Source organism: Thiofilum flexile DSM 14609, from assembly GCF_000380185.1.
Lineage (GTDB): Bacteria > Pseudomonadota > Gammaproteobacteria > Thiotrichales > Thiotrichaceae > Thiofilum > Thiofilum flexile.
The window spans coordinates 57,109-172,451 of sequence record NZ_KB904747.1 but is presented as its reverse complement, the minus strand read 5'-3'; the positions used below and the strand labels follow the sequence as shown (position 1 = coordinate 172,451).

Genomic DNA, 115,343 nt, shown 5'->3' with positions numbered 1-115,343 from the left:
ATAGTCAACTCCTCAAACCTCAACAGTTATCGGTATTACGTGAATTGGCGGCTTGGCGCGAGAGTGAAGCCTTACACAAAAATTTACCCAAGCGCTGGCTAATCTCGGATGAAATTCTGGTGGATATGGCACGGATGCGTATTCAGAAAATCGAAGATTTTAGAAATATTCGTGGACTAAAAGAAGAAACAATCCAACAACAAGGTTCACAGTGGCTTAAACTCATTCAAATGGGAATGAAGCTACCGGCTGAAGAATGGCCTCAACCCACTCGACGACGCACTTTAGATGCTGAGCTGGCCTTACTCACTGATTTATTAATGCTAGTCGTAGGCCAACAAGCGCTGCAATATAATATTTCACCCCAAATGTTAGCCACCCGCCCCCAAATTGAAAAAATGCTGATTGAACAGCGTACCTCGCTCTCCGAGGATTGGCGGGGCAGTATTTTGAATGATGTATTTGCCGACCTATTAGCGGGTAAAAAAACCATAGCAGTGAAACAACAAAAAGTCTTCTTACAAGACTAATATGCTACACTAGCACCTTCCTGCATTTTCTCTATAAATCTGATTACTATGACTGATCGTATTGCTCAAATCGAACGTAACACCTTAGAAACTCAAATTAAGGTTCGAGTGAATTTAGATGGCACTGGTGTGTCACGCTTTAATACCGGCATTCCGTTTTTAGAGCATATGCTCGATCAAATTGCACGCCACGGTATGATTGATATTGAGGTGGAATGTCACGGGGATCGCCAGATTGATGATCATCATAGTGTAGAAGATATTGGTATTAGCCTAGGGCAAGCTTTTAAACAAGCCATCGGTGATAAAAAGGGTATTCGGCGCTATGGACATGCTTATGTACCACTAGATGAAGCCCTATCGCGTGTGGTCATTGATTTTTCGGGACGTCCGGGTCTTGAACATCATGTGGATTATAAACGTTCTCATATTGGTCAATTTGATACCGATCTGTTCTATGAGTTCTTTCAGGGCTTTGTGAATCACGCTTTAGTCACTTTACACATTGATAATCTGCGCGGACGGAATGCCCATCATATTGTAGAGACTGTCTTTAAAGCCTTTGGGCGTGCGCTACGGATGGCGATGGAGCGTGATCCGCGTATGGGGGACATACTCCCCTCGACGAAAGGAGCCTTGTAATGGAGCGTATTGCGATTATTAATTACAATATGGGTAATCTCCATTCAGTAGGGCGTGCCGTGCAACACGTAGCGCCTATGGCTCAAGTCGATATTACCTCAGACCCTAAAGTTATTTTAAACGCTGACCGTGTTGTTTTTCCCGGACAAGGAGCGGCACGGGATTGCATGGGCGAACTATACCGCCTCGGTTTGGCAGAAGTGGTATTAGAGGCCGCTAAAACCAAGCCTTTTTTAGGTATCTGTATGGGCATGCAGGTATTAATGCAACACTCGGATGAAAATCAAGGTATTCATTGCTTAGGTCTATACCCCGGTCAGGTGAAACACTTTAGTGGTGCTCATGCCAACTTACCTGCTGGCGAACGCTTAAAAATACCACAAATGGGCTGGAATCAGGTTTGGCAAGTACAAGCACATCCACTTTGGAAAGGCATTGAGGATGGAGCACGGTTTTATTTTGTACATAGTTATTATGTAGCACCAGAGAATGCAGGCTTACAAGCGGGAGTAACGGACTATGGTGTTCACTATACCTCTGCTCTTGCAGCAGACAATGTCTTTGCGATCCAATGTCATCCGGAAAAATCGTCTCGTGATGGCTTGAGACTATTAGAAAACTTTGCTAACTGGTCAATTTAATTAAAGTTAGTGAAAGCAAAGCCCAAGATTGACTACTTCATGGGCTTACTTGGTTTTTACGTTAAGTGTTGTTTATTTCCATTGGATAGTGACATTACGGCGACCCCAGCTTCTAGCACGACGCTGGTCTTTGCCCATAAAGATGTCGATTTTCCGGCTCCAACGCGAGTTCATTTTATCTAAAACTCGGTATTCTCCGGGTAAACCACTGATTCTAACCACTGAATTACGTTTCAGACCATACTCATGTAATAAATCTCTTGATACCGCTATAGCCTTCATATTAGGTGTTAAGCGGTCGCCCCAAGCAGCAATATCAGGTGTTGCATCGGTTTGGCCAGGGACTGAGTTATACGCGGTAGCTGTCACACGCAAAGCTTGAGTCTGCTTTTTAGCAGCAAAACTGAGTTCTGCCATGAGTAGTGACAACAGGGTCATCAGGGTTAAACGAGTAAACATAGACATAACAATAACCTATCTAATTCATTGCAATTCAAAAACCAAAAAAATAGCGACGATAATCCCCAACAGTTATGGTTAAATAACTGATTTCTCAAGTAAGTCTTTGAAAAGTGGGGGGAGTAGAAACTATTGACTACGTGTTGCAGAACCCTCCAGAGTAGATAGCTCCCCAGCACGCTTGGTTTTGATTAATTTGTAGTTGGCTCCGTCATCATGAAAGGTATTGATTACTAATGCCTTTCGACAGTCACCATTGGTTGTATTGTTCATAGTAATTAACAACGTGGATAAGTCCACGGGGAGGGATTGTAAGCAAAAAGTTCGGGGATGTCACACAAACCTACTCGTTTATAAATTTTTTTTATCATCAAAATAATATTCATATATGCAAAAAACCAACACACAAACCAGCTAAGCTTGATATGTCAAGGTTTCAGAGCTAATCCCTGCAAATAAATTTTAGTATTTTGGCGGCTAAATTTTAGCCTATATACTTATAAAAATAATGGTTTTTAACGTGAAAATTATAACTAAATCCACGCAATTACCGCTTATCTACTTGATTAAGTAGTATAAACGGTCATTTTTTTTAAAAAAATATCTGCAATATGCTCAAATATCGACTAGCCCTGATTATTCAGCCAGTGCTCATGTGTCCTCACATACATGTTACACTCTCCTCCTCAGGACTCTCTCCATTAACATAGCTAATTATTCATGCCGACTATTATCCTCAGTACCCTTAATGCTCGTTATCATCACACTGCCATGGGATTGCGCTATCTGTATGCCAACCTCAAAGAACATCAGGCCTGTACACAAATAGTAGAGTTTACGATTAATCAGCGTCCTATCGACCTAGCAGAGCAAATCCTAGCCTTACAGCCTCGGATTCTAGGTTTGAGTGTTTATATTTGGAATGTGGTCGAAACCACTGAATTGGTCACATTGCTTAAAGTGCTCGATCCAAACTTAATCATTGTATTAGGTGGGCCTGAGGTTAGTTATGAGACCGAGCAACAAGCGATTACTCAACTAGCGGATTATGTGATTACGGGTGCGGGAGAAATCAGCTTTTATCAATTATGTACCCAACTATTGCAACGGCAACGCCCACTCACTAAAATTATTTCGGGCACTCAAGCCCCTCTCAATCAATTATCATTGCCCTATGACTATTACACCGATGAAGACATTCAACAGCGCTTTGTCTATGTAGAAGCTTCGCGTGGCTGCCCGTTTAAATGTGAATTTTGCCTCTCTGCTTTGGATAAAACCGCTTACCCTTTTGAGCTAGAGCGCTTTTTACAGGCCATGGAGATATTATGGCAACGTGGCTTACGCCATTTTAAATTTGTCGACCGTACCTTTAATCTAAAAATACCGACAACTATTGCTATTTTAGATTTCTTTCTCAGTCGTATTGACTCTAAGACCTTTTTACATTTCGAGCTAATACCCGATCATTTACCTGAAATATTAAAAGAAAAAATTCAACAATTCCCAGATGGCACTTTACAATTTGAAATCGGTATTCAAACCTTTAATCCAGCAGTGCAAGCACTGATTAGCCGCAAACAAGATAATGAAAAATCTAAAGCTAATATTCAATGGCTAAGAGAAAATACTAGCGCACACTTGCATACTGATTTAATTTTTGGCTTGCCTAGTGAGGATTTAGCTAGCTTTGGCTTAGGTTTCAATCAGCTTATTGCATTGAATCCACACGAGATTCAAGTAGGTATTTTAAAGCGCTTAAGAGGTACACCGATTATTCGGCATACCGATTCGTTTAAGATGATTTACAACCCGCAACCACCCTATAATATTTTGCAAACCGATTGTATTGACTTTCAAACGATGCAACAGGTGAATCGCTTTGCACGCTATTGGGACATGATTGGTAATTCAGGGCGTTTTGAAGCGACTTTGCCGCTGCTATTAGGTAATCAACCTTTCGAGCGCTTTTGGCAATTGACGGATTGGCTCTATCAAGCTTCAAATCAAACGCATCAGATTGCTTTACCCCGCCTATTTAGTTTAATTCATCAAGCGGGACAAGAGGTATTAGGTATTAATGTAGAGCTATTAGAAATGGCTTTATTACAAGACTATGCTAAAACGGGGCAAAAAGGACAGATTCCTTTTAAACCTGAACTCACTCAGCGACAAAACACTGCTCAACAGAGTATAGCTAAAACCTCATATAATACTCGGCAACAACGACATCAAATGACGGAATAGTAAGATTAGATTAGAGCATCTAATGCTCGCTCTATTACTTGATAGCCAGATATTAATTCGTCTTCAGTAATACAATAAGGAGGTAATAAATAAACCGTATTTCCTAAAGGACGCAGCAATATACCACGCTCCATAAAAAAGGTTCTGAGGTGCTCACTCACTGAAGAGGCATAACCTGTTTCTGTGGCTTTCACATTAAATGCCGCAATGGTGCCACAAATCCGTACCTGCTCTACTTTAGGGTGCTGCAATAACCACTCTAATTGTTGCCGATGCCAATGCTCGATTTGAGGTAATTTAGCCAGCGTATTTTCGGTTTTAAAGACTTGTAAAGAAGCTAGAGCCGCTGCACAGCCTAAGGGATTAGCGGTAAAGGAATGACCATGTACAAAGGCTCGATCAAACGTTTCCCCTAGAAAGGCTTGATAGACTGTTTCACTACACACTGTTACCGACAGCGGCAAGAATCCCGCTGTAATACCTTTCGATAGACAAATAATATCCGGGGTCACCTGTGCGGTCTGTGAGGCAAACCATTGCCCGGTACGCCCAAATCCCGTCATGACCTCATCGAATAATAGTAATACGCCCGCAGCCTTAGCTCGCTGACTCAAACCCTGTAAAAATTGCGGGCGACACATCCGCATGCCCGACGCCCCCTGTACTAGAGGCTCAATCAATATACCGGCGACTTCATGAGCATGACGCTGTAAATAGGCATCAAAGGCTTGTAAGGCAACCGCTTCTTTTTGCTCAACATGGGGATCACGCTCCCACGTTAAGGGATAGGGCAAAACATCGACTTGGAATAATAGGGCTTGATAATGGGTAAAAAATTGCGAGCCTTGCCCTACCGACATGGCTCCTACGGTATCGCCGTGATAAGAGCCATCAAATACTGCAAAACGCTTACGTTGCTGCCCCTGATTACGCCAATATTGCAAAGCAATTTTGAGCGCTACCTCAATCGCAGTTGAGCCATTATCCGAGTAAAAAACTCGCGTCAAACCCGTAGGCAATCTTTGCACTAACTCATAGGCTAACTCTGCGGCGGGTTGATGGGTAAACCCAGCGAACATTACCTGCTCAAGGGTTTGAGCCTGTTGAGCAATCGCAGCAGCAATCGTAGGATGAGCATGACCATGTAAATTGACCCACCATGAAGAGATTAAATCTAAAAAGCGTTGTCCCTCTTTAGCATATAACCAAGCCCCCTGAGCAGAACTAATTTCTACGGGTAGGGGGGCTGTTTGCTCTTGTGTAAAAGGATGCCACACATGCTGCCGATCAATTTGAACCCAATCCATGCCTATCTGCTCTAATCCTATCAACGAATACCACAAACGGTGCTGGCAAACGTCTTATAATCGGGGATATCTTCTTTTTCACAGGCATTGGCACACAAGGCACCGAACGCATCGCCATTGAAACCCGGATACTCATTCAACATACCCAAACGTTGATCCATATAATCGGGAAACTCCGTTTGGGGATTCACACAATCAGGTTCGGTCGCGCGAGCACTAATACAGGCCGGTAAGGCTTCCGTATGTAGCCAAGTACATAAATCCCCCGCCAAAATCTTATCGCTTTCGGTGACCGGCTCTAATCTAAAGCTTAAAACATTCCCCTCTAGATCTGCATAACGCCGCTGCTTTTGACTGAAACCTAAGTTAACCGTCAGTTTATCTGGCTCTGCTGGCAATATGCTGATGTCTAGGGGATTGGCATAAAATTGGCGATCTTCAATAATTTCTGGCTGAGTACCCTCTTTAAGCACCACCCAAAACAATTGATCGGTAGCACAACTGACCCCACAGCTCGACCCCATTAGGACAACCTCGTCTTGAGCACGTTTTTGTTGTCCATAAAAGCGTAATTGCTCGCGCTCACGTTGAAAAATTAAATCGCCGTTCAAAAATAAACTATCGGGTACAGTATTTTCCCCTACAGCAATCTTGAGCGTTCCTGCACTGGTATTAATACTAGCAGTACGATTACTATCTGTTGTTTTAACTTCTGTGACTGATTCTTGTGGGTCATTACAGGCTATTAATAAGCAGCTTAACAATACTAGCGCTACTCTACGCACTACATACATTGGTATACCCCGCTCTCTTGATCTTCTAAGTGTAACAAATCCATTTGGAAAAATAGCGGGTCTGGATTATAAATTTACGCAATTTATCCATCCCCTAACGACACTCTTTGCATAACTCATCGCTAATCTTACCCAAATCCACCCCAACAATGCCAAGATTAAGCAGCTTTGAGGTGCTAAACACCTCATCTAAGGGACAATACATTGACCTAAGGGTGGTCTAGAGTAATAGTGATAGCTCTCTATTACAGCATAAAACATGATACGAGTATAAAATGAGCAAAACTATTTTAGTGGTTGACGACGACCCTCATATTGGTGACGTGATAGGCTTTGCCCTTGAAAAGGCCGGCATGCAAGTACACTACGCTCACGATGGACAACAAGCACTACAAAAATTCCAACACACCAGCCCCGACCTGATTGTACTCGATATCAATATGCCCGAAATGGATGGTTTGGAAGTATGCCGCGAAATTCGTAAAACCTCCAATCTACCCATAGTCTTTCTATCCTCACGAGATGATGAGATTGATCGTATCTTAGGGCTAGAGTTAGGCGGGGATGACTATGTCACTAAACCCTTTAGTCCGCGCGAACTGGTCGCCCGCATCAATGCTATTTTAAAGCGCACCCAACTCAAAAACCTTGATAGTATGACGCCTAGCGATGCGTTAAGCATTGGAAAACTCAATATTTTCCCCAGCCAACATCGTGCTAATTGGGGTAACAATGACATTACCCTAACCGCGACCGAATTTGCGATTTTATTGCTACTTGCTCAGCGTCCGGTACAGGTATTCAGTCGCGATCATATTATGCAAAAGGCCTATGATAGTAATGTCTATGTCAGTGATCGCACTATTGATAGTCATATTCGCCATATTCGCCAAAAATTTACCGATATCGGCTGTGAAAGCATTATCGAAACCGTGCATGGAGTGGGATATAAGTTAGCTTCATGCAAATAAATGCACGTCTGCCTTTTTTACGTAATAGCTTATTTCGCTTACGTAATATTTTGCTTATTGTTATGTTAACGGTATTAGCTTTACCCTTAGGGGGGCTTTATTTTTTTCGGATTTATGAAAATGAGCTAGTACGCCAGACCGAGGTAGAGCTTATTGCGCAATCCGCCGTATTAGCGGCAACTTATCGACAATTAATGCGTTTAGACGGCACTATAGCTCTACGCGCACACCCTATTAATTCTCAAGAGCGCGAGTCCGATAATGCTGCTTTAGTCGCGGCCTATAAAGCGCAGATGGAACTTAATCCGAGCAACTATTTTACGCCAGTTGCCCCCACGCTGGATCTCACAGAAAATATCTCTCCTCCACGCCCTGCTGCACGTTCTAGCCCCTTTTCACCCGCTCCTGATGCCAAAGCGGCTGGGCAAGCTATGGCTCATATTTTACTTGATACGCAACAAGTAACCCTATCGGGTATCCGCATTTTAGATACTCAAGGGTTGGTGATTGCGGGTAAGGAAGAACTAGGCATGTCGCTCGCCCATGTGCCTGAAGTACGTCAGGCCTTAAAGGGGCATTTTCAAAGTGTGCTGCGCCAACGGATTTCTGATGAGCCACCGCCGCCGCTTTACTCGATTAGTCGTGGTACTAATATTCGCGTTTTCACCGCTTTCCCAGTGATTGAACAGCGTCAGGTCATTGGCGTGATTTACCTATCGCGCACCCCTAATAATATTGTTAAACATCTCTATGCCGTGCGTAAGGTCATGCTCACAGCCACCCTAAGCCTATTAGTCGTTGCGGTCTTATTAATCTTATTTGTCTCATCCAGTATCTCACGCCCGATTCGGGAGCTGATTCGCCAAACCGAGCGGGTAACGCAGGGCGAACAACGCATTGTCGAACCCATAAAGCACCCTGTGACTTATGAGGTCGCACAACTTTCGGATAGCTTTGCCAGTATGTCTAAAACACTTGCCGAACGCACCGATTATATCCGACGCTTTGCAGCTCATGTATCGCATGAGTTTAAAACCCCACTCACCTCCATGCAGGGAGCGTTAGAATTGCTACAAGAGCATCTCGAAACTATGTCTGCGGAACGCCGCCAACGCTTTCTGGCTAATCTAATGGAAGATACCCACCGCCTAAAAAATTTAGTCACCCGCTTATTAGAACTCGCACGTGCCGATGCACTAGAGCCTTCACGCCAAACCAGTGTATTACCTGAATTATTAGATACCCTTACTAATCGCTATCAAGAGCGCGGATTACGCTTAAAATATACAAATCTGCCTCTTCAGGCGCTACCCATTGCCCCCGAAGTACTGGATAGTGTGTTGAATAATTTATTAGAAAACAGCCTGCACCATAAAGCCACTGAGGTGGCGATCACCATGAAGACAGAGGGAAGTACTTGGCACATTGAGGTGATGGATAATGGTGAGGGTATTTCTCCGGCGAATCGAGACAAAATTTTCACCCCATTCTTCACCACACGCCGCTCACAGGGCGGGACGGGCTTAGGCTTAGAAATTATTCAATCCCTATTGCGAGCCTATCGAGGGGATTTAATACTCTTACCTACCGAAAGCGGGGCTACCTTTCGCTTGACCCTACCCTTACATATCGTCTAGGATTGATTTTTATCAAAAATCCTTAAACTTTTAATAAAGTCAAAGATTTACTAGTATAATTTATCTTAAAAATGCCACCATTAATAAACTAAAGGATAGCTTTACCCCTATAAAACCTATTAGTTTAGCTCCAGTCGGCCATCACTTTTTAAGAGAGTACCTATTACTCTCCACTCCCTCAATATTGAGGACACCAAGACCACAAGGACGTGGGCTTGGGAATTTTTACCAGTTTGAGCCGCACACTTAGGTATGAGTTGTTATGGTCTTAGACGACCCTACTAACCAAATACAAGTCAACACTATGATTAATCCCCCTACCCATGCGAGCAAACCTAACTGCTCATGTAGCCATAAAGCGGCAAATAACGCTCCGAATAAAGGTTCAGTTCCCATTAGTAAAGCGGTATGAGTGGGTGATGTGTATTGGACTGCCCAGTTCTGAGCAAAAAAGGCGAATATTGTGCAAAATAATACCAAGTACAAGGTATTCAACCAAAACACACTGGCATTAGGGAGATGATTAAATAAATAGGGATTAAAAATAATCGCTATGAATAAGCTGCCTAAGCCTACTACCCCTGATTGAATAGCCGTTAAATTCAATGCGGATACATACTGATTTTTAGTTAAGATTTTAGTAGCACAGACCATGAGTGCTCTAAGTATTGCGGCTACTATTATTAATATATCCCCCACATTAAAGCTCCAAGTTCCTTTATAAGTTAATAAAAACACACCAACAACACTAAAGCCTGATGCTAAAAAAAGCTTTTTATTAGGTTTTTTCCTCATTAAAAACCACTCCATAACAGGAGTAAAAATAATAAATAAGCTAATTAAAAAAGCAGCATTTGATGCAGTCGTATAAAACACTCCATAGGTTTCACAGATAAAAATTAGCAGTAATATTAAGCCTAGTTTACTGCCAATATTAATAGCAAGATAACGCTCTTGCTTCTTTGATTTGAGGATAAAAGGTAGTAAAATAAAGAAAGTCAATATAAACCGTATAGCTAAAAACCCCATAACTGAATAATAGGCAATACTTTCTTTAGCTATACCATAACTAGTGCCCCAAAAAATAGCCACTAATAGCAAAACAATATTAGCTATCCAATTTTTCTGTATATGACTCATCTTTATCTCAGTATTGAATTGATTTTTAAGCTCAAAATGCTAATTGATAGACATTTAATTTCTAAGAAGAAACTATTATTGTTATCTGAACTGTTGATGTAAATCCCATTTCACACAAAACTGAATTGTCAAATGCGCAATAAACAAATAATTGATTTTCTTAAAGATATAACCATATTTACTATGGTTGTAGAGCATAAAAGCTTTACCAAAGCGGCTGAGAAATTAGGAATGACCACAGCAGCGATGAGCCGTTGTGTAAGAAGATTGGAGCAAAATTTAGGTCAAAGACTAATCAATCGAGACACTAGAAATTTTAATACCACAGAAGCGGGGGATTTAATTTATCAAAAAGGAGGTGATATTCTTAACTTGGCTCAAGAGTGTTTTTCTATCAGTGAGCAGCTTTCTAATACCCCACAAGGAAAAATTACTATTTCAGCTCCAAAAGCTTTTTCCAAATGGATATTGGCTCCTTTAATTCCTAGCTTCTTAAAGCAATATCCAAATATTCAAATTAATTTAATTATTAGTGATGAATTATTAGATATTAAAAATGATTTAGATTTAATTATTCAAATCTCTGAAAACCCTAATACTAAATTAGTTTCTATTCCACTGATGAAGGTAGAGCATACTGTTTGTGCTAGTCATAAGTACTTGGAAGCATACGGTCATCCGCAGCACCCTATTGACTTAAAGAACCATGAATGCTTATCTTTAGGAGAATCTACTCAAGACTATTGGACTTTTATACATAAGAAAACCAAAGAATCTATTCGTGTGGAGATTAATGCTAGGTATACTATTAATCATAGCGAATCTCGGTTAGAGGGTATTTTACAAGATTTAGGTATTGGTCATATACCTCACTTTGTCGCACAAGAAGCTGTCGAAACAAACCAAGTCCTTACTTTATTACAGGATTGGAAGGTTATTTCCCCCTATCAAGGGATAGCATGGCTTATGTATGAGTTTAACTCATCAATCCCGTATAAAATAAGATTATTTATAGACTATCTAAAGCAGAATATTAAATAGGTTTCTCGAAATGATAAAAACTCTACCGAATAATCTATCTCTTCCTCTATAAGCCGATGAATACCGCCATCAAAATCGATAAAATGGTATCCGAAGCGGCCTCTCACCTCTAAAACACGTTATACTAAGAGGCTGTTTGACTCGCTGTAACGCCTCTATGACTAGCTTAACTAACCCTTTGATTTTAGTTGATGGATCATCCTATCTATTCCGTGCCTACCATGCCCTGCCACCCCTGACGAATAGCAAGGGTGAGGCCACGGGTGCTATGCATGGGGTGTTAAATATGTTGGATAGGTTGCGAAAAGATTATCAACCTGACTATATGGTCGTAGTTTTTGATGCGTCTGGTAAAACCTTTCGGGATGATATTTTCCCCGACTACAAAGCGAATCGCCCCCCCATGCCAGACGACTTACGCGCACAAATCCAGCCCTTACTAGATATTATTCGCGCACAAGGCTATCCCCTCCTGCAAATTCCTGATGTAGAAGCTGATGATGTGATTGGTACGCTAGCGACTCGTTTTCAGGGCGATGTGCTCATCTCGACCAGTGATAAGGATATGGCGCAATTAGTTACCGAGCGGGTGCATTTGATTAATACCATGAGTGAAACCTATCTCGATATTGAAGGGGTGCAGGAAAAATTTGGCATACTACCAGAACAAATCCGCGACTACTTAAGTCTAGTAGGGGATAGTGTAGATAATGTACCCGGCGTGGATAAGGTCGGACCGAAAACAGCAGTAAAATGGTTAGCAGAATACGGCTCCCTACAAGGTGTCATGGATAATGCGGATAAAATAAAGGGTAAGGTGGGTGAAAATCTACGACTGGCTTTGGCGCATCTACCGCTAACTTATCAGCTCGTGACCATTAAGTGTGATGTTGAAGTGGACGACTCTCCAGCAGCTCTGAGTATTCAAGCAGAAGATCCCCAAGCTTTACGCGAACTCTATACCCGCTACGAATTTCGCACCCGTTTAAGTACTCTCAATAAAGCGGAAGCCAAAGCAGCTAAACCAGCGACTACTCCAACGAACAATCCAGCAGAGGCGCAACATACCCTCGCACCCTTCCCGCTGATTCTAGAGCTAGTTGATCAAAATACGCCTGAACTACATCCTACGCCTACCATTGATATCGGCTCAGCACACTACTCTACTGTGTTAACCTCAGCCGATTTCGATACATTATTAGAGCAAATCCAATCCGCCCCTTTATTAGCCTTTGATACTGAAACAACCAGCCTAAATGCCTTAGACGCTGAACTCGTCGGAATATCTATGGCAACTCAGGCCGGTATTGCCGCCTATATTCCGCTAACACATGACTATTTAGGTGCCCCCGAACAATTAAAGCGTGAGGCAGTGCTCGCTAAACTCAAGCCCCTATTAGAAGATCCTCAGTATTTAAAAGTAGGGCAGAATCTCAAATACGATTTTACCGTACTACAAAATTACGGTATTACCCTACAAGGTATCGCTCACGACACGATGCTCGAATCCTATGTCTTGGATGCAACAGCACGGCATGACATGGATACCCTAGCCGAAAAGGTACTGGATTATAAAACCATCCGCTTTGAAGATATTGCGGGCAAGGGCAAAAAGCAGCTTACCTTTAATCAAATAGATCTCGCTCAAGCGGCTCCCTATGCGGCTGAAGATGCGGATATTACCTTACGCTTACACCAACAGCTCTGGCCTAAAATCGCTAATGAACCCACCTTCAGACAGGTTTATCAAAGCCTTGAAATGCCCTTAATTCCAGTGCTCGCTCGTATGGAGCGGCATGGTGTCAAAATTGATACCTTATTATTAAGCGATCAGAGTCAAGAGCTGACTAAGCGTATTGAAGAAATTACCGAACAAGCTTTTCAGATGGCAGGGCAGGAATTTAACCTATCCTCCCCTAAACAATTACAAGAAATCCTCTTTGATAAGCTCCAAATTCCGCTCACCGGAGTACGTAAAACCCCGACCGGACAGCCGTCTACTGCAGAGGATGTATTAGAAGAACTTGCCGAGCAAGGCTATGAATTACCGCGCGTCATTTTAGAACACCGCACGCTGAGCAAACTCAAATCGACCTATACCGATAAGCTCCCCGCCCAAATCAACCCTCGCACCGGACGGGTACATACGTCCTATCACCAAACCGGCACGGTGACAGGGCGCTTATCTTCGTCAGATCCCAACTTACAAAATATCCCTATTCGTAGTGCCGAGGGTCGCCGTATTCGTCAAGCCTTTATTGCCGATAAGGGCTGCAAACTGGTGGCGGCGGATTACTCGCAAATCGAGCTGCGGATTATGGCGCATTTGTCGGGTGATGAAGGTTTACTGCAAGCGTTTCAAGCGGGAGCTGATATTCATAAAGCCACGGCTGCCGAGGTCTTTCACACTCCACTAGAAGAAGTCACCTCAGAACAACGGCGTGCCGCCAAAGCCATTAATTTTGGCCTGATTTATGGCATGTCAGCGTTTGGACTAGCGCGGCAATTGGATATTGGACGCAGTGAAGCACAACAGTATGTAGACTTATATTTTGCGCGGTATCCGGGAGTTAAGCAGTATATGGATAACACCCGTGAACGTGCTAGAACCTTAGGCTATGTAGAAACCTTATTTGGGCGGCGTTTACCCCTATCTGATATCAATTCACGGAAAGCGACTCAACGCCAATATGCCGAACGCACCGCCATCAATGCGCCCATGCAGGGAACCGCTGCCGATATTATGAAAAAGGCTATGATTGCGGTAGATAACTATTTACAAACCACTCAATCACCGATTCGGATGATTATGCAGGTGCATGATGAATTAGTGTTTGAAGTGCCTGATGAATTAGTTCACACATTCAAAGCCGTGCTTGCCCCCTTAATGACCGATGTCGTTACGCTCAAAATACCGCTCGTGGTCGACATCGGTGAGGGTATGAATTGGGATGAGGCACATTAAGCACACTTATACGGGGTAAGTTAAGTAGGTATAGCAAAGTAAACGGGTATTTCTGGAGCAGTCTTGGCGGCAGGGATGCCGCCTTGTAGCGTACAGGGACGTATTCACAGCGGCTGCGGAGGAAATACCCGCTTACTTTGGCTCAAGTACTTATTAGAGTCTCAATCTAGGCGTAACTCTTTGGGTAGCACGAATGAAATACTCTCGGTAATGCCCGAATTTTGAAATTGCACATTTGCACCGCGCTGGCGTAAATGATCAATCACCCCTTGCACTAATACTTCGGGCGCTGAAGCGCCTGCAGTTAGACCAATCCGGTTTTTACCCACCAGCCATTGCTCTTGAATATCGTCTGCATCATCAATTAAATAGGCTGGAATCCCCCGCTTTTCGGCAATTTCACGTAGACGATTAGAGTTAGAGCTATTAGGAGAACCCACGACTAAGACCAAATCAGAGTCAGCCGCTAATTTTTTCAATGCATCTTGGCGATTTTGAGTGGCGTAACAAATATCATCTTTTTTAGGACCAATAATGGCAGGAAACTTAGTCCGTAGGGCATTAATAACAATTTCAGTATCATCAACGGAGAGCGTGGTTTGGGTCACATAGGCGAGTTGGCTAGGATCACATACCTGAAGTGCCTCCACCTCAGCGGATGAGTCAACACGATAAATATTGCCACCAAAGCTAGTATCATATTGCCCCATGGTGCCTTCCACTTCAGGGTGATTTTTGTGTCCGATTAAAATCGTTTCGCGCCCTTCTTTACTATAACGTAATACTTCCAAATGCACTTTAGTGACCAAGGGGCAGGTGGCATCAAATACCTTTAACCCCCGCTGCTTGGCTTCGTCTTGTACCGCCCGTGATACGCCGTGTGCGCTAAAAATCACGGTTGCATTATCAGGTACTTCATCTAATTCTTGGACAAAAACAGCACCTTTATCCCGTAAATCATTCACCACAAAGCGATTATGTACCACCTCATGCCGTACATAGATAGGTGCGCCGAGCACTTCTAAGGCTCGATTAACGATTTCAATGGCACGGTCAACACCCGCACAAAATCCACGCGGTGTGGCTAAGGTGACTTGTCGCATAATGGTTTCGCTACTGATTAAAAGGAATAACGCAAGCTTAAAGAATTAATGTGCAGTTTTCGAGTAAGGTTGGTTTTAGCGCGGATTAGGTAGTGGGATTAAATTGCGTGTATTCATATAGCAAGTCGGACGATGGCTCAGAGGTGGGTAAACTTCCAGCCAATATTCACGCCCCTCACGAATCAATTTAGTGCTGCTAGACGCTATAGTCACCACAGCTCCTTTTTTCACATTCGTGACCCGGCTGCTTTCCGCGCTAGGGCGTCGATAACAGGGTGCTGTCGCATTAACGCTTTGGGTTTGATAATACAAGGCAACCTCTCGTCCACTAGGCAGAGGGTTAGAGTTGGCGTCTTGATCCAAACACTGACCGAGGGTCAGAATGGTCATCACCAGTCCACAGTGTTGCATAGCAGTTCCTTTGCATCGGGTTGGTGTGCGAGATAAATCGTTAGGAGGCAACCTGTGTACTCATTTAAATAGTAATAAACTAATTACAGGACACCTTCACCTATATCTGGTACGAAAAACGCTAATCGGCAAAGACTTCCCGCCAAGCGTAGGCGTTTCGAGTGCAACTGGTAGGGTATCCTGGGGGTTCAATGCTTGAATATAGACCTTATTAGGGCTTTAATGAGCGCCCTTGTGTGCAAAGTTGAATTATTTAGGAGTCGTCATGAAGGTTCTAGTTATAGGTAATGGTGGGCGTGAGCATGCTTTAGCATGGAAGCTCGCTCAATCGCCCAAGGTGACTGAGGTGCTGGTTGCCCCCGGCAATTCGGGTACGGCTCTAGAACCGAAAGTGCGTAATATCGCTATTGCAGTGGATCAAATCGCCGAGTTGGTCGCAATGGCACAACAAGAAAAGGTCGATTTAACCATTATTGGCCCAGAGGCTCCTTTAGTCCTAGGTGTCGTGGATGCGTTTCGTAACGCGGGTTTGCGTTGTTTTGGGCCTAGCCAAGCCGCCGCTCAACTTGAAGGTTCTAAAGCTTTTACTAAAGATTTTCTAGCTCGCCACCAGATTCCTACTGCCAGTTATGGCAATTTCACCGATATAGACCCAGCGATTGCCTATATTCGAGAGCAAGGTGCTCCTATAGTGATTAAAGCGGATGGCTTAGCTGCCGGCAAAGGGGTAATTCTGGCTCAAACCGAGGAAGAGGCTATTCATGCCGTCCGCGATATGCTGGCGGGCAATGCCTTTGGTACAGCCGGGCATCGCGTCGTCATTGAGGAATTTCTACACGGTGAAGAGGCTAGCTTTATCGTCATGGTAGACGGTCAACATATTCTACCCATGGCTAGCTCTCAAGATCATAAAGCTCGCAATAATGGCGATACAGGGCCTAATACGGGGGGAATGGGTGCCTACTCTCCAGCTCCTGTGGTCACTCCAGCTATGCATAACCATATTATGCAGGAAGTCATTATTCCGACAGTAGAAGGCATGGCAGCCGATGGGATTCCCTATACCGGCTTTTTATATGCTGGGGTTATGATTGATAAAAATGGTGTGCCTAAGGTGCTCGAATTTAATTGCCGCTTTGGTGATCCCGAAACGCAGCCCATTATGATGCGCCTGCAATCCGATTTAGTGGAGTTAGTAGAAGCCGCCCTCGATGAGCGCTTAGATCAAGTCTCTGCACAGTGGGATTCACGCGCGGCGCTCGGTGTGGTATTAGCAGCCGGTAATTATCCAGAAGGTTCATCTAAAGGTGCGGTGATTAGTGGCTTAGAGCAAGCGGCAACCTTACCCGGTAAAGTATTTCATGCAGGAGCAAAAATGGAGCATGGACAAGTCCTTACCCATGGTGGGCGCGTATTATGTGCGGTGGGATTAGGGGATACTGTCACCGAAGCTCAGCAGCAAGCTTACGATTTGGTCAAGGTTATTCATTGGGATCAAGTGTATTTCCGTACCGATATTGGACATCGTGCGATTGCGCGTGAAAGTGAGCGCTCTTAGGCAATAATCAAGTGGCAGTCAGGTGCTGCGCCTTACAATGCCTTGGGTTTTTCAGGCGGCTAAACAGTGCAGGGGGTAAGTAGGGGTTATCTATACTATTTTAATGCAAATCTGGATAGACGGCGGGAACTTAGTGGGCTATATAGTCAGTCTAAGAACTGACTAAATCTTAACTTATGTAAGGGGTAACTAAATGAAACTAAAAACAATAACAATACACGTGGCTGCTCTTTTATCTTTTTCACTCAGTGCTGCACTCTGGGCGAGTGAAAACTTAGCAGCGGCTCCCGCCGAGAGTGAAATTCAGATCTTAGCGAGTGTCAATGATGCCTCTGCTAGTGGTGCTACGGCTGCCATTGAACTAGCGGCGAATGAGGTGGATACAGTCGAAGAATCCACCGATGAAACCACTATTGAAGCTGTACCTGCCGAAGATGAAGAAGTGGCTTCTGATGAGGTAATGCAGGTCTGTGAAAAAGCGGCTCAAGACGAAGGTGTAACCGAAGAGGCTATGGATGAGTTCATGCAAGAGTGTGTTACCGAAAATAGTGGCACGCTAGCCGATGAGCCTACTGTAGAGGGTTCTGCTGCCAGTACTACTACTGGTAATGAGTCTGCTGCCGCTGATGGATCTGCAGTAGATGATCTCAGTGAATCCACTATGGATGAGACCACAGACGAAGGTGTACAGACAGCCGCTGGCGATGAGGGAACTGATGATTCCGGTACCTATGTGATGACTGGTACAGAAACCGCTCAATAAACCCATAGAGCTGGCAATAAACAAAAAGGACACCACTAGAGTGTCCTTTTTTAATGAGTTCTAGATTACTCTTGATTAGCCTTAAACGCTTTTTTGCGCTCATGCTCTAATAAGAAACGTTTACGAATCCGAATGCTTTGTGGAGTCACCTCTACTAATTCATCATCATCAATAAACTCTAAAGCTTGCTCTAGGGTGTAACGAATCGGTGGGGTGAGAATTAAGTTTTCATCCGTTCCAGCCGCACGAATATTAGTGAGCTGTTTAGCTTTGAGTGGATTCACCACTAGGTCATTATCACGGCTATGAATACCAATCACCATACCCTCATACACTTCTTCACCGTGACCGATAAAGAGGCGTCCGCGATCTTGTAGATTGAATAAAGCATACGCTAAGGCTTTACCCGTCGCATTGGCAATCATTACACCATTAATACGTTGCCCGATACTACCGGCTTTATAAGGGCCGTAATGCGAGAAGGTGTGATATAGCAAACCTGTACCCGATGTGGAGGTCATGAATTCGGTTTGGAAACCAATCAATCCACGGGAAGGGATCATATATTGTAAACGTACCCGCCCTTTACCATCAGGAACCATATCTTTGAGTTCCCCACGACGCAGGCCGAGCGCTTCCATAATAGAACCTTGATGCTGCTCTTCAATATCGACCGAAACATCCTCATAAGGCTCTTGTTTCTCGCCGTTTACTTCTTTAATAATAACCTCAGGACGCGATACCGCTAGCTCATAGCCCTCGCGGCGCATATTTTCAATCAAAATACCCAGATGCAGCTCGCCCCGACCTGATACACGGAACTTTTCAGGGTCATCAGTAGGTTCTACCCGTAGCGCGACGTTATGTAATAGCTCTTGAGCTAAACGCTCTTGGAGACGGCGTGATGAGGTTCCGGTTTTTACTTCCTTACCCGAAAAAGGTGAGGTATTGACTTGGAACGTCATAGTCACGGTCGGCTCATCAATGGTGAGCGGTGGCAGTGCCACAATATTATCGGGATCACAAATAGTGTCCGAGATATACAACTCATCCATACCGGAGAACGCAATAATATCGCCTGCTTGCGCTTCAGGAACTTCAATACGCTCTAAACCGTGGAAACCGAGAATTTTTAATACCCGTCCACCACGTACTTCACCATTTACATCAATGGCTTTGATTTGAGTATTAGAACGAATCTTACCCTGCTTAATCCGCCCAATCCCGATAATCCCAAGGTATGGGTTATAGTCTAGCGAGCTGATTTGCATTTGAAACGGTGCATCAACCTCAACATCAGGGGCTGCTACATGCTCAATAATGGTTTGGAACAGCGGCGTCATATCACCACTATTCACGGTTTCTTCTAAACCGGCAAAGCCATTTAAAGCCGAAGCATAAACGACGGGGAAGTCGAGTTGCTCATCGGTCGCGCCAAGATTATCGAATAGGCTAAATACCTGATCCATCACTTTCGCAGGATCGGCACCGGGACGGTCGATTTTATTAATAACGACAATCGGTTTTAAACCATGTGAGAATGCCTTTTGCGTCACAAAGCGAGTTTGTGGCATAGGGCCGTCTACTGCATCCACGAGTAATAATACCGAATCTACCATCGATAATACCCGCTCAACCTCGCCACCAAAGTCAGCATGTCCGGGGGTATCAACAATATTAATACGGTATTCAATGCCATCGGCTGGATTCTTCCAGCGGATCGCCGTATTTTTTGCCAAAATGGTAATGCCGCGTTCTTTTTCTAATGCATTAGAGTCCATCATGCGCTCATCCACTTGAGCGCGGGCATCTAAAGTGCCGGATTGTTGTAGTAATTTATCAACTAAAGTGGTCTTGCCATGGTCAACGTGAGCAATAATGGCAATATTTCGTAAATTCTGGATCACAGTCAGAGTACTCAAAGAGAGAAAATTAAGGCGCGATTATAGCCATATGGCGCTCACTATATAAGAGACAAGCAGGATCAAATTTAGCAATTCTCAATTTAGCCCCCCACTAAATCTCGCTACACTATTTATCTTTCATTTTTAGGAGCCGTATATGGATTTAACCCAAACGCATTATGCACAATTAGGGGGTGAGCAGGGAGTATATCAGTTAGCGACCCGCTTTTACGAGATTATGGACACAATTCCAGAAGCTTGGGAGTTACGCCAACTCCATCCACAAGATTTAACCACCTCGCGCGATAAATTATTTAAATTTTTATCCGGCTGGCTGGGCGGCCCCTCGCTCTATATTCAAGAATATGGACATCCTATGCTCAGAGCACGCCACTTACCTTTCCCTATTAATCTAGCCATGCGCGATCAATGGCTGCTATGTATGGATCAAGCTTTAAATGAACAAGTCAGTGATACTGCACTCAAACAAGCGCTACAATTTGCTTTCCGTCAAACCGCAGATCATATGCGCAATCAGGCGGGATAAAGCATTTTAATCATTGAGTACTTCCTATGTTAGAACTAATGTTACGTATTTTGGGCATTATTTTTCCAGTATTTGCTTGTGCGGGCATTGGTGCAGCGTATGGGTATCGCTTTCGGATTAATCTAGGCGTGATTAATCAGATCAATATGGATGTATTTACCCCACTCTTAATCTTTTGGGTATTGATTGATAAGCCCTTTGCTTGGGGGGCTTATGTCACACTCGCGCTAGCCGGTACGGTGGTGGTGTTAGGATCGGGTCTAGTATTACTGCCTTTGGTCTGGCTATTTAAAATTAATGCTAAAACCTTTCTCCCGCCGATGATGTTTAATAACTCCGGGAATATGGGCTTACCCTTAATGCTATTTGCCTTTGGTGAGACAGCCTTACAAGCGGGGGTGGTATTATTTTTGGTCGAAATGATTCTGCATTTCACGGTAGGCATGTTTATTTTAGATCATCGCACCCGCCCGTGGACGTTATTGAAAATGCCGATGATTCAGGCCACAATTTTAGGCTTAATTTTCAGTACCTTGCATATAACGCTACCCGCCCCGATTGCTAATACCCTTAAGCTCATGGGGCAAGTGGCTATTCCTCTAATGTTATTTGCTCTCGGTGTGCGGCTCTTAGATATTAATTTTCGCGATTGGAAATTAGGCGTATTAGGAGCTTTTGCTGCTCCACTTTCAGGGATCATTTGTGCTTTAGCGTTTCAGATGGTTATGCCTTTAAATCAAGAGCAATTTGCTTGGCTCTTGTTGTTTGCTGCCTTACCACCTGCTGTTTTGAATGTATTGGTGTCTGAGCGTTATAAACAAGAACCAGAAAAAGTGGCTTCTATTGTATTAATCGCTAATTTAGGCAGTTTAATAGCCATACCCCTTACTTTATATTTTGCTCTACCGCACTAGTTTACAAGGCTTTAACAATATGTACTTGCAAGGGTATTTTAGAACCATCGGCTAAATTTAGCTCCCCTTCAATATAACGCAATGAGCCAAAATTGAGATAGCGGGCAACCAGTTGTCCGTTTTCGTGATTAACGGGGGTAGTATCCCCGCCAATAGTAATACTCACTACCGCTTGCTGATAATCTTGGTCTAGACCTAAAAAAATTAAATCTTGATTAGGTAAAGGATTCCAAGGATCAAAGGTATGCTCCACGCGATCAGCTAAACCACACACTTTCAAACCAGATAAGCCCTGCTGAGTTTTAAATGGTTTAGGATCATAAGTATGGCGAGGTAATAATTGCGCTATTCTATTTTCAATGAGCTGAGCTAAATGATAATAAAACCTACGTGACCAGTTTTTAGACCCTATTGCCCCCATTAAATTCGATTTAGCAAAGGATTTATCATTTACTGGCGTAGGTGTTACTAACGGCTCAGGGGGCAAATGCGTTGAGCTCGGTACGGGGGGACACCTATTGACATGAATTGGTGTTGTCATCTGACTTATCCTTGAAAGCCCTAGTAAATACTACTCATTTTTCAACTTCATATCATGAGCGACTCTGATTAAATAACCTATGCAGTAGCAGATAATCGTATGTAAATAACCGATAGGTTTTATCAGATAAAACTAAAACTGCCTATTTTAGTTTTTTTAGAATGAAATGTTGATAACGTGCTAAAGAACGCCAAGGCTCTATTTGTGAGTAATGCCTTTCTAATTGAATGACTTTATCTAAAGGTAGGGTTTTACGTATTTTATGGTAAGTGTAGTCATAAAAACAGCGTATACCCGACCATTGCACTAACTCTAAACCCAACTCTGGCAGCCAACTCAATACCTCATCAGGCAATAAAGGAGATATGGGAGCTAAACCCTTCTGACCATCGCTAGCTATCCGTTGTTCAAGTACGGCATCTAAGTTACCCGCAATTAAATGGCGAAACTCCGTCGAAGTCCGATTAAAAAACATTAAGGATAGATAGCCATCCGGTTTTAAATAATGGGTTAGGGTTTGTAAGGTAGTTTGCGGCTCTGCCAGCCACTCTAAAACCGCGTGACAAATAATGAGATCAAAATGCTGAGAGTAATGTGAGGGTAACGTTTGAATACTGTGATTCAGTAGTTCAATCTGTTGGGTATAAGCACTATTTTGGACAAGTGCTTGGGCTTGGGTCAGCATTTCTGCTGAAGGCTCAGAGAGAGTTACCGTCCATCCCTGCTCTGCTAACCACAAGGACATTTGTCCTAGACCTGCTCCGATATCTAAGGCTTGGTGAGTCGGTGGTAAGTTTTTAAAAAGCTTACTCAGATCGTCTTGGGTGATATGTAAGCGAATCATTCCACGTGGATCGTGATTGGCATAAATAGTGCGCTGAAAACGTTGGCTTAAACCATCAAATACACGGTCTTGAGACATAGGAAGCATCGGATTGTGAATCAAAGCCCTACATCATGCGGGATTTAGAGCATAAAAAAAAGCGGGTAAGAGACTTACCCGCTTTCTGCACTTAATAATTAGAGATTACTAAGTTATATAAGCGAACTGCTTACTGATTCACACCATCATTAGGATTGATGGTTTGGTTAGGTTTGTGTGGACCTGCAACAGTAACAGTTACAGTAGTAGTAGAAGAACCACCTTTACCATCACTGATAGTGTAAGAGAAGGTATCAGTACCAGAGAAACCAGTTTTTGGTGTGTAAGTTAGCTTACCATCTGCAGTTTTGCTGATAGTACCACCATTAGCACTAGTAGTATCAAAGTTGCTGATGCTTAAAGGATCATTCTCTGGGTCAGTGTCATTACCTAACACATTAATAGTAGTAGGTGAGTTGAAGGCTGTAGTAGAAGCATCCGCTACTGCTTTAGGAGGAGCATTTTTAGGTGCTTCTACTGTAATAGTTGCAGTCGCAGTTGCAGAACCACCTTTACCATCGCTTACAGTGTAAGTGAAAGTATCAACACCTGTGAAACCAGTTTTTGGTGTATAAACTAAGTTACCTGCGGCATCTTTACTTACTGAACCACCTTGAGTACTAGTAGTAGAGAAGTCAGTGATTGTTAAAGCATCGCCATCTGGATCTTTATCATTCGCTAATACATCTACACTAATCGCTGTGTTTAATGGTGTTGAACGCATATCATTAGCAGCAGCAGGCGCATTGTTTTTAGGCTTTACTGGCTCGTTAGGTGTAGGTTTTACTGTATCGTTAGGTTTTGGATTCTTTGGAGCTTCAACAGTAACAGTCGCAGTTGCAGTTGCAGTACCACCTTTGCCATCGCTTACAGTGTAAGTGAAGGTATCAACACCTGTGAAACCATTTTTTGGTGTATAAACTAGGTTACCTGCAGCATCTTTACTTACTGAACCACCATTAGCACTGGTAGTAGAGAAGTTAGTGATTGTTAATGCATCACCATCTGGATCACTATCATTACCTAATACGTTAATGCTAACTGGTGTGTTTAATGGTGTTGTACGTGCATCATTAACAGCAGCAGGAGCGTTGTTTTTAGGTTGTGGTTTGATGTTGTCGTTAGGGTTTGGTTTTACTGTATCGTTAGGCTTTACACTGTCATTAGGTTTATTACCACCAACAGGACGATTAGCCATTAATTGCGATAATAAAGTTTGCAGTAGAGCAATTAAACTTTGTAATGAATTACCATTAGCTTGGAAGCGATTGCTTTGGCCCCAGCGAGAACCTGCACCAGCATTAGGTTGTGATGTATGTTGGGCATTCCAGTTAGTTGTTCTTGCAGCTGAAGTGTTAGTTACATTATTGGTCATGATTAAGATACTCTCCGTTTTTTTCGTTTGCTTTACATTAGATCAATCCATGAAAAGCTAAGGCAAACCTGAGCACTTTCGTTTCTTGATTGACTGAGTGTATTGTAGGGTGAGGATGGCGTTTAGATGTAGGGCAGAAAATACAAACGAAACCGTTTGTTTGATAAATGGTTAATCGTAATCTAATAATCTAAAGACACTTATGAGTAGCTGAGGGTTTTATAAGAAATGGATAGCGCACTATATTTTATACAAATCAAATACTTTTATATAAATCATACATAGCAATGGAGAGTTAAAATGAAGTTTATGCTGGTGTTTATAGTGATCTTAGCACTGATATTGCTGTATTTCGGGCTACGCTTATTATTAAAGCATGATAATAAAACAATTCGTCGGCTAGCTTATACCATTTCTGCGTTATGGCTTGCTATTCCCTTCTTATTTATAGCAGCCACCAAAGGTTTTAGGCTAGGTGATATTAATGAGCAAGAATGGATTGCTTGGACAGTAGGAGCATTAATACCTAATATTTTAATTTGGTCTATTATATGGGTATTAAATGGATTATTCGCTCCTAATACTTCGTCAAAGCAGATTGCAAAAAAGCTCCCGGATTAGTGTAGTAAGGCTTTAAATGCCCATCCGGTGCATCATCAGCCAAGGCTAGGTCTGGGATGAGGTTATGGATTTGATAATGTAGATGCGGGGCTTTACCCTGTGCATTACCCGAATCACCCACCGTCCCCAGTCGCGTCCCAGCACTGACCCAGCGCCCTCCCGTTATTTGAACGGTATCTAGGTGAGCAAAATAGTGAAACCGCCATTTTGCTCCTATGACTAAAACATAATTCCCACCCATGGAGTCATATCCGGTTTTCCATACCCAGCCTGAAGTACTCGCTAATACGGGTGTGCCTTTCGTGGCAAAAATATCAATCCCTTTATGCGTGCGCGAACGCCCCCATGGGTAATACCAAAAGGATTGGGGGTTCCAATCCTTCGCTTTGGCCCCCGCCACAGGGATGACCCGTGGCGAGGTTTCTGGCAGATAGTAGGTGCCCACTAAAAAAGCTAACACAAATCCCAACAGCCATTTGAACATAGTCTTATTCCGCTTTGGTATGAGAGGTAGCAGGCATACTTGTTTTAGGCTCTGACATACTAGCTGCCAGTGCATACCAGTCAAAGTGGCGGGTACTGAGCATAAGAGCCGCTAACATAACGAATAACAGTAAACTACCTAGTAATAAGGCATTGTCTTCGGCCTGCAAAATGCCATATAGCACACCATACAAAACAGCCAGACTCGCTCCTAGAATTAAACCGAGGCGTGTACTCTTTAAAATCGCTCCGAAATACAGCGTCAGCAAACCCACACTCGCTACCGCCGCCACGACATAAGCCTTTAAAAATTCAAAGTGCTCTGAGAGCGAAATCAGCAGTAAGTAGAACATAATGAGGGCTAAACCCACTAAAATGTATTGAATAGGATGGATACGTAAGTGCTTTAATAGCTCAAACAAGACCAAGGCCACAAAGGTCAGTACAATGAAAAGCACGGCATACTTTACACTACGCTCGGCTTGTTGATACACGTCCACGGGTTGCAGTAGATCAAACCCCACCGCCCGACTTAATAAACCACCACATTGCCCTTGGGCACACTCGCCGAGACTTTGTGTCACATTGTAAGAAAACGAAGTAGCTTTCCATTGCGCTTGAAAGCCTTGCTCGGTAATCGTGCGTGTTTCTGGCAATAGCTCTCCGGTAAATTTAGGATGCGGCCAATTAGAACTAAGCTTGACCTCACTCGCCTCCGCTAATAGGGCATAATTCATACTAGCCATGCCACGTAGCTCTAGTTTAAAGCTAAAGGTGGTAGAGCCAGGTAGCGCTGCTAGGTTTAAAACAGGTAATTTAGTATGCATACCGGCCGAGGTACCGGGCAAATTATTGCCAGGTTTAAAAGCATAAGCGGTCTTATCCCACATAAAATCAGAGGGCGAATTAATCCCGCGTTGATCCGAAACCAGTACCGCTACCTCACCCGCACCAAGCTGTAAGTCATAATCTTTATAGGTTTGAGCTAACTCTTGTACCGCCTCAAAGCTAAACGCTCCTGTGATTTGTACTTGATTGCTATACACCGGCACCTCATAAATACCCCGATAGCGTAATTCACTAGTCAAATTACTATTCACTTGTAACGTTTTGGGAATGATACGCAACACATCGGTTTCGGTGACACGCTTACTGACCTCGCGCTCAACCCCCTCTTTATCCTTAATGGTTTCGGTCACGACATGCGTGATTTGATAGGGAATCGACAGAATAGGCCCTGCAAAGGTTTGTGAGCCAGGCCAACTTTGTTGGATACTGTCATAGGCTGACTGACGCCAACCGGCTCGCTCACTGATTAACCCCATGAGCATGGCTTGGGGAATAAACAGCAAAAACATAATAAAACCGATGAGTAGTAACTTGATAGCAAAGCGGTAGTTTTTCATAGTTAGAGTCCTGATAATGACGCTTTAACGGATGTACTGTAGTTTGACGTACACTTATGCAAAACTCGGTTGAAAAATATGTAGATTCTTGGTGTTTTACATGCAGAACTTGTGCATACGCTAAAGTACCTACTCATCCCATAGCTTGATTAAACTCACCCAAAACAAGGAGGCTCCGCGATGTCCAAGCCCACTATTCCTCAATTTTATACTCCCGTTACAGCGCAGATTGAGGCACTACAGCCCCATTATACTCCTGAGCAAAAACAAGCGGTTAAAGCTAAAATTGCCCAAAAACTTAAAGAACAAGATGCGGTGATTGTGGCGCATTACTATGTCGATGCCGATATTCAGCAATTAGCCGAAGAAACCGGCGGTTATGTATCAGACTCGCTAGATATGGCACGCTTTGGTAATGAACACCCCGCTAAAACGCTGATTGTTGCAGGGGTACGCTTTATGGGTGAGACCGCTAAAATTCTTAATCCAGAAAAGCGCGTATTAATGCCTACACTAGAGGCCGAGTGCTCTTTAGACTTAGGTTGTCCTGCTGAGGATTTTTATCAGTTTTGTGATCAATATCCCGACCATACCGTAGTGGTCTATTCCAATACCAGTGCAGCCGTGAAAGCCCGCGCGGATTATGTGGTGACTTCTAGTATTGCGGTGGAGTTAGTGAGTTGGTTAGGCGATGAGGGCAAAAAGGTACTATGGGCACCAGATCGTCATTTGGGTAACTACATTGCGCGTGTTACAGGTGTAGAGATGGTCCGTTGGCAAGGCTCTTGTATTGTGCATGATGAGTTTAAATTTCGTGCCTTGGGTGAGTTAATTGAAAAATATCCCGATGCAGCCATTCTAGTCCATCCCGAATCCCCCGAAGAGGTGGTCAAACTCGCCGATGTAGTAGGCTCTACCACCCAAATTATTAAAGCCGCTCAAACCCTACCCAATAAGCGTTTTATTGTGGCCACCGATCAAGGCATTTTCTATAAAATGCAAAAAGCCGCCCCTGATAAAGAGTTTATTGCCGCGCCGACAGCAGGCGAAGGGGCAACCTGTAAAAGCTGTGCGCATTGCCCATGGATGGCGATGAATGGCCTGCACAATCTGCTACAGGTATTAGAAAAAGGTAATAATGAAATTCATATCGAGGAAGACATTCGTGTGAAAGCCCTACGTTCGACTCAACGTATGCTCGATTTTGCACGGGAACGGAAAAACGGACGCTAAGCTGTCATCATGATAGGTAAGCACACTGCCTTTAGCAGCAGTGTGCTTGAGTAGTGCTTAGCCCCAGCGTAAACCTGCTAGAAAACCAACACCAGCACTCACCCCTTTACTACTAATATGCGATAGGCGCTCCATTAAAAAGTCGCCAAAGGTTTTTGCCATTTGTCCCGCTGTACTCGCCGCATCTTGTAAGCTCGCATCACTGATTTTAGTGAATCCGTAGTATTCGGTGACGAATAATCCAACAATAATCCCGCCCCCAATAAAGAGTGCTGTTTTAAACATTTTTTTAGCAAAATAGCCCACCGCTAGTCCGATCAGAAAGGGTGCCCCGACATTACCTAACAAAAAGTCAGTCGTTAAATAGTCTTCTAGTGTGGCTGGATTTGATGGAGTGGTATTCGTTGGCGTCATAACGTAGCCCTAGTTCATTAATTATTAGCATGGATAGTGAGTCGATTATTGCATTATATAGCATAACAAGAGCTGAGTTCTTTAGCTAAACAGTCTGTCTTTATCACGGTAGACTTAGTCATTTTAGGGTTTATTTTAAGCAGCTCAACCTCTGTCTTGATTAACTAATACCCACCCCGAATGGGCTTAGTAGGCCTATTTTAAGCTGAACGCTGCATTAATATTATTCAATACATGCTGTTTTTCAGACGCTTAGTGAGATCTGCACTATTCTTAAAGTAGAGGGTTATAGAAGCATTTTCTATACCTAACACTAACAAATGAATGCTCACGGAGGACATACATAGCATGAATAGTAAAAGTACTCATCCATTCCAGTGGATAAGGTTTGCAGGCACTGCATTAGTTACCATTTTCGCACTCACCTTACTGGTGGATAGCGTCAGTGCTAATACTGCACCCAACCGTTACCCACAAGCACGTCCGCAGGCACGTCCGCAAGCACATCGCCCAGCACCTAGACCTCCAGCTCCACAACGTCCCGCTGCTCAACGCCCAGTCAACGAACTCAATGCTATTTTGTTTCGAGCCTCTGAGTTAGGGAATTTGAATTTAATGGAGAATGTGCTTGAGCAAGGCGCGAATCCTAACTTTCGTAATAATTATGGTGAAACTCCATTACATGCAGCTGCGGCTCATGGACAGGTGGGAGCGATACAAATTTTATTGCGTGAAGGGGCTAATACTAATGCTCGCACGGTAAAAAACTGGACACCTCTGCATAATGCGGCACGCTTTGGTCATCCACAAATTGTGTCACTCTTAATTCGTAATGGGGCACAAGTTAACTCTTGGAACTCTGATGGTAAAACACCAATGGCCTTAGCCGAGATTGCTAATAAGCCCAATGTATCACACGTTTTAGCTCGTTCTGGAGGACGTTAGCCTAGTTTTACACCACCTAGTTTCAATAAATTATTTGCGATGGGGTTGGTAGCAGCGTGTTTATTCCTACTTTTTGATGTGTGTATAGTCCAACCATCGCGATTTTTAGCCAAGCGACCTGCTAATTCGCTAACCTAGCTGCGATTATCTATTGCAAATAGGTCGTGTATGACAGCCACTACATCCCCCTTATTAAATGCTGCACTGAATGCCTTAAATCAAGTGATTCTGGGCAAAGCACATACGGTACGCTTGGCACTAACATGTTTATTAGCCGAGGGGCATTTACTATTAGAGGATTTACCGGGAATGGGTAAGACCACCTTGGCTCATGCCTTGGCTCAGGTCTGTGGTTTGGAATATAAGCGGGTACAATTCACTAGTGATCTATTACCCGCTGACCTCATTGGTGCCTCCATCTTTGATCCCAAAACCACTACTTTTCAATTCCATCGGGGGCCATTATTTACCCAAGTCCTCCTAGCTGACGAACTCAACCGCACCACGCCCAAAGCCCAGAGTGCGCTCTTAGAAGCCATGGAGGAAAAGCAAATTAGTATGGATGGTAAGAGCTATCCCTTACCCAAGCCATTTTTTGTGATTGCCACCCAAAATCCCCAATCACAATCGGGAACCTTTCATTTGCCAGAATCACAGCTCGATCGCTTTTTATTGCGTATTTCACTAGGTTATCCCGATCCTGCAGTGGAGCGTGCCATGCTTCAAGGACGAAATGGTCGACAACTTCTCTTGCAGCTAAAACCTGTACTCAGCCCTGCTGAGTTGAAAGCCTTACAGCATCTAGTCCCTCAAATCAAAATGACCGATGCCTTGCTGGATTATATTCAGCGCTTAATTGCTTGTACCCGTGAGCATGAACGTTGCCAAGTAGGACTATCACCGCGTGGAGCCTTGGCTTTAGTACGTGCTGCGCAAAGTTGGGCACTCTTACAAGGGCGGGGCTTTGTCTTACCAGAAGATGTACAAGCGGTATTTGTCGCTGTAGCAGGCCATCGTTTAGTCGGGCGTCATGAGCAAGGCGAGGCTTTAGCGCGTTTATTACTCTCCCAAGTCGATGTAGTGGGAGTTAATCGTGCGGCTTAATCCTTGGGAGCAGCGCTGGCAACACTGGCTAGATCAGCGCCTACCCGCTAAAAATCAACGAACATTGGCACAACGTAGCATTTTTATTATTCCGAGTGGGTCTGGTTTGGCGCTCTTGGTAGTATTAGGTTTATTAATGATTTTAGGCATAAATTTCCAAAACTCATTAGTGTATGTAGTGTGTTTTTGGCTATTGGCCTTATTTATTTTAAATATTTTATATACTTACCGTAATTTAGCGGGAGTCACTATTAAAGCGCTGCGGATAGAGCCTTGTTTTGCAGGCAGTCATGCGGTCTTAGAACTAGAGCTTAGCCGTATGCCTACTAGAGCGCATTGGAATATCGTACTGGATTGGTCTAAGCAAGATCACGTCTTAGTTGAATTGGCTAGTTGCCAGAGTGTACGGATTCAATTGTCGCATCTGGCTACTAAACGCGGCTATTTTGAGCCACCCCGTATTAAAATCAGCACCACCTATCCTACCGGATTAGCCTTAGCTTGGTCTTATTTTACACCCGATTTAAAAGGGTTGGTCTACCCAGAACCACTGCAACAAGACTCGGCACTGGCTCATCAAGGTAATACTGATAATAGCGGTAAAATATTGACTGCTGGAGGGAGTGATTTTAATGAGCTACGCGCTTATAAAACCGGCGACCCTATACAACGTATCCATTGGGCAAAGTATGCACAAACCGGACAGCTCTATACCAAATCATTTGTGGATTATGCCAGCGAAGCGCTGTGGTTAGATTGGAATCAAGTGCCTACTCCACGTACTGAACAACGTTTAAGTGTGCTCTGTGCTCAGGTTTTAGAGTTGAATGCTACGCAGGCTGTCTTTGGTTTAAAAATTCCGGGTAAAACTATCGAGCCAGCAAGCGGAGAGGTTCATTATGAGCAATGCTTAAAGGCTTTGGCTCTGTATGGGTTGCCCTATGAATAAAACCATTACTTATAGCGGTATGCTTTGGCTTTTGGCGGCTCAATTTGTGGTGATGCTGCCCTTTACACTCTATTTACCGTGGTGGTTAATCCCCATTATGGTGGCCTCTGTGATTTGGCGTTTACGGGTACTTAAGGGCTATTCAGCTCAGCCGAATGCACTGGTGAAGACCCTATTAGTGGCGATGGGGGTTGGGGGACTGGTCTTGAGTGGCTTACCCTTCCCCTCACTAGACCTGATGTTAGCGGTATTACTTTTAGGTTTTGCCTTTAAATCACTGGAGGTCGTGCAACTACGGGATGGGGTGATTGTCATTTTTCTAGGCTACCTATTAGTTGCCCTACATTTCCTCTATACCCAAGAAATACTAGCCGGAGCCTATGGTCTATTAGGCATGACCATACTCACTGGCGCACTAATTGGTATTCAGCCTGCTGTCACGGTCTTAAATCCCTTTGAGACCGTACGCTCCCATTTAAAACTAGCCACCTTAATGGTGTTGCAAGCGATACCTTTAATGCTGATTATATTCTTCCTCGCCCCCCGTCTGCCGCCCTTGTGGTCATTGCCCATGATGCCCGGACAAACCAAAACGGGTATTTCAGAGCGCATGACGCCGGGGGATATTGCCGATTTAACTCGCTCAACGGAACTGGCCTTTCGCGCCACCTTTAAAAATACCCGCCCCCCGCAAGCACAACTCTATTGGCGCGGCTTAACGCTCAATTATTTTGATGGTAAAACCTGGCAGCAATTACCAGAAGACTATGATTTTATTAACTTCAAGAATCAGGTCAAAGGTGAGTATGCGCTGTTTAATAAAAATTTTGAGTTACGCGGTGATCCGATTGAGTATGAGGCACTGTATGTACCTAGTGGACAACCGTGGTTATTTACCTTAACCCCTACGCTCAATGTAGAGGGGGATGTGATACGAGCGGCGGATTATCGTGTGATGGCGAACACCATTACGCAATCCCCTGCACTGATTAAAGCCAGTAGTTATCCACAAACTATCCGCGATACCAAACTGACTCACACCATGCGCCACCTAGCCTCTCAATTACCTCAAGGTTCTGATCCACGTACCCATGAGCTAGCCCAGCGCTGGTGGCGTGAAAGTGGGCAAAATGTGGAACGTTATATTAAGTTAATTTTACATCATTTTAGAACTCAAGAATTTTACTATACCTTATCGCCTCCTTTACTAGGGGATCAAAATACTATTGATGCCTTTCTATTCGATTCGCGTAAAGGCTTTTGCTCCCACTATGCCGGTAGCTTTGTCTTTTTAATGCGGGCGGTGGGGATTCCGGCTCGCGTTGTGGTGGGCTATCAGGGGGGTAAGTGGAATGAGCAAGGTAATTATTTAGCGGTATATCAATATGATGCTCATGCATGGGTTGAAGTTTGGCAACCTGAAACTGGCTGGGTCGAGTATGACCCCACTACCGCCGTAGCCCCTTCACGAGTGACTGAGGGTTCGGATGCTTTTTTAGCCCAAGAAGAGGGTTTATTACGTCAATCTTTTCGAGCTGTGCAGAATAATCTACCTTGGCTAAGTAGCCTGTCTCAGCAATTAGACGCGCTACAATATCAATGGCAGCGCTGGGTAGTAGGCTATGACCATGATACTCAGGCCAATGTATTACGTAAATGGTTGGGGGATTTTTCCATCACCACACTGACCCTAGTCATACTGAGTGTCTTTGTTGCGCTGGGAGTGCTATGGGGTATCTGGTTGGGCTTGTGGCGTAAACCTAGGCTCACCTTAGAGCAATCGTTGATGCATGAATTAGATCAAATACTGGCTAAAAAAGGCTTTAAACGCGAACCTGCTCAAACGGTAGGTGATTTTGCTCAACAGGTGAGTAGTAAACAAGCTGATTTAGGCAAACTACTACAGCAATTCGCCCAGCATTTTGAATCCTTATGCTATAACCCTATGGCGAATAAAGCGGACACCACTCAACAGCTCAAACGGCTACTAAAGCAATTAAAAAAAGCTCCCATCACTCAACTAGGGCGTAAAATCGCACCACTTAAACCATCTCGAATTTCCGAGGGTTGAGTGCGCCCACCGAGGGGTTGATCTAGTACTAAATCTAAATATGCACCTAATTGATCATTTAGGGCTTGAGCCGAACGAAACGGCTCTTCGCCTGCAATATTGGCACTAGTAGAGACGAGTGGATGATTTAAGGTATCACATAATGCTTTCACAGTAGGATGCTTACTCACTCGCACCGCAATCGTGTCATGCTCACCCCGTAATAAATAGGATACTTCCGGTCTAGCCGGCAATACCCAAGTAATTGCATCAGGCCAAGTGGGTAGCACTCGATCTAACATAGCCTGATCCAAGGGAGCAAGATAATCATTGAGCTGCTCAAAAGCCGAGGCAATGAGAATCAAGCCTTTATGCACGGGACGCTGCTTAATACTTAAAATACGCTCGACTGCATCTAGGCGTGAGGGATCACAGCCTAAGCCAAATACTGCCTCAGTTGGATACGCGAGTACACCACCCGATTGAATGACGTGAACCGCTTGAGTAATGGAAGGAGTCAATACGGCCATTATTAAAACGGAACCTCATCATTGTCGACGGGTAGAGGGCTTGTTTTAGTCGCACTAGTCTTTTTGGCAGAAGGCTCTTTGGTTGCTGTTGTAGCTTCCTTTTTAGTACTAGTACTTTTAGGTTTCGCTTCCGCATCGGCTGCTTTTTTAGTACTTGCTACTTTCTTAGCAGTAGCCTTTTTAGGTTTTGCTTCTGCTTCAGTCGACTCTGCTTTTTTAGCACGAGTGGTTTTCGGTTGTTCCTCTGTAGCTGCAACTGCTGAAGCGCTCTCTTCAGTACTAGCCGCTTTTTTGCGCGATTTCTTTTCCGGTGTGGCGGCTGTAATTAGGGCTTGCGCCTCTTCCTCGGTCATCTCCGCAACCGTTTCTAATTTATCCTTAGGAATCCGTGCTTTGATTTTGCCCTTGACTACAAAAGGCCCCCAGCGACCTTTGACGATTTGTAAGCCTTTACCAAAGTCTTTAACTAGCTTGGCTGCATCGGATTCTTTTTTCTCCGCAATCAGTACTAAAGCCCGCTCTAATGTAATAGTGTAGGGATCATCATCCTTTTTCAGTGAAGCAAATTGGTCTTTAGCAAATTTCACATAGGGGCCAAAGCGTCCAATAGCTACTGTGATCTTATCGCCCTCGGCGGTTTCCCCTAGCTCACGCGGTAAACGGAATAACTCCAACGCCTCTTCTAGCGTTAAAGTATCAATTTTCATCCCCGGACGTAGGCTAGCAAACGTCGGCTTTTCCTCATCCTCCGCGCTACCAATTTGTACCATAGGGCCAAAACGCCCAATCCGCGCCGTTACGGGCTTACCTGTGCGTGGATCGACCCCTAATTCACGTGGTTTCAGTACATCGCTACGGTTAACCGTTTCCATTTTTTCATCGACGAGCGTATGGAAAGGCTTCCAAAACTCATCCATGACCGGAATCCACGCTGCTTCACCGCGTGAAATGGCATCTAATTGATCTTCAAGGTTAGCGGTGAAACTGTAATCCACATATTGCGTAAAATGCTCAGTGAGGAAGCGATTCACCACCCGCCCAATATCAGTTGGGATAAAACGGCGCTGGGATAATTCCACATACTCACGGCCTTGTAAGGTCGAAATAATGCTGGCATACGTGGAGGGACGCCCAATGCCATATTCTTCCAACGCTTTCACGAGAGACGCCTCTGAATAGCGTGGGGGAGGCTCAGTAAAGTGTTGCTGATTAATAATGTCATGCAGAGGCACTTTCTGCCCTTCGACTAAGGGTGGCAGTGGATTATCTTTTTCCTGAGCCTGATCATCCAAACCTTCTTCATATACTGTCAAAAAACCGGCATGACGCACGACTGAGCCTGTCGCACGGAAGAAACTGGTCGGCTCAGCATTCAAATTGACTGACATGGTATCAATCGTGGCATGAATCATTTGACAGGCCACCGCTCGCTTCCAAATTAGCTCATATAGCTTAAACTGGTCCTCGGTCAAAAAGGCCTTCACTTGCTCTGGTGTACGTAAGGCTGAAGTAGGGCGTATAGCCTCATGTGCCTCTTGAGCATTTTTGGATTTAGTTTTGTACTGCCGAGGCGCTTCCGGTAAATAATCCTTACCGTAACGAGTTTGAATGAGGCTACGTAATTCAGCAATCGCTTCATTGGCTAAATTAACCGAGTCCGTCCGCATATAGGTAATTAAACCCACTGTGCCATCTTTACCTAAATCAATCCCTTCATACAGTTGTTGCGCGGTACGCATCGCACGTTGAGAAGAGAAATACAGTTTACGCACCGCTTCTTGTTGTAGTGTTGAAGTGGTAAAGGGTGCAGCGGGATAACGCTTACGTTCTTTTCTTTCAATCTGAGATACCAGCAGCTCACCCTTCGCTACCGCTACTAGGTGTGCTTTGACCGTAGCCGCTTGCTGCTCGGTGGTAATATCAAATTGCTCGACACGCTTATCTTTTAAAGTATGGAGCCGAGCACTGAATGCGGTTTTATCTTGAGAGCACTGTGCGGTGATAGTCCAATATTCTTGGGTTACAAAGCGTTCAATCTCTTCCTCACGCTCAACAATCAAACGCAAAGCAGGGCTTTGTACCCGTCCTGCCGAGAGGCTAGGTTTTATTTTGCGCCATAAGAGAGGGGATAAGTTAAAACCCACCAAATAATCTAACGCACGGCGGGCTTGTTGTGCATCCACTAAAGGAATAGCTAAATCACGCGGGTTTTGAATCGCGTCTTGAATCGCCTTTTTAGTAATCTCATGAAACACAACACGCTGAACGTTCTTACCTTCCAGTACCCCACGCTCTTTGAGAATCTCGTATAAATGCCATGAAATCGCCTCCCCCTCACGATCAGGGTCGGTCGCTAGATAAAGTGTATGAGCCTTTTTGAGCGCCTTAATAATCGCATCCACATGCTTTTGATTACGATCAATAATCTCGTAACGCATGGCATAGTGTTGATCAGGATCAACCGCCCCCTCTTTGGGGATTAAATCACGGACGTGACCGTAGGAAGCTAAGACCGTGAAGCCTTTTCCAAGATATTTCTCGATAGTCTTACCCTTAGCAGGTGACTCAACGATCACTAAATTTTCGCTCATTTGCTCTATTTGCAGCGCTAACGCCGGTCTCATAACTCAAGGAGTCGCATTGTAAACCCGAATTGAGCGCAAAAGTAAAGACCTGATTACTAGGAATATGCCGATTTAGCGCTCAAATTGCGTGGGGGGACTTGATTTTTACAGCTTTTATCACCATAAATCAGTTTTCCATGCAAATGATTGGAGCAGGACTTGGAACAGTTTAGAGGGACAACCATCCTAAGTGTACGACGCAATGGTCTGGTAGCCATTGGCGGTGATGGGCAAGTTACCATGGGCAATACCGTCATGAAAGGTAATGCGCGTAAAGTACGCCGTTTATACAATAATAATGTCATTGCCGGATTTGCAGGCGGTACTGCGGATGCGTTTACCCTATTCGAGCGCTTTGAAGCCAAACTACAAAGTGTCAATGGTAATCTGACTCGTGCAGCGGTGGCCTTAGCGAAAGATTGGCGCACGGATCGTATGTTACGCCGTTTAGAAGCGCTATTAGCCGTCGCGGATAAGGATACTTCGCTGATTATCACGGGTAATGGGGACGTAATAGAGCCTGAAAATAGCTTAATTGCGATAGGTTCTGGTGGCCCGTTTGCCCAATCCGCCGCGCGTGCTTTATTAGAAAACACCGATTTATCCGCCCGTGAAATTGTCGAAAAGGGATTAACCATTGCAGCGGATATCTGCATTTATAGCAATCATCACATTACCATTGAGGAAATCCGCCCATGAGCACTATGACTCCGCGCGAGATTGTGCAGGAATTAGATAAACACGTTATTGGTCAACAAAAAGCTAAGCGCTCCGTTGCCATTGCCTTACGGAATCGCTGGCGGCGTCAACAGCTCGACAATACCCTACGCCATGAAGTGACTCCTAAAAATATCCTCATGATTGGCCCTACAGGTGTAGGTAAAACGGAAATTGCACGGCGCTTGGCACGGTTGGCGAATGCCCCTTTTATCAAAGTCGAGGCCACCAAGTTTACCGAAGTTGGCTATGTGGGTAAGGAAGTCGATAGCATTATTCGTGACCTTGCTGATGTGGCAGTCAAAATGCTACGCGAACAAGAAGTCGCCAAGGTACGTTATCGTGCAGAAGAAGCTGCAGAAGAGCGTATCTTAGACATTTTATTGCCCCCACCCCGCAAGGATAGTCAGGCAAATGAGTGGCTTTCCCTCGGTGATGACGCGCCCAAAGCCGCCGCCCCCGAAGAAAGTGCTACCCGGCAAAAATTCCGCAAAAAATTACGCGAAGGCGAATTAAACGATAAGGAAATTGAGCTAGAGGTATCCGTAGCAGGAGCCTCGGTGGAGATTATGACGCCTCCTGGTATGGAAGATATGGCTAGCCAACTCAGCGGCTTATTCCAGAATCTAGGCTCGCAGCGTAAACGTAAGCGCAAAATGCGTATTAAGGACGCGCTGAAAGTCTTAGCGGATGAAGAAGCACATAAGCTAGTCAATGAGGAAGAACTCAAACAACGAGCCGTACAAGCAGTCGAGCAGACGGGTATTGTCTTCCTCGATGAGATTGACAAGATTGCTCGTGGCGAAGGTAAAACGACGGGTGCGGATGTCTCACGCGAAGGGGTACAACGCGATTTATTGCCTTTAATTGAAGGCTGCACGGTTAATACTAAATACGGCATGATCAAAACGGATCATATTTTATTTATTACCTCTGGTGCATTCCATGTCGCAAAACCCTCTGATTTAATTCCAGAATTACAAGGTCGCCTACCGATTCGGGTCGAGATGGATGCCTTGACTGCGGATGATTTTGAAAAGATTTTAACCGAGCCAGCCGCCTCATTAACTGAGCAATATATCGGTCTGCTTAAAACAGAAGGTGTTGATTTAAGTTTCACACCGGATGCGATTCGTCGTATTGCTGAAATTGCCTTTGAGGTCAATGAGCGTACTGAGAATATTGGCGCACGCCGCTTGCATACAGTGATGGAGCGTTTATTAGAAAATCTGCTCTTTGATGCGCCGGATTGTGCGAGTACCTTTGAAGTGACCGCGCAAGATGTGGGTAAAGCATTAGATGAGTTGGTTCAGGACGAAGATTTGAGTCGCTATATTCTCTAAAAGAACGGTAGCGCACAACGTTGATAGAAAAGGGTAGATTGAGGTCTACCCTTTTTGCTTTTTGGGCACTAAATACGAACATAAAGCATCTTTTAGCGTTTTTGGTAGTCCTCAAGTAAACTACCACTTATTATAGTCATAATTACTATGTTTTTCATAATTTCATAGTTTTTTAATTTTTGGTTAGCATAACTTCTAGAAAACTCATATCGACCATTTGTATTAATATTAAGTCTCCCATTTATTTCGTAATGATTACTACGTAAAATCATGCCATTCCAAGTTATATTTAAATCTGCTTGATACTCTCTTGAGTAACTATTGTAATTACATGAGTTTATATTTGATATAATATCCTGTCCACCATCATAGTTTTGATCTATATACTGTTGAGCAAAGAAATAAGCAAGGCTTTGAACTTTATCATAATCATCTTGTTTACAACCACGTGGACCTGTTGCTTCTTTACTAGACTTAACTAGCCGCTCTAATAGTAGAGGGGTCATATATTGCACACAAACTCTATAACTATTTTCACGGTTAACTTGATCTTCAGATTTTAAATTTCTAATTCCATTCCACTCTTCTTGAGTTAGATTAATATTACCTTCTACTTCTCCAAAGATACTAATCTTCGCACCTACTCTTCCATCAGTATCAAGTCTCCAGTACTTTCCCTCTGTAGAGGGTGATAAACAAATTTCAGATACAATAGTATTAATTGTTTTTAATACTTCAAAATTACTATTAGAGCTACTTTCAGCCTTTGTTGTTAATGATAAATTAAACAACACAAATACTAGCAGTAATAACTTTTTCATTTAATATACCTTTTATGCTAAACAAATCTCCTTTGGACTTTATATTGAGCAATATAGTCTGAGATTTTAGAGTTTAATAGTGGTTATTAGCTTCTGATCACCATTCCACGCTCTAAAACTTACAACTAAAACCTATTTGATTTATTACAACAAAAATCACCTTTCCCCTCTGATTTTTTATAAAAATTAAAAGTTATTAACAATGCATCAGGTATTCGCTGCAAACAAAAAACCAATTGCTTAATTTTAAAATTTTTCATTTGCTTTAAATCCTCCAACCATAAATCATAGTAAAAATTCCTAGGATTATCTATTGGAAAAGGTATTTTTATCTTTTTACTTATTAAAAGAGAGGCTATTTTTAAGATTAATATTACCAAGCCAATATGCAAATTTCTTACAAAATATCTCATGATGCCTTCTTTAGGAGAAATTCTTTGACATTTAAAGAACAATGGTTTTAGTGTTATGTGCATTTGATTTTCTGCCTCTGTTAAGTACAGAAGCGACCTTAGGTCGCTTCTGTACCGATTGGGTTAATAAAAAGAATGCAGCTACCCACTTCATCTTCATCAGATTCAAGAATATGGTTTGCATAATAGGTAGAGTGAGAATTTAAATAGCACTCGTAACATTGTTTACCTTTTTCAGTAACAGAAAATAGATAAGCTCCTTTATTGTTTGGGTGAACATGTGGTTCCAAGGCTCCTACTTCAACTAGTAGTGTCAACCAATAATAAAAGCGTGATGTACTTCTAAAAGAAACATCTTGTAGATCACTACTTTTAAAGTAAGTATTTACACCATATTGGTTAATAGCTTTCTCCATAAGGCGTCGTGGAACCATCGATTTATGTCTTAGTATCTCGCAGATGTTAGTCATGGCGCTGTCCTGTAACTAGAAGAGCTTGAAACATAGTGGTCAGAAGCTGAAAAGAGTGTATTGTTTAATATATAAACAATCTATCTCGTTTAGCTTTAATAAACAGGAAGACGTTAATCTAGAAAGAAAACAAGGCTTTTTACAGCTAGAACAATCACTTTTCAAAACTACAACCTTGGCTTTGTTACAGAAACTTAGAAAAGTAACTATCAATCAGATTAAATGATACTCGCCATCTCTACATACTGAGATTTAGATCAGTCTTTTTCTTATGAAAAACCTCCATCGAACCAGAAAACTCTAGTCATAGCCTAACCCAAGCTGTGCAGCTATCCCTGAGTGGCAAAGATTCATGAACTACACGACAACATCGAGCACCCTGCTCGTACTCGTGCCCACTCAGGGCGCTTTTGAGCAAACTGATTAAATTCGGGTTGCTCGGCATAGGGTTTACGCAATACCTGTAAGAGCTGATCTATGCGGCTATTATCGCCTTGTTCTGCTAAATCAATAGCCTCTTGCGCTAAATAATTGCGTAATACAAACCGTGGATTAACGGCATTCATCCGTTCCTTGCGTTCGGTCATATTGACCAGCTCTTGCAAGGAGCGCTGAGCATATAAAGCTAGCCATGCATCCCATATGTCCCGATCACGCTCTACATACTCAGGGCGGTAAAAGGCCGAGCTAATCACGGATAAATTCGGCTGCTGCAAATCGAGTTGAGCTAACTCACGGAAAAACAAAGTCATATCCACTTCAGAGGTACGCAGTAGCTCAAACAATTGCTCTACCCAAGACTCATCTTCAGCACCTAGCTGTTTTAAACCTAATTTAGCGGCAAGCGCTTGATTAAATACCTGATTATAGGTCAGCGCATAAGTACGCAAACCTGCCTCTAATGGCTCATCCGGCATCACGGTAGCTAAGGCATTGGCTAATTGAGCCAGATTCCAGTGGGCAATATAGGGTTGTTGAGCATAGCTATAGCGTAAGCCTTGTGCATCGGTAGTATTCGGTGTCCAGAGTGGGTTGTAATCCTCCAACCAACCATAGGGGCCATAATCAATGGTTAGCCCTAAAATCGACATATTGTCAGTATTCATCACCCCATGAACAAAACCAACCCGCATCCAATCCGCCATTAAACGCGCAGTGCGGAGGCAAATCAGTTCAAACCACTGCGCTCGCTTAGTCTCGGTATGACCGATCAATTGGGGGTAGTCTCGCTCAATAGTGAAATCAATGAGCTGATTTAATAAAGCCACATCACCGCGTGCCGCAGGTAATTCAAAATGCCCGAAGCGAATAAACGAAGGGGCAACTCGACACACAATAGCGCCTGGCTCAGTTTTTGGGTGCCCATCGTAAAACATATCACGTAGCACCCCATCACCCGTTGCGACCAGACTTAAAGCCCGCGTGGTGGGAATACCTAAGTGATACATAGCCTCACTACATAAATATTCCCGCACCGAAGAGCGCAATACCGCGCGACCATCCGCATGACGCGAATAAGGTGTTTTCCCCGCCCCCTTTAATTGCAGCTCCCAACGTTCCCCCTTAGCATTAATACTCTCCCCTAAGCTAATGGCGCGACCATCACCTAATTGTCCGGCCCAATTACCAAACTGATGTCCACCGTAACAGGTCGCAACGGGAAACATCCCCTCTAGTAACTGATTACCCGACAGTATTTGAGCGGCTTCACTGCTGTGCATATCCTCTGCTGTCCAGCCCAATAGCTCAGCCACTTCAGGCGAGTAGCTTAATAGTCTGGGTGCTTGAACGGGAGTAGGCGGAGCTTTTGACCATAAAGCCCCTACTACTTGGCGACTATTGAGCGTGGTAATAGGATCGCCCGGCAACTCCTGAACAAAACGATTATCAAACTGTAATGGATGCATGTGGATTCCTTGCAAGGCTTGCTATCAATAGGTGCCGGATCAATAGGTTGGGGTAAGTGTTTTGGAAAAGGTTGTACTGTCTGAGCGCAGCGAGTTTACAACCTTTGGAAAAAGACTTACCCCAGCCTATTGATCTAAACAACACACCGTTCTTTAAAAAGCCAAGCTATCAATAAGCATCCTACAAGTCCAAAATACCGAAACCTTGCATGGCTAAATCTAGCTTTCAAAGCCTAATCACTGCACACTTATTCTTTTGCCTCGTAGGACAATAACGATGCTAGATATAGCTCAACAATTTCCCGTGACCCAAAACCACATTTACCTCAATCACGCTGCCATGGCACCGTGGCCCTTGGTTACAGAACAAGCCTTGCAACAATTTGTTGCTGAAAATGTGCGTCACGGATCGACGAATTACCCACAATGGAGCCTATTAGAGCGTGAATTACGTCAACGCCTACAACTCCTACTCAACGCCCCCTCTATTGATGATATTGGTCTGATTCACAATACCTCGGTGGGTATCTCCTTTGTAGCAGAGGGTATTGATTGGCAAGCCGGGGATAATGTAATCAGTATTGCCCAAGAATTCCCGTCTAATCGTTATCCTTGGTTAGCGCAAAGCTATCGTGGTGTCACCGTTAAAGAATTAGATTTAAATACCTGTGGTGAGGATGTCGAAGGTGCGTTATTGGCACTTTGTGATGCACGTACCCGTGTTGTTGCTATCAGTGCCATACAATTTGGTACAGGTTTACGCCTTAATCTTAAGCGCATTGGTGAATATTGTAAGACCCATCAGATTATTTTCTGTGTTGATGGTATTCAACAGGTCGGTATGATGCCCCTCGATGTACAAGCCATTCACGCCGATTTTGTGATTGCAGATGCCCATAAATGGCTCTTAGGCCCTGAAGGGATTGCGGTATTTTATGTAAGCCCTAAACAACGGGAGCAATTACGTCTGACTCAATTTGGCTGGCATATGATGGAAACCATGGGTAATTACACCAGCCCTGAGTTTATCCCCTCGCCAACCGCACGGCGTTTTGAAGCAGGTAGCCCGAATATGCTAGGGATTCATGCCCTGCATGCGAGTATGGGGTTAATCATGGAGGTCGGCATAGAGGCTATTTGGGCAGCGATCCAAGAGCGGATGCAGATACTGATTCAAGGCTTTCAAGCCACGGAACACTTAGAGATTTTGACTAATACTAGTGCAGAGCGCTTGTCTGGCATTATTACAGTATGCCCTACAGTGCAATCATCGGAAGGCTTATTTGAATATTTAAAAACTAATAAGGTCTTTACTGCGCCACGTGGGGGGGGAGTACGTTTTTCACCGCACTTCTACACCCCACTTGAGCAAGTTAAAGAGGCTGTACAATTAGTACGTGAGTACCTAGCTTAAGCCTGCGCTTTTGGCTCTAGCCATTGGAGTTTTAACACTCCAGTGGAGAGTGCTGTTCCTATAATAATCACTAAAGCGCCCAGCACAAATTGCCATGTCAGCTCCTCACCTAAGAAAATAATCCCCCAAACAATACCAAATAAGGGGACTAAAAAGGTCACGGTCACTGTACGAGCAGCACCAATTTCTGCAATCAATCTAAAGAAAATAAGATAAGCTGCTCCCGTACAAATCACCCCCAAAATCATAATACTAATCCACGACATGAGACTAGGATTATGATCAGGCCAATAGATTAAGGCTAAAGGCAACAACACTAACGCCCCCATGGTCAATGACATCACCGTTGTGACTAAGGAATTAACACCTATCACATTACGTTTGGTGTAATTCGCGCTAAAACCATAAGATAAGGTCGCCAATAACATAGCCGCTAATGCTAACCCTGTATCTGTACCGGACATAGATAGCTTATCGCCAACCAAGATAATCACCCCAATAAAACCAACGACTAGCCCCAAAATACGGGAGCGACTCAAAGATTCCTTTAGCCAAACAAAAGCTATTAATGCAGTAAACATTGGTACAGTCGCATTTAATACCGAACCAACTCCCGCCGTAAATACCAATAGGCCATAGGCTAATAAAGTAAAGGGTAGAGCCGAATTAAATACGCCAACCACGGTCATTTTACCCCACCAACCTTGGGTAACGGATAAGGGATATTTCATTAAGAGCACCGGCCATAGTACTAAAGCACCAATAGCAATACGTAACTCAATCAAAGGAATGGCTCCCACATCCTTGACCGCCACCCGCATAAATAAAAACGAACTACCCCAAATCGCTCCCAACACAATTAAACTCACAATATGGCGAGTATTCACGCTAAGCCTCCTATGCGAAGCGCCGTTACAAAGAGCTGCTCATCATCCGCCTAGCTATCTCTTTATTCAAGCCGGTTAACAATAGGGTTTTTATGTATTGGTCTTTCATAAAATACCTTACATCGGCTGTAAGTCATGATAGTGTTACTCACCCTTTTGGGATAAGTTTAATGCCATACGCCAACCTACAACGACTAGGAGGACTCACCACCATGAGTGATAAAGATAAACTAGACCAAGCTGCCCTCGATTATCATCGCTACCCCAAACCCGGCAAACTAGAAATTACCCCGACCAAAAATATGGTCAATCAACGGGATTTAGCCCTCGCCTATTCTCCGGGGGTGGCAGCAGCTAGTTTAGCCATTGCAGCCGATCCTAGTACCGCAGCGGATTACACCACGCGCGGCAATTTAGTAGCGGTCATTTCTAATGGAACAGCAGTATTAGGGCTTGGTGCTATTGGTGCCTTAGCATCTAAACCCGTCATGGAAGGTAAAGCCGTCCTCTTTAAAAAATTCGCCGGTGTGAATGCCTTTGATATTGAAGTTGATACGACCGATGTCGATCGCTTTGTGGATGCGGTGAGTTTATTAGAGCCGACCTTTGGTGGTATTAACCTCGAAGATATTAAAGCCCCTGAGTGCTTTGAGATTGAGCGCCGCCTTAAAGAAAAAATGAATATTCCGGTATTCCACGACGATCAGCACGGTACCGCCATTTGTGTGGCGGCGGCGATTCGTAATGGTTTGAGAGTTGCGGGCAAAAATATCGCAGACGTCAAGTTAGTCTGCTCAGGCGCGGGTGCTGCGGCGATTTCTTGCTTAAACCTATTGGTTGAAATGGGCTTAAAGAAAGAAAATGTTACCGTCAATGATCGTTTTGGTATTATTTATAAGGGTCGGGTAGAGGAAATGAATCCTTATAACTCGGCCTATGCGATTGAGACCGATGCTCGTACCTTAGATGATGTTATGGATGGCGCGGATGTCTTTTTAGGCTTATCTGCCCCACGCGTACTCAAACAAGAGCATGTGAAACGCATGGCTCCTAATCCTTTGATTTTAGCATTGGCTAATCCTGAGCCTGAAATTCGCCCTGAACTCGTCCATGAAGTACGTGATGATGTGATTATGGCGACGGGTCGTAGTGATTATCCCAATCAGGTGAATAATGTGCTCTGCTTCCCCTTCTTATTCCGGGGTGCATTAGATGTAGGTGCGACTGAGATTAATGAGGCCATGAAGGTGGCGGCGGTACAGGCCATCGCTGATCTTGCAACTAAAGAAGCCTCCGATGTGGTGGTTTCGGCCTATGGCGGTGCTTCCTTTAAATTTGGGCGTGAGTATTTAATTCCTAAGCCTTTTGACCCCCGTTTAATGACCATTATCCCACCACGTGTGGCTAAAGCGGCAATGGATACGGGAGTAGCAACGCGCCCCATTCAAGATTGGGATGCCTATCAACAATCATTAGAGGCCTTTGTCTTCCGTTCTGGCATGGTGATGAAACCTGTATTTGAACGGGCACGTCAAGATCCACAGCGCATTGTATTTGCTGAGGGCGAATCACAACGTGTGATTACTGCTATGCAGATTCTGGTGGATGATGGTATTTGTAAGCCTATCCTCATTGGTAATCCAGAGATTATTCAGCACAATATTAATAACTATAATTTGCGCCTGAAAATCGGTGAAGATATTGAGGTGGTCGACCCACGTAATAATCCCAACTATGAGCGCCATGCAGATGTCTATTATCAAGCGATGTGCCGCGAGGGGGTAACACCGGCTTATGCGAAGCGTGTTATGACTTCGCGTACCACGCAGTTAGCTGCCGTTATGGTACGAGCAGGTGATGCTGATGCGTTAATTTGTGGGGTGGAAGGTAATTATGCCTCGCATCTACACTATATCGAGGCGATCATTGGCATGCATCCTAGGGTAAAACATTTATCCGCTGTCACCATGCTCATTCTAACCAAAGGGACTTATTTCCTCACCGATACCCATGTGGTGGTAAATCCTACGGCTGATCAGATCGCTGAGAGTACCGAGATTGCTTCCCGCTTAGTACAAAACTTTGGGATTAAACCTCAAGTGGCTCTGCTATCCCATTCTAATTTTGGTAGCCGTCGTGATGAAAGCAGTAACAAAATGCGCACCGCCTTAGAGCTAATTCGGGAGCGTTATCCCGACTTAGTAGTAGAAGGTGAAATGCATGCAGACACGGCACTATCAGAGGAAATCCGCGAGCGTTTATTCAAAGACTCTGGCTTTAAAGGGGCTGCAAACCTATTAGTATTCCCTGATCTAGATGCCGCGAATATTAGTTACAATATGGTAAAAATGCTCGGAGATGGGTTGCCGGTAGGACCCATTCTGATTGGTACTAATCACCCTGCTCATATTCTAACTGAAAGTACTACCCCACGCGGGATTGTGAATATGGCAGCCGTCGCCGCTGTAGATTCTTTAATGCGTAAGCGTTAATAGTTACGCTATAGGTTATAGAAACTCAAGTACCTTTACCCTCAGTACTTGAGTTTCTTACTACCGTCTTAGGCACTATTCTTTAGGTAAATCATCCAAAGCCTTTTGAGCATCAGCATGACCACTCTTAGCCGCTTTTTTCAGCCATTTTTTTGCGCTGCTTAGGCTTTTATCCACACCCTCGCCATCGCGGTACATGAGACCTAGATTATATTGAGCATTGGCATTACCCTGTTTTGCGGCTTTGGTGTACCACTTCACCGCCTTTTCATTATCCTCAGTAACGCCCTCACCCGTATCATACATCACCCCTAAATCGGTTTGAGCATCAGCATCGCCTTGTTCTGCGGCTTTGGCATACCACTCGACTGCTTTTTGATTATCCTCTGCTACTCCTTGACCATTGTCATACATCAAGCCTAAATTGGTCTGAGCGACTGCCAGTCCTTGTTCGGCAGCTTGGGTTAGATAGTCAAAGGCTTTTTTATCATCCTTATCAACACCCTGCCCTTGGGCATACATCGAGCCTAAGTTAAACTGTGCTACCGCATCTTTTTGCTCGGCGGCTTTGGTAAAATACTCCACCGCTTTTTGAGTATCCTGATCCACACCTTGACCACTGATATACATAGTACCAAGACTACTTTGAGCAGCGGCATAACCTTGCTCGGCAGCCTTAACAAAATACTCCAGTGCTTTTTTACTACTCTGATCCACACCTTGACCACGAGCATAGAGCACACCTAGATTATATTGGGCGGGGGCATAGCCTTGCTCAGCGGCTTTGGCAAAATAGCCTGCCGCTTTTTTACTACTTTTCTTAACTTTATCGCCCTGAATATAACGAATACCTAAATTATATTGGGCAACTTTATCATCTTGTTCGGCTGAGCTTTTTTCATCTTTAGCAGCAGGGGGGGGTTCACTACCGCTAGTAGACTCGGCTTTATCGGTTGAGGGAGGGGTGGTCTCGGCATAAGCAGCACTGAATAAGCATAAGCTGGTCAATACGGTAACAAACAATAATTTTGGGGACATATAGACTTCCAAATCAATCCATAGGGTTTAGACCCTAAGCGTAGAAGCACGCGGCCTTGATAGCAATCCTTTGTTGAATAGATCACCGGAGCAGACACTTTGCTCTTGCCCAGTAATGCTTAATTACGTTATAACCACATACCATTATGTCGACAATGTTGCACTGCAACCTCGACAGTGACGTGATTTAATTTAGTTTTCTAATTAGTATGCCGACACTTTGCCTCGGCTGGAGATTTCACCATGAGCGATAGAGTACAAGTAGGTGGCTTGCAAGTAGCGAGTGAACTTTACCAGTTTGTGAATACTGAGGCTTTGCCCGGTACGGGCGTGAGTGAAGCGCAATTTTGGGGAGGATTAGAGGCGATTGTGAATGATCTTGCCCCCCGCAATCGTGAACTCCTCGCAAAACGCGACCAGATTCAGGCCCAGATCGATGCGTGGCATAAAGCTAATCGAGGGGCGGATTTTGCGGCTTATAAAGCCTTTCTACAATCGATTGGTTATCTAGTCCCCGAAGGTGAAGACTTTCAAATCACCACAAATAATGTCGACACTGAAATCGCGGTCCTAGCTGGCCCGCAATTAGTCGTTCCCGTCATGAATGCGCGTTATGCCCTGAATGCCGCCAATGCACGCTGGGGTAGTTTATATGATGCTCTCTATGGTACGGACGCGATTCCTTATACGGATGGTGCGGAGGCAGGAGCGACTTATAACCCTATACGGGGTGCAAAAGTGATTGCCTTTGGACGGCAATTTTTAGATGAAGCCGCCCCCTTAGCAACAGGCTCACATGTTGATGCGACTGCCTATAGTGTGGAAGGCAGCACTTTAAAAATTAAACTCGAAAACGGTACAGAAACCACGCTCGCCGAACCCTCCCAGTTTGCTGGGTTTACGGGTGAAACCGCCCATCCTACCGCCCTACTATTAGCTCATAATGGTCTGCACTTTGAGCTGCAATTTAATCGTAATACCCCCGTGGGCAAAACCGATAAAGCGGGTATTAGTGATATTGTGATGGAGGCCGCACTCACCGCGATTATGGATTGTGAAGACTCCATTGCCGCTGTGGATGCTAGCGATAAAACGCTGGTGTATCGCAATTGGCTAGGCCTAATGAAAGGCACCTTGACCGAAGAAGTACGCAAAGGTGATAAAATCGTACACCGCACGCTCAATAAAGATCGTGAGTACACCTCTCCAGTAGGTAAGCCCTTAACATTACACGGGCGTAGTCTATTATTCGTGCGAAATGTCGGTCACTTAATGACTAACCCGGCTATTTTAGATCCAGCAGGGCGTGAAATTCCTGAGGGCATTATGGATAGCATGATGACTGCCCTCTGTACTCTGCATAATCTACAAGGTAAAACCACCGCTACAAACTCACGCACCGGCTCGGTTTATATTGTAAAACCCAAAATGCATGGCCCTGAAGAGGTAGCCTTTGCCAATCAATTATTTAATCGGGTCGAAGATGCCTTAGGCTTGAGTCGTAATACTTTAAAAGTCGGTATTATGGATGAAGAGCGTCGCACGACTATCAATCTCAAAGAGTGTATTCGTGCCGCAAAAGAGCGCGTGGTGTTTATTAATACTGGCTTCCTTGATCGCACCGGCGATGAAATTCATACCTCGATGGAAGCAGGCGCAATGATCCGCAAAGGCGATATGAAAAATGCTGCCTGGATTAAAGCCTATGAAGATTGGAATGTGGATATTGGTCTAGCTTGTGGTCTGCAAGGTAAAGCGCAGATTGGTAAAGGGATGTGGGCGATTCCCGATCAGATGGCGAATATGTTAGCGACTAAAATCGCGCATCCATTGGCAGGGGCTAATACGGCGTGGGTTCCCTCTCCAACGGCGGCGACATTGCATGCTTTGCACTATCACAAAGTGAATGTCATGAAGCGTCAAGACGAATTGAAAAAACGCCCCCGCGCTAGCCTTGATGCGATTCTCACCGTTCCGGTGGCTAAAGAGATCAGTTGGAGTGCAGCTGAGATTCAACAAGAGCTGGAAAATAATGCACAGGGTATTTTGGGTTATGTAGTGCGTTGGGTGAATCAAGGGGTGGGGTGCTCGAAAGTACCGGATATTAATGATGTCGGTTTGATGGAAGACCGCGCGACTTTGCGTATTTCGAGTCAGCATATGGCGAATTGGCTACATCATGGCGTGTGTACGGAGCAACAGGTGATGGATGCTATGAAGAAAATGGCGACCAAGGTCGATGCCCAAAATGCGAGTGATCCTACTTATACCCCGATGAGTACTAACTTTGATAAGAGTGTGGCCTTTAAAGCGGCGTGTGATTTGGTGTTTAAAGGTCGTGAGCAACCGAATGGTTATACTGAGCCGTTATTACATCAATATCGTGCTGAGGCAAAGGTAGCCTTATTTTTCTGATAGGGTAGTGGGTTTATAACTCCATGATAAAGAAGCTGTCTTTGGGCAGCTTTTTTATTTCAAGCTGGAGGATATGGCAATAAGTGTAACTCTGTTATAAAACGGTAATCACGCTGATTTTTGCTAATAAGCGGTATATCTAAATCTATAGCTGTTGCTGCTATTAAGCTGTCTGGTATAGCGAGTCCATGACTTAGGCGGTATTGCTGTAATAATTTTAGGGCAATCTTAGAGCTACCCTCATTTAAAGCTATAACTTCAAATCGACGCAAAAACTTAGTCAATTCACGTACTTCCGTTTTATTACGGCAACCTACCGTTAACTCCATTTCTGTAATAATACTAATAGCTAAATGCGAGGTTTGTTCGATATGTTGCAAAGTGCTCAAAGCGATACCATCGGCATGGCTAGCATCAATTAATATATCCGTATCAATGAGTGTATACACTCAAGTTACCTCCACTCTTTATTACGCAAATCACGTACCCATTGAGTGCTATCTTTCTGATCTTCTCGATCTTTCCACATACCTATAAAAGGCTCATCTACTAGCCGAATAGTAGCCTTTCTTTCGCGTTTAGTGGACTGATAACGAAGTTGTAATAACTCAATAAAATCAGCAATCTGTCTTTGAGCCGTAGGAGGCAGTGCTGAAATTTGATCGACTAAATGTTGTGTATTCATGGCTTAACCTCTGCTTGTAGTTATGATAATAGTGTAATGCATTAGATAGGACTAGAGTTAAGCTTTGTCAGACTTAGTTTGAAGTAACTTAGCTAGTAACAGTTTTACTAACTCTTGACCGCGTAATACCTGCATCCAGCGGGTTGGTATGGCTTCTACCCCATCACGAATACCCGCTAAACCGCCTGCAATACACGCCGTAGTATCCGTATCATGCCCTAGCGCAATAGCCTGTTTGACGACTTGCTCATAGGTACTTGCCTGCATCACCTTACGCACCGAATTCAGGCTATCCACTACATAACCACTGCCACTCCCCGTTGGCTCCTGATCCGGGCGTACATGCCACGCAAACTCTGCCCACTCCGGCGAAGCATCACCATAAATACCGTGTAAAATCTTCACCGCTTCTGCCCATGCATAAGTACTACCAGCTAATAAACGCCGCGCCCATAAACAATAAACCGCACAACAGACTTTAGAACGTAAATGTCCATGCGTCACTTGAGACTGTAAATGCGCCCACTTTACCAGCTCCTCATCCGTACCCCGATGCCAAAGAGCTAGCGGTAGCACACGCATTAATGAGCCATTACCATTTTTATATTCGCTTTTAGGACCCGCCTCTTGAGCGGGAACACCTTGCATCATCAAACGAATAGCTTCCGCCGTTTGTATCCCTACATCAAATACATGAGAACCTACCGCCATATAGCCGCTTTCATACCAATCGACTAGGCCCTTGCCAAAGTCCTCTAGATTCAGCTCATTATGCCGTTGTAATGAAGCAAGGAGTATCAGCACCTGTGCACCATCATCCGACCATGTACCGATGGGGATTTGCTCATGAGAGCGCTCAAAATAAAGAGGAGGCTGCATTTCGAGTTGGCTTAAAGGCGGTAAATCGTGCGGAGAATGAAATTCATAGGGCACCCCTAATGCATCACCGATCAATAAGCCCCACAATCCGCCGCTAATACGCTCCTCTTGAGTTAAGGCCATTGGTTGACCTACCCCTCAATAATCTCAAAGTCATAGCTCATTTCCGCAGTTTTACTAAACATGCTAGAGGCAGAGCAATATTTTTCAGCGGATAAATTAATGGCACGCTCGACTTTTTCTGGGTTTAAGCCTTTACCTGTCACCACAAAATGCAGATGCGCTTTAGTAAATACTTTTGGGTCAGTGCTAGCACGCTCAGCTGAAAGCTCGACATGGCAATCGGTCACTTGTTGGCGTGATTTTTGTAGAATCATCAATACGTCAATTGATGAACAGCCGCCCAAACCTAAGAGCAACATCTCCATCGGACGCACGCCGAGATTACGCCCTCCTACCTCAGGTGAAGCATCCATCACAATGGAATGACCACTGTCGGACTCACCCACAAAACTCATATGGTCTAACCATTTAACCCGTGCTTTCATGCTGCTGCTCCTTGGCGCTGTTCTAAGGTCTGCTCAATCGCATCCCACATTAAGGCCGTAATATTATCCCCATATTGGGTCTCTAATTCGCGTACACCTGTAGGGCTAGTCACATTAATTTCAGTCACATAATCACCAATCACATCCAGCCCCACAAAGAGTAATCCCATCTCGACCAGTGTGGGGGCAATCGCAGCACAAATTTCATAGTCGCGTGGCGTGAGATCAACGCCCACTCCTTTACCCCCAGCGGCTAAATTGGCTCGTGCCTCACCTATCGCGGGTATACGTGCGAGTGCATGAGGATAGGGCTTACCATTGATAATCAAAATGCGTTTATCGCCTTGCCGATACTCCGGCAAAAAGCGCTGCGCCATCACGGTGCGTTGTCCATTATGGGTAATAGTTTCTAAAATGACATTCTGATTGGAATCATCGGCTTTGACTTGAAAGACTTGCGAGCCACCCATGCCATCTAGTGGCTTCACCACAATAAACTGTTGCTCAGTGATAAAGGCTTTAATCCGTGCTATGTCACGCGTCACTAAAGTAGGTGGGCAAAATTCTGCAAACCAAGTGGCAAACAGCTTTTCATTTGCCGCACGCACACTCTCAGGACGATTCACCACTAAGGTTCCCTTACGCTCAGCCATTTCGAGTAGATAGGTACTGTAAATATACTCCATATCAAACGGAGGATCTTTGCGCATCAGTACCACATCAATAGTGTGGAGTAATCTCGCCTCTGGTGTCCCTAGGGTATAAAAAGGAGTCGCTTTTAAATCAATACTAAAGGGCGTAAGCTCGGCATAGACCATCCCATCCCGCACCCATAAATCACGCGGTTGGCAATAATATAAAGTAACACCTCGTGCTTGAGCTTCCCTAATCATCGCAAGGGTCGTATCTTTTTTAAGATTAAGACCTTGAATCGGATCCATTACAATGACAGCCGAGTAAGTACTCATACGATACAACTCCTAAAATTCTGCTTTAAGACCACGCGCAATCAGGGCTTTTACTGCATCAGCGGGGGCTACACCTTCATAAAGAATACGGTAAACCTGCTGGCAAATAGGCATCTCCACTCCAACACGTTGTGCGAGTAAGCCAATAGAACGCGCAGACTTTGCACCCTCTACCGCCTGACCAATCTCAGCAAGTGCCGTCGAGAGATCCTTACCCTGCCCTAGAGCCAGACCTAAGCGCCGATTACGCGATTGATTATCCGTACACGTTAGCACTAAATCCCCTAAACCCGCTAATCCCATTAAGGTTTCGGTTTGCGCTCCCATCACTTCGCTTAAGCGCCTAATTTCAGCCAGCCCACGGGTAATAATGGCAGCGCGCGCATTAGCACCATACCCCAAACCATCTGAAATACCGGCTGCAATCGCCAGCACATTTTTAATCGCGCCCCCTAGCTCCACACCAACCACATCGGTGCTGGTATAGACCCGATAGTGATTTGCACTAAACGCTTTAGCAATAGTTAGCGCAAGAGTGTCCGAGTTCGCAGCAACTGTCATAGCCGTCGGTAAGCCACTCGCCACTTCTGCTGCAAAGGTAGGTCCTGACACCACCGCATAGTGTTGGCAAAAGGGTAATTCCTCCAGCACCACTTCATGGAGTAATTTACCTGTCTCTAGCTCAATGCCTTTACTCGCCCAAATAATGACATCTTGCTCGGTCAGCATAGGCTGCAAGCGTTGTAGCAAGGCTCGTATACCATGACTAGGTACAACGATGAGATGGTAATGACTGGCTTGCGCGACCGTAGGCAGATCCGCACTAGGATGTAAGTTAGGAGGTAAAGGGATATTGGCTAGGTAACGCTTATTTTCACGCTCTGTCTCCAGAGCCTTAATATGCTCTGGATTACTCCCCCACAGATTGACCGCAATGTCATTGCGAGCCAATTGTAATGCCAGTGCAGTCCCCCACGAGCCTGCACCGTATACTGCTATCGTTTGAATAGTATCCACTACCTAATACTAATTAAGCCGGTTGAGAGGGTGCTTCTGCACCACGTTCCATTTGCTCTTGCAAACGGCGTACATATAACGCATCAAAGTTAATCGGTGACAGATGTAACTCAGGGAAACTACCCTTAGACACTAAGCCTGCAATCACTTCCCGCGCATAAGGGAATAGGGTATTAGGGCAATACGCCGCTAATAAATGATTCAAATGCTCAGGCGCATAGCCGGTGATATAGAATACCCCTGCTTGTTTCACTTCGACTAAAAAGGCAGGATGACCATTACTTTTTACTGTAATAGTTAGGATTAGTTCTACTTCATAATTACTATTTTGCAGAGCATTCACATGGGTATTTAGGTCGAGATCGGTGTCTGGATCCCAGGTTTCGGTGAAAACACTAGGAGAGCTAGGTGCTTCAAAGGAGACATCTTTTAAGTAAATACGCTGAATAATAAACTGTTGCTCTTCTTGTGCAGCAGCGGCTGTAGTATCGCTCATGTTGTAAACCTTGATTAGAGTCTATTGTTGTTAAATGTTTCAATCCACACCCCTAGGGATGCATTTGGGATGAAATTATTGTGCAAGGGCTTGATTGACCCATGCTTTAATCTGCGAGGTATTCATGGCACCGGATACGCGGGCTTTTTCTTGTCCATCGACAAATAGCACCATGGTGGGAATACTACGAATACCAAATACTGCACCGGCTTGCTGATCGGCTTCGGTATCGACCTTAGCTAAACGAATAGCCGGTGACAACTGTGCGGCGGCTTCAGCAAAAGCGGGTGCCATCATACGGCAGGGCGCACACCAAGGTGCCCAGAAATCCACTAAAACTGGCATCTCATTGCGGCTAATCTGTTTCTGCAATTGCTCAAAGTTTAGCTCGATGGGTGTTCCAGGGAATAAGGCCTGTCCACAAGAACCGCAGAGGGCTTGGTCGGCGGGTTTATCACTAGGGACTCGGTTGGTTTTTTGGCATTGCGGGCAGACTACTAACATGATGTTAATCCTAATAATTGATCTAACTCTCCTGAGCGATCCAAAGCCGCCATATCACTATAACCACCAATGGCACGCTCACCGATAAAGATTTGTGGAACCGTATCCCGCCCGCTTAATGTTTCCATTTCAGCCCAAAGCTCAGCATTATTGCTCACATTAATCTCAGTAAAGGGGACTCGTTTACGATTAAGTAATAACCGCGCACCTATACAATAAGGACAAAAGCGCGTGGTATACATCTTAACCGTAGGCTGGGTACTCATTACTACTTCTTACTCACGGGCAAATTCGCACTCCCCCAAGCCGCCATACCACCTGCCAAATTATTGACTTTAGTGAAGCCTTTTTTAGTCAGGGTATTAGCTGCCATAGCGGAGCGATTACCTGATTGACAATAAACTAATATAGGTTGGTCTTTGAATTTGTCCAATTCACCTATTCGGGTTGCAAGTTGACCTAGTGGAATATGACGCGCCCCTCTGATCTTTCCGGTACTCAGCTCATTGCCTTCACGTACATCAATCACCACCGTATTGTCATCATTAAGTAACCGCACGGCTTGGGTAGTATCTAGCTGCTGATATTTGCGGGTAAAACGGTTAAATTCCAACCAAATAATAAACCCTAACACCCCAACAAACCCTATTACTAGCAATAAATTATGTTGTACAAAGGTAACGTACTCGTTCACAAAACCATCCTGTTTACTAAAATGTCCTAAAGATATATGTACCTGCGTTAATGGTAAAGCATAACTATAAGTAGATAGGTAAATGCACTTACTTTAGCCAGTGCTTACCTTGCTCAACCTTAACAAACAGTACTCACTAGCGCTTAGCTGGGCTACAAAAAACCTCCTGCATCATGCTAATCAGGCGTAAAGTACGGTAGTCGCCTACCTTATAAAACACCTTATTTGCATCCTTACGCGAGGTCAAAATACCTTTATCACGTAAAATGGCTAAATGTTGGGAAATATTACTTTGTGAAGTACCTACGCTTTCCACAATATCCTGCACATTCACCTCATTCTCACCTAAGACACACAGAATCTTTAGTCTCAGTGGGTGGGAGATGGCCTTGAGTGAGCGTGACGCGCGATCAATATCCTCATCCTTGCCCAACATATCGAATGGTAAATTATAATCTTCCGGCATCATGGTACTTAATCATCTTTAAAAAGTGGCTAATTTAGAATTACTTCTTGTCTGGTATCAGAATATTACTATGCACCAATATTACCATAACCTAATAAAAAAACCTCAATACCGATAAGTAACCCATAGACTCTCCATAAAAAAACAGCGCGAGCCTAAAAACTCGCGCTGTTGGGTATGAAGATTAATTAAGAAGCGGTTTGTAACTCAGCCGCTTGTAATTTTTGTTGATACTTAGGCGCTAGGACATATTTAGCCTTGCCAACTCCGCCCTCTTCATTGGGTACCAGCACCCCATCTTTCTCTAAACGTAATAGCATTTGCTCTGCCATGGCTTGACGTTGTGGTTTACCTAAAGCAGAGGGTTTTAAACCTAATAAGCTGGCTTGATGGCGTACCACTTCGGTCACTATATCGGTCACAGGGCGAACTGTTGGGCGTACCTCACCGTGCTCAATACGATCCCGCACCTCAGCATACAGCACCTTAAAAAAGCGCTCTTGAGTAATGTCGGTCACCTTAGCCACACTCTCGGCAGCGGTCTGATGAGCAATATTATTTGCCTCTTCAGCATGAGCACTTTGCATAGTCGCGGCACGCTCTTGTGCTAATTCATCTAAACGCTGCTTACGCTCAGGGGTGACATAATCCAAATACTCATCACGCAAAGTATTACCAAAATCACGTGGAATCTCCGTTTGGCTGGCAGCCGTTTGTGCGGCTGTCTCGATTAAGGCTCCGGTCGAGTCACGTTTCAATAGCCACAAGGCTTTTTTATGATTAGCTACGAAATTTCCCACGAAATGAAACGCATACTCAAAGGTGCCAATAATAATAAAAGAGAAGATGAAGGAGGCCCAAATCGCTGTCACTCCAAATCCCTCCTTAATCAAACGGATAATGGCGTAATGTTTATCCTCATCATATTCCAAGGCTTTAGCCTGCTGTACTGCACTACTTAATAAAGCCGTGCGACTATTATCTGCTAGTTGTACTTGCGACTGTAAAGCCACGGCTTGGCGTTGATACTCGGCAATATAACGATCTAAAGTCGCGTGTGAATATTTCACGGCGCTATGATTCGCCATTTTCTGCGCCTTTAAATCCTGCCAGTAACGTAACTGAGATTGTGCGGTCGCATACGCTTGTTGTTGCGGTGTAACGGAGTTTAGTTGTGCACTGACTTGACCAATGCTTTGTACCGTGGCTTTAAAAACCTCTGAGTTTTCAGAACGATGGCGCACGGTGAAATCTTCACGCTCCATAGACTGAGAAATCTCTGAGAATAAACCAAAAAACACCACAATAAAGGTAGCAATAATGGCGGCTGCTCCTTTATAGCCACTGGCGTATAAAAAGGCTTGGGCAGCGGTAATCACTGCGGTAATGCCTAAGCCGAGTGCCGCATTCAACCATTGTTCCATAGTCCAGGTTTCGGGCTGCATACTGCCTCCCACAAAATACTTCACCACAAAGAAGGCGGAAGCTAAAAACGCGGCGACGGCTGCAATGAGTAACCAGCTACGTGCTTTATTTAAATCCTCCACAATATCGCGCAGTGACTTGGTATGAATAATTTCGGTAGGTCGATCTAATTTGGTATTTTCATGCCAATGCGTCATAATTTTCTCTCCTGTAAGCGTCTTTTCAAAAAACAGGAATTGAGTACGAAGTAAGTTGCCGCTTACTTCGTACTGCCTCATCTCATAGCATCCAGCCTGCTAAGAGTAATAAAGTGGCGGTAAACCAAATTAAATGTCCATCCGCCTTTAAACTATAAGCCGCCATAATGCCGCCCAATAAGCCCAATCCCGTCACCACTAAAGGTAGGTGTAAGGCCAATTGGTCTAGGTTATTAATGTCATCCATACCGGGTAATAAGATCAGCAAGATCCAAATTAAAATAGCCGCTGCGGCAATAATGCCCCGCATCATCCCCCACCCTGCCACAGGGGGTAGATCCGCTTGCTTAGGGTTTGAAGTGAGTAAATCAGGATCAGGGGGTATGGCTTTTAGAGTCATCAGTTAGCCCTCCATTGAAGTGATAGAGTGATTAAATAGCTCCTTTTTGAATGAAACGAATAATGGATTAATAGCCCAAAGGCTTAAGCCCATTTACGGAATAAACCGACCATTTTACCCTGTACCTGTACGCTTTCGGCGGGGTAAAACATGGATTGCAAGGTACGGTTTTCTGGGCGTAATTCCACCTGTCCATCGCTAAGGTAATAGATGCGTTTTAAGGTGGTTTCACAATCGTCTACTAGCACCGAAACAACCTCGCCACTGTGCGCATAATCTTGGCGCTGTACCACGACGTAATCACCATCCATGACACCAATATCGATCATAGAGTCGCCGCGTACCAAGAGGGCATAGCGGTCAGAGCGCACTAAGATTTCATTAGGATTCACCGTTCTTTGCTCAGGAATCGCCTCAATCGGTTTACCGGCGGCAATACGTCCTAGGACGGGTAGGTTAATGTCCTCTAGTTCTTTGGGTAATTCATAGGCTTTTTTACCCACACCTTGCAGGAGTACCTCGGCACGAATTAACGCTTGTACATGCTCATGTACGGTACTTTTACTGGTAATGTTTAACTCACTAGCAATTTCGTCCAAGGTCGGTTGTCTACCCGATTGGTAGGTGAGTTTTTGAATCGCCTCATAGGTGGCGAGTTGTTTTTTGGTTAGTGTGTTGGTTGACATCAGTAGCCCCTTTGTTTAAAACCGAACAAAACACGAACTTAATATACGCCATACCAAGCACTTTGCCCAATCAAAAAAATCAGGGCTTAAGCGCTTGATTATTCGGTTTTTCCGAGTTGACTATGAGGCGCTCATGACCTACCACACTAGCGTCATAGCCATGTGGTAAGCGATAAGCAATGCTTATGATGTAAGCAACGGGGCTAAGCATTAATGCCGACGTTTGGCTTTAGCACGGCGGGCTTGGCGTGACAGCTTATGACGGGCTGCGCGTAATGCCTCAGCATCGGGTATATGTCTAATAGGGGCAGATTCAGTAGTCACTGTTTGGGCAGTTTCTATCTTTATTGTTGTTTCTACCACTTGAACAGTGTCCATTGTTTTGGCTGTTTCTGCAGCTTGGGCTTTCTGAGCCTGAGAGCAAAACATCGGGCCATAACCTTTTTCACGGAACCACTTGGTAATAATGACCTTTTTGCCTTCCTCCACTGGCATACCATGATGGAGGGAATGACGATTGGGCGTACCGTCGCTGTGGAGATTATTCCATACCACTGCCATGCCTTGTTTAGGGTAAAAGGTTTGCCCAATATCGACAAACTTCGTGCCGCCGCCCTTAGGCGTATTGTTTAGGTAGACCATAAACGTCCACGTGCGTTGCCCCATATCACTCGCAAACTCATCATAGATATTGGTATTCGGGGCGAAATAGTCATGATGCGCCTTAAACTCTTGCCCAATATCATAGCGTTGGACTTGAATCGGCTCTGAGTAGGGTAAGCAGATACCTAAGGTTGTAGCGATTTTCTCATCAATATACTTCACAAAAACGGGGTCAGATACCTGTGTGAAATCACAGGTTTCACTAGTCCGGAAGCGATCATCGCCATTACTATGGGTCACTTCGGACGGTTTTAAGTATTCTTCAGAAATTGCGATTAAGTGCTCACACTCTTCGGGGCTTAAAAAATTTTCAATGGTATAGAGCTGTAATAAATCATTATCGAAGCGTTTAGCCTCTAACTGTGGGGTATTCACACATAAGGGGGGGCTAGAGAGGGCTAGATAGTCAATATCGGCATTTTTATGCTCTAAGGTCTCGGTGGCCTCAATACCAGTGGGGTAGGCATCGCCCATCATGGCTTTGATAATGGTCACACTAAAGCCATTTTCACGCATAATTTTGTATAAATCGCTGGGGGCGCAACGGCGCTCTAGATTCAATTGAACCCAACTTAGCCATTCCGGGTCTAAATGTTCAGTGCTCATACTTGATCCTTATCTTCATTATTACTATATGGTTAATGCCTAATAGTGTCGCATAATAGACTAAATTGTACTGAACAATGGCGGACTAAAGACAGGAGTTCGGTTATTAATGGTTGATAAGCTAGTGCTTTAGTCGGGTATATGCTGAAGCTTATCGCTTTTAAACTTGCGGGTCTTGCAATAATAAAAGTTTGTATCACACTGATATTAGGTAGGCTGTTTAGCCGCTTGTGTTGCCTCGTTCTAGGTGGCACACTTATTTCCTCCCACCTTTTCAGGGAGCCTTTACATTCAATATGTTTAATTCGTTCATTAGGATAGTTATTTATGAATAAGCCAAAAGTACGTCATCGTCGGATTAATCCGATTGCTCGCGAGCCGATTTTGAGAAAAGGGGGCGAGCATAAGGTCAGTAAAGGCGGCGAACGTCAACAAGCTAAACAATCATTAAAACGTCAATTACGTCAAGAGGCTGGGGCTTCCAGCCTCTCTGACCAACGCCTGTGTGCTTAAGCTAATCCCTCATTAAATCCCGCTCTCATCCATCCCTTACTCTAGAATCAATTCTGCTTTAAATAACCGTTCGTCGGTTGTATAATTCTGCGTAAACCCTCAGCAGCTACGGAACCCACCTGTAATATAGTTTTATTTCAGCGAGCTATAAAAGTGTCCAAATGGAAATAAAAAGTTTTATTAGAAATATTCGACGTAAACAGATTGTACTCTACAAGAGATACTTAAAAACAATAGGTGAATCAAAATATTTATCTAGGTATTTATTTCGCATAGCACAATTCGGAATATATGCCTTCATAGCACTAGTATTAATTAATATATTAGGTTTGCTTTTTGATTGGACAGATACTCTTGGTACATTTGGCGACTTTTTGGGTGGCACTCTCAATCCAATTTTCACATTTCTAACATTAATCAGCCTTATTGTGACTATTGTACTTCAAAAAGTAGAGCTATCCTTAGCTAGAGCCGAATTTAAGAGATCATCAGACTCATTAGAAGCTCAGAGTAAGAATCTTGAATATCAAAGATTTGAAAATACTTTTTTTAAGCTTTTAGATTTTTTTGAATCATGTAGAGATGATGTATCTTATGAGTCAATAAATCATAAAATCTTAGATAAAATTATAATTTCAGGACGAAGTGCAGTAAAAGGAATTTATCTAGAATTTACTAAATCCTATTTACCCAGACACCCTGATCATACTACGGGGGCTGATTACTCTGACTTCCTAAATGGGACATATAAACCTAATTATGAAATCATACCTCAAACAAAACAATTATGGCTCTTCAGGATCTTCCGTGGTGAGAACCTTTCTCATTATTCTGTTGGATAATTCTGCTTAACGAAATCAACAAGTTGAGATGTTCAGTCTGCTAAATTTCGCTCTTAATATGATTAAAAATTCAGCATTACCACGGGAAATCCCAAAGAGCCCATAAAAGTCTCCTTTGCGATCACATGATGCTTATAACAAAGGTATCTCTAATAATGCCCTCATACGCTCCGCCCACGGAGCAAAATTACTATGTTGACTCGCTAAGCTTTCTAATAAACCTAATTGACTTGCAAGAGCACCCTCCACCTCAGCCTCAATCTGCTCAATCATTTTTAGACTCAAGCCACAATGCTGGCGGGCGAATTGATGCAGCACTTTCCGCTTAGGCCAGCGTTTAGAACCACCTAATAACAGTGCCATCGAATCCTTAGGTAAATAAGGTACAGTACTGACAATATCAAAGATAGGCGCTAATTTACGCTCAGTATTCGGCAACACCCCACTGTGATAATCCACTAAAGCAGAATACAGCACCCCATTATTTTTTAAATGTGCATCCCCATTTCGCACTCGTATATTCAAATAAGTCAGCTTATAAAAATCAGCTAAGGCTTGAGCCTGTTGGTTAGCCGATACAAATTGACGAATTGTATGGGTACAAGCCTCTAAAGAACTATCATATTTAGCCTTAGTACCTTTACCCTGCAATACACAAAAATCTTCAAACCCCAATGCAATACCCTCAGGGGTTAAATCAAAGCGCTCCGTAATCAGTAATTGAGCATTATCACTCAGATAAAAATTAGGGACTTCCAAACCAGCAGCTCGTGCGATACTTAGGCATACATATTCATTACAAGCTAAATGGGGATAATCCTTTGCCCATGTTTTTACAATATAATGGCCTAAAGGTAGGGTCAGGTGCTGTTGTAAGGGCATAAGAACTTTAGGCTGTACCCCCGCCACTCCCGAATAAGTCGCATAACGCGCTAGTAATTGCGCGAATAAATCCACATCCGTACTGCTAATTAATTGATTTAAGGTGAATGGCTGCTCTGTGGATAGGGGCAACGGTTGGCCTGCCACGCTATACGCCAAACGCCCGATTTGGTGGCGACCTAATAATGCCAATACACTTAAATCATCACTGCCATAGTGCTTTGCTGTCATCTGCTCTAGCGCCCAGCGTAGGGCACCTTCGGGCAGATTCATCTGAAAAATCGGATGGAGTTCGGAATAGTGATAGCTCGCTACCCGTAGGGGCATAGTAAGAGATAGCGCCTCGGTAGCATGAGGTTGATAGCTAAACACATGTTCATGCGCCTCTTTTTGAAGCCGCCCGCTAAATAATGGCTGCTCATCATGCCCCAAATACACATCAATATCAGCCATAAATGCCCCGCAACTCATCTAAGGTCGGTAGGCTTCTATCACGACTACAAAGCTCTTTGCCTAATATATTCAGCACCATTTCTACTTTGCGAATACCTAGATCAGGGTAGTTATTCCGCTCTAAGGCTCCAATGGTGGTTCGATCTAAACCACAAAGGTTGGCTAATTGCTGTTGAGTTAAGCCTTGAGCGCGGCGGGCTTGACGAATCGTGTGGCTAAGGGTTTCTAACATGATGAATATATCTATCAAAATCGGCTTATTGGCTAGTATTGATGAATATATTCATCATAACAAGAAATTTAAGGCTTTATCCCACCCTAAGATCCAAAGCGCTACACTTAGCTCTCTAACTATCTGCTTAGGAGCCTATGATGCATCGCCTAATCCTAATCTTTACCTTATTGTGTCTACCACTATTCGCCCATGCTGAAACCCTTAAACTCACCGCCAAACCTATAGTGACTGGCTTGAATCACCCGTGGAGCGTGGCCTTTCTATCCGATGGTGAAATCTTAGTAACCGAGCGCAATGGGCAATTACGCCGTATTCAAAACGGCAAACTCCTACCTCAACCGGTGCAAGGCCTCCTCCCTTTTCGTGCCTATGGACAAGGAGGTTTGCTAGGGTTAGCACTTCATCCGCAGTTTGCTAACAACCATTGGCTCTATTGGTCTTATACCGGATCAGGACAAGGCGGCTACAGCACTCACCTGGCACGCGGTAAATATCAAAATGGGCAACTAACCGAGGTACAAGAACTCTTTAAAGCCGACCAAAAATCCAATGGCCCTGTCCATTTTGGTGGGCGTATTGTGTTTGACCGCCAAGGTTATTTATATCTAGCCCTAGGCGAACGTGGAGAACGAGATAATGCACAAGACCTCTCTAATCACTCAGGGAGCCTCATTCGCCTCAAAGATGATGGCTCTATTCCAGCTGATAATCCGTTTGTGAATACCCCCAACGCTAAACCCGAAATCTATAGCTACGGACATCGCAATCAACAAGGAGCCGTTATCCATCCACAAACCGGCGAACTCTGGACGCATGAACACGGCCCACAAGGGGGCGATGAAGTAAACCGGATTCAAAAAGGCGCTAACTACGGCTGGCCTATCGTTACCTATGGCGAAGAATACGGCGGTGGCACTATTGGACCTCATCATAAAGCAGGCTTTATTGACCCCGTCTATTATTGGGTTCCCTCAATTGCCCCCTCCGGTATGGTGTTTTACACCGGCAACCGTTATCCCCAGTGGCAAGGCAGTTTAATAGTAGGCTCGCTCAAATTTGAACTATTGGCACGCTTAGTGATGCAAGGTAATAAAGTCACTAAGGAAGAGCGCTATTTAGAAGGACAAATCGGACGAATTCGGGATGTGCAACAAGGGCCAGATGGCTATTTATATGTATTAACCGATGAGACGAATGGCGGTTTATACCGGATTGAGTTAATGCCCTAATGCAGTCACTTCATGACGTTAATACTATTTTCAGGTAGGATGCACGTTCTATTAGTTACTCTCGCTTTAAAAGGATTAGCTCATGCTGTTAATTCCCGCCATTGATCTTAAAGATGGTAAATGTGTGCGTTTACGCCAAGGACGTATGGATGACTCAACCGTATTCTCCGATAGCCCTGTCGATATGGCAGCACGCTGGGTAGACGAGGGCGCACGTCGCTTACATCTGGTGGATTTAAATGGTGCCTTTGAGGGTAAGCCAGTGAATGGCGAGGTCGTTAAGCAAATTACGGCCCGCTTCCCCCATATTCCCGTCCAAATCGGGGGTGGTATCCGTGATGCAGCCACCATTCAAGCGTATATCGAGGCTGGAGTGCAGTACTGTATTATTGGTACTAAGGCCGTACAAGACCCGACATTTGTCATTGAAGTATGTCAGCAATTCCCCAACCATATCATTGTCGGTATTGATGCTAAAAATGGCATGGTGGCAACTGATGGCTGGGCGGAGGTTTCACACGTTTCTGCCATTGAGCTGGCTAAACAATTTGAACAAGCGGGCGTTAGTGCCATTGTCTACACCGATATTGCCCGCGATGGCATGATGCAGGGTGTGAATGTGGCTGAAACCGCAGCACTTGCTCAAAGCATTAGTATCCCCGTCATTGCCTCTGGTGGAGTCACGAATATGAATGATATTAGTGCACTCTGTGCGGTCGAGGATAAAGGTGTCATGGGTGCGATTTTAGGCCGTTCGATTTACGAAGGTACGATTAATCTTGCTGAAGCACAACGCTACGTTGACAGTCTAAAGGGGTAAATCATGGGTTTAGCTAAACGTATTATTCCCTGCCTAGATGTCGATAATGGACGTGTGGTGAAAGGGGTGAACTTTGTCGGGATTCGTGATGCGGGTGATCCGGTTGAAATTGCAGCCCGTTATAATCGCGAGGGGGCCGATGAGATTACCTTCTTAGATATTACCGCGAGTTCTGATGATCGTGAAACCATGGCCCATATGGTTGAACAAGTCGCCTCTCAAGTATTCATCCCTCTCACCGTAGGGGGCGGGATTCGGAAACTAGATGATATTCGTCGCATGTTAAACGCGGGCGCAGATAAGGTGTCTATTAATACAGCGGCTGTTTTTAACCCCGACTTTGTCCGTGAAGCTAGTGACTATTTTGGTTCGCAATGTATTGTCGTAGCGATTGATGCCAAACGAGTTAATGCCCCTGATGAACCCTTAAAATGGGAAATTTTCACCCACGGCGGGCGTAAAGGTACAGGCATTGATGCGCTAGCTTGGGCGGAAAAAATGGTTGAATTCGGTGCAGGGGAATTACTCGTCACCAGCATGGATCGAGACGGAACAAAGAGCGGCTTTGATCTAGAATTAATGCAGGCGCTGAATGAGCGCGTCAATGTCCCCCTCATAGCCTCAGGAGGTGTGGGATCACTCCAGCATTTAGCTGATGGTATTTTAACAGGAAAAGCGGATGCGGTATTAGCCGCCAGTATTTTCCACTTTGGGCAACATACTATCGGTGAGGCAAAAGCATTTATGGCCGAGCAAGGCATTGAAATGCGCCTATAACACTCATTACAAGAACGGATTACATGCTCAAATTAGATCGCCAACTGATTGCAGAACGCAAAGCAAAACTAGAGGAAGCTAAAACCGTCCTCAAACAACATTTTGTGGGGATTGATAAGATTATTGACGACCTGGTGGATTATATCCAGGTGTGGTACTTAATCCCCGACCTGCTCAAACGCCCCGTGATTGTCAATCTCTGGGGTATGACGGGTGTTGGTAAAACCGATCTCGTGCGTAAACTCGTAAAAAGCCTTCATTTCCAAGATCGTTTTGTAGAAGTAGAGCTATCGAATGTGGACGAAACACTGTGGCACTCCTCTATTTCATCCGTACTAGATAGCCATGACTTACATGATGGTAAGCCTGCTATTGTGCTATTTGATGAAATTCAGCGCTTCAACACTATTGATACTGATGGTAAGCCTTTAGGCCAAACCAAGTTTATGGATTTTTGGGAGCTACTGTCTGATGGTCGCCTGTCTAAAAAGCACCGCGATAATCTAGACAACTTCCTCATGGGTTACTTCCAACGCCGTAAAGAGACTCAACGTAAACGCAATAAAGGCGAAGAGGTTGAAGAAGAAACCGTCTATTTAAGCATGTGGGAAGCCTTGGAATTACGCAAAGCGCTGAATTTAGATGCGAATGTTGAAGACCTCATCGACATGACAGAAGACGAAATGGTCGATTTAGTCATGTCTGCTAAGCGGCAAAAAGCGATTTACGAACCGATTAATCACTCTAAAACCCTGATTCTGATTTCAGGTAATTTAGATGATGCTTTCCATATGGCGACTCAAGCCTCGGAAGCGGATGTGGATGCGGATATTTTCCATGCCTTCACCACTAAGGTGACGCTCATGGATGTAAAAGAAGCGCTGATGAATAAATTCCGCCCCGAACAAGTCGCGCGGTTTGGTAATATTCATCTGATCTACCCAAGTCTTAGAAAACAAGACTTTGAGACGCTGATTCAACGTGAGATTGAGCGGGTTTGCCGCGAAACTTTCGAGCATACTGGGGTGCAATTGACCTTAGATGACAGTATTGCTCGCTTGATTTATCGGAATGGTGTATTTCCGGTACAAGGGGTGCGCCCAGTCTTTTCGAGTGTGACCGATATTTTAGAAATGAATCTCTCTAAAATGCTGTTACATGCGTTGACGCATGGTGAAACCACAATCTATCTGCACTTTAATGAAGCAGAGCAAAAGATTGAGGCTAAGGTCGGCGATACAGACTTCTCCTATGCGTACTCAGGCCGCATTGATAAAATTCGCCAAACGAATCAACAAGCGGCGGTGGCTAATATTAGTGTGCATGAATCAGGGCATGCGGTAGTCTATATGGTGTTGTTTGGTCTAGTTCCCTTACAATTACAAAGTAAGGTAGCAAGTAGCTATTCGGGGGGCTTTACTTTCCCCCATCAAATCCATCGTACTAAACGTACCCTACTGGATATGATCAAGGTCTATCTCGCCGGTGGTTTAGCTGAGGAAATTATTTTTGGCTCCCTAGATGCTTCAACGGGGCGCGAAAATGATCGTGAACAAGCAACGGTATTGGCTCTCGACTATGTGCGTAAATACGGTTTTGATGATGAGTTTCAAGCGACCTACACCCTAGATCATCATGCTTATACGATGAATCGTGATGTGACCGATATGGACGTAGAAAAAATGATGATGCGGTTAGTTAGTGAGACCCGTGAGCTATTGAGTCGTCATATTCTGCTATTACAAAGCTTATCCTTACAATTAGCCCAAAAAGGGCAGTTAGATAGCTCAGTAACGGCTGACTTAGCGGCTCAGCATGGCATTAGTGTGGAAGTTAAACCCGAAGGTCACTTACATATTCCTACTTATGATGCGAAATTAGCTGCTGTACAAGGTCATTAAACGGGATAGGTATGAGCTTTGACTATGAATGAATCGATTTTGACCGCCTTAGCGGATGTACTAGAGCAACGCAAAGGGGCTGATAAAGATAGCTCTTATGTTGCCTCCCTCTACCATAAAGGTCTAGATAGCATTCTCAAGAAAATTGGTGAGGAAGCGACGGAAACCGTCATGGCGGCTAAAGATGGCGTACCGGATAAAATCGTGTATGAAGTAGCCGACCTATGGTTTCATACCTTAGTATTATTAGCACAACAGAATTTACATCCTGATGCGGTATTAAATGAATTAGCGCGTCGGTTTGGCTTATCGGGCTTGGAAGAAAAAAGCCAACGCCCACCCCACTAAAAGGATTTCATTATGCACTTTAGTCCCTTACAACTGGTTCTTATTTTAGTTATTGTCATTTTGCTCTTTGGTACTAAAAAGCTCCGCAATATGGGCGGCGATCTAGGGGAAGCCTTTAAAAACTTCCGCAAAGCAGTAAAAGATGGCGATGATGCTAAAGACGAGCAACCGACTAATACGGCTAATAGCCAATTACCGCCTCAAACACCGAATGCGGAAGGACGAGTTATCGACAGTCAAGCCACTCAAAAAGACAAAGTATCTTAGGATAGATCATGTTTGAAAGCAGCTTCCTCGAAATGCTGGTCATTGGTATAGTCGCATTATTAGTCATCGGCCCCGAACGTTTACCCACTGTTGCTCGTACCATAGGTGGCTGGATAGGGCGTATTAAACGCTTTGTAGCTAAAAGCAAAGCGGATATTGAGCATGAACTCCGGGCTGATGAGCTACGTGACATGCTTGCCAAGCAAGAAGAGGAGCTGCGTAATTTAAAGATTATGATGAATGAAAAAACAGCCGAGGTACGCAAGGAATTAGAACCCTATGACAAGTCCTGAACCTTCTTCTTCGGCAACTATGCTCGGTGGCTTTTTAGAGCATCTGGTGGAGTTACGTGATCGGCTCTTACGTATAGTTATGGTAGTGGGGGCGGTTTTTATCTGTCTCACTCCCTTTGCGCAAGATTTATATAATATTCTGTCTACCCCCCTGATTCAGCAATTACCCGCTGGGGAAAAGCTGATTGCAGTTGGTGTGGCGTCCCCCTTTTTAATTCCCTTTAAATTAGCTTTATTAGTCGCCTTTCTAGTCACCTTGCCTTATACCTTTTATCAAGTGTGGGGATTTATAGCGCCTGGACTGTATGAGCATGAAAAACGACTCATTACTCCCCTCTTAGTCTCTAGTGTATCGTTATTTTATATAGGGATAGCCTTTGCCTATTTTGTGGTAATCCCCATGATTGCGCGGGCAGCGGTGGCCTTTGCGCCGAGTAATGTGAATCCAGCCCCCGATATTGCCAGTTATTTAGATTTCACCGTGGCTATGTTTCTAGCCTTTGGTTTGAGCTTTGAAACACCCGTGGCGACTATTTTATTGATCGGTATGGGTGTGGTGAGTGTTGATGCTTTAATTAAAGCGCGTCCCTATATTATTGTGGGTGCATTTGTGATTGCTATGTTCCTGACTCCACCGGATGTAGTCTCACAAATTTTAATGGCTGTACCGATTTGGATGCTATTTGAGTTAGGATTATTACTGAGCCGCGTTTTTGAAAAGCATATTGAACGTTTCAGAGTTGCAAAGGATCAGTTTGAGCAGGCAAAAACTCAGCAAGATACTGAGGCAAGCTCTGCTAATACTGCTAGCCCTGCCACAACGATGGCGACTGCTACTGCTACTGCAAGCGCTGCTGCTGCCAGTACTTTATGGGAGGATGATCAATACTTAGTAGAAGATCTTAAATCTAGTCACGCGCCAGAAGCGTCCCCTGCCGCAAAAACAGACGATACCTTCAGACCCTTAACCGATGAGGAAATGGATGCTGAAATGGCCCGTATTGCTGCTGAGCAAGCTAAGCTAGAAGCCGAACATGCCGCTCACAATCCTAATTTACCTAATGATGTAGACAAGACCTAAGCAGAACTATGAATACCGTACCACGCCGTAAAACCCTATTGATTATCCTTGATGGCTTTGGAGTGAATCCCAGCAAAAAATATAATGCTGTGTATGAAGCCAATACCCCTAAGCTTGACGAATACTTTGGCAAATACCCCCATACTACTTTGCAAGCGTCCGGTCGTGCCGTCGGTTTGCCGGATGGTCAAATGGGTAACTCAGAGGTAGGTCATTTGACCCTAGGCTGTGGTTCGATTTTAAAGCAGGACTTGGTACGCATTGATGATGCGATTGAGGACGGTACACTGGCTAAAAACGATGCCCTACTCACGGCATTAAACTACGCTAAATTAGAAAACCGCCCCCTGCATTTAATTGGCTTACTCTCTGATGGGGGTGTACATAGTCATATTAATCATTTAGCAGCTCTCATACAGCTCTGTCATCAGCACGGGGTCACCGCATCGGTACACGCTATTACCGATGGGCGTGATACAGCACCTAAAGCGGCCTTAGGTTTTATTGAGCGTGTAGAAGCCGTCTTAGCTCAAAATAAGGGTGTACTCTCGACCGTAACCGGACGTTTTTATGCAATGGATCGGGATAAACGTTGGGAGCGCGTCAAAGTCGCTTGGGACGGTTTAGTACGCGGTATGGGTGTACCGGTACGCTCAGGTACGGCTGCGATTGAAGATGCGTATGCAGCGGATGAAACCGATGAATTTATTAAGCCGCGTATTATTCAAGGTGGGAAATTAATTCAAAGTGCTGATCCGGTTTTGTTCTTTAATTTCCGTAATGATCGTCCGCGTGAAACCTCTGATGCTTTAGCGAGTGTTGATTTTAAGCATTTTGATCGGGGTGAGTTTAAGCCAGTCAAGTTAGTCACTATGACGCTCTATGATAATCAACTCCCTGCTTTAGTGATGTATCAACCTGAACGTGCGAGCACGAATCTAGCCGATGTGATTAGCCAAGCGGGTTTAAAACAATTCCATTGCTCTGAAACTGAAAAATATGCGCATGTCACTTTCTTTTTTAATAGTGGCAAAGAAGAGCCTTATGCTGGTGAAGAGCGTCTAGTGATCCCATCACCTAAAGTCGAAACTTACGACCTTAAACCAGAAATGAGCGCACCAGAAGTTGCGGATGCGGTGTGTGCGGCCTTAGATCAAGGGGAGCATAGTTTTATTGTGGTGAACTTTGCCAATGGTGATATGGTGGGTCACACTGCTGTACCGGCTGCGGTGATTCAAGCCGTTGAAGTGCTGGATCGTGAAGTGGGGCGCGTACTCGATTGTGCGGTAAAAAATGACTATTCGGTGATTTTAACGGCTGATCATGGTAACTGTGATGAGTATACCGATCCTTTAACCGGCGAACCTAATACTCAGCATACCGTTTACCCAGTGCCTTGTTTGGTTATCGACAAACAACATTGGCGTTTATCAACTAGTGGGGGGTTAAGTAATATTGCAGGAACCGTATTACAACTCATGGGCTTAGAGCAGCCGTCCACGATTCAAGGACGCAGCTTATTGTTAGAGCCAGTTACAGGCGCACCCGCAGCTTATTGATCATTTTTACCCTACCTCGTCTATCGGTTAATTCGGCGTATCTTAGCAAAGCTCGCTAAGATACGTTTTAACCCAATTTAATTAATAATAAGAATAACGATGAGGTCGCCATGAGACTTTTTACCTTGTCTCTATTGAGTGTTACGCTGCTCTTTTCCCTAGCAGGTTGTAGCAACTCTATGCCTGCTCTAGGGGGTAATAATGCCCACCCCCTTAATGCTAACGCAGCAGGCAATTATCCTAGTGCCGATGCACCACGCCATATGTCGGGACCTCCCGCCTTTAACCCACCCCAATTTTATCGCACCTCCTACAGTCCATTAGCTTACTAATACTAAAGGTGGCGCTTAAAGCATAGATCCGTATAATCAGGCCTCGAATTTACTGTGAGAGAATAACTATGAGGCCTAGCGGACGTAACCCAGATACTTTGCGCACGGTACGCTTTACGCGCCACTATACTTGTCATGCTGAAGGTTCGGTATTAGTAGAGTTTGGTAATACCAAAGTACTCTGTACCGCCAGTGTTGAAGAGCGTTTACCCGCCTTTTTAAAGGGCAAAGGTAAAGGCTGGATCACCGCTGAATACGGCATGTTACCCCGTGCGACGGGTTCACGTACCCAACGGGAAGCTGCTAAGGGTAAACAAAGCGGACGCACGATGGAGATTCAGCGCCTGATTGGGCGTGCTTTACGCTCCATCGTCGATTTAGAAGCCTTAGGTGAAATCCAGATTACTATTGACTGTGATGTCCTCCAAGCCGATGGGGGCACTCGTACTGCTTCCATTAGTGGTGCCTATGTTGCCCTTTGTGATGCGATAAGCAAACTCACTCAAGAAGGCAAAATCAAACGTAATCCCCTACATGGACAAATCGCCTCGGTTTCGGTGGGTATCTTCGAGGGCGTACCGGTACTCGATTTGGACTATGCAGAAGACTCTAACGCCGAAACCGATATGAATGTGGTCATGAATGAAGCGGGGCAATTTATCGAGATCCAAGGTACTGCAGAAGGGCATGCCTTTCGCCGTGATGAACTAGATGCCCTCTTAGCCCTCGCTGAAAAGGGTATTCAACAGATCATGCAAACGCAGCGTGAGGCCTTAGCAGAATGACTAAAACGCTAGTGCTTGCTTCAAATAATCAAGGCAAAGTCCGTGAGTTTGCCGCTTTGTTGGCCGATTTTGGCTATGAAGTGATTCCACAAGGGCAATTAAATGCACCTGAAGCGGAAGAAACCGGCTTAAGTTTTATTGAAAATGCCCTCTTAAAAGCGCGTCATGCAGCACACCTTACTAACTTACCCGCACTAGCGGATGATTCTGGTTTAGTAGTCGATGCACTACAAGGTGCTCCGGGTATCTACTCGGCTCGCTATGCTGGTATACCTACTAATGATGGGGCGAATAATACTAAGCTACTCCAAGCCTTAGCGGGTATTCCCACCGAACAACGTACCGCGCATTTTCATTGCTGTCTTGCATGGGTGGGGCATGCACAAGATCCTACCCCCATTATTGTTGAAGCCCGTTGGAAGGGTAGGATTTTAACTGAAACTCAAGGTGATCAGGGTTTTGGCTATGATCCTTTATTCTATGTCCCTGAGTACGGTTGTACGGCGGCTCAACTGGATAAAACGTTAAAAAATCAACTTAGCCATCGTGCTCAAGCGCTTAAACTCCTCAAGCAACGTTTACTATCATCATGCTAATTATTTTAGATCGGGATGGGGTTATTAATCAGGACTCCGATTTTTATATTAAAAGTGTGGAAGAGTGGCAACCAATTGAGGGCAGTATTGAAGCCATTGTGGCCTTAAAGCAAGCAGGACATCAGGTTGCCATAGCGACCAATCAGTCTGGTCTAGCACGAGGGTTTTATACCCTTGAAACCTTACATGCCATGCACGCTAAAATGCAACAATTACTCCAGCCCTTTAATACTCAGGTCGACTATATTGCTTATTGTCCCCATGGCCCTGAAGAGGGTTGTACTTGTCGCAAGCCCTTGGCTGGGATGCTAGCGGCTATTGTACGGCACTTTAATGTTCCCCTCAGTGAAGTCGTTATGATAGGGGACTCGATTAGCGACTATCAGGCAGCAAGTGCTTTCGGCATTTCTTATCTTCAAGTCCTCACAGGTAAAGGTGAACGCACTATTGCCAGCGGCAAATTACCAGCTCATATAGCGGTCTATCCAGATCTGCAAGCAGCGGTTAATGCCTTGCTATCTAATCAATCCTAGTTTGCAAGGTTTCACATGAAACCCTAATTTGCTGTCTATTAGGGTGAAAACCTCTCCTGCACTATCTTGATTAAAAATACTGCGCTTTAACCCTAAATCAAGTATAAATATTGTTAAGTACTCTTTCCCCTAAGCGTACTTACTGATTTTTATGGGCATCCGTTTTAAATAGCTTTTACAGCTTACTTCAAAGTTACAGCACAAAACAAAGCGCTTACTATTACGAGAGGCGAGAATTATCTATGGATATATCAGATATTATCCAGCAAATCATCATGTGGATATTTCAGCGTATTGAGCTAGTGCTTATTATTTCCGTGACCCTTGGAGTCACCTATGTTAGTTGGCAAGACGGCTATGAGCGTGGCAAAAAAGCAGGCTCTAAAGAGGGGCGCGAAGAAGGATATAAGGATGGTTTTATCAAGGGTATTATGCATGATATTCAGGCCAAGGCGCTTCCCGACACTAATGACCAATTCATTAAGGCAGCACAACAGCGCCTAATCGAGCAACGCGATCGCAACCGTCCACCCACAACGGGTAGCTAAGGGATGAGTCAGTCTATTTATGTGTTAATTATTGGAATATTGGTCTTGTGGATTCTTTACCTCTATGAACCAGACCCCACTCCATCCCTTGCTTATATCCCTGCTCAATTTGATATTACCCTACATCAAGATTGTGTACAGGCACACCGAGTGGAGCTAGGAGAGACACCTTGGAGTATAGCTCAGTATTATGTACGCTCTGGGTACGAATCTAGATGGCTACCACTTATGTACTATTACTCTTTCATCGACCCACAAGATGGACGCATTTATCCTGGACAATACCTCTGTGTTCACTGGATGAATGCTCCCTTTGTCGTCTGGTATGATGATCGCGAGGCTATCCCTATTTGGCAATAAGCTACTCCTTTTCGCTATTTATCGCCTAAAAACCGTTATAATCCCTCGGTCTTTTTTTTAAGGTAGATTTATGAAAACTTTAGGCTTGACCCTACGTTCCGCAGTGTTTTGGCTTGGATTTGCACTCAGTATATTGGTGTATAGCCTCATATCCCCGTTGCAGTTTTTATTCAGCGAAGCGCTGAATCGTAAAATAGTACGTTCATGGGGTAGTGTTAACCTGTGGTGGCTCAAAGTCACTTGTAATCTCACCTATCAAGTACGTGGACAAGAACATTTACCTCAGCGCCCCGTAGTGATTATATCGAATCATCAATCCACGTTTGAGACCTTGATTATTCCCCAACTGGTCGATCGGGTCACTTGGGTGCTCAAGCGCGAATTATTGATGATTCCATTTTTTGGTTGGGGGTTGGTGCATACCAAACCAATTGCTATTAATCGTAAAGATGGACGCTCATCGGTTGCTCAGATTAAGCAATTAGGTAAGGAAAAATTGGACGATGGTATTTCAATAGCCATCTTTCCAGAAGGTACGCGCATTGGAGCGACTGAGAAAGTACCTTATAAAATTGGGGGCGGGATTTTAGCCACTTATGCACAAGTACCCGTCTTACTCATGGCTCACAATTCGGGGGTTTTCTGGCCACGTCACAGTTTTATTAAATACCCTGGAGTAGTCACTTTGAGTATTGGGCCTGTAATTGACACCACTAATTTAACTGCCAATGCAGTCACCGAACAAGCCCAAGCGTGGATTGAAGCCGAGCGCCAACGCTTACCCCATTAAGGGTAAGCATTGTATGGATCATACACTCAGGCTAACCAATCTCGATGGGGTAGGAAATCCGTATACAGCTTAGCTTCTAGGCTATTCGGCTCAGGCTGCCAGTTATAGCGCCATTTCACCAAGGGGGGTAACGACATTAAAATCGACTCGGTGCGCCCGCCAGTTTGCAAGCCAAAAATCGTACCACGATCATAAACCAGATTAAACTCGACATAACGCCCACGTCGATAAAGCTGAAAGTCGCGTTGTTCCTCGGTGTAAGGCGTATTTTTGCGCCGATTCACGATGGGGCGATAGGCTTTAATATAGTGATCACCCACACTACGCATAAAAGCAAACGAGGTTTCAAAATCCCACTCATTCAAATCATCAAAGAATAAACCGCCCACCCCGCGTGCTTCCTGACGATGCTTTAAATAAAAATACTCATCACACCATTGTTTAAAGCGGGGATAAACCTCGGCACCAAAGGGGTCACAGGCATCTTTTGCGGTTTGATGCCACTCACGACAATCACCTTCATTGCCATAATAAGGTGTTAAGTCAAAGCCCCCACCAAACCACCATACTGGTGCTGCACCCTCTTTATCATCCGCCATGAAAAAGCGCACATTTGCATGCGAGGTAGGTACAAAAGGATTATGCGGGTGAATCACCAACGATACCCCCATAGCCTGAAACCCGCGCCCCGCCAACTCAGGGCGATGTGCTGTGGCAGAGGCGGGAAGTTGGGTGCCAAACACATGGGAAAAATTGACCCCACCTTGCTCAAATACCGCACCATTGCTAATCACACGCGTGCGTCCACCTCCCCCTGCAGGACGCTCCCACGCATCTTCTACAAACGAGGCTTGACCATCTTCGGCACTTAATTGCGCACAAATATCATCTTGCAATGCTAGTAAGTATTGCTTAACCGCTGCAATATCAGGTTGATTCATACTCGGATACTCAAAAAATGACTTATAGAAAATAAGCCATTTTAACGCAGAGTGCTCTTACGCGGGGCATAAAATAACAGGATTAGTGATTTTTTAAGCTTTAGGTTTGTGAATAAAACCAATTTTCAAATTAAACGGTTTAGCAATTTTCAGTAAGGTGCTCAAGCGTGGATTACCGACCCCACGCTCAATATCCATTAAGGCACGTGGTGCGATCTTCAGCCAATAGGCAAATTCGGGTTGCGTCATATTCACAATCTCGCGCATACGCTTGACACCCTCAGCGATAGTCAAACCACCACTATCTACCGCCTCATAAAAAGCTTCACGCATCGCGATTGATGTTTCAGGATCAATGGGTTTACGAGTACGGGTCATGGCTTTATGGCCTGTAAGTGCTGAAGTACCTCTTTAATACGAGGTTGTAGCTGTTGTTGTAATGCGCTATCTACACCAAAACTATCAAGTACTGGAACAAGCATTTGTACTTTTTGAGTTAGCTCAGTAAATAGAGCATAAACCTTGATGGGATTACAGCCTAATTGAATTAAAAATTTGGCGACTAAAGACCATTCTGGCTGCCCATAATGCTCCTCATTTTCCCAACGCGATACTCGCGCAATACCCTGCGAATCCAGAATCATGGGGGCAAAGTCGTATAAAGGACTTAGGAGTACTTGATTATTAGGATAACGAATTATCGCTGTATTGCGGCCATGATTGTCGGTATTACCCAATGCTACATTGAGCACATCACGACGCACCCACTCTAGTAGTTCTGTTTCAGGTTGAGTGGTGTATTGGGCAATGATACGGCAATAGGCATTTTGACTGAGAGCTACACCAAAATCACTGATACCTGCTAATGAGGTAAGACTTTCTACGCCCAAACGTTGTACTTGATCCCCCTGAACTACTCGATCAAAACGTGGAATAAACAGCATATCCTCTGCGAGTTTTAAAGCCTCGCCTGTGCGTACTCCAAACCAATGAGCCACAGCATAATAGGCGGCTTCATTACGCAAAACACGTAGATCATCTAGCCGATTACTGCGAGATAATTTAACTAACCAATGTTTCAAGCACTGATCATCAGGCAAAATACCATCACCATGCCAACGTTGATTTTTATCCTGAGTCAGCAAAAACTTAGGCGCATCACCTTGCGCACCACTAGAGCCTGCTATCGGCGCACCATGCTGATAGGCATATTCAATAAAGGCATCACCTCGACTGAGTACTTCGTCATAGGTAAAACCTGTATGGGGAGTAGTCTCTAGTACTGAGACAGCCTCACGAATGCGTAAATTACCAATAGGATTACCTGCCCCTTGGCATAGTAATAACCAATCGGCACTGGCTCCATCACGTATACCCAGTTTTTGCAGCCAAAAACGCCGCCCGGCACCAGAAGGTAAAATATCCAATAAGAATGCGGGCCACGCTTCATCCCTATAAATCTCAAAATTAACAGGGTAACGACAACTGATGGCTGCACCAATACCTTGATCACCATATTGAGCCGCATACAGTGTGTCATAGCTCAAGCGTCCTGCACTCTTATAGCCTTTGCTAGTGACATCAGAGGCAGGCATAAAGGTAGCGGCAGGTTGCCAATCGTTGTCGTGGAAAATCTCGATAGTACATTTCATGCCATTATAATAGCTAGTTTTAGCTGAGTTGGGGAGTAGAATGGCTATTATAATAGCCTTTTTGAGTAATCCTGCTTATCAAATTTTGTGTAGCAGTAAACGTGACTAACCCTATCCAACAACAACTCGGTAGTGTTGCTTTAGTAGTGAAAAACTATAATTGTGATCTTTAATGAAAAGCCACGCTGTGAAGCCTATGGAATGGTGGTGGTTTTCCAAGATCTTTATGGGAATAAATGGGATTTATTACAACTCAATACTCACCTGACTCCTACAGGGTAACTCAACAGAATTACCCCTATAACTCAACTACCCCTTCTGCTCCAACCGCAGCGCCTCAATCAAGCTCGACGTATCCATCCGTCCCATACCCTTTTCATGTAACTTTGCATAACGCTCATTAGTCGCTTCCGCTAGTGGCAACGTCAAACCATGACGCTCGGCCTCACTTAAACAAATCGCTAAATCCTTACGCATCCAATCGAGGGCAAAGCCAAAATTAAATTCACCTTTTGCCATAGTCTTAGCCCGATTCTCCATTTGCCAAGAACCTGCTGCCCCATGCTTGAGCGTCTCCACCACTTGCGCTACATCTAAGCCACTTTTCTCGGCTAATAAAATGGCCTCGCTCAAACCTTGTAAAATACCTGCGATACAAATCTGATTGACCATTTTACAGCGCTGACCTTGCCCATGCTCACCTAATAAACTAACCGACTTGGCATAGCTCATCATCACGGGTTTAGCTTCTTCAAAATCAGCCTCCAAACCACCACACATAATCGTCAAAGCGCCTTTTTCTGCACCGACTTGTCCGCCTGATACAGGAGCATCGATAAAGCGAGCGCCTATTGCATCACACGCTCCAGCCAACTCTAACGCTAAAGTTGCTGATGTTGTGGTGTGGTCGACCAACAAGGCACCTTCTTTCATTCCAGCAATAATGCCATCCGCACCATACACCACACTGCGCACGTCATTATCATTCCCCACACACATGAAAATAATATCAGCCTCCGACACCGCCTCTTTAGGTGTCAGAGCCATAGCACCGCCATATTGCTTCACCCATTGCTCTGCCTTTTCAGCCGAGCGATTATAAACCGTGGTGGGAAATCCTTTGGCTTGCAGGTGCCCCGCCATGGGCGCTCCCATTACGCCTAAACCAATAAATGCTGTCTTTAGTGTTGTCATTGATAATCCTTTGTGGCTAAGCACGAGCTAAATTAAACGGTAGGGGATCAAGCTCTGGTGTTTCATCTAGTAGTTGAGCGACCAGCAATCGCGCCGAGGCTACGGTAGCCGCTAAACCATACTGAGCTAATCCTACATTCACCCATAAGTTGGCTAGCTGACTGTGCTCACCAATATAGGGTAGGCCATCCAGCGTTTCAGGAAATACACCACACCATTGATGTTGCATGCGAATATCGGCTAAGGCGGGAATTAGTTCCACAGCCTCTGCTTGCATAGCAGCCAAAGGATCGGTAGTCCCCATAGCATCCCCACTTAAGGGGGTGCTAAACACAATGCGCCCATCCCGTCGAGGTACTAATGATTTCCCCTGATAAATGACCATATGCTTCAATCGCTCTGGCTCACCTCGGAAAATCACACTATGCGTGGTAGTGGAGCGAATCCCCAATTGCAACTCAGCAAAACCATTACTCCAAGCCCCCGTGGTCAAAATTACACGCTTAGCGAGCCAATCTTGATTCCCCATACGCACACCACGCACGACTCCATCTTCAATGATCAGGCTTTCCACTGGATTATGCTCACTGATTAAGACTGGATAAGAGCGTAACCATGCCCGCAAGGCGGCTAATTGGCGCGGATTACGTAGCTGGCAAAAATGCGGGAAATATAAACCTTCGCTAAAAGTCGGGGCTAAAGCAAGCTCACTCCTTTTTAAGGCGGCAGCTCCGGCTAGTCGTTCATACTCTTGTTGATATTGAGCCGCCCATCGTTGTGCTGCGGCATACTCGGCTTGATCTAAATAAAGTGTTCCTGATATTTCCCACTGCATATCAATCGCACTAACCGTATTCAGCTCAGCACTCAAAGCTGGATAGTGCTGTAAACCATTTAAGACTAAATCCATCACCGGGGCGGGGCAATGCCAAGGATAAACTGGATTGAGCATGCCATTGGCTGCCCAGGAAGAGTCTCTCCCCAATTCATGTTGCTCCATCAACATGACACTCATACCCGCTTGATGCAAAGCGCGGGCTGTCAGCATGCCAGAAAGGCCACCGCCGACAATTATTACATCTTTCATTGCTATCCTTTGGGCAGGAGAATTAGTAGAAAAAAATGATTATACCTTAGCCTTAGGCTTTGCAAAGCGGTAGACGTTATTGGGGCTTTAGCCTATCCTTATGCTTTATTTAATTACACTAACAAACACTAAACGGCTATTATGAAATCAACATTACTTTTAACTATGCTCCTCACCGTTAGCTTAGCAGGTTGTGGGGGTAGCAATACTGAGGCCTCAGCTCCTTCTATGCCTAATGCCACTGGCTCAACGGCTAACGCGGCTACGATGGCAGCACCTAATAACATTGGTAAAATCGAAGACATTAATAACGCCCAACTCCAAACTCTACTGGATCAGGGTATCACCTTAGTGGATATTCGCCGTCCAGATGAGTGGCAACAAACCGGCATCATCAATGGCAGTAAATTACTCACGCTATTTGATGCTAAAGGTAATATTGACCCTACCTTCCCTAGCAAAATTGCTCAACTGGCTCCCACCAATAAGCCTGTAGCCATTATTTGCCGCACGGGTAATCGTACTCAAATCGGGGCACAGATGTTATCCCAAGCCGGTTATAGTCAGGTCTATAATGTACAACGGGGTATTGCGAGTTGGATGGCTGAGAAACGCCCGGTCGTACAACCTTAAGGAGTCAAAGATTCAATACCATAGACAAGCTATAGTATTTCTGGCGAAATAAGCGTATGCGTATTGAAATTATCTCCAGTCTCACTCAAATCAATCCCCAAGCTTGGAATAGGCTGGTGCTTGATAATAATCCGTTTCTGCGCCACGAGTTTTTAGTGGCGCTAGAACAAAATGGCTGCGTAGGCGAAGCCTTTGGCTGGCTGCCACACCATATTGTGGTGTATGAACAAGATACCTTAGTCGCCGCCCAACCGTTGTATCTTAAGAATAACTCTTATGGTGAGTTTGTTTTTGATCAAATGTGGGCACAAGCCTACCATCATTATAAGCTGCGCTACTTTCCTAAACTGGTTACGGCTATCCCCTATACTCCAGCAACAGGCCAACGCCTATTAGTGCAAAGTGGTCGAGAGGCTGAACTGTATCCTTTACTATTGAGCGCTACTTTACAACTCGCTAAAGAACTTGGTGCTAGCACTTTTCATTGTCTATTTCCGCCTAAAGCCCAACAAGACTGGCTGAGCACGCAGGGATTACTCACCCGTCACGATTGCCAGTTTCATTGGATCAATCTGAACTACCAAACCTTTGACGATTTTCTGAATACTCTACAACCCAAAAAACGCAAAAATATCCGCCAAGAACGGCGTAAGGTGCAGGATGTGGGTATTCAATTACGCTGCCTCAATGGACACACCGCTACCCCACAAGACTGGGAACACTTTGCCCACTTTTATAACCGTACCTTTGAAGAAAAATGGGGTGTACCTACTCTCAATGAAGGCTTTTTCAAACAAGTCGCAGCCAATTTGCCCGACCAAGTTGTACTGGTATTAGCGGATAAAGGAGATGCATGTATTGCGGGGTCACTCATGTTTAGTAGTAATACCCATCTCTATGGACGGCATTGGGGCTGTACTGAGTACATTGATAGCCTGCATTTTGAAGCCTGCTACTATCAAGGCATTGAGCATTGCATCAAACACGGCTTACAAGTATTCGAGCCGGGGGCGCAGGGTGAGCATAAAGTTCCACGGGGATTCATTCCCACGCGGACTCAATCAAGTCATTGGGTAGCCCATGCAGGTATGCGCCAAGCCATTGCCCGTCATACTGTACAAGAACAACAAGCCGTCGCTGAATATATGCGTGAAGTATGGGAGCATGTACCGTACAGACCAGAAATAGTGAGTGAGCACTTTGCACCCTATTTACCGGCACCATCAGGTATGCCTACTTTCAAACATTAACCCTGATTAATAAGGGCGCTCGCCTATCCAATTACCGGGGGGATTATAGCTACAGACCCAAATTTGCCCCCTATTGGGACAATAGGCCATCCCACAACCCAATTCACGGGTATTGCGCCACACTAATTGCGTATAGTGACCGCACTGCTCGCCGGGCGTACAGGTATCGGCTGCATAGTTATAGAACTTCACCTCGGCTGCCCAATCGCGCACCACTCTAGCCGCACTCACACGGGCTATCTCACGCCTACCATCCTCCCAGATTAAGGGGCTTGACCAAAACAGATTCTCACCATAGTTGGCTGGATTACGACCCGCCTCGACACGATGAATCATGGTGCAACTGGTACTAGCCAAGTGATCTGCCCACTCTTGAGCATAGCCGGCTAAACGATTAGACCATAATAGTGGTTGTAAGCCTAACTGCGCTCTGACCCGATTATGGGAGGCGGTCATGAGCTGAAACCAACTTTTGGTTGACTCCGGCATGGTTGTGCTGGGTACGGTTGTTGGGGGGGGCTTAGTGCTACATCCTGCTAAGATTAGTAAAAGTATTCCCAATAGTTTATAACGCATAGCCCACTCCCTCGCTTGGTTGGGTTAGTTAACTTAGATAAGGATTCGTTTGGCGCTCATAGCCAATGGTAGTATTAGGGCCGTGTCCGGGTACTACCTCAATATCATCCTCTAAGGTCAATAATTGACTCGCAATCGAGTCTAAAAGCTGCTGATGATTACCGCGCGGAAAATCAGTACGCCCAATAGAACCGGCAAAAAGTACATCACCCACAAATACGGTTTTTAAATCAGGACTATAGAGCACGACATGCCCAGGGGTATGTCCGGGGGTATAACGCACCTCAAAACTATAATCATCTAGCTTTAAGGTATCACCGTGCTTCAGCCATTGATTAGGTTTTAAAGCTTCCGCATGGGGTAAGCCAAAACGCTGTGCTTGCATAGGCAAAGCATCTAACCAAAAAGCATCCTCTTCCTGCGGCCCGATAATGGGGATGTGGTAATGATCTGCAATCGCTCGTGCTCCGCCCACATGATCCATATGCCCATGAGTCAACCATACCGCTTGCGGAATGAGTTTATGCTGTTCAATCGCCTTAATGAGTTTGGCAGCATCGCCACCCGGATCAATGAGTGAACAGTGCCGAGTCTCTTCATTCCAGACAATGCTACAGTTTTGCGCAAATGCAGTGACAGGAATGGTTATATAGTTCATAGCTTGCTCCAATGGTTATGATGCTTAAATCATACCATTGATTTTTGCCGACACACGCTGGGGTTAATCAGGCTGGTGTTAAGACACTCCCTCAAATGTCTAACGCTATTTATACTATTGATTAATAAAAATTAAAAGTATAAAAACTTAATATGACACTTTTTAGTCAATAGTACTTCTGCTGCACCTACTTCCTAAACCTGCTACAGTAATGCCCCACTACTATTGTTCAGTACACGAAAATTCAAGAGGACTCCCCCGGTGTTAGTTGCTGCTAATGTCACGATGCAATTTGGCGCTAAGCCATTATTTGACAATGTTTCGGTAAAATTTGGCGATGGTAATCGCTATGGTTTGATTGGCGCGAATGGAGCGGGCAAATCGACCTTTATGAAAATTCTCTGCGGTCTGCAAGACCCTTCTTATGGCAATGTGTCCAAAGACTCCACTGAACGCATGGCTTATCTACGCCAAGATCAATTTGCCTACGAAGATGTGCGCGTGCTCGATGTGGTCATGATGGGGCACGATGAAATGTGGAAAATCATGTCCGCCAAGGACGCGATTTATGCCAATCCTGATGCGACCGAAGATGACTACATGCAGGCGGCTGAATTAGAGGGGCAATTTGCCGAATTAGATGGCTATACGGCGGAATCACGCGCGGGTGAACTACTATTAGCGGTCGGTATTCCTACCGAGCAACATCAAGGCCCCATGCGTGAAGTAGCGCCCGGTTGGAAATTACGGGTCTTACTCTGCCAAGCACTTTTTGCTAATCCTGATATTTTATTATTGGACGAGCCAACCAATAACCTCGACATTAATACGATTCGCTGGCTAGAAGACACCCTAAATAATCGTGAATCGACCATGATTATTATCTCACATGATCGTCACTTCTTAAATCAAGTCTGTACCCATACCGCTGACTTAGACTTTGGGAAAATCCAAGTCTATGCAGGTAACTATGATGACTTTATGGAAGCCTCTACCTTAGCACGCGAACGTCAAGCGAATGCGAATGCCAAAGCTAAAGAACGGATTACCGAGCTACAAGACTTTATTCGCCGCTTCTCAGCTAATAAATCGAAAGCTAAACAAGCCACCAGTCGCCGCAAGCTGATTGATAAATTAAAACCCGAAGATGTTAAACCATCTAGCCGTCAATACCCATGGATTCGCTTTGAGTATGATGAAAAAGAACGCTTACACCGCTTTGCGGTGGAAGTGGAAAATCTCACCTTTGGCTATGAAGGAATGGAAAAACCACTGATTAAAGACTTCAGCTTTACCATCGAAGCCGGAGAAAAAGTAGCGGTCATTGGGGAAAACGGGGTCGGTAAAACCACACTGGTTAAATTATTAGAAGGTCAATTACAGCCACAAAAAGGCACTATGAAATGGGCCGAAAAAGTGCGGATTTGCTCTTATGAACAAGATCATGAGGACGAATTCAAAAGCGACCGCTCATTAACCGACTGGATAGCCGAATATGTGCGTAAAGAGGGTTATGAAGGTGAGGATGCCGAAACGCAAATTCGCGGTACTTTAGGGCGCTTACTATTTGGTGGTGAGACCGTTAAAAAATCAGTCAAAGTGTTATCGGGTGGTGAAAAAGGCCGGATGATTTTCGGGCGCATGATGTTATCACGTACGAATGTGATGATCATGGACGAACCCACCAACCACTTAGATATGGAATCGATTGAATCCCTAAACGGTGCACTCGCTAAATATGATGGGACGTTGATTTTCGTATCACATGACCGCGAATTTGTAAGCTCCCTAGCCACTCGTATTTTTGATGTGAAAGGTGATGGTCGAGTGATTGATTACCGTGGTACTTATGATGAGTATCTGGCCTCACAAGGTTTAGAGTAATCGTTTCAAAGGGTAGTCTTGGGCTACCCTTTTTTTACTATAGTTTAAATCTACTCACTATAATCAACGCAGTACATGAACATTAATCGGTAAATTTAACCCTGTCCAAATACGGTCGGCGGTCATCACATCCATATGACGCTCGATACTAGTAGCTAAACAAGCCCGATCTGCAAACGACAGACCAAAAGGTCGAACTTGCTCCCATAAACTTGCAGCAATTTCTGCTTGCTCCACTGTAAACGGTATAATACGTAACCCTGTCATTTCGAGTTCAGGCCGAATTTCAGCAGCAGCAGGATCATGTACACTGAGCTTTTGAACCACCTCAGACCAGTTAACGGTACTAATCAAGGCACGGTGTAAAACGGCTTGTACCTTATCTGCACCTACCTCCCCTTGTAATAAAGCCAATAAAGCTGAAGCATCTAAAATCATACAGCTACTCCTTAGCCGCTTCTTGCCGGCGCTCCTGCATCAGCTCGGCTGCTAGACTCACTGGAATAGTGCGGAACCGATTTTGTAATTTTTGCACAATATCAACTGGCTTTTCTAAAATAACAGATTGATTTTCAAGGCGTAATAATAAACGCTGACCTTCTTGTAGGCTTAATAATCGACGCACATCCAAAGGGATAACAATCCGCCCATTTTGTCCAATCACAATACTATACTCTTGCATGACAGTTACCTCTATTGGCTTTAGCCTATACTGGTTATCTAGAGTAGTGGTAATTTTATAAAATGGCAATACCCCTAAATCACCCGCGAAAACCGCTGTTGAGTGACCTGCTCTCGCAAGTGCTTATCAAATATCATACAAATATTACGAATCAAAAAGCGACCGCGTGGAGTTACCTTAATACTCAACTTCGTTAGCTCTAATAATTTATCCTCGACCATAGATTGTAAGTCAGCTAACTCTTGAGCAAAGGATTCTGCGAAATGTAACCCAAATAACTGCTCTACCTCGGCAAAATCTAGCGCAAATTGACAGGTCAATTCCTGAATAATATGCCGCCGAATCACATCATCCTCTGTCATTACTAAGCCCTTCATCACCGGAAAGACACCCGCATCAATTGCAGCATAGTACTCTCCTAAGGTCTTAGCATTTTGGCTATAACTATTAGCAACACTGCTAATCGAACTCACCCCCATTGCGATGAGATCACAATCGGCATGGGTGGTATAACCTTGGAAATTACGGTGCAAGGTGCCATTGACTTGAGCGCGTGCTAGCTCATCATCGGGCTTAGCAAAATGATCCATACCAATATAGTCATAACCAGCCGTAGTCAATTGCTCCACAGCCAGTTTCATAATCTGTAATTTAATCTCCGCCGTAGGTAGATCGACCTCATTAATCCGACGCTGTGGCTTAAACAAGTGCGGCATATGCGCATAGTTAAAAACCGAAATCCTATCAGGAGCTAATTCAATAATCGTATGAAGCGTTTGTTGAAAACTTTCAACGGTTTGAAAGGGCAAACCATAAATCAAATCAACACTAATCGATTTAGCCCCTACTGCACGACAAGCCTCAATCACCGCTCGTGTTTGCTCAATAGGTTGAATACGATTGACGGCTACTTGGACCTTTTCATCGACATCTTGCACCCCTAGACTAAAACGATTAAAACCTGTTTCACGTAAAACATGGATGGTTTCTACCGTGACCGAGCGCGGGTCAATCTCAATAGAGTAGTCCCCCTCATCCGTAGTCAATAGCGTAAAATGCTCGCGCGTTTTAGCCATTAAGGCTCGCATTTCAGTATGGCTTAAAAAGGTGGGTGTACCCCCGCCCCAATGTAGTTGCTCCACCACTCGCGCACGATCATATAAGGCGGCCTGCATTTCAATTTCACGAAATAGATAGGTGAGATACTTATCCGAAAGAGTACGATCTTTAGTCGCAATTTTATTACAGGCACAATAAAAACAGACCGTATCACAAAACGGGATATGGAAATAAAGTGATAGGGGTAAGGGTTTAGCGCGTTGATTACTATGGAGCGCTTGAGCTTGATACTCCGCGGCTGTAAACGCCTTAAAAGCGACCGCAGTAGGATAAGAGGTATAGCGCGGCCCCGCTTTGTCATAGCGACGAATTAGCGCTGTATCAAATTCAACAATACTCATACCAACCTCTGAGACTCCATCAGCAAAGCAAAAGATACAAATGCGCTATACCACCAAAACTTGCAATGACTTAGCGCAATATCACCCTCCATTTTTTCGGCTACTCGCCTAATCCGCTAAAGCAATCGGCCCATATAAGGGATACTCATCACCTGGTCCTGCATTATCGGCTGCACAGTGTCCGCCAAAATGCCGCATCACGCCCCACACCGCATTGAGACTAGTTTGTACCGCACCCTCCACCCATGCTGGTGTCCAGCTAATATCATCACCTGCTAAAAAAACCCCTTTTTCCTGCTCTGGTAACTGATCTTGCATAAAGTGCCCAAACATACGATGGTTATAGCGATAATGCCCTGGTAATGCGCCCTTAAAGGCTCCCAAGAAATTAGGATCATCCTCCCAGCTCACCGTAATCGGATTACCCACAATATGCTGAGTAATATCGACCTTTGGATAAATTTTCTTTAAAGCACCTAATGCCAATTTCACACGTTGCTCAATAGGGAGCGGCAACATTTTCAAGGCATCAGACATCCACGAATAAGTCAGACAAATCACCGCCGGTTGATCGGGGCCATTATCAAATAAATAGGTGCCACGGGTGAGACGATCGGTCAGTGTCATAGACATGACATCGCGCCCTGTTTCAGAATCCTTATCCTTCCAAAACGGCCTATCAACCATCACAAAGGTTTTTGAGGATTGCATATAGCGGGTGCGATCTAAGGCCATCCATAGCTTTTGGCTAAATAGGCTCTCTTGGGTCTGAATGGCAGTACTTAATAGCCACGACTGACAAGTCACAATCACCGCATCATAACTCGTGGCAGTTCCCCATTGATCAGTAATATTGAGCAAACCTTTTTCATCACGGAAAATAGCCGTAGCGCCTGAGCGTGGAGCACCATGATTCAGGGTGGCTAGTGTTGTACCTTCCGGCCAATGAGCGAGTTGAGCGGGGGCGTATTGCCATAGCTTACGGGGAATTTGCTCGACACCGCCAACAAAGTAGCGTTGATGATCATCACACTCGGTCACGTTCACCCGCAAAATTTCCAGCATACTATTGGGAAAATCGGAATCCCACCCGCCTGTACCAAACCCCACTTGCCCAAAGATCTCACGATGCCTAAAACTTAATTGGCTAAAGGCTTTAGATTGGACAATAAAATCATAGAAGGTGCCCTCATCCCAGCGTTGCACAATCGGGTTCCATAGCTCTTTAATTTTAGCCTTATCACGCTCCCGAATCGCTTGTTGTAGGGCACTAAACTGTGCTCCCTCCTCTAGTGCCGCCTGATACGCTTGAGCTACCTCTCGAAAGATCGGGGGTAAATCAGCCAGCGTTTGGGCATAAAACGTTTCCCCCTCTAGATCAATGACGGTAGACCCTGCTGCTTCGGTTAAAGGATTAGGAAAAGGGCGGCTCTCAGCTCCTAGCAAATCAGCATAGTGATAAAAAGCCCGCGACGAGACAGGAAAGCGCATCCCTCCTAATTCGGCAATGACTCCCTCTGCACCCTCAAACGGCTGCGAGCGTAAGCGCCCACCTAATTGCCCTGATTCATAAAAAATCGGCTGCAATCCCATTTTCATTAGCTCAAACCCAGCTACTAAGCCCGCAATCCCTGCACCAATAATCGCTACCTTTTTGCCATAGTGCTGTGTCGGAATCGCCCCTAATCCAGCGGGATGTTGCAGCCAATCATCATAGGCAAAAGGAAAGTCAGGGCCAAATAAAGTGACTGGTTGAGCGGTTGACATAGCTAAGCTCCTAATATTTTACATGTTATAGTTGATATAGATGAGAGCGACGATCAGTAAGATAGGTTAAGGATTCACGAGCGGTTTGTAAGGTTGCTTTATCTAACTCAGCTAGTAGTAAAATCTCAGCATCGCTATTGGCTCGTGCTAATACTTGCCCAGAGGGATCACAGATACAGGATTGCCCACAGTACTCAAAGGGATCTTCACGCCCTACATAATTGGCATAAGCAATATACAAGGTATTCTCGGCTGCACGCGTAGGAATAATATGGCGGCACACTAAATCAAACGGGTGCATATTGGCTGTAGGAACCAGTAATAACTCAACCCCTTGCAAGGCATAGCTACGGGCCACTTCAGGAAACTCAATGTCATAACAAATCGCTAGAGCACATTGCCAGCATTGCCAGGTAAATGGCTGGCAGAGTGAAATCCCGGCGCTAAATTGAGCCTGATCGACCGAACCATAGAGATGGGTTTTTCGATAGCGACCTAATACCTGCCCCTGCTCATCGATAAAGGCGGCACTATTATAAATGGTGTCTTGATCACGCTCAGGAAAGCCAATGACTAAGGCTATTTGATGCTCACGGGCAAGTGCTTGAAGTGCTTGAAAACGGGGGTCTTGGAGCGAGAGCGCTTGTGCACGACAAGCTTCCGCACCAATATTATAGCCGGTTAAAAACATTTCCGGCACGATTAATAAGCTAGCTTGTTGAGCCTTAGCTTGAGTAATGAACGTGGTTAAGGAGGAAACAGCAAGTGCTAAACTAGCCCTTGGCGAACACTGAACTAAGGCAATGCGCATAACCTACCTCACTGATGACGTGTCGACAGGCTATTAGAGCATGAAGCCTAATGGAGTTGAAGCACTCTACTATAAATCGAATACTTCAACAGCATAGATTAGAACTTAACCAACACAGGGTCTAGTTCTAGACCGATTCCATCCGGCCTTTTAGCTCTTGTGCCTGTACCATTTGATAGCGTCTAACGCCACGGAATAGAGCATCAGCTAGTTGTTGCTGGTATTGCGCAGTACGTAAACGCCGCTCTTCGTAAGGATTACTAATAAAGGCTGTTTCCACTAAAAGAGATGGAATGTCGAGCGATTTCAATACTATAAACCCAGCACTTTCTACTTTAGTACGTAAAGGAGCGCTCACCTGAGCTAATTCACGTAGCACCCCTTTAGCGACAATCAGACTTTGATCAATAATATGATTCTTACTCAAATCCAATAATACTGAGGCAATTCGTTCACTAGTATCGGCTAAACTGACTGCTCCGAATCGAAGATCATAGGAGTTTTCACTCTCGGCGAGCATGCGTGCAGCTTCACTCGAAGCCCCATCATTGGAGAGGATATAGACTGAAGAACCATCTAAACGGGAGTTATTACTCGCATCCGCATGAATGGATACGAATATATCGCCTTTCTTTTCATGGGCGATTTCTAAGCGACGGCGTAAAGGAATTAACTCATCACTATCTCGTGTCATCACCGCTCGCATATCAGCAGTACGATCAATCTGAGCTTTTAGTTTACGGGCTACTGCCAGAACAACATCTTTTTCCTTAGTACCGCCACGCCCAATAGCTCCCGGATCACGACCACCATGTCCGGCATCAATCACCACCGTAAAAGGACGGCTTGCCCGACTAGGCTCCGTTGTTACCGCTACAGGTTTACTAGAGTTCTCAGCCGGTGCAGCAGCAACAGGGCGACCTCTAGGCGTTAATAACACCTCGAATACATATTCATTACCGGATTGTACCAAGGTGTTTTTAAAATCCACCGCCTGTGCCATATCTAGCACGACCCGCAACCCATCCTCACGCATTGCGTAACGAATACCTTGCAGTGGGGGGCGATTATGCTCACCTTGCTTTAAATTACCATCTAGAGCTGTATCTAATAAATCGATGACCACCCGATCTGGCTCAGTCAAGGTAAAAATTTTATATTTTACTGCTTGGTTTAATACCAATGAGAACTTTAATTGACCGGCATTACCTGCAAGACGAGCACCAGTCAATTTAGTGCTAGCGACTGCTAGATTGTTTAAAGGAAGCCACAAACCTCCTGTAGCACAGGCAAAAGCCCCCGCTTTTAGCAGAAAGTTACGTCGTGCTAAATGTTTACTATCCATGGCGAGCTACCAGCAAGCGTTATAAAAAGGGCGGAAACCCCAAAATTATTCGATCTAATCCCTATAGATCTTAATCAAGCAGCGCTCTTTTTCAAGTAGTTTTTTACATTTATCTTATAACTTTTTGTTTTATTTAAAATAATTAACTTTAACCTCTCTTCCAGTATTGATGTAATAAACGTCAATTTCGAGGTTTGGTTCAGGTAAAATGCCCTGTGCTCGTTCAGGCCACTCTACTAAACATAATGCGTCTTGAGCTAAATAGTCCCGTATTCCCATATATTCTAACTCTTCAGGATCATTGAGACGATAGAGATCAAAATGATAAATCTCACGCCCTTGTAACTGATAAGACTCGACTAAGGTATAGGTAGGGCTTTTAACCGTACCCTGATGACCTAAAGCCCGTAGCCAGCCCCGTACTAATGTCGTTTTGCCTGCCCCTAAATCCCCCCTTAAAGTGACTAATCCGGTGGGGTAACGTTGTGCTAGTAATCCACCTAATGCCTCCATTTCAGTTTCATTACTAGGCTTAAAATATTCAGTTTGTTTTTTCACGGATTCACCACTACACGTAACTGTGCTATTAAATCACTAGCTAATAATCCTCGCTCGCCCTGTTGTGCGGCAATATCCCCTGCTATGGCGTGTACTAAGACCCCCACCCGTGCGGCATTTTCGGGGCTAAAACGTTGAGCAATCAGTGCGGCAATAATGCCCGTCAATACATCCCCCATACCTCCGCTTGCCATGCCCGGATTACCCGCCGTACAAAACACTAGCCCCTCATCACCTAAAATCAACGTTCCCGCCCCTTTTAAGACAACAGCTCCGCCATAACGCTCTTTTAAAGCATAAATAGCGGCAATTCGATCATGTTCTATAGTCTGTACATCGGTTGCTAAGAGGCGTGCAGCCTCTCCCGGATGCGGAGTCAAGACCCAATCCTCACGCTTAAAGGGATATTTTGCTAGTAAGTTTAAGGCATCGGCATCCATGACTATCGGTAATTGACTGGTTTTAATACATTCCCATAAATCTAGTGCCCAATTACTTTGCCCCAATCCCGGCCCAATCGCTAATACGGAAGCTCGCTCTATTAAAGCGAATAATGGCTCCAACGATTCAATACCCGCTACCATCAGCTCAGGTCGATTACTATTAATGACCATAGCATGCATAGGATGGGTGGCTACAGTGACTAGGCCACTGCCAGTACGTAAAGCAGCCTCACCTGTTAGGCGTACTGCACCAGCCATCCCCAAGGCTCCCCCTACTACCAAAGAATGACCTGCCATACCCTTATGGGCATTGCGGGGGCGTTTAGGGAGTGCTTGGCTCAAATGCTGCGAATTTAATACATAGCCCATGGGCACTTTGACGGTTTTTAATACTTTGGTTGGCAGCTTTAAAGCATGGCAAATAATCTGCCCAACATAATCGGCAGCTTGCCCCGTCAGTAGTCCCTGTTTTAGGCCAATATAAGTTATGGTTTGATAGGCTCGCACTGCCACCCCCATCACACACCCTGTATTAGCATTTAATCCTGAAGGGATATCAACCGCGATCACAGGCTCATTAACTTGATTCAGTCGCTCAATAGCTTTTTTATAATCGCCCTCGACTAAACGACTCAAACCAATACCCAATAAAGCATCCACATAAATATCTGCCTGCGGTAACTGATTATTCCACTCTTGGATCACACCATTGGCATCTTTAAAGGCTTGATAAGCCGTCTTAGCAGGCTCTGGTAAATACTCTCCACCACATAAAGCGACTACCTCAACCCGCCAGCCTTTTGCTTGGGCTAGGGCTGCAATGACATAGCCATCTCCGGCATTATTGCCTGCACCACAGACTATGCATAATGATTGACTCTGTAACCATTGTTTGCTGATATGCTCAAACGTTGCATAGCCTGCTCGTTGCATGAGTTCCCACGCTGATAATGCTTGCTCAAATGCAGCGTGCTCAAGCGCACGAATCTGTGTGGTGTTATAAACCTTTTCGGTCATTACTAACATGTTGAATTCTCGACACTCAATCCCTTCTGACCTTAACACTAGAATTGAACGGCTAGGAAAGCAACTAGGATTTGATGCTATTGGCTTTAGTGCTATCGATTTAGGGGCTACTGAGACACGTTTACTAGAGTGGCTGCGCCTAGGTTATCAGGGTGATATGGCATGGATGGCTAAGCATGGTAGTAAACGTACTCGCCCTGCAGAACTCGTACCGAATACCCTAAGCATTATTAGTGTACGGATGTCCTATCTACCACCAGAGGGATTAGACCCCATTGATGTCCTTAATCACCCTAATCTGGCCTATATTTCACGCTATGCTTTAGGACGTGATTACCATAAAGTCCTCAAACAACGCCTAGAAAAATTAGCTCAGGGTATTCAACAATGGGTAGGAGAATTTGGCTATCGTGTCTTCACCGATAGTGCTCCGGTAATGGAAAAACCCATTGCTATTAATGCCGGTTTAGGCTGGATGGGTAAACATACGAATGTACTAAATCGTGAAACAGGCTCGTGGTTTTTCTTAGGTGAGATTTATACCGATTTACCCTTAGCACCTAGCCACATGGTTGCAGAGCATTGTGGGCGTTGTACCGCCTGCATTGATATTTGCCCGACTCAAGCCATTATTGCGCCCTATGTGTTAAATGCACGACGCTGTATTTCTTATTTAACCATTGAACATGCAGGTATCATTCCCGAAATATTCCGCAAAGCCATTGGGAATCGTATCTATGGCTGCGATGATTGCCAATTAGTCTGTCCATGGAATCGCTTTGCTCAAACTTCAACAGAAACCGATTTTGCGATTCGCCATCAGTTAGATCGGCGCACCTTGGTAGAGTTATTTTTGTGGAGTGAGAAGCAATTTAATGACTACTTAGCAGGGTCTGCCATACGCCGGATAGGGCATGAACGTTGGCAACGCAACCTTGCCATAGCGCTCGGTAATGCCCCCACTCAGCCGATAGTCATACAGGCTCTAACCCAAGTATACGGCACCACGACGAGTGCTCTCGTGCGTACCCATATTGAGTGGGCACTAGAACAGCATAAAAATACTAATAACTGCACCGACGATCACTAAAACTAATCCAACCATCGTAGCCTTACCCCATTTATCCGAATATAGCTGCATGCCTCGATAAACTTTGCAAATATAAACACATACAGTAAACAACCCCAAGCAAGACGCCATGATAAAAATAATAAACTGCGTGCTAGCTGTAATGATTTGTGTTGGATTAACGAGCTGCTCGACTGTACAAGATAGTGAGCTATACCAAGATTGGCAACGCCAGGCTTATGGTGTGTATAACATGAACCCAGAAGGGTCACATGCCACTGTTGCACACAGTGGCACAGCCGCACTAAATGCCCGTGGTCGTTCAGCCACTACAGCAGCAGCGAAACCGCCAACTGTGCAATATGAGCATTTAACAGAGACCGAGAAAAACTATATAGCCTCTCAATACGGATTATGATGCTTAAAACCGAATTACCCTTGTTTGTTAGCCCCTAGAGTCCTACGGGACTCTAATTGGCACAAAGGTTCTAGCCCTTCCTTTGTGCCCTTTTAGCCAGATCATTTGATCTGGCTTTTTTCTTTTGTTTTTTCTAGTGATTCACTACACTCGTTAGACTTGTTAAATTGGAAAGAGATGGTCATGGATTTAAGTGAGTTACGTCAAGAATATACTAAGGCCGGTCTAGAACGAGCGACACTAGCGCTCGATCCCTTTAAACAATTTGAAATCTGGTTTCAACAAGCCACTTCAGGCCAAGTACTAGAACCCAATGCTATGCAAATTGCCACGGTCTCCAGCACAGGCCGCCCCTCCTTACGCACTGTTTTACTCAAAACGTTTGACGAACAAGGCTTTGTATTTTACACCAACTATCATAGCCAAAAGGCACAGGACATCGCTCAAAATCCACAGGTAGTATTATTGTTTTTCTGGAAGGAACTAGAGCGACAAGTTGAAATCACTGGGCGAGCTGAAAAGGTATCGTCACTAGAATCATTAAAATATTTCACTAGTCGTCCCCGTGGTAGTCAGCTAGGCGCTTGGGTATCGGCACAAAGTAATATCATTACCTCACGCTCAGTGCTAGAAATTAAACTGAATGAAATGAAGAATAAATTTAAAGAGGGCACCATCCCTCTGCCAGATTTTTGGGGTGGCTTTAGGATAGTGCCTGATACGTTTGAGTTTTGGCAGGGGCGTCCTAATCGTCTACATGACCGCTTTGAGTATCGTATGCAGCAAGGGCAATGGGATATCCAGCGTTTAGCCCCATAATCCACTTCCAATATAATACGCTCCACTGAATTTGCTATGTTTCCCGTGGAACATTAAATCTAGCGTGGATGGTGAGAGCTTTTTAGTGCTAATTCCAGTATGCTGATGCTTAAATAATTAACTAATAGGGATATACCATATGTATCGGCTAGCAACTTTTACTAGGCTAATTATCCTATGCAGTGCCACGTTACTGACAGGATGTAATTCAACAGATACTGCAAATGCTGGCAATCTAGCCTATCAAACGATTAGCCATCAAAAACAAGGGGGTAAAGACTGCAAAACAGAGCCACTAGCCTCCAATGAAGATGGTCTCTGTGCCAGTGTGAAAGTACGCTATCCAGAATTCGACGGGGCTGATACTAACCCAATTATTAAACAAATTAATCAGTTTATTAGTGAAGAAACACTCAATTATGAAGTTGAGGACGGTAAGCAGGCTGAGAATGCCGAAGAGCTAGCGAGTCTATTTATCGATGAGTATCTCAAACAACCGGATATCAGTACACCTTGGTCATTAGATCGCGCCATGGAACTCGTATTTAGCAACGATCAAATACTCACCCTAAAATTCAGTGAGTTTAGCTATATGGGGGGCGCTCATCCGGCTTCAGGACAAACGTATTACCTACTCAGTCGTCAAAGTGGTAAGCCTTATAAGCTTAGTGATTTACTCAATAATGGTTACGAAGACGAACTTAATAGTATTGGTGAACGTATCTTCCGCGCAGATAAAAAAATCCCTGCGAATGAAACCTTAGCGGATGCGGGCTATGAGTTTCCCAATGAACATTTTGCGGTGAATGATAATGTGGGTGTCACGCCAGAGGGCTTAGTCTTTTATTTTAATAGTTATGAAATAGCACCCTATGCACTCGGTCCTACTGAACTGGTGATTCACTATGACGATATTCCTAACTTAATTCGTGCTGATGGCCCATTAGCTACTGTTAAACCTAAATCCTAATTCGTTAACAACCATGTTTGATCATACTCAACGTCCAGCCAATTTTGTAGAACTCAAAGCCCTCGCTCCTAGCATTCTGCAAGATTTACGCTATAGCACCAACAATAACTTTACCGGTACGGTTGTTACGGGTTATCAGGCGAATAATGCATGGCTTACACATCAAGCCGCTACTGCTCTCGCTCAAGTACAAACCGCTATTCAGCCTTGGGGTTTATCACTATATATTTTCGATGCCTATCGTCCTAAGCGAGCGGTGCAGCATTTTATTGATTGGTCTTATCAGCCCGAAGATCCAACTCTCCAGCAGCGCTTTTATCCTAATATGACCAAGCGGCAATTATTCGAGCAAGGTTATATCGCCACTCGTTCTAGTCATATGCGAGGCAGTACCGTAGATTTAACCCTCGCTACTCACACTGAGCACGGTTGGCAAGAGTTGGATATGGGGACTGAATTTGATGTGTTTGGCCTATCCGCTGCCCCTGATTATCCCGAACTAACGCTAACCCAACGCAACAATCGCTTGTTACTGCGCTCCATTATGTTGCAACACGGCTTTCATGGTTTCGAGTTAGAATGGTGGCACTTTACTTTAAATAATGAACCCTACCCAGAACACTATTTTGACTTTATCGTAGAATAGGGTTGAGACCTGAGCATGCTGCACTATCAACGTGACCCTGAACGTATTGAACAACAAACCTATGAAAAAATTCGTGAGCTCGTACCCTTAGAACGGTTTACGCTAGAACAACAGCAAGTCGTTTTGCCGGTGATACGCGCCTGTGGTGAGCCATTAATTGCAGAGCGTTTACGTTTTAGTCCCAAAGCAATTGAAACGGCTAAGTATGCGATTCGCCACTATGCCCCGATTTTATATGACTTTGATACCGTCACGAGCGGTTTACAAAGCGATTTACTCTATCAAGAGCCTTTAAGCTTCATTAATAAAGCTGTAGTCATTTCTCAAGCCAAAGCCAAAAAGCAAACGCGTTCTATGACCTCGATTGAGTATTGGCGCAGGTATTTAAAAGGAGCCATTTGCTTATTAGGTGAGTCGAGTACAGCACTCTTTCGCCTATTGGAAATTATTAAGGAAGAGGAGTCTGCTCGACCGGCTTTAATCATCGCCACCCCCGCAGGGTTTTTACAAACGACTGAAGCGAAACAATTACTCATGGATCTCTATCAAGAGATGGAGATAGAGTATATTTTAATCGAGGGCCGTTGGGGGGGGAGTATGTTTGCTAGTAGTATTATGAATGCCTTACTGAAAATCCAGAAAGGCATTTATATTTGAATAGTGAGATATTAAAACCTATGTACTCGTATTATTTACACGGTTTAAATTCACAATTATTCGCGCTATCACGCCCAACGGATGAACCATCAGGGCACATTTTTGCATCCATAGTACAAACCTTTTCCTCTACCGCTGCTTGACCATTAGGGCAGGCATCAAAGGCGCAACTATTGGCAGGATTACGTCCTACCGCTGTACCATCTGGACAACGCTGTAACTCTTCAGTACAGGCCACTGTTGTAGCAGTGGGGTTTGTTGCGCCCGTTTTATTCTGATCGGCGGGTGTTGCACTCGGTTCACCACCACAACCCGATAATAATACCCCTGCAAAGACTGCGCTTAACACTATCGCTTTCATCCCTACACCTCTAATTAAATAATCTCAAGATTGGCATAGCCCAAGACTAGCCACTTACTACCTTCCTTGCGAAAGGAGACTTGCACACGAGCAGACTGCCCTGACCCTTCCGCATTAGTAATGACACCCTCGCCAAATTTCGCATGGCGTACCCGTTGCCCTACACGATACCCCTCAGCAGCGGCTTGGGGTAGCATAGATTTTGATGCTGTCGCAACTCCACGACTAGCATAAGCTTTGACTTTAGGGCGTACCTCGTGAATTAAGCCCTCTGGTAATTCACGGATAAAACGAGAGATAGGATTAAAACGTGTCGAGCCATGTAATAGACGCTGCTCTGCATAGGTAAGAATCAATTGCCGTTCGGCACGAGTAATACCCACATAACACAGCCGCCGCTCTTCCTCTAAGCGAGCAGGATCATCTGCAGACATCTGATGCGGGAATAATCCCTCTTCCAAGCCACATAAAAATACTAAGGGAAACTCTAACCCCTTAGCCGAATGTAGCGTCATCATTTGCACGCAATCATCACCTTGCTCACCTTGTCCCTCACCAGCCTCTAATGTGGCGTGAGCAAGGAAAGCTGATAATGGCTCCATCTCTGGCATATCTTCTTGACGCACATAACTATAACTATGAGCTGCCGTAATCAGCTCGTCTAAGTTATCGGTACGTGCCTGACCGGCCTCACCTGGCTCTTTGGCTTTAAAATGTTCTTTTAAGGCGGCAAGCTCAATCACGATTTCCACTTGCTCGGCTAAGGGTAGGGGTGCAATATCATTGCCCATGAGTTCAATCAACTGCAAAAAGCGCTTAATCGCTCCTGTAGCACGTGAACTTAACTCACCCAACTGCTCCGATTCTTGCGCCGCCTCCCATAAGGATTTACCGGTACTACGAGCATAAATGCGTAAGGCATCAACGGTACGCTCACCAATACCACGGGGCGGATGATTCACAATGCGCTCAAACGAGGCATCATCGAGACGATTAGTGACTAAACGTAAATAAGCTAATGCATCCTTGATTTCTGCTCGCTCGAAAAAGCGCAAGCCCCCGTAGACACGATAGGGAATACGTCGCTCATTAAAGGTACTCTCAAAGACACGAGATTGAGCATTAGAGCGATATAACACGGCAATCTCTGAGCGTGTTCCCCCCTTCGCTAGCCATTGTTCAATCTGTGCTGCGACATAACGCGCCTCGTCTCCCTCATTGTAAGCTGCATATAACTGAATCAGCTCGCCCTCAGCATCGTCCGTCCAGAGGTTTTTACCCATTCGCCCCCGATTATGAGCAATCAAGGTATTCGCAGCCTGCAAAATGTTTCCCGTGGAACGATAATTTTGTTCTAAGCGGATAACCGCACAGTTTTTAAAATCTTGGGTAAAATTGCGAATATTTTCAATCTTAGCGCCCCGCCAGCCATAGATAGACTGATCATCGTCACCCACTGCAAAAACGGAATTTTGCTCACCCGCTAGTAGGCGCAGCCAAGCATATTGCAACGCATTGGTATCTTGAAACTCATCAACGAGGATATGCCTAAAACGCGCGCGATAATGAGCTTGTAGCTCTAAATTATCTCGTAATAACTCTAGTGAGCGCAGTAATAATTCAGCGAAATCTACCACACCATTCCGCTGACAAGCCTCTTCATAGGCAGCATAAATACGCGTCATTTGCGTAATGGAAAAATCACCTTTATCCTCAATATGCTGTGGGCGCGAGCCAGCATCTTTAGCATTATTGATAAAATAGGCGACTTGGCGCGGTTGCCAGAGTGCCTCATCCAACTCCAACGCTCGGAGTACTCGCTTAATCATCCGAATCTGATCTTCGGCATCGAGGATTTGAAAGGTTTGCGGCAGTCCAGCTTCGCGCCAGTGCATACGCAATAAACGATGAGCCAAGCCATGAAAGGTGCCAACCCAAGCCCCACCAATGGGAACACCCAGCAGCGCTTGAATACGTCCGCGCATTTCAGCCGCTGCTTTATTCGTAAAGGTCACGGCTAAAATACTAAAAGGCGACAGTTGCTCGACTTCAATCAGCCAAGCAATACGATGTACCAACACACGTGTTTTACCGCTACCTGCTCCTGCTAATATTAAAGCAGATTGTGCAGGTAAGCCGACCGCATCACGTTGGGGTTTATTGAGATCATTAATGAGTGGGGATATGTCCATGGCGCTATTGTAACTTAAATTAAGGCTAGCTCTAAAGGGGCACACCCACTAATTCACACAACTCACACCCGTTCCACGTAACCCACAATAGCCATTAGGATTTTTTGCCAGATACTGCTGATGATAATCCTCAGCATAATAAAACTCAGGCGCATCGATAATTTCTGTCGTCACCTTACCCAAACCTGCCTTAGCTAAAGCGGCTTGATAAGCATGTAGACTAGCCTCAGCCTCAATTCGTTGCTCTGGTGTATAGACATAGATACCGGAGCGATATTGGGTTCCCACATCATTACCTTGACGCATGCCTTGGGTGGGATCGTGGGATTCCCAAAATACTTTTAATAAATCCTGATACTCAATCACAGCAGGATCAAATACTACCAATACCACTTCATTATGTCCGGTGAGTCCAGAGCAAACCTCCTCGTAAGTAGGGTTAGGCGTATAGCCACCAGCATAACCTGCGGCGGTGGTATAAACGCCTTCTTGTTGCCAAAACTTACGCTCTACTCCCCAAAAACATCCCATACCAAAAACGGCCTGTTGTAAGGTGGTAGGGAATGGGGGTTTAAGGGGGTGAGCAGTGACATAATGCCGATTAGTAATAGGCATTGCGGTACTGCGTCCAGGGAGTGCTGCATCGGGACTGGGCATTTCAGCTTTTTTAAAAACTCGGAACATATATCACCTTCATCATCAATAGGAGAAGCAACATTAAGGTTAAGATCGTATACCACTAAAACCTACTAATGACATAAATACTTCTCAGTCTGGCGGAATGCCGTTATTCTTGCGGTTATCTTAGGCAAAGGTAAACCGATTATGACAACTTGGAATCTTGACACCGCACGACGCGTCTATGGGGTGCAACACTGGGGCAATGGCTATTTTGGCATTAATGACGCGGGTCATGTCGTTATGGGCTTGCCCAACCAACCAGAGTGTCAGGTAGACCTTTATCAGCTCGCTCACCGTTTGAAAACCGATGGTTTACGTTGGCCAGTACTGATTCGCTTTACCGATATTGTGCATGATCGTGTCCAACGACTACAAAAAGCCTTTAATCAAGCCATCGAGAGCACCGGGCAACACAGCCGCTATACCGCCATTTACCCAATTAAAGTTAATCAACAAAAAAGTGTCATCCAGCACATTTTACAAGGGGGCGGAGAGCAAGTCGGTTTAGAGGCGGGGAGTAAACCCGAATTAGTCGCAGTGTTAGGAAGTGCTCCGAATGGTAGTACGATTATTTGTAATGGCTATAAAGACCGCGAGTATCTACGCTTAGCATTAATTGGGCGGCAGATGGGACACCGCATTTTTATTGTGGTCGAAAAACCTTCCGAACTAACCGAAGCGCTAGAAGAAGCAGAAAAGCTAGGTATTGAACCCTTATTTGGTATTCGAGTACGTCTTTACTCTTTAGGTAAAGGTAAATGGCAAAATACTGGCGGTGAAAAATCTAAATTTGGCCTCTCTGCAGCACAAGCTCTACACATGTTAGAGATATTAAAACAAGCCAATAAACTGCACTGTCTACAACTCCTGCATTTCCACATGGGTTCACAAATCGCTAATATTCGTGATATTCAAAGCGGCATGCTGGAAGCGAGTCATTATTTTGCTGAGCTTTGTCGTCTAGGTGCGCCCATTGGTGTAGTCGATGTAGGGGGCGGTTTAGGCGTCGATTATGAAGGTTCGCGCTCACGTAGTGATTGTTCGATTAACTACACTATGCAGGAATATGCTAATACGATTGTACGGAGTGTGCATAGTGTTTGTACGGAGTATGACTTACCCCTACCTGATTTTATTACTGAAGCGGGTCGAGCTATGACAGCACATCATGCTGTTTTAATTACTAATGTGATTGATACCGACCCTGCCCAGCCTGAAACCACCCCACGCGTGGTAGAACCCGAACCCGATGCGGCACAAGTACTGCATAATATCTATCGTCTTTACACGCAATTACACCACATTCCTGCCTCAGAAATTTATCATGATGCCGAGTTTTTAATAAGTGAAGTGCATGCTTTATATGCAAGGGGAGTGATTCATTTACAACAGCGTGCTCAGGCGGAGGAAACCTATCGTGCTATTGGTTTAGAGCTGCTCTATAATCCTGCCCTCAGCCAAACCCTTTCTGCGAGTATTCATAGTGCGCTACAAGAAAAACTAGCCAATAAGTATTTCTGCAATTTTTCGCTGTTTCAATCTATGCCGGATGCGTGGGCGATTAAGCAATTATTCCCCATTATGCCGCTACATCGTCTGCAAGAAGCCCCCACTCGTCGGGCAGTATTACAAGATTTAACTTGTGATTCAGATGGTGCAGTACACACTTATGTAGAAAATGGGCAGCTCACCAGTACGCTAGCCGTACATGAATTATCTGATACCGAACCTTACTTATTAGGTATTTTCATGGTCGGAGCCTATCAGGAAATTTTAGGTGATTTACACAACTTATTCGGCGATACCGATTCGATCAACGTAGAATTATTAAGTAACGGTGAATATCGCCTCCAAGAACCAGAAAGTGGGGACACAATTGCAGAATTATTGGGTATGGTTCATTTTGAGCCAAAGGACTTGCTGGCACAATGTCGTAAAAAACTCGCTGCTACGGTTAGCGATCCTGAGCGGCTCAAAGCACTCCAACGTGAAGTTGAGGCCAGTCTCACTGATTATACGTATTTGGAAGATTAAAACGATAACAAGAGGGTTATGTCCATGGAATATGCACTGTTGATTGCCTTAGCATTAGGGATGTTACTCATCGCGCTGGCTTGGCTCATGATCACCATTGCGGGATTTCGTCATCACTTCGTTACGGGCATTGTGGCTATGGTTCCGGTGCTCAATCTATTAATTTTACCGACTATTTGGCATCGGGCGCGTGGCTGGTTTTTCACGGGGCTGGTAGGGATCTTATTAGCGGTGGGTGCTTGGGGCGTGAGTGTGAATAGCCAAGCGGGGCAGAATATGCAAAGGCTTTTGGGTAATCATTGGTTTACTCAAAAACTCAGCCCCATGCTCTCGCCTTCGCAGGGTGACCAAGAACCCCCAGAGACTGTCACTCAAGAAGTAAATATATCCCCTATCCCTATTTCAACCGTTTCCCTTCCGCCTAACACGACTTCATCAACGAGTAATATGCCTACCGAAACAGGTGCTCAACATGAACTGCCGAGTAATGCTCTATATCAAATGGGTTTTCAACCTATTGAGCTATCGGCTGCGAATCATTATATCGGTCAATCACTCCGTATTAGACGTAGTGACCAAAAGTGGATAGAAGGGCGTTTGCTTGAGGCAACTGATAAAATGCTCCGCATTGAACAAAACCTCCATGGTCAAACTCAAACCCAAGAACTAGAGACTCGATATATTCAATCTATTGAAGTACTTAAGTATTAAGGTATTGTATGCAGTGTTATATTTATCGCAGCCAACGCAAGCAAGGAGCCTATCTGTTTTTAACAGAGCGTGACGATTTTAGTCGGGTACCAGAGGGTTTAATGCGTTTATTAGGTAGTGCCTATTTCTCTTTTGAGTTTGATCTTCAACCTGATAAACCTTTGGCTCAAGGTAATAGTGCTGAGGTAATACGCCACTTAACAGAACATGGGTTTTATTTGCAATTACCGCCCGCCGACTTGGCTGCAACTAGGGTACATTGACGCTATCCCTACTATAACTAGGAATTTTTATGACTATTCAACGCTTTGAGCAACATACCCCGACTATTGATCCTAGCGCCTATATTGATAAAAGTGCCTATGTCAGTGGACAAACCACGATTGGAGCGGATAGCTCGGTGTGGCCTATGGTGGTGATTCGGGGTGATATTAATATCATTACCATTGGCGCACGTACTAATGTGCAAGATGGCTCTATCTTGCATGTCACCCATGGTAGTGCTTTTAGCCGCATGGAAGGTTTTGCACTCACGATTGGCGATGAGGTGACGATTGGGCATCGTGTTATTTTACATGGCTGCACCATTGGCAATCGTTGCCTCATCGGTATGGGGGCGATTGTGATGGATAATGTGGTGATTGAAGATGAGGTCATGATTGGAGCAGGAAGCCTAGTTCCTCCGGGAAAAACACTGGAGGGGGGCTATTTATGGAAGGGTAATCCAGTGCAAAAAGCTCGCCCTTTGACCGAGCAAGAGCGAGCTTTTTTAAAGTATTCCGCCGAGCACTATAGCAAATTGGCTAAACGTACTTTAGCCTCTGAATGAACTAATCCATGGGGACTTGCACATCATTGGTTGCGCCACTCCCCACCCAAAACTCACGTGAGCGCACAATATTTTCTGATTTGGCGACTGCTTCATAGTGTCCGGGGGGCATAGTGACCGCCTGAACATGGCGATTATACTCCCCTACCTCGCGCCGCTCGCCATTTTCAATTCGGTAAATATTCCAAGTTGTAGGGCGAAATAGGGGAGCATTATCACGAGTAGCAATCAAATTGACCCGCCCGGCTGGAATAAACAAATTAGACTCAACCTGACTCCCTTGAGTGACTCGAACCCGCTCCGCACGATGTAGCCCTTTTAAACTAGCATCTACTTTATATAAGCCACTTCCTACGACGAGACTAATAGTAGAGCGCTCGGCAAGATGGATAATTTTACCACCCTCTAGTGGCTCAATCGTCCAAACCACCGACTCATTAGCCTGAGCCACAATACGTCCAATATCTGCAATAAAACGTTCTTCGTGCGGCTGTTTAGCATCAATCTTAATAGTTTTAGTAGAGCGATAGGCACCTATGATTAGCGTGACCCGATATAGACCTTTGGGTAGGTTAAGGCGTTGATTAGCGCCTTGTAGGCTGTAAATCTTGCCCATAGTCTCACCATCTAAGGCGGTAATCGTCCATGAAATACGCTCTCCTACTAAACTCATATTACGAGGCGTTATTGCGGCAAGCACCACATTAGCTTGAGTGTGAGTGGCACTATTCATATCGATGCTTCCATGATCTAGAGGAGGGATATAATGGGAAATAGTAGGGTTAGATTCTAAGTAATCCATAACCCAACTAGCCGCTAGACTATAAGAGGTGACACCTAGCCCTGTTGCTAGAGCAGTTGTCATCAAGCAATAAGAATTATTTTTGATCATCATAGCAATCCTTGCTTTAAAGGGAGTGCTAGAACAAAAATATTATCATTTCATAACTAATGGTGTTGTAGCAAACCCAAGCTTAGTAATGTGAACTACCTGTTGTTAATTTCAGAGTCACTACTTTAAGCAAAGCATAGAGATGGAAAGAAAGAGAGCTAGAATGGGATGAAGGGTAGGGTTATTGGGCTTAATGGTTGAATTAGGTACGAACACTCATTAGCGAGTATGTTGGGTTTGCATATAAAACTCGGCGCGATGAATGGGCTGATTCGGGGGCATTAGTAAGGTTACTTTCCACTCCATAGCGCTTTGCTCACAAGTGGGAATCAGTACTGTACCGGTGTAATGGAAAGAGGAACCTTGACGCTCTAACCATGCCTTTTGAAACCCCATATACATATTACGCCCCTCCAATACGAACTGTATTTTTGTGGGGGGCGTTGTAAACCCTGATAGCTCGGCGCTTACCATAATGGGTTTTAAGGTGGGGACTGGTTTAGGGGTAAGAGTCAATTGGATAGCTAAACCATCAGACTCACTAGTCGTACAAGCTACCTGATTTAGATCACAGGACTCTGCACTTAACACTAGTTCCGAGGTAGTTGGGTAGCTAAACCACCACCCAACTGCTGCACCTGTGATTAGGGCTAGAATAATGCCTAGCCCCCACAAATACCTCTTGCCCATCATGCGGCTGACTGTAAACCACTATGACGTAGTAAGGCATCAATCGAAGGTTTACGGCCACGAAAGGCAATAAAAGACTCCATTGCAGGACGTGACCCGCCCATTTCTAATATTTCACGCTTAAATGCCTCACCCACCTTAGGGTTAAATAAACCCTCTTCTTCAAAACGGGCAAACGCATCCGCAGACAACACTTCAGCCCATTTATAGCTGTAATAGCCTGCTGCATAACCACCTGCGAAAATATGCGTGAAGCTATTAGGCATACGATTATAAGAGGGATATTTTATCACCGCGACTTCTGAGCGGACTTGCTTGAGTAGCTCGTAAATACGCCCTTCCTGAGCCGCATCGGGAGCGCTATGTAATTTCAAATCAAAGAGCGCAAACTCTAATTGACGTACCATCATCATGGCAGATTGGAAATGACGCGCGGCAAGCATTTTTTGCAACAATGCTTCGGGTAACTTTTCGCCGGTTTGCCAATGTCCGGTCATGAGATCGAGTGTTTCACGCTCCCAGCACCAATTTTCCATAAATTGACTCGGTAGTTCCACGGCATCCCACTCGACTCCATTGATGCCCGCAATTTCCGGATAATCGACTTGAGTCAGCATATGATGCAGCCCATGTCCAAACTCATGGAATAAGGTTACCACTTCATCATGGGTAAATAGGGCAGGCTTTTCTCCCACCGGGGGCGCACTATTACAAACCATAAACGCAACCGGAATTTGCACCCCATCTTCCCGTTTAAAACGCCCACAAAACGAATCCATCCATGCGCCACCGCGTTTATGCTGACGGGCATAGAGATCAATATAACAGGCTGCTTGTAATTCGTTTTGGGCATTATAAACGTGATAAAAACGTACATCAGGATGCCAGATATTCACATCGTTTTTTTGTTCAAAACGTACTTGATACAAGCGCCCTAATAGCTCAAATAACCCATTCAAAACCTTATCTACGGGGAAATAGGGCTTTAGGTCTTCATCATTAAAGTCATAATCCTTTTGCCGTATTTTTTCGCTCACATAGGGCACATCCCATGCCTGCAATTCATCAATACCTAGGGTATTAGCAAAGGCTTGTACTTGAGCAAATTCTTTTACTGCAAAGGGTTTACTACGTTGCGCAAGATCCTCTAAAAAGGCAATCACCTCGGCTGGGCTATCCGCCATTTTAGTCGCTAACGATAACTCAGCGTAATTGTTATAACCTAATAGCTCGGCCTCTTCTTGACGCAACTTCAAGATTTGCTGCATCAGTTGGCTATTATCAAATTGGGTATTAGCTGCTTGATCTGAGGCACGAGTAGAATAGGCTTTATACATTTCCTCGCGTAAAGCACGATTGTCCGCATAGGTAATCACCGCACTATAGGAAGGAAAATCTAGGGTAAATACCCAGCCCTCTACATTGCGCTGTTGTGCTGTCTGTTGCGCCATTTCTAAAGCAGACTCTGGCAAACCTAGCAGCTCATTTTTATCAGTTACTTGTTTTATCCAGGCTTGTGTCGCATCTAACACATTATCGGAAAACTTTGAGGTTAGTTGGGATAGCTCTTGTGAAACCTCTCTGAAGCGTTGTTTTTGTGCCTCTGCTAGTGCTACACCACTCAATTTAAAAGACAACAAACTATCATCAAGGCTTTTCTTTTGAGCATTATCTAGGCTGGAGTCATTCTTACGAATAGCTTGGATGGCTTCAAAAAAGGCTTTGTTTTGTCCCATCTCCGTATGATAGTCGCTGAGTTTACCAAGGTTAGCATTATAAGCATCCCGCAGCGCCTCAGTATTTGCGACACCATTTAAATGCCCCACTACTGACCAACCTTTTTCTAGCTGGTTATTAGTTGTATTCAGCGGCAATATTAAATTATCCCAAGTGAAAGCCGTTTGTTGTAAACGTTCGGCTAATACCTGACGCCCTTGGGTCAAGCACATGTCCACAAAAGGAGTGATATCGTCGGCCTTTACCTCACCAAAGTTAGGTAAAGTGGGAATATTCAGTAGCAGATTTTTCATAGATTGCCCCAAAGAAAAAGCGAGTATCTTGCAATATATGGGCAACTCTACTCGCTTCAATGTTTCACATGAAACCTAGTTTAAATATCAAGATTAGAAACGGTTAGCGCATTGCTTTCAATAAACTCACGCCGTGGTTCTACCTGATCACCCATCAACGTGGTAAACACTTCATTTGCGATAAAAGCATCTTGAATGCGTACCTGTAGCAAACGTCTAGCATCAGGGTTCATGGTAGTTTCCCACAATTGGTCAGGATTCATCTCGCCTAAGCCTTTATAACGGCTAATCGTTAACCCACGACTGGCCTCTTGCGTGAGCCAAGTGACTACTTCATCAAAACGCTTAACAGCTTGTTTACGCTCGCCCCGTTGTATATAGGCACCTTCACCCAACAATCCCTCTAGCTCTCGATTCATACGCAAGAGCAATTTCATTTCGGGCATTTGGAAGAAGTCTTGATCAAGCTTTACCGGGTGATCTAAACCATGTTGATAGATCTTGACCTCAACCTGCCAGCTCTCATTATCGGTTTTATACAACTCACTGCTATAGGTACGTTCACCTGTACTGTGGCGATTCAGTCCTTCTAGTGCCGTTGCTACCCAAGCGCTTAATTGCTCGGCGTGTAAATCTGTATCAGCAACCAGCAAAGGCTGGAATAGTAAAGCCTCTAATAAATCACGATCATAGCGACGTGCTAAGCGATTGATAACCTGACGCGTAGTATTGTATTGCTGAACTAAAGTCTCTAAAGCCCCATCACTTACGGCTGGAGTATCTGCACTTAGATATAGGTGAGCTTCATCTAGTGCTAAACGAGTCAGATAAATCTCCATTTCAGCCTGATCTTTAACATATTGCTCTTGCTTACCCCGTTTAACTTTGTAGAGGGGAGGTTGAGCAATGTAGATGTGACCGCGCTCAATTAACTCAGGCATTTGACGATAGAAAAAGGTCAAGAGCAAAGTACGAATATGTGAACCATCCACATCCGCATCCGTCATAATGACAACGCGATGATAGCGCAATTTATCTGGCTGATAATCTTCTTTGCCAATGCCACAACCGAGTGCTGTAATTAAAGTCCCCACCTCAGCGGAGCCTAGCATTTTGTCAAAACGAGCTTTTTCTACGTTTAAGATTTTACCCTTTAAAGGCAAAATCGCCTGAGTACGCCGATCTCGGCCTTGCTTAGCTGAACCACCCGCAGAATCACCTTCCACTAGAAATAATTCGGAGAGGGCAGGGTCTTTTTCTTGGCAATCGGCTAGTTTTCCGGGCAAGCCTGCAATATCCAATGCACCCTTGCGCCGAGTCATTTCACGTGCTTTACGAGCTGCTTCGCGGGCTTGAGCCGCCTCAAGAATTTTGCTCACAATGGCTTTAGCTTCTGCCGGATTTTCTAATAGAAAAGCCTGCAAATGCTCTACCATAGCCGATTCGACCGCATTTTTAACTTCGGATGAGACTAATTTCTCCTTGGTCTGTGATGAAAATTTAGGATCAGGCACCTTAACCGACAACACAGCCATTAGTCCTTCCCGTGCATCATCACCGGTGGGCTGGATTTTTTCTTTTTTGGCTCGCCCTTCGCTCTCAATGTATTGATTTAGGGTTCGGGTCAACGCCGCTCTAAAGCCGGATAGATGCGTTCCACCATCCCGTTGAGGAATATTATTGGTAAAGCACAGCACACTTTCCTGATAGGAATCATTCCACTGTAATGCTACCTCAACCCCAATCCCGTCTTTGACGCCCTCAAAATGGATAATCGAGGGGTGTAAAGAGGTTTTTTTACGGTTCAAATGATCAACAAAGGCCTTAATCCCACCTTTGTGCTCAAAAATATCCTCACGCCCCTCATTACGGCGATCAATCAGATGAATTTTTACTCCAGAGTTTAAAAACGATAGTTCACGTAAACGCTTAGCTAAAATGTCATACTGAAACTCGGTTTGAGTAAAAATTATCGGGCTGGGTTTAAAGCGTATGGAGGTGCCCGTACCTGTCGTATTATCAATCACTTTCAGTGATTCTTGTGGTTCACCCAAATGGTAAACTTGGTGGTAAACCTTACCTTCTCGACGAATAGTTAATTCTAACTCTTCAGAGAGTGCATTAACGACCGAAACCCCAACTCCATGTAGGCCGCCCGAAATTTTATAAGAATTATCATCAAACTTACCGCCAGCATGCAGAATGGTCATAATCACTTCTGCCGCTGATACTCCCTCCTCAGGGTGAATATCCACTGGAATGCCCCGTCCATCGTCCGTGACTTTAGCGGAACCATCGCTAAATAACTCAACTTTGATTTCTGAGCAATGCCCGGCTAAAGCCTCATCGATGGAGTTATCCACCACCTCAAACACCATGTGGTGTAAACCTGTACCATCGTCCGTGTCGCCAATATACATCCCTGGGCGCTTACGAACAGCGTCTAAACCTCTTAAAACTTTAATATTGGATGAGTCGTAAGTTTTCTCAGACATAGGATTTCCTAAAGTCAAAATGTGCTTTCTGGCGTAATGACGCCTTGTTGAACAGTAAACAAACTAGCTGGTGTTACAGCCGGATTTATTAGCGTGGGTAATCGGGTTCCTGTGATGACTAATTGTTGTTGGGTGGTGAGTAAGGTTTCATACAAAAGTAATTGATTAGTATCATCTAATTCAGCTGCTAAATCATCAACACCAATCAGTCCACGTTCTGGTGCTTGATCAGCAATGGCGTAACTTTTGGCTAATAAAAAAGCAATACTTAATAATTTTAACTCACCCCTAGAGGCTACACGCTCGGCTAACTGACCCGCTAACTGGATATGTAAGTCAACCCGATGAGCACCGTACAAGCTAAATCCTTGTGCCATTTCCTGCTGTTGTTTGGACTGCAGAAAGTATAGCATTTCTTGTGGCTGGGTAGTATCTAAATACGCAGGAAAGCCCGTTGATAGTTTTAGCTCTATAAGGCCCATAGACGCGATTAAATGTTTATAGTGCTCTACCCCTAGCCCTAACCATTTTAATGCGTCAAAACGCTTCTGGTGAAGGATAGGCACTAGTTTTATAAGCTGCTCTGTCCAGTAACCTAAAGCATAGCGTTGAGCACTGTCTCGTAAGCACGCATTTCGTTGTTGCAACACCCGCTGATATTGTCGCCAAAGTTCATGAAACTCCGCATCACGATAAAACGCAATCCAATCCACCAACGCCCGCCGTATCGCAGGCCCCCCGGTAATCAAACTCAAAGTCTCAGGATGAATAATCGCAAAGGGTAAATGACGGGTCAGCTCTGCCTGTTGCTTCACATCCTGATGATTAATGCGAATATGGGTAGTACGAGGTGTTTTTTGAATCCCTAGTGGATAACCCTGTGGATAAGTTTGTGAATAACTCTCTGAAATTAGTTTTGCGGCTACTAAAACATGGTTTTTACCTTGTTGGATTACTTCTTGTATCCGGGGCGTTCTAAATGAGCGCCCAGTGGATAAAATATGTATAGCCTCTAAGATACTAGATTTTCCCGCAGCATTATTACCACGAATAAAATTAACCCGAGGCGATAAGCCTAAAGTAGCCTGTCGAATCGAGCGACAATTTTCTATCGTAATCTGCTCTAAGTACACAATAATAACCTAGACATTTACATTACAAACGAATGGGCATGACTACATTACGAATATTATCATTATGTGGGTCAGTAATTAAGGCACTACTTTCGGGTGAGTTAAAGTTCATATACATGGAATCACTATCTAAGTGATTTACTGCATCTAATAAATAATTTACATTAAAGCCAATACTAAACTCTTCACCCTGATATAAAACATCAATTTCATCCTGAGCTGACTCTTGCTCTGGATTATTAGATTGAACTCTGAGTTTATTATTATCTAGCTCTAATCTAACACCTCTAAATTTTTCATTTGATAGAATAGCTACCCGTGCTAATACCTCTTTCAACTCTTTGCGATCTATTTCAACTCGAATTTTACCTTGAGGAGGAACTGCTGCTTGATAATCAGGATAACGACCATCCACTAATTTAGTGGTAAAACGTAAATGATCTAATTGTACGCGTAGATGGTTATTGCTTAGTTGTATTTTAATATTAGTTTGATTATCCGAACGTAATAACTTTGTCAGCTCTAAAATACTTTTGCGTGGAACAATAATCTGAATTTTATCACTCACATGAGTCGGCATTTGGTAAGTGTATAAAGATAAACGATGCCCATCGGTTGCAACTGAACGAACATGAGTAGGTATAAGTTCTAATAGCAAACCATTCAAATAATAACGTACATCTTGGTTAGCCATAGCAAAACTAACGCTATCAAATAATTGCTTAAAGATATTTTCTGGAATCATGAACTCATGATTGATTTGAATATCTTCTAAATCAGGAAATTCACTCGCTGGTAAAGCAATTAACTCAAAGCGACTTCGTCCACAACTGATTTTAGCTCGATTATCTTCAATATTAAACTCAATCATACTTTCAGGTGGAAGTGATTTACAAATATCAAATAATTTACGAGCTGGTAAAGTTACTTCACCTAATGTGGCATCAATGATGGGTGTACTGATAGCAACCTCTAGTTCGAGGTTAGTACCACGCCAATGGATAGCTCCATCACGGACTTGAATAAGCACATTTTCCAAGATAGGAGCTGTTTGTTTTTTCTCGATAGCACTCAGTGTAGCTTGTAGAGCTTCGAGTAAAGTTTCGCGTGAATGTGTGAACTTCATTAATAATACTTCTTAAATATATATTAGATAATAATAATAATAGGCAAGCACAAAATCTGTGGATAAGTGGTTTAAACATTTGTTTTACTTATCTTTTTGCCTGTGGATAAGTCTGTGGATAAGCTGTGGATAAGCTGTGGACAAATTGTGGATAAGTAGGGATAACAGAGTTATCCACATGTTATCCACAGGATATCCACAGGATATCCACAGGCTTATCCACAGACTTATCCACAGGCAAATTGCCTAATTTGTAAGCAATTTGACTAAAATTCGATAGTCTTCTTCGATCTGGCTATCACCCTCCTTCAGCTCTGCAACTTTCCGTGTGGCATGTAGTACGGTCGTATGATCTCGTCCTCCAAACTCCTGCCCGATCTCTGGCAAGCTAGAGGTTGTCAGTTCTTTAGCTAGCGCCATAGCAATTTGCCGAGGCCGTGCTATAACACGATTACGTTGCTGTGAATCTAAATCTGCTACACGAATATTATAATATTGTGCAACAACTTTTTTAATATTGGTCACTGAAACTAATTTATCAAAATGAGCAATTTGATCTCTTAGTGCGCTTTCTACAAACTCTAAGGTGAGAGTATGTACACAACGTAGTCTCATACTCGCTATAACCCGCTGTAATGCACCTTCTAAATCACGAATATTGGTTCTAAAGCGTTTAGCAATAAAAAAAGCAGCATCGCTAGGAATAATTAACTGACTATCCTCAGCCTTTTTACGTAGAATAGCGACACGAGTTTCTAAATCGGGTGGTTCCACTGAAACCGTTAATCCCCAACCAAAGCGTGAGCGTAAACGATCATCAATACCTTCAACATCACCGGGGAATCGATCACTGGCAATAATAATTTGCTTTTGATGCTCCAAAAGTGCATTGAAAGTATGGAAAAACTCTTCCATAGAGCGCTCTTTATTAGCAAAGAATTGAATATCATCAATTAATAAGGCATCAGCACTACGATAATATTGCTTAAAGTCTTCAATACGTGAAGTACGTAAACCATTAATCATGTCATTAACAAAACGTTCTGCATAAACATAAATAACGCGTGCATCTGCTTTATATTCTAGAATTTTATTGCCAATGGCATGCATTAAATGGGTTTTCCCTAAACCGACACCACCGTAAATAAATAATGGATTATAGGACTTGCCAGGGTTTTCGGAGACTTGTTGAGCCGCTGCACAAGCTAATTGATTAGACTTACCCTCGACATAATTATAAAAGGTCATTTTGCTATTTAATGAGCTAATAAAGCGATCAGTGTTTAAAGGGGTAACGGTCTGATTAGCGGAGCTGGCAGTAACAATAGCTTCTGTTTTAGTTTGATTAGAGGCTAAATTATCACTATTACTAGCATGGTTAGGTAGAGTATTTGAGGGTAGAGTAACTGCAATATTAGCCTTTTCTGGGGCTTGGGGTATTGCTGTTTGGCGCGAGCCTATTTGTAACATTACATCAAAATTTTGATTACCTGATAATAGGCGTACATGATAAACAATACGGGGTAGGTAATTATCATGAATTTGTTGTAAGACAAT

At 44.4% G+C, this 115,343-nt stretch carries 117 protein-coding genes (2 of these 117 only partly in view); 54 read left to right on the top strand and 63 right to left on the bottom strand.

Translation table 11 applies throughout. The features are described from left to right. The 3 genes in view from rnd to hisH are tightly spaced (at most 48 nt apart) and all read left to right on the top strand, a layout consistent with a single transcriptional unit that may run on beyond the window. Nucleotides 1-530, top strand: the end of a protein-coding gene (gene rnd, locus A3IK_RS0102070; RefSeq protein ID WP_020558302.1) for a ribonuclease D. Its footprint begins 610 nt before the window's first position; 530 of the gene's 1,140 nt are visible here — the last part of the coding sequence; its start codon lies off the left edge, out of view; it ends in the stop codon at nt 528-530. A gap of 48 nt (nt 531-578) precedes the next feature. Continuing rightward, nucleotides 579-1,172, top strand: a complete 594-nt coding sequence (gene hisB / locus A3IK_RS0102065) for an imidazoleglycerol-phosphate dehydratase HisB (protein ID WP_020558301.1) — start codon at nt 579-581, stop codon at nt 1,170-1,172. Beyond that, nucleotides 1,172-1,813, top strand: coding sequence for an imidazole glycerol phosphate synthase subunit HisH (gene hisH / locus A3IK_RS0102060; RefSeq protein ID WP_020558300.1), 642 nt, complete (start codon nt 1,172-1,174; stop codon nt 1,811-1,813). The genes hisB and hisH overlap by 1 nt, the downstream gene beginning before the upstream one ends. 72 nt (nt 1,814-1,885) lie before the next feature. Here hisH and A3IK_RS0102055 read toward each other — a convergent pair whose 3' ends face one another. Then, the gene (locus A3IK_RS0102055; protein ID WP_020558299.1) at nt 1,886-2,278 is read right to left on the bottom strand and encodes a 3D domain-containing protein; all 393 of its coding nucleotides are present in this window, start codon (nt 2,276-2,278) and stop codon (nt 1,886-1,888) included. A 714-nt stretch (nt 2,279-2,992) separates the two neighbouring features. Here A3IK_RS0102055 and A3IK_RS0102050 point away from each other — a divergent pair. After that, a complete protein-coding gene (locus A3IK_RS0102050; protein ID WP_020558298.1) occupies nt 2,993-4,519 on the top strand; it encodes a B12-binding domain-containing radical SAM protein in 1,527 nt (508 codons plus the stop codon). Nucleotides 4,520-4,524: 5 nt separating this feature from the next. On the opposite strand, the gene bioA is transcribed toward A3IK_RS0102050, so the two are convergent. Together bioA and A3IK_RS0102040 are read right to left on the bottom strand one after the other, a co-directional pair. Beyond that, nucleotides 4,525-5,826: an adenosylmethionine--8-amino-7-oxononanoate transaminase gene (bioA, locus tag A3IK_RS0102045; protein ID WP_020558297.1), complete on the bottom strand. Its 1,302-nt coding sequence runs from the start codon at nt 5,824-5,826 to the stop codon at nt 4,525-4,527. 20 nt (nt 5,827-5,846) lie between these two features. Then, a complete protein-coding gene (locus tag A3IK_RS0102040) occupies nt 5,847-6,620 on the bottom strand; it encodes a hypothetical protein (protein ID WP_020558296.1) in 774 nt (257 codons plus the stop codon). Between the two features lie 275 nt (nt 6,621-6,895). Between A3IK_RS0102040 and A3IK_RS0102035 the strand changes: the two genes are divergently transcribed. Continuing rightward, complete coding sequence (locus A3IK_RS0102035; RefSeq protein ID WP_020558295.1) at nt 6,896-7,591, top strand: response regulator transcription factor; 696 nt, start codon at nt 6,896-6,898, stop codon at nt 7,589-7,591. Next, nucleotides 7,582-9,228: a HAMP domain-containing sensor histidine kinase gene (locus A3IK_RS0102030; RefSeq protein ID WP_020558294.1), complete on the top strand. Its 1,647-nt coding sequence runs from the start codon at nt 7,582-7,584 to the stop codon at nt 9,226-9,228. Before A3IK_RS0102035 ends, A3IK_RS0102030 begins: the two co-directional genes overlap by 10 nt. Nucleotides 9,229-9,474: 246 nt before the next feature. Here A3IK_RS0102030 and A3IK_RS0102025 read toward each other — a convergent pair whose 3' ends face one another. Continuing rightward, entirely contained in the window at nt 9,475-10,368 is an 894-nt protein-coding gene (locus tag A3IK_RS0102025) for a DMT family transporter (RefSeq protein WP_020558293.1), read from the bottom strand. A 132-nt stretch (nt 10,369-10,500) separates the two neighbouring features. On the opposite strand from A3IK_RS0102025, the gene A3IK_RS0102020 reads away from it, so the two are divergent. Continuing rightward, entirely contained in the window at nt 10,501-11,409 is a 909-nt protein-coding gene (locus A3IK_RS0102020; protein ID WP_020558292.1) for a LysR family transcriptional regulator, read from the top strand. Nucleotides 11,410-11,566: 157 nt separating this feature from the next. After that, on the top strand, nt 11,567-14,374 hold the full coding sequence (gene polA / locus A3IK_RS0102015) for a DNA polymerase I (RefSeq protein WP_020558291.1): 2,808 nt from the start codon (nt 11,567-11,569) through the stop codon (nt 14,372-14,374). A 161-nt stretch (nt 14,375-14,535) separates the two neighbouring features. Here the strand turns inward: polA and ispH are convergent, their stop codons facing one another. Both ispH and A3IK_RS0102005 read right to left on the bottom strand, forming a co-directional pair. Continuing rightward, nucleotides 14,536-15,477 carry a 4-hydroxy-3-methylbut-2-enyl diphosphate reductase gene (gene ispH / locus A3IK_RS0102010; RefSeq protein WP_020558290.1) on the bottom strand — a complete coding sequence of 314 codons (942 nt, stop codon included), beginning with the start codon at nt 15,475-15,477 and terminating at the stop codon, nt 14,536-14,538. Between the two features lie 75 nt (nt 15,478-15,552). Then, nucleotides 15,553-15,888, bottom strand: a complete 336-nt coding sequence (locus tag A3IK_RS0102005) for a hypothetical protein (RefSeq protein ID WP_020558289.1) — start codon at nt 15,886-15,888, stop codon at nt 15,553-15,555. Between the two features lie 265 nt (nt 15,889-16,153). Here A3IK_RS0102005 and purD point away from each other — a divergent pair, with 265 nt between their 5' ends. Both purD and A3IK_RS0101995 read left to right on the top strand, forming a co-directional pair. Beyond that, entirely contained in the window at nt 16,154-17,446 is a 1,293-nt protein-coding gene (purD, locus tag A3IK_RS0102000; protein WP_020558288.1) for a phosphoribosylamine--glycine ligase, read from the top strand. Between the two features lie 193 nt (nt 17,447-17,639). After that, nucleotides 17,640-18,209 carry a prolipoprotein diacylglyceryl transferase gene (locus A3IK_RS0101995; RefSeq protein ID WP_162596603.1) on the top strand — a complete coding sequence of 190 codons (570 nt, stop codon included), beginning with the start codon at nt 17,640-17,642 and terminating at the stop codon, nt 18,207-18,209. Nucleotides 18,210-18,274: 65 nt separating this feature from the next. Here A3IK_RS0101995 and typA read toward each other — a convergent pair whose 3' ends face one another. After that, on the bottom strand, nt 18,275-20,116 hold the full coding sequence (typA, locus tag A3IK_RS0101990; RefSeq protein WP_020558286.1) for a translational GTPase TypA: 1,842 nt from the start codon (nt 20,114-20,116) through the stop codon (nt 18,275-18,277). A 154-nt stretch (nt 20,117-20,270) separates the two neighbouring features. Between typA and A3IK_RS0101985 the strand changes: the two genes are divergently transcribed. Together A3IK_RS0101985 and A3IK_RS0101980 are read left to right on the top strand one after the other, a co-directional pair. Next, nucleotides 20,271-20,660: a group II truncated hemoglobin gene (locus A3IK_RS0101985; RefSeq protein WP_020558285.1), complete on the top strand. Its 390-nt coding sequence runs from the start codon at nt 20,271-20,273 to the stop codon at nt 20,658-20,660. 26 nt (nt 20,661-20,686) lie between these two features. Beyond that, nucleotides 20,687-21,574, top strand: a complete 888-nt coding sequence (locus tag A3IK_RS0101980) for an AEC family transporter (protein WP_020558284.1) — start codon at nt 20,687-20,689, stop codon at nt 21,572-21,574. 1 nt (nt 21,575) lies between these two features. Here the strand turns inward: A3IK_RS0101980 and A3IK_RS0101975 are convergent, their stop codons facing one another. From A3IK_RS0101975 to A3IK_RS0101965, 3 genes are all read right to left on the bottom strand, one after another. Continuing rightward, on the bottom strand, nt 21,576-22,115 hold the full coding sequence (locus tag A3IK_RS0101975) for a hypothetical protein (RefSeq protein ID WP_020558283.1): 540 nt from the start codon (nt 22,113-22,115) through the stop codon (nt 21,576-21,578). 142 nt (nt 22,116-22,257) lie between these two features. After that, nucleotides 22,258-23,037, bottom strand: a complete 780-nt coding sequence (locus A3IK_RS0101970) for a methyltransferase domain-containing protein (protein ID WP_020558282.1) — start codon at nt 23,035-23,037, stop codon at nt 22,258-22,260. Between the two features lie 130 nt (nt 23,038-23,167). Beyond that, complete coding sequence (locus A3IK_RS0101965) at nt 23,168-24,412, bottom strand: Ig-like domain-containing protein (protein ID WP_020558281.1); 1,245 nt, start codon at nt 24,410-24,412, stop codon at nt 23,168-23,170. 300 nt (nt 24,413-24,712) lie between these two features. On the opposite strand from A3IK_RS0101965, the gene A3IK_RS0101960 reads away from it, so the two are divergent. Beyond that, nucleotides 24,713-25,033 (top strand): hypothetical protein, encoded by a 321-nt coding sequence (locus tag A3IK_RS0101960; RefSeq protein WP_020558280.1) that lies wholly within the window; start codon nt 24,713-24,715, stop codon nt 25,031-25,033. On the opposite strand, the gene A3IK_RS0101955 is transcribed toward A3IK_RS0101960, so the two are convergent. Together A3IK_RS0101955 and creD are read right to left on the bottom strand one after the other, a co-directional pair. Beyond that, nucleotides 24,990-25,517: a M23 family metallopeptidase gene (locus A3IK_RS0101955; RefSeq protein ID WP_020558279.1), complete on the bottom strand. Its 528-nt coding sequence runs from the start codon at nt 25,515-25,517 to the stop codon at nt 24,990-24,992. The two genes, A3IK_RS0101960 and A3IK_RS0101955, sit on opposite strands and share 44 nt — an antisense overlap. Before the next feature lie 4 nt (nt 25,518-25,521). Continuing rightward, nucleotides 25,522-26,922 (bottom strand): cell envelope integrity protein CreD, encoded by a 1,401-nt coding sequence (gene creD, locus A3IK_RS0101950; protein WP_020558278.1) that lies wholly within the window; start codon nt 26,920-26,922, stop codon nt 25,522-25,524. 180 nt (nt 26,923-27,102) lie between these two features. On the opposite strand from creD, the gene nadA reads away from it, so the two are divergent. Beyond that, entirely contained in the window at nt 27,103-28,155 is a 1,053-nt protein-coding gene (gene nadA / locus A3IK_RS0101945) for a quinolinate synthase NadA (RefSeq protein ID WP_020558277.1), read from the top strand. A gap of 57 nt (nt 28,156-28,212) precedes the next feature. On the opposite strand, the gene A3IK_RS0101940 is transcribed toward nadA, so the two are convergent. Continuing rightward, a complete protein-coding gene (locus A3IK_RS0101940) occupies nt 28,213-28,569 on the bottom strand; it encodes an FUN14 domain-containing protein (RefSeq protein WP_020558276.1) in 357 nt (118 codons plus the stop codon). A gap of 348 nt (nt 28,570-28,917) precedes the next feature. On the opposite strand from A3IK_RS0101940, the gene A3IK_RS20015 reads away from it, so the two are divergent. The 4 genes from A3IK_RS20015 to A3IK_RS0101920 all read left to right on the top strand — a co-directional run bounded on the left by A3IK_RS20015 (nt 28,918) and on the right by A3IK_RS0101920 (nt 33,638). Beyond that, nucleotides 28,918-29,514, top strand: coding sequence for an ankyrin repeat domain-containing protein (locus tag A3IK_RS20015; RefSeq protein WP_020558275.1), 597 nt, complete (start codon nt 28,918-28,920; stop codon nt 29,512-29,514). A 168-nt stretch (nt 29,515-29,682) separates the two neighbouring features. After that, nucleotides 29,683-30,618: an AAA family ATPase gene (locus tag A3IK_RS0101930; RefSeq protein WP_020558274.1), complete on the top strand. Its 936-nt coding sequence runs from the start codon at nt 29,683-29,685 to the stop codon at nt 30,616-30,618. Then, entirely contained in the window at nt 30,608-31,567 is a 960-nt protein-coding gene (locus A3IK_RS0101925; RefSeq protein WP_020558273.1) for a DUF58 domain-containing protein, read from the top strand. The genes A3IK_RS0101930 and A3IK_RS0101925 overlap by 11 nt, the downstream gene beginning before the upstream one ends. Beyond that, nucleotides 31,560-33,638, top strand: coding sequence for a transglutaminase TgpA family protein (locus A3IK_RS0101920; RefSeq protein ID WP_020558272.1), 2,079 nt, complete (start codon nt 31,560-31,562; stop codon nt 33,636-33,638). Before A3IK_RS0101925 ends, A3IK_RS0101920 begins: the two co-directional genes overlap by 8 nt. Here A3IK_RS0101920 and tsaC read toward each other — a convergent pair. Then, nucleotides 33,584-34,147, bottom strand: a complete 564-nt coding sequence (gene tsaC, locus A3IK_RS0101915) for an L-threonylcarbamoyladenylate synthase type 1 TsaC (protein WP_020558271.1) — start codon at nt 34,145-34,147, stop codon at nt 33,584-33,586. The two genes, A3IK_RS0101920 and tsaC, sit on opposite strands and share 55 nt — an antisense overlap. 2 nt (nt 34,148-34,149) lie before the next feature. Then, a complete protein-coding gene (locus A3IK_RS0101910) occupies nt 34,150-36,738 on the bottom strand; it encodes a DNA topoisomerase I (protein WP_051081537.1) in 2,589 nt (862 codons plus the stop codon). A gap of 192 nt (nt 36,739-36,930) precedes the next feature. Here A3IK_RS0101910 and hslV point away from each other — a divergent pair, with 192 nt between their 5' ends. Both hslV and hslU read left to right on the top strand, forming a co-directional pair. After that, complete coding sequence (gene hslV, locus A3IK_RS0101905) at nt 36,931-37,470, top strand: ATP-dependent protease subunit HslV (RefSeq protein ID WP_020558269.1); 540 nt, start codon at nt 36,931-36,933, stop codon at nt 37,468-37,470. Next, the gene (gene hslU, locus A3IK_RS0101900; RefSeq protein WP_020558268.1) at nt 37,467-38,831 is read left to right on the top strand and encodes an ATP-dependent protease ATPase subunit HslU; all 1,365 of its coding nucleotides are present in this window, start codon (nt 37,467-37,469) and stop codon (nt 38,829-38,831) included. Before hslV ends, hslU begins: the two co-directional genes overlap by 4 nt. Before the next feature lie 92 nt (nt 38,832-38,923). Here the strand turns inward: hslU and A3IK_RS0101895 are convergent, their stop codons facing one another. From A3IK_RS0101895 to A3IK_RS0101880, 4 genes are all read right to left on the bottom strand, one after another. Continuing rightward, nucleotides 38,924-39,652 (bottom strand): hypothetical protein, encoded by a 729-nt coding sequence (locus A3IK_RS0101895; RefSeq protein ID WP_020558267.1) that lies wholly within the window; start codon nt 39,650-39,652, stop codon nt 38,924-38,926. Between the two features lie 125 nt (nt 39,653-39,777). Further along, nucleotides 39,778-40,128: a hypothetical protein gene (locus A3IK_RS0101890; protein WP_020558266.1), complete on the bottom strand. Its 351-nt coding sequence runs from the start codon at nt 40,126-40,128 to the stop codon at nt 39,778-39,780. 35 nt (nt 40,129-40,163) lie between these two features. After that, nucleotides 40,164-40,481, bottom strand: a complete 318-nt coding sequence (locus A3IK_RS0101885) for a hypothetical protein (protein ID WP_162596602.1) — start codon at nt 40,479-40,481, stop codon at nt 40,164-40,166. 404 nt (nt 40,482-40,885) lie between these two features. After that, the gene (locus A3IK_RS0101880) at nt 40,886-42,442 is read right to left on the bottom strand and encodes a protein adenylyltransferase SelO (protein WP_020558264.1); all 1,557 of its coding nucleotides are present in this window, start codon (nt 42,440-42,442) and stop codon (nt 40,886-40,888) included. Nucleotides 42,443-42,719: 277 nt separating this feature from the next. Here A3IK_RS0101880 and A3IK_RS0101875 point away from each other — a divergent pair, with 277 nt between their 5' ends. Next, the gene (locus A3IK_RS0101875; protein ID WP_020558263.1) at nt 42,720-43,856 is read left to right on the top strand and encodes an aminotransferase class V-fold PLP-dependent enzyme; all 1,137 of its coding nucleotides are present in this window, start codon (nt 42,720-42,722) and stop codon (nt 43,854-43,856) included. Here A3IK_RS0101875 and A3IK_RS18210 read toward each other — a convergent pair. Continuing rightward, nucleotides 43,853-44,743 (bottom strand): DMT family transporter, encoded by an 891-nt coding sequence (locus tag A3IK_RS18210; RefSeq protein ID WP_020558262.1) that lies wholly within the window; start codon nt 44,741-44,743, stop codon nt 43,853-43,855. The genes A3IK_RS0101875 and A3IK_RS18210 overlap by 4 nt on opposite strands. A gap of 170 nt (nt 44,744-44,913) precedes the next feature. Here A3IK_RS18210 and A3IK_RS0101865 point away from each other — a divergent pair, with 170 nt between their 5' ends. After that, nucleotides 44,914-47,235, top strand: a complete 2,322-nt coding sequence (locus tag A3IK_RS0101865) for an NADP-dependent malic enzyme (RefSeq protein ID WP_281167255.1) — start codon at nt 44,914-44,916, stop codon at nt 47,233-47,235. A 75-nt stretch (nt 47,236-47,310) separates the two neighbouring features. Here A3IK_RS0101865 and A3IK_RS0101860 read toward each other — a convergent pair whose 3' ends face one another. Continuing rightward, nucleotides 47,311-48,273, bottom strand: coding sequence for a tetratricopeptide repeat protein (locus tag A3IK_RS0101860; protein ID WP_020558260.1), 963 nt, complete (start codon nt 48,271-48,273; stop codon nt 47,311-47,313). Between the two features lie 243 nt (nt 48,274-48,516). Here A3IK_RS0101860 and A3IK_RS0101855 point away from each other — a divergent pair, with 243 nt between their 5' ends. Continuing rightward, nucleotides 48,517-50,688, top strand: a complete 2,172-nt coding sequence (locus A3IK_RS0101855) for a malate synthase G (protein ID WP_020558259.1) — start codon at nt 48,517-48,519, stop codon at nt 50,686-50,688. 59 nt (nt 50,689-50,747) lie between these two features. Here A3IK_RS0101855 and A3IK_RS0101850 read toward each other — a convergent pair whose 3' ends face one another. The 15 genes from A3IK_RS0101850 to A3IK_RS20010 form a co-directional block, all read right to left on the bottom strand. Continuing rightward, nucleotides 50,748-51,137 carry a type II toxin-antitoxin system VapC family toxin gene (locus tag A3IK_RS0101850; RefSeq protein ID WP_020558258.1) on the bottom strand — a complete coding sequence of 130 codons (390 nt, stop codon included), beginning with the start codon at nt 51,135-51,137 and terminating at the stop codon, nt 50,748-50,750. 5 nt (nt 51,138-51,142) lie between these two features. Further along, the gene (locus A3IK_RS0101845; protein ID WP_020558257.1) at nt 51,143-51,373 is read right to left on the bottom strand and encodes a DUF2281 domain-containing protein; all 231 of its coding nucleotides are present in this window, start codon (nt 51,371-51,373) and stop codon (nt 51,143-51,145) included. A 57-nt stretch (nt 51,374-51,430) separates the two neighbouring features. After that, on the bottom strand, nt 51,431-52,375 hold the full coding sequence (locus tag A3IK_RS0101840) for an ADP-ribosylglycohydrolase family protein (protein ID WP_020558256.1): 945 nt from the start codon (nt 52,373-52,375) through the stop codon (nt 51,431-51,433). An 8-nt stretch (nt 52,376-52,383) separates the two neighbouring features. After that, nucleotides 52,384-52,800 (bottom strand): OsmC family protein, encoded by a 417-nt coding sequence (locus A3IK_RS0101835; RefSeq protein WP_020558255.1) that lies wholly within the window; start codon nt 52,798-52,800, stop codon nt 52,384-52,386. Continuing rightward, on the bottom strand, nt 52,797-53,768 hold the full coding sequence (gene gshB, locus A3IK_RS0101830; protein ID WP_020558254.1) for a glutathione synthase: 972 nt from the start codon (nt 53,766-53,768) through the stop codon (nt 52,797-52,799). The genes A3IK_RS0101835 and gshB overlap by 4 nt, the downstream gene beginning before the upstream one ends. A 12-nt stretch (nt 53,769-53,780) precedes the next feature. Then, nucleotides 53,781-54,785 (bottom strand): NAD(P)H-dependent glycerol-3-phosphate dehydrogenase, encoded by a 1,005-nt coding sequence (locus A3IK_RS0101825; RefSeq protein ID WP_020558253.1) that lies wholly within the window; start codon nt 54,783-54,785, stop codon nt 53,781-53,783. Between the two features lie 13 nt (nt 54,786-54,798). Beyond that, complete coding sequence (secB, locus tag A3IK_RS0101820; RefSeq protein WP_020558252.1) at nt 54,799-55,281, bottom strand: protein-export chaperone SecB; 483 nt, start codon at nt 55,279-55,281, stop codon at nt 54,799-54,801. Between the two features lie 75 nt (nt 55,282-55,356). After that, entirely contained in the window at nt 55,357-55,785 is a 429-nt protein-coding gene (gene trxC / locus A3IK_RS0101815; protein ID WP_020558251.1) for a thioredoxin TrxC, read from the bottom strand. After that, nucleotides 55,779-56,051: a glutaredoxin 3 gene (gene grxC, locus A3IK_RS0101810; RefSeq protein ID WP_020558250.1), complete on the bottom strand. Its 273-nt coding sequence runs from the start codon at nt 56,049-56,051 to the stop codon at nt 55,779-55,781. Before grxC ends, trxC begins: the two co-directional genes overlap by 7 nt. Nucleotides 56,052-56,053: 2 nt before the next feature. Continuing rightward, nucleotides 56,054-56,479 carry a rhodanese-like domain-containing protein gene (locus A3IK_RS0101805; protein WP_020558249.1) on the bottom strand — a complete coding sequence of 142 codons (426 nt, stop codon included), beginning with the start codon at nt 56,477-56,479 and terminating at the stop codon, nt 56,054-56,056. A 136-nt stretch (nt 56,480-56,615) separates the two neighbouring features. Next, nucleotides 56,616-56,948, bottom strand: a complete 333-nt coding sequence (locus A3IK_RS0101800; RefSeq protein WP_020558248.1) for an ArsR/SmtB family transcription factor — start codon at nt 56,946-56,948, stop codon at nt 56,616-56,618. A gap of 185 nt (nt 56,949-57,133) precedes the next feature. Beyond that, nucleotides 57,134-58,567 carry a hypothetical protein gene (locus A3IK_RS0101795; RefSeq protein ID WP_020558247.1) on the bottom strand — a complete coding sequence of 478 codons (1,434 nt, stop codon included), beginning with the start codon at nt 58,565-58,567 and terminating at the stop codon, nt 57,134-57,136. An 82-nt stretch (nt 58,568-58,649) separates the two neighbouring features. Continuing rightward, a complete protein-coding gene (locus A3IK_RS0101790; RefSeq protein WP_020558246.1) occupies nt 58,650-58,967 on the bottom strand; it encodes a hypothetical protein in 318 nt (105 codons plus the stop codon). 83 nt (nt 58,968-59,050) lie between these two features. Continuing rightward, a complete protein-coding gene (lexA, locus tag A3IK_RS0101785; protein WP_020558245.1) occupies nt 59,051-59,653 on the bottom strand; it encodes a transcriptional repressor LexA in 603 nt (200 codons plus the stop codon). A 210-nt stretch (nt 59,654-59,863) separates the two neighbouring features. Continuing rightward, on the bottom strand, nt 59,864-60,922 hold the full coding sequence (locus A3IK_RS20010; RefSeq protein ID WP_020558244.1) for a prolyl hydroxylase family protein: 1,059 nt from the start codon (nt 60,920-60,922) through the stop codon (nt 59,864-59,866). Nucleotides 60,923-61,249: 327 nt separating this feature from the next. On the opposite strand from A3IK_RS20010, the gene A3IK_RS0101775 reads away from it, so the two are divergent. After that, nucleotides 61,250-61,435, top strand: coding sequence for a hypothetical protein (locus tag A3IK_RS0101775; protein ID WP_020558243.1), 186 nt, complete (start codon nt 61,250-61,252; stop codon nt 61,433-61,435). Nucleotides 61,436-61,596: 161 nt separating this feature from the next. Then, nucleotides 61,597-62,277 (top strand): hypothetical protein, encoded by a 681-nt coding sequence (locus tag A3IK_RS20005; protein ID WP_020558242.1) that lies wholly within the window; start codon nt 61,597-61,599, stop codon nt 62,275-62,277. Nucleotides 62,278-62,409: 132 nt separating this feature from the next. Here A3IK_RS20005 and A3IK_RS18195 read toward each other — a convergent pair whose 3' ends face one another. Both A3IK_RS18195 and A3IK_RS0101760 read right to left on the bottom strand, forming a co-directional pair. Further along, the gene (locus A3IK_RS18195; protein WP_020558241.1) at nt 62,410-63,612 is read right to left on the bottom strand and encodes a type II toxin-antitoxin system HipA family toxin; all 1,203 of its coding nucleotides are present in this window, start codon (nt 63,610-63,612) and stop codon (nt 62,410-62,412) included. Continuing rightward, nucleotides 63,605-63,844, bottom strand: a complete 240-nt coding sequence (locus A3IK_RS0101760; protein WP_020558240.1) for a helix-turn-helix transcriptional regulator — start codon at nt 63,842-63,844, stop codon at nt 63,605-63,607. Before A3IK_RS0101760 ends, A3IK_RS18195 begins: the two co-directional genes overlap by 8 nt. Nucleotides 63,845-63,981: 137 nt before the next feature. Between A3IK_RS0101760 and A3IK_RS0101755 the strand changes: the two genes are divergently transcribed. The 16 genes from A3IK_RS0101755 to A3IK_RS0101680 all read left to right on the top strand — a co-directional run bounded on the left by A3IK_RS0101755 (nt 63,982) and on the right by A3IK_RS0101680 (nt 76,066). After that, nucleotides 63,982-65,076: a PQQ-dependent sugar dehydrogenase gene (locus A3IK_RS0101755; protein ID WP_110690235.1), complete on the top strand. Its 1,095-nt coding sequence runs from the start codon at nt 63,982-63,984 to the stop codon at nt 65,074-65,076. Nucleotides 65,077-65,158: 82 nt separating this feature from the next. Next, entirely contained in the window at nt 65,159-65,896 is a 738-nt protein-coding gene (gene hisA / locus A3IK_RS0101750; RefSeq protein WP_020558238.1) for a 1-(5-phosphoribosyl)-5-[(5-phosphoribosylamino)methylideneamino]imidazole-4-carboxamide isomerase, read from the top strand. Nucleotides 65,897-65,899: 3 nt separating this feature from the next. Further along, nucleotides 65,900-66,673, top strand: coding sequence for an imidazole glycerol phosphate synthase subunit HisF (gene hisF / locus A3IK_RS0101745; protein WP_020558237.1), 774 nt, complete (start codon nt 65,900-65,902; stop codon nt 66,671-66,673). 23 nt (nt 66,674-66,696) lie between these two features. Beyond that, nucleotides 66,697-68,574 (top strand): AAA family ATPase, encoded by a 1,878-nt coding sequence (locus A3IK_RS0101740; protein ID WP_020558236.1) that lies wholly within the window; start codon nt 66,697-66,699, stop codon nt 68,572-68,574. A 24-nt stretch (nt 68,575-68,598) separates the two neighbouring features. Next, on the top strand, nt 68,599-68,922 hold the full coding sequence (locus tag A3IK_RS0101735) for a phosphoribosyl-ATP diphosphatase (protein WP_020558235.1): 324 nt from the start codon (nt 68,599-68,601) through the stop codon (nt 68,920-68,922). A 12-nt stretch (nt 68,923-68,934) separates the two neighbouring features. Continuing rightward, nucleotides 68,935-69,189, top strand: coding sequence for a twin-arginine translocase TatA/TatE family subunit (gene tatA / locus A3IK_RS0101730; RefSeq protein ID WP_020558234.1), 255 nt, complete (start codon nt 68,935-68,937; stop codon nt 69,187-69,189). An 8-nt stretch (nt 69,190-69,197) separates the two neighbouring features. Further along, nucleotides 69,198-69,482, top strand: a complete 285-nt coding sequence (tatB, locus tag A3IK_RS0101725; protein WP_020558233.1) for a Sec-independent protein translocase protein TatB — start codon at nt 69,198-69,200, stop codon at nt 69,480-69,482. Continuing rightward, nucleotides 69,469-70,563 (top strand): twin-arginine translocase subunit TatC, encoded by a 1,095-nt coding sequence (gene tatC / locus A3IK_RS0101720; RefSeq protein WP_020558232.1) that lies wholly within the window; start codon nt 69,469-69,471, stop codon nt 70,561-70,563. The genes tatB and tatC overlap by 14 nt, the downstream gene beginning before the upstream one ends. Before the next feature lie 8 nt (nt 70,564-70,571). Next, the gene (gpmI, locus tag A3IK_RS0101715; RefSeq protein ID WP_020558231.1) at nt 70,572-72,122 is read left to right on the top strand and encodes a 2,3-bisphosphoglycerate-independent phosphoglycerate mutase; all 1,551 of its coding nucleotides are present in this window, start codon (nt 70,572-70,574) and stop codon (nt 72,120-72,122) included. Nucleotides 72,123-72,232: 110 nt separating this feature from the next. Next, nucleotides 72,233-72,454: a hypothetical protein gene (locus A3IK_RS21240; RefSeq protein ID WP_162596601.1), complete on the top strand. Its 222-nt coding sequence runs from the start codon at nt 72,233-72,235 to the stop codon at nt 72,452-72,454. Nucleotides 72,455-72,522: 68 nt separating this feature from the next. Continuing rightward, nucleotides 72,523-73,239: a ribonuclease PH gene (gene rph / locus A3IK_RS0101705; protein WP_020558229.1), complete on the top strand. Its 717-nt coding sequence runs from the start codon at nt 72,523-72,525 to the stop codon at nt 73,237-73,239. Further along, nucleotides 73,236-73,835: an XTP/dITP diphosphatase gene (locus A3IK_RS0101700; protein ID WP_020558228.1), complete on the top strand. Its 600-nt coding sequence runs from the start codon at nt 73,236-73,238 to the stop codon at nt 73,833-73,835. The genes rph and A3IK_RS0101700 overlap by 4 nt, the downstream gene beginning before the upstream one ends. Next, nucleotides 73,829-74,368, top strand: a complete 540-nt coding sequence (gene gmhB / locus A3IK_RS0101695) for a D-glycero-beta-D-manno-heptose 1,7-bisphosphate 7-phosphatase (protein WP_020558227.1) — start codon at nt 73,829-73,831, stop codon at nt 74,366-74,368. The genes A3IK_RS0101700 and gmhB overlap by 7 nt, the downstream gene beginning before the upstream one ends. Nucleotides 74,369-74,610: 242 nt before the next feature. Next, nucleotides 74,611-74,916: a hypothetical protein gene (locus A3IK_RS0101690; protein WP_020558226.1), complete on the top strand. Its 306-nt coding sequence runs from the start codon at nt 74,611-74,613 to the stop codon at nt 74,914-74,916. Nucleotides 74,917-74,919: 3 nt separating this feature from the next. Then, nucleotides 74,920-75,276 (top strand): hypothetical protein, encoded by a 357-nt coding sequence (locus A3IK_RS0101685; RefSeq protein WP_020558225.1) that lies wholly within the window; start codon nt 74,920-74,922, stop codon nt 75,274-75,276. Between the two features lie 70 nt (nt 75,277-75,346). Continuing rightward, nucleotides 75,347-76,066 carry a lysophospholipid acyltransferase family protein gene (locus tag A3IK_RS0101680; protein ID WP_020558224.1) on the top strand — a complete coding sequence of 240 codons (720 nt, stop codon included), beginning with the start codon at nt 75,347-75,349 and terminating at the stop codon, nt 76,064-76,066. Between the two features lie 26 nt (nt 76,067-76,092). Here A3IK_RS0101680 and hemF read toward each other — a convergent pair whose 3' ends face one another. From hemF to A3IK_RS0101655, 5 genes are all read right to left on the bottom strand, one after another. Continuing rightward, complete coding sequence (hemF, locus tag A3IK_RS0101675) at nt 76,093-77,007, bottom strand: oxygen-dependent coproporphyrinogen oxidase (RefSeq protein ID WP_020558223.1); 915 nt, start codon at nt 77,005-77,007, stop codon at nt 76,093-76,095. 93 nt (nt 77,008-77,100) lie between these two features. Then, complete coding sequence (locus A3IK_RS0101670) at nt 77,101-77,385, bottom strand: helix-turn-helix transcriptional regulator (protein ID WP_020558222.1); 285 nt, start codon at nt 77,383-77,385, stop codon at nt 77,101-77,103. After that, on the bottom strand, nt 77,382-78,659 hold the full coding sequence (locus A3IK_RS0101665) for a type II toxin-antitoxin system HipA family toxin (RefSeq protein WP_020558221.1): 1,278 nt from the start codon (nt 78,657-78,659) through the stop codon (nt 77,382-77,384). Before A3IK_RS0101665 ends, A3IK_RS0101670 begins: the two co-directional genes overlap by 4 nt. Before the next feature lie 309 nt (nt 78,660-78,968). Continuing rightward, complete coding sequence (locus tag A3IK_RS0101660; RefSeq protein WP_020558220.1) at nt 78,969-79,853, bottom strand: NAD(P)-dependent oxidoreductase; 885 nt, start codon at nt 79,851-79,853, stop codon at nt 78,969-78,971. A 16-nt stretch (nt 79,854-79,869) separates the two neighbouring features. Beyond that, nucleotides 79,870-80,940: an NAD(P)/FAD-dependent oxidoreductase gene (locus tag A3IK_RS0101655; protein WP_020558219.1), complete on the bottom strand. Its 1,071-nt coding sequence runs from the start codon at nt 80,938-80,940 to the stop codon at nt 79,870-79,872. A gap of 141 nt (nt 80,941-81,081) precedes the next feature. Between A3IK_RS0101655 and A3IK_RS0101650 the strand changes: the two genes are divergently transcribed. Both A3IK_RS0101650 and A3IK_RS0101645 read left to right on the top strand, forming a co-directional pair. Then, nucleotides 81,082-81,573: a rhodanese-like domain-containing protein gene (locus A3IK_RS0101650; protein WP_020558218.1), complete on the top strand. Its 492-nt coding sequence runs from the start codon at nt 81,082-81,084 to the stop codon at nt 81,571-81,573. A 56-nt stretch (nt 81,574-81,629) separates the two neighbouring features. Beyond that, entirely contained in the window at nt 81,630-82,823 is a 1,194-nt protein-coding gene (locus tag A3IK_RS0101645) for a GNAT family N-acetyltransferase (protein WP_020558217.1), read from the top strand. A 6-nt stretch (nt 82,824-82,829) separates the two neighbouring features. Here the strand turns inward: A3IK_RS0101645 and A3IK_RS0101640 are convergent, their stop codons facing one another. Next, nucleotides 82,830-83,399 carry a CAP domain-containing protein gene (locus A3IK_RS0101640; RefSeq protein ID WP_020558216.1) on the bottom strand — a complete coding sequence of 190 codons (570 nt, stop codon included), beginning with the start codon at nt 83,397-83,399 and terminating at the stop codon, nt 82,830-82,832. A 28-nt stretch (nt 83,400-83,427) separates the two neighbouring features. After that, nucleotides 83,428-84,057: an MBL fold metallo-hydrolase gene (locus A3IK_RS0101635; RefSeq protein WP_020558215.1), complete on the bottom strand. Its 630-nt coding sequence runs from the start codon at nt 84,055-84,057 to the stop codon at nt 83,428-83,430. 261 nt (nt 84,058-84,318) lie between these two features. Between A3IK_RS0101635 and A3IK_RS0101630 the strand changes: the two genes are divergently transcribed. After that, complete coding sequence (locus A3IK_RS0101630; protein ID WP_020558214.1) at nt 84,319-85,941, top strand: ABC-F family ATPase; 1,623 nt, start codon at nt 84,319-84,321, stop codon at nt 85,939-85,941. 63 nt (nt 85,942-86,004) lie between these two features. Here the strand turns inward: A3IK_RS0101630 and A3IK_RS0101625 are convergent, their stop codons facing one another. From A3IK_RS0101625 to A3IK_RS0101590, 8 genes are all read right to left on the bottom strand, one after another. Next, nucleotides 86,005-86,379: a type II toxin-antitoxin system VapC family toxin gene (locus A3IK_RS0101625; RefSeq protein ID WP_020558213.1), complete on the bottom strand. Its 375-nt coding sequence runs from the start codon at nt 86,377-86,379 to the stop codon at nt 86,005-86,007. 4 nt (nt 86,380-86,383) lie between these two features. Continuing rightward, the gene (locus A3IK_RS0101620; RefSeq protein ID WP_020558212.1) at nt 86,384-86,623 is read right to left on the bottom strand and encodes an AbrB/MazE/SpoVT family DNA-binding domain-containing protein; all 240 of its coding nucleotides are present in this window, start codon (nt 86,621-86,623) and stop codon (nt 86,384-86,386) included. 74 nt (nt 86,624-86,697) lie between these two features. Next, nucleotides 86,698-88,083, bottom strand: coding sequence for an oxygen-independent coproporphyrinogen III oxidase (gene hemN / locus A3IK_RS0101615; RefSeq protein WP_020558211.1), 1,386 nt, complete (start codon nt 88,081-88,083; stop codon nt 86,698-86,700). 108 nt (nt 88,084-88,191) lie between these two features. Continuing rightward, on the bottom strand, nt 88,192-89,850 hold the full coding sequence (locus A3IK_RS0101610) for a flavin monoamine oxidase family protein (protein ID WP_020558210.1): 1,659 nt from the start codon (nt 89,848-89,850) through the stop codon (nt 88,192-88,194). Between the two features lie 25 nt (nt 89,851-89,875). Beyond that, complete coding sequence (locus A3IK_RS0101605; protein ID WP_020558209.1) at nt 89,876-90,661, bottom strand: carbon-nitrogen hydrolase family protein; 786 nt, start codon at nt 90,659-90,661, stop codon at nt 89,876-89,878. Between the two features lie 127 nt (nt 90,662-90,788). After that, on the bottom strand, nt 90,789-92,006 hold the full coding sequence (locus A3IK_RS0101600; RefSeq protein ID WP_020558208.1) for an N-acetylmuramoyl-L-alanine amidase: 1,218 nt from the start codon (nt 92,004-92,006) through the stop codon (nt 90,789-90,791). Nucleotides 92,007-92,135: 129 nt separating this feature from the next. Beyond that, complete coding sequence (gene tsaE / locus A3IK_RS0101595) at nt 92,136-92,564, bottom strand: tRNA (adenosine(37)-N6)-threonylcarbamoyltransferase complex ATPase subunit type 1 TsaE (RefSeq protein WP_020558207.1); 429 nt, start codon at nt 92,562-92,564, stop codon at nt 92,136-92,138. Beyond that, nucleotides 92,561-94,033, bottom strand: a complete 1,473-nt coding sequence (locus tag A3IK_RS0101590) for a bifunctional ADP-dependent NAD(P)H-hydrate dehydratase/NAD(P)H-hydrate epimerase (RefSeq protein ID WP_020558206.1) — start codon at nt 94,031-94,033, stop codon at nt 92,561-92,563. Before A3IK_RS0101590 ends, tsaE begins: the two co-directional genes overlap by 4 nt. Here A3IK_RS0101590 and queG point away from each other — a divergent pair. The 6 genes from queG to A3IK_RS0101560 all read left to right on the top strand — a co-directional run bounded on the left by queG (nt 94,032) and on the right by A3IK_RS0101560 (nt 98,612). Continuing rightward, nucleotides 94,032-95,123, top strand: a complete 1,092-nt coding sequence (gene queG, locus A3IK_RS0101585) for a tRNA epoxyqueuosine(34) reductase QueG (RefSeq protein ID WP_020558205.1) — start codon at nt 94,032-94,034, stop codon at nt 95,121-95,123. The genes A3IK_RS0101590 and queG overlap by 2 nt on opposite strands. Nucleotides 95,124-95,355: 232 nt before the next feature. Beyond that, nucleotides 95,356-95,520, top strand: a complete 165-nt coding sequence (locus A3IK_RS21460; protein WP_211209392.1) for a hypothetical protein — start codon at nt 95,356-95,358, stop codon at nt 95,518-95,520. A gap of 183 nt (nt 95,521-95,703) precedes the next feature. Then, on the top strand, nt 95,704-96,339 hold the full coding sequence (gene pdxH, locus A3IK_RS0101575; protein WP_020558203.1) for a pyridoxamine 5'-phosphate oxidase: 636 nt from the start codon (nt 95,704-95,706) through the stop codon (nt 96,337-96,339). A gap of 139 nt (nt 96,340-96,478) precedes the next feature. After that, on the top strand, nt 96,479-97,309 hold the full coding sequence (locus A3IK_RS0101570; protein ID WP_020558202.1) for a DUF3298 and DUF4163 domain-containing protein: 831 nt from the start codon (nt 96,479-96,481) through the stop codon (nt 97,307-97,309). 13 nt (nt 97,310-97,322) lie between these two features. Continuing rightward, the gene (locus A3IK_RS0101565; RefSeq protein ID WP_020558201.1) at nt 97,323-97,955 is read left to right on the top strand and encodes a M15 family metallopeptidase; all 633 of its coding nucleotides are present in this window, start codon (nt 97,323-97,325) and stop codon (nt 97,953-97,955) included. Nucleotides 97,956-97,970: 15 nt separating this feature from the next. Beyond that, nucleotides 97,971-98,612 (top strand): precorrin-8X methylmutase, encoded by a 642-nt coding sequence (locus tag A3IK_RS0101560; RefSeq protein WP_020558200.1) that lies wholly within the window; start codon nt 97,971-97,973, stop codon nt 98,610-98,612. Between the two features lie 31 nt (nt 98,613-98,643). On the opposite strand, the gene A3IK_RS0101555 is transcribed toward A3IK_RS0101560, so the two are convergent. From A3IK_RS0101555 to msrA, 3 genes are read right to left on the bottom strand one after another with little or no spacing between them, the layout of a single operon-like run. Then, nucleotides 98,644-98,973 carry a hypothetical protein gene (locus A3IK_RS0101555; RefSeq protein WP_020558199.1) on the bottom strand — a complete coding sequence of 110 codons (330 nt, stop codon included), beginning with the start codon at nt 98,971-98,973 and terminating at the stop codon, nt 98,644-98,646. A gap of 14 nt (nt 98,974-98,987) precedes the next feature. Next, on the bottom strand, nt 98,988-101,165 hold the full coding sequence (uvrD, locus tag A3IK_RS0101550) for a DNA helicase II (protein ID WP_020558198.1): 2,178 nt from the start codon (nt 101,163-101,165) through the stop codon (nt 98,988-98,990). A 48-nt stretch (nt 101,166-101,213) separates the two neighbouring features. Next, on the bottom strand, nt 101,214-101,849 hold the full coding sequence (gene msrA, locus A3IK_RS0101545) for a peptide-methionine (S)-S-oxide reductase MsrA (RefSeq protein WP_020558197.1): 636 nt from the start codon (nt 101,847-101,849) through the stop codon (nt 101,214-101,216). Nucleotides 101,850-101,990: 141 nt separating this feature from the next. Here msrA and speA point away from each other — a divergent pair, with 141 nt between their 5' ends. From speA to A3IK_RS0101525, 4 genes are read left to right on the top strand one after another with little or no spacing between them, the layout of a single operon-like run. After that, complete coding sequence (gene speA / locus A3IK_RS0101540) at nt 101,991-103,880, top strand: biosynthetic arginine decarboxylase (RefSeq protein ID WP_020558196.1); 1,890 nt, start codon at nt 101,991-101,993, stop codon at nt 103,878-103,880. A gap of 24 nt (nt 103,881-103,904) precedes the next feature. Further along, the gene (locus A3IK_RS0101535; RefSeq protein ID WP_020558195.1) at nt 103,905-104,591 is read left to right on the top strand and encodes a hypothetical protein; all 687 of its coding nucleotides are present in this window, start codon (nt 103,905-103,907) and stop codon (nt 104,589-104,591) included. An 8-nt stretch (nt 104,592-104,599) separates the two neighbouring features. Next, the gene (locus tag A3IK_RS0101530) at nt 104,600-104,854 is read left to right on the top strand and encodes a YcgL domain-containing protein (RefSeq protein WP_020558194.1); all 255 of its coding nucleotides are present in this window, start codon (nt 104,600-104,602) and stop codon (nt 104,852-104,854) included. Nucleotides 104,855-104,883: 29 nt separating this feature from the next. After that, a complete protein-coding gene (locus A3IK_RS0101525; protein WP_020558193.1) occupies nt 104,884-105,420 on the top strand; it encodes a gamma carbonic anhydrase family protein in 537 nt (178 codons plus the stop codon). Nucleotide 105,421: 1 nt separating this feature from the next. On the opposite strand, the gene A3IK_RS0101520 is transcribed toward A3IK_RS0101525, so the two are convergent. The 7 genes from A3IK_RS0101520 to dnaA all read right to left on the bottom strand — a co-directional run. Next, entirely contained in the window at nt 105,422-106,315 is an 894-nt protein-coding gene (locus A3IK_RS0101520; RefSeq protein WP_162596600.1) for a hypothetical protein, read from the bottom strand. A 216-nt stretch (nt 106,316-106,531) separates the two neighbouring features. Next, nucleotides 106,532-107,005 (bottom strand): hypothetical protein, encoded by a 474-nt coding sequence (locus A3IK_RS0101515; protein WP_020558191.1) that lies wholly within the window; start codon nt 107,003-107,005, stop codon nt 106,532-106,534. Continuing rightward, a complete protein-coding gene (locus A3IK_RS0101510) occupies nt 107,002-109,032 on the bottom strand; it encodes a M3 family metallopeptidase (protein ID WP_020558190.1) in 2,031 nt (676 codons plus the stop codon). The genes A3IK_RS0101515 and A3IK_RS0101510 overlap by 4 nt, the downstream gene beginning before the upstream one ends. An 80-nt stretch (nt 109,033-109,112) precedes the next feature. Continuing rightward, nucleotides 109,113-111,527, bottom strand: coding sequence for a DNA topoisomerase (ATP-hydrolyzing) subunit B (gene gyrB, locus A3IK_RS0101505; protein ID WP_020558189.1), 2,415 nt, complete (start codon nt 111,525-111,527; stop codon nt 109,113-109,115). A 14-nt stretch (nt 111,528-111,541) separates the two neighbouring features. After that, nucleotides 111,542-112,660: a DNA replication/repair protein RecF gene (gene recF / locus A3IK_RS0101500; protein WP_020558188.1), complete on the bottom strand. Its 1,119-nt coding sequence runs from the start codon at nt 112,658-112,660 to the stop codon at nt 111,542-111,544. A gap of 22 nt (nt 112,661-112,682) precedes the next feature. After that, nucleotides 112,683-113,786: a DNA polymerase III subunit beta gene (dnaN, locus tag A3IK_RS0101495; protein ID WP_020558187.1), complete on the bottom strand. Its 1,104-nt coding sequence runs from the start codon at nt 113,784-113,786 to the stop codon at nt 112,683-112,685. 246 nt (nt 113,787-114,032) lie between these two features. After that, nucleotides 114,033-115,343 carry the 3' portion of a chromosomal replication initiator protein DnaA gene (dnaA, locus tag A3IK_RS0101490; RefSeq protein ID WP_020558186.1) on the bottom strand. 126 nt of this gene lie beyond the right edge of the window, so only the last 1,311 of its 1,437 coding nucleotides appear in the window; its start codon lies off the right edge, out of view; its stop codon occupies nt 114,033-114,035.

What these genes read in the sequence shown, in the direction of transcription:
- hisB (WP_020558301.1), top strand. Translation starts at nt 579, where the DNA reads ATGACTGATCGTATTGCTCAAATCGAACGTAACACCTTAGAAACTCAA.
- hisH (WP_020558300.1), top strand. Translation starts at nt 1,172, where the DNA reads ATGGAGCGTATTGCGATTATTAATTACAATATGGGTAATCTCCATTCA.
- A3IK_RS0102055 (WP_020558299.1), bottom strand. Translation starts at nt 2,278, where the DNA reads ATGTCTATGTTTACTCGTTTAACCCTGATGACCCTGTTGTCACTACTC.
- A3IK_RS0102050 (WP_020558298.1), top strand. Translation starts at nt 2,993, where the DNA reads ATGCCGACTATTATCCTCAGTACCCTTAATGCTCGTTATCATCACACT.
- bioA (WP_020558297.1), bottom strand. Translation starts at nt 5,826, where the DNA reads ATGGATTGGGTTCAAATTGATCGGCAGCATGTGTGGCATCCTTTTACA.
- A3IK_RS0102040 (WP_020558296.1), bottom strand. Translation starts at nt 6,620, where the DNA reads ATGTATGTAGTGCGTAGAGTAGCGCTAGTATTGTTAAGCTGCTTATTA.
- A3IK_RS0102035 (WP_020558295.1), top strand. Translation starts at nt 6,896, where the DNA reads ATGAGCAAAACTATTTTAGTGGTTGACGACGACCCTCATATTGGTGAC.
- A3IK_RS0102030 (WP_020558294.1), top strand. Translation starts at nt 7,582, where the DNA reads ATGCAAATAAATGCACGTCTGCCTTTTTTACGTAATAGCTTATTTCGC.
- A3IK_RS0102025 (WP_020558293.1), bottom strand. Translation starts at nt 10,368, where the DNA reads ATGAGTCATATACAGAAAAATTGGATAGCTAATATTGTTTTGCTATTA.
- A3IK_RS0102020 (WP_020558292.1), top strand. Translation starts at nt 10,501, where the DNA reads ATGCGCAATAAACAAATAATTGATTTTCTTAAAGATATAACCATATTT.
- polA (WP_020558291.1), top strand. Translation starts at nt 11,567, where the DNA reads ATGACTAGCTTAACTAACCCTTTGATTTTAGTTGATGGATCATCCTAT.
- ispH (WP_020558290.1), bottom strand. Translation starts at nt 15,477, where the DNA reads ATGCGACAAGTCACCTTAGCCACACCGCGTGGATTTTGTGCGGGTGTT.
- A3IK_RS0102005 (WP_020558289.1), bottom strand. Translation starts at nt 15,888, where the DNA reads ATGCAACACTGTGGACTGGTGATGACCATTCTGACCCTCGGTCAGTGT.
- purD (WP_020558288.1), top strand. Translation starts at nt 16,154, where the DNA reads ATGAAGGTTCTAGTTATAGGTAATGGTGGGCGTGAGCATGCTTTAGCA.
- A3IK_RS0101995 (WP_162596603.1), top strand. Translation starts at nt 17,640, where the DNA reads ATGAAACTAAAAACAATAACAATACACGTGGCTGCTCTTTTATCTTTT.
- A3IK_RS0101985 (WP_020558285.1), top strand. Translation starts at nt 20,271, where the DNA reads ATGGATTTAACCCAAACGCATTATGCACAATTAGGGGGTGAGCAGGGA.
- A3IK_RS0101980 (WP_020558284.1), top strand. Translation starts at nt 20,687, where the DNA reads ATGTTAGAACTAATGTTACGTATTTTGGGCATTATTTTTCCAGTATTT.
- A3IK_RS0101975 (WP_020558283.1), bottom strand. Translation starts at nt 22,115, where the DNA reads ATGACAACACCAATTCATGTCAATAGGTGTCCCCCCGTACCGAGCTCA.
- A3IK_RS0101970 (WP_020558282.1), bottom strand. Translation starts at nt 23,037, where the DNA reads ATGTCTCAAGACCGTGTATTTGATGGTTTAAGCCAACGTTTTCAGCGC.
- A3IK_RS0101965 (WP_020558281.1), bottom strand. Translation starts at nt 24,412, where the DNA reads ATGACCAATAATGTAACTAACACTTCAGCTGCAAGAACAACTAACTGG.
- A3IK_RS0101960 (WP_020558280.1), top strand. Translation starts at nt 24,713, where the DNA reads ATGAAGTTTATGCTGGTGTTTATAGTGATCTTAGCACTGATATTGCTG.
- A3IK_RS0101955 (WP_020558279.1), bottom strand. Translation starts at nt 25,517, where the DNA reads ATGTTCAAATGGCTGTTGGGATTTGTGTTAGCTTTTTTAGTGGGCACC.
- creD (WP_020558278.1), bottom strand. Translation starts at nt 26,922, where the DNA reads ATGAAAAACTACCGCTTTGCTATCAAGTTACTACTCATCGGTTTTATT.
- nadA (WP_020558277.1), top strand. Translation starts at nt 27,103, where the DNA reads ATGTCCAAGCCCACTATTCCTCAATTTTATACTCCCGTTACAGCGCAG.
- A3IK_RS0101940 (WP_020558276.1), bottom strand. Translation starts at nt 28,569, where the DNA reads ATGACGCCAACGAATACCACTCCATCAAATCCAGCCACACTAGAAGAC.
- A3IK_RS20015 (WP_020558275.1), top strand. Translation starts at nt 28,918, where the DNA reads ATGAATAGTAAAAGTACTCATCCATTCCAGTGGATAAGGTTTGCAGGC.
- A3IK_RS0101930 (WP_020558274.1), top strand. Translation starts at nt 29,683, where the DNA reads ATGACAGCCACTACATCCCCCTTATTAAATGCTGCACTGAATGCCTTA.
- A3IK_RS0101920 (WP_020558272.1), top strand. Translation starts at nt 31,560, where the DNA reads ATGAATAAAACCATTACTTATAGCGGTATGCTTTGGCTTTTGGCGGCT.
- tsaC (WP_020558271.1), bottom strand. Translation starts at nt 34,147, where the DNA reads ATGGCCGTATTGACTCCTTCCATTACTCAAGCGGTTCACGTCATTCAA.
- A3IK_RS0101910 (WP_051081537.1), bottom strand. Translation starts at nt 36,738, where the DNA reads ATGAGCGAAAATTTAGTGATCGTTGAGTCACCTGCTAAGGGTAAGACT.
- hslU (WP_020558268.1), top strand. Translation starts at nt 37,467, where the DNA reads ATGAGCACTATGACTCCGCGCGAGATTGTGCAGGAATTAGATAAACAC.
- A3IK_RS0101895 (WP_020558267.1), bottom strand. Translation starts at nt 39,652, where the DNA reads ATGAAAAAGTTATTACTGCTAGTATTTGTGTTGTTTAATTTATCATTA.
- A3IK_RS0101890 (WP_020558266.1), bottom strand. Translation starts at nt 40,128, where the DNA reads ATGCACATAACACTAAAACCATTGTTCTTTAAATGTCAAAGAATTTCT.
- A3IK_RS0101885 (WP_162596602.1), bottom strand. Translation starts at nt 40,481, where the DNA reads ATGGAGAAAGCTATTAACCAATATGGTGTAAATACTTACTTTAAAAGT.
- A3IK_RS0101880 (WP_020558264.1), bottom strand. Translation starts at nt 42,442, where the DNA reads ATGCATCCATTACAGTTTGATAATCGTTTTGTTCAGGAGTTGCCGGGC.
- A3IK_RS0101875 (WP_020558263.1), top strand. Translation starts at nt 42,720, where the DNA reads ATGCTAGATATAGCTCAACAATTTCCCGTGACCCAAAACCACATTTAC.
- A3IK_RS0101865 (WP_281167255.1), top strand. Translation starts at nt 44,914, where the DNA reads ATGCCATACGCCAACCTACAACGACTAGGAGGACTCACCACCATGAGT.
- A3IK_RS0101860 (WP_020558260.1), bottom strand. Translation starts at nt 48,273, where the DNA reads ATGTCCCCAAAATTATTGTTTGTTACCGTATTGACCAGCTTATGCTTA.
- A3IK_RS0101855 (WP_020558259.1), top strand. Translation starts at nt 48,517, where the DNA reads ATGAGCGATAGAGTACAAGTAGGTGGCTTGCAAGTAGCGAGTGAACTT.
- A3IK_RS0101845 (WP_020558257.1), bottom strand. Translation starts at nt 51,373, where the DNA reads ATGAATACACAACATTTAGTCGATCAAATTTCAGCACTGCCTCCTACG.
- A3IK_RS0101840 (WP_020558256.1), bottom strand. Translation starts at nt 52,375, where the DNA reads ATGGCCTTAACTCAAGAGGAGCGTATTAGCGGCGGATTGTGGGGCTTA.
- A3IK_RS0101835 (WP_020558255.1), bottom strand. Translation starts at nt 52,800, where the DNA reads ATGAAAGCACGGGTTAAATGGTTAGACCATATGAGTTTTGTGGGTGAG.
- gshB (WP_020558254.1), bottom strand. Translation starts at nt 53,768, where the DNA reads ATGAGTACTTACTCGGCTGTCATTGTAATGGATCCGATTCAAGGTCTT.
- secB (WP_020558252.1), bottom strand. Translation starts at nt 55,281, where the DNA reads ATGAGCGATACTACAGCCGCTGCTGCACAAGAAGAGCAACAGTTTATT.
- trxC (WP_020558251.1), bottom strand. Translation starts at nt 55,785, where the DNA reads ATGTTAGTAGTCTGCCCGCAATGCCAAAAAACCAACCGAGTCCCTAGT.
- grxC (WP_020558250.1), bottom strand. Translation starts at nt 56,051, where the DNA reads ATGAGTACCCAGCCTACGGTTAAGATGTATACCACGCGCTTTTGTCCT.
- A3IK_RS0101800 (WP_020558248.1), bottom strand. Translation starts at nt 56,948, where the DNA reads ATGATGCCGGAAGATTATAATTTACCATTCGATATGTTGGGCAAGGAT.
- A3IK_RS0101795 (WP_020558247.1), bottom strand. Translation starts at nt 58,567, where the DNA reads ATGACGCATTGGCATGAAAATACCAAATTAGATCGACCTACCGAAATT.
- A3IK_RS0101790 (WP_020558246.1), bottom strand. Translation starts at nt 58,967, where the DNA reads ATGACTCTAAAAGCCATACCCCCTGATCCTGATTTACTCACTTCAAAC.
- lexA (WP_020558245.1), bottom strand. Translation starts at nt 59,653, where the DNA reads ATGTCAACCAACACACTAACCAAAAAACAACTCGCCACCTATGAGGCG.
- A3IK_RS20010 (WP_020558244.1), bottom strand. Translation starts at nt 60,922, where the DNA reads ATGAGCACTGAACATTTAGACCCGGAATGGCTAAGTTGGGTTCAATTG.
- A3IK_RS0101775 (WP_020558243.1), top strand. Translation starts at nt 61,250, where the DNA reads ATGAATAAGCCAAAAGTACGTCATCGTCGGATTAATCCGATTGCTCGC.
- A3IK_RS20005 (WP_020558242.1), top strand. Translation starts at nt 61,597, where the DNA reads ATGGAAATAAAAAGTTTTATTAGAAATATTCGACGTAAACAGATTGTA.
- A3IK_RS18195 (WP_020558241.1), bottom strand. Translation starts at nt 63,612, where the DNA reads ATGGCTGATATTGATGTGTATTTGGGGCATGATGAGCAGCCATTATTT.
- A3IK_RS0101760 (WP_020558240.1), bottom strand. Translation starts at nt 63,844, where the DNA reads ATGTTAGAAACCCTTAGCCACACGATTCGTCAAGCCCGCCGCGCTCAA.
- A3IK_RS0101755 (WP_110690235.1), top strand. Translation starts at nt 63,982, where the DNA reads ATGATGCATCGCCTAATCCTAATCTTTACCTTATTGTGTCTACCACTA.
- hisA (WP_020558238.1), top strand. Translation starts at nt 65,159, where the DNA reads ATGCTGTTAATTCCCGCCATTGATCTTAAAGATGGTAAATGTGTGCGT.
- hisF (WP_020558237.1), top strand. Translation starts at nt 65,900, where the DNA reads ATGGGTTTAGCTAAACGTATTATTCCCTGCCTAGATGTCGATAATGGA.
- A3IK_RS0101740 (WP_020558236.1), top strand. Translation starts at nt 66,697, where the DNA reads ATGCTCAAATTAGATCGCCAACTGATTGCAGAACGCAAAGCAAAACTA.
- A3IK_RS0101735 (WP_020558235.1), top strand. Translation starts at nt 68,599, where the DNA reads ATGAATGAATCGATTTTGACCGCCTTAGCGGATGTACTAGAGCAACGC.
- tatA (WP_020558234.1), top strand. Translation starts at nt 68,935, where the DNA reads ATGCACTTTAGTCCCTTACAACTGGTTCTTATTTTAGTTATTGTCATT.
- tatB (WP_020558233.1), top strand. Translation starts at nt 69,198, where the DNA reads ATGTTTGAAAGCAGCTTCCTCGAAATGCTGGTCATTGGTATAGTCGCA.
- tatC (WP_020558232.1), top strand. Translation starts at nt 69,469, where the DNA reads ATGACAAGTCCTGAACCTTCTTCTTCGGCAACTATGCTCGGTGGCTTT.
- gpmI (WP_020558231.1), top strand. Translation starts at nt 70,572, where the DNA reads ATGAATACCGTACCACGCCGTAAAACCCTATTGATTATCCTTGATGGC.
- A3IK_RS21240 (WP_162596601.1), top strand. Translation starts at nt 72,233, where the DNA reads ATGAGACTTTTTACCTTGTCTCTATTGAGTGTTACGCTGCTCTTTTCC.
- rph (WP_020558229.1), top strand. Translation starts at nt 72,523, where the DNA reads ATGAGGCCTAGCGGACGTAACCCAGATACTTTGCGCACGGTACGCTTT.
- A3IK_RS0101700 (WP_020558228.1), top strand. Translation starts at nt 73,236, where the DNA reads ATGACTAAAACGCTAGTGCTTGCTTCAAATAATCAAGGCAAAGTCCGT.
- gmhB (WP_020558227.1), top strand. Translation starts at nt 73,829, where the DNA reads ATGCTAATTATTTTAGATCGGGATGGGGTTATTAATCAGGACTCCGAT.
- A3IK_RS0101690 (WP_020558226.1), top strand. Translation starts at nt 74,611, where the DNA reads ATGGATATATCAGATATTATCCAGCAAATCATCATGTGGATATTTCAG.
- A3IK_RS0101685 (WP_020558225.1), top strand. Translation starts at nt 74,920, where the DNA reads ATGAGTCAGTCTATTTATGTGTTAATTATTGGAATATTGGTCTTGTGG.
- A3IK_RS0101680 (WP_020558224.1), top strand. Translation starts at nt 75,347, where the DNA reads ATGAAAACTTTAGGCTTGACCCTACGTTCCGCAGTGTTTTGGCTTGGA.
- hemF (WP_020558223.1), bottom strand. Translation starts at nt 77,007, where the DNA reads ATGAATCAACCTGATATTGCAGCGGTTAAGCAATACTTACTAGCATTG.
- A3IK_RS0101670 (WP_020558222.1), bottom strand. Translation starts at nt 77,385, where the DNA reads ATGACCCGTACTCGTAAACCCATTGATCCTGAAACATCAATCGCGATG.
- A3IK_RS0101665 (WP_020558221.1), bottom strand. Translation starts at nt 78,659, where the DNA reads ATGAAATGTACTATCGAGATTTTCCACGACAACGATTGGCAACCTGCC.
- A3IK_RS0101660 (WP_020558220.1), bottom strand. Translation starts at nt 79,853, where the DNA reads ATGACAACACTAAAGACAGCATTTATTGGTTTAGGCGTAATGGGAGCG.
- A3IK_RS0101655 (WP_020558219.1), bottom strand. Translation starts at nt 80,940, where the DNA reads ATGAAAGATGTAATAATTGTCGGCGGTGGCCTTTCTGGCATGCTGACA.
- A3IK_RS0101650 (WP_020558218.1), top strand. Translation starts at nt 81,082, where the DNA reads ATGAAATCAACATTACTTTTAACTATGCTCCTCACCGTTAGCTTAGCA.
- A3IK_RS0101645 (WP_020558217.1), top strand. Translation starts at nt 81,630, where the DNA reads ATGCGTATTGAAATTATCTCCAGTCTCACTCAAATCAATCCCCAAGCT.
- A3IK_RS0101640 (WP_020558216.1), bottom strand. Translation starts at nt 83,399, where the DNA reads ATGCGTTATAAACTATTGGGAATACTTTTACTAATCTTAGCAGGATGT.
- A3IK_RS0101635 (WP_020558215.1), bottom strand. Translation starts at nt 84,057, where the DNA reads ATGAACTATATAACCATTCCTGTCACTGCATTTGCGCAAAACTGTAGC.
- A3IK_RS0101625 (WP_020558213.1), bottom strand. Translation starts at nt 86,379, where the DNA reads ATGATTTTAGATGCTTCAGCTTTATTGGCTTTATTACAAGGGGAGGTA.
- A3IK_RS0101620 (WP_020558212.1), bottom strand. Translation starts at nt 86,623, where the DNA reads ATGCAAGAGTATAGTATTGTGATTGGACAAAATGGGCGGATTGTTATC.
- hemN (WP_020558211.1), bottom strand. Translation starts at nt 88,083, where the DNA reads ATGAGTATTGTTGAATTTGATACAGCGCTAATTCGTCGCTATGACAAA.
- A3IK_RS0101610 (WP_020558210.1), bottom strand. Translation starts at nt 89,850, where the DNA reads ATGTCAACCGCTCAACCAGTCACTTTATTTGGCCCTGACTTTCCTTTT.
- A3IK_RS0101605 (WP_020558209.1), bottom strand. Translation starts at nt 90,661, where the DNA reads ATGCGCATTGCCTTAGTTCAGTGTTCGCCAAGGGCTAGTTTAGCACTT.
- A3IK_RS0101600 (WP_020558208.1), bottom strand. Translation starts at nt 92,006, where the DNA reads ATGGATAGTAAACATTTAGCACGACGTAACTTTCTGCTAAAAGCGGGG.
- queG (WP_020558205.1), top strand. Translation starts at nt 94,032, where the DNA reads ATGTTGAATTCTCGACACTCAATCCCTTCTGACCTTAACACTAGAATT.
- A3IK_RS0101590 (WP_020558206.1), bottom strand. Translation starts at nt 94,033, where the DNA reads ATGTTAGTAATGACCGAAAAGGTTTATAACACCACACAGATTCGTGCG.
- A3IK_RS21460 (WP_211209392.1), top strand. Translation starts at nt 95,356, where the DNA reads ATGAACCCAGAAGGGTCACATGCCACTGTTGCACACAGTGGCACAGCC.
- pdxH (WP_020558203.1), top strand. Translation starts at nt 95,704, where the DNA reads ATGGATTTAAGTGAGTTACGTCAAGAATATACTAAGGCCGGTCTAGAA.
- A3IK_RS0101570 (WP_020558202.1), top strand. Translation starts at nt 96,479, where the DNA reads ATGTATCGGCTAGCAACTTTTACTAGGCTAATTATCCTATGCAGTGCC.
- A3IK_RS0101565 (WP_020558201.1), top strand. Translation starts at nt 97,323, where the DNA reads ATGTTTGATCATACTCAACGTCCAGCCAATTTTGTAGAACTCAAAGCC.
- A3IK_RS0101560 (WP_020558200.1), top strand. Translation starts at nt 97,971, where the DNA reads ATGCTGCACTATCAACGTGACCCTGAACGTATTGAACAACAAACCTAT.
- A3IK_RS0101555 (WP_020558199.1), bottom strand. Translation starts at nt 98,973, where the DNA reads ATGAAAGCGATAGTGTTAAGCGCAGTCTTTGCAGGGGTATTATTATCG.
- uvrD (WP_020558198.1), bottom strand. Translation starts at nt 101,165, where the DNA reads ATGGACATATCCCCACTCATTAATGATCTCAATAAACCCCAACGTGAT.
- msrA (WP_020558197.1), bottom strand. Translation starts at nt 101,849, where the DNA reads ATGTTCCGAGTTTTTAAAAAAGCTGAAATGCCCAGTCCCGATGCAGCA.
- speA (WP_020558196.1), top strand. Translation starts at nt 101,991, where the DNA reads ATGACAACTTGGAATCTTGACACCGCACGACGCGTCTATGGGGTGCAA.
- A3IK_RS0101535 (WP_020558195.1), top strand. Translation starts at nt 103,905, where the DNA reads ATGGAATATGCACTGTTGATTGCCTTAGCATTAGGGATGTTACTCATC.
- A3IK_RS0101530 (WP_020558194.1), top strand. Translation starts at nt 104,600, where the DNA reads ATGCAGTGTTATATTTATCGCAGCCAACGCAAGCAAGGAGCCTATCTG.
- A3IK_RS0101525 (WP_020558193.1), top strand. Translation starts at nt 104,884, where the DNA reads ATGACTATTCAACGCTTTGAGCAACATACCCCGACTATTGATCCTAGC.
- A3IK_RS0101520 (WP_162596600.1), bottom strand. Translation starts at nt 106,315, where the DNA reads ATGATGATCAAAAATAATTCTTATTGCTTGATGACAACTGCTCTAGCA.
- A3IK_RS0101515 (WP_020558191.1), bottom strand. Translation starts at nt 107,005, where the DNA reads ATGATGGGCAAGAGGTATTTGTGGGGGCTAGGCATTATTCTAGCCCTA.
- A3IK_RS0101510 (WP_020558190.1), bottom strand. Translation starts at nt 109,032, where the DNA reads ATGAAAAATCTGCTACTGAATATTCCCACTTTACCTAACTTTGGTGAG.
- gyrB (WP_020558189.1), bottom strand. Translation starts at nt 111,527, where the DNA reads ATGTCTGAGAAAACTTACGACTCATCCAATATTAAAGTTTTAAGAGGT.
- dnaN (WP_020558187.1), bottom strand. Translation starts at nt 113,786, where the DNA reads ATGAAGTTCACACATTCACGCGAAACTTTACTCGAAGCTCTACAAGCT.